Annotated in this window: 75 protein-coding genes, 3 tRNA genes and 3 rRNA genes; 31 read left to right on the top strand and 50 right to left on the bottom strand. The window is 62.1% G+C overall.

Features of this window, described 5'->3' with window-relative positions; all coding sequences use genetic code 11:
• Window positions 1-323 precede the first annotated feature (323 nt).
• Entirely contained in the window at window positions 324-947 is a 624-nt protein-coding gene (locus B8784_RS08455; protein ID WP_084397368.1) for an HAD family hydrolase, read from the bottom strand.
• Between the two features lie 153 nt (window positions 948-1,100).
• Between B8784_RS08455 and B8784_RS08450 the strand changes: the two genes are divergently transcribed.
• The 3 genes from B8784_RS08450 to B8784_RS21285 are packed head-to-tail and all read left to right on the top strand — an operon-like array spanning window position 1,101 to window position 3,713.
• Entirely contained in the window at window positions 1,101-2,516 is a 1,416-nt protein-coding gene (locus tag B8784_RS08450; protein ID WP_084397365.1) for a cytochrome ubiquinol oxidase subunit I, read from the top strand.
• 11 nt (window positions 2,517-2,527) lie between these two features.
• Window positions 2,528-3,562, top strand: coding sequence for a cytochrome d ubiquinol oxidase subunit II (cydB, locus tag B8784_RS08445; RefSeq protein WP_084397363.1), 1,035 nt, complete (start codon window positions 2,528-2,530; stop codon window positions 3,560-3,562).
• Window positions 3,555-3,713, top strand: a complete 159-nt coding sequence (locus B8784_RS21285) for a DUF2474 domain-containing protein (protein ID WP_143435375.1) — start codon at window positions 3,555-3,557, stop codon at window positions 3,711-3,713. The genes cydB and B8784_RS21285 overlap by 8 nt, the downstream gene beginning before the upstream one ends.
• Here the strand turns inward: B8784_RS21285 and B8784_RS08440 are convergent, their stop codons facing one another.
• From B8784_RS08440 to B8784_RS08430, 3 genes are all read right to left on the bottom strand, one after another.
• Window positions 3,714-4,289, bottom strand: a complete 576-nt coding sequence (locus tag B8784_RS08440) for an NUDIX domain-containing protein (RefSeq protein WP_143435374.1) — start codon at window positions 4,287-4,289, stop codon at window positions 3,714-3,716. It abuts the gene before it with no gap.
• A gap of 23 nt (window positions 4,290-4,312) precedes the next feature.
• Window positions 4,313-5,209, bottom strand: a complete 897-nt coding sequence (locus B8784_RS08435; RefSeq protein WP_169712616.1) for a fatty acid desaturase family protein — start codon at window positions 5,207-5,209, stop codon at window positions 4,313-4,315.
• Between the two features lie 167 nt (window positions 5,210-5,376).
• Window positions 5,377-5,661 (bottom strand): DUF2218 domain-containing protein, encoded by a 285-nt coding sequence (locus B8784_RS08430; protein ID WP_084397357.1) that lies wholly within the window; start codon window positions 5,659-5,661, stop codon window positions 5,377-5,379.
• Window positions 5,662-5,815: 154 nt separating this feature from the next.
• Between B8784_RS08430 and B8784_RS08425 the strand changes: the two genes are divergently transcribed.
• Both B8784_RS08425 and B8784_RS08420 read left to right on the top strand, forming a co-directional pair.
• Window positions 5,816-6,367, top strand: coding sequence for a cupin domain-containing protein (locus B8784_RS08425; RefSeq protein WP_233356029.1), 552 nt, complete (start codon window positions 5,816-5,818; stop codon window positions 6,365-6,367).
• Window positions 6,368-6,437: 70 nt separating this feature from the next.
• Complete coding sequence (locus B8784_RS08420) at window positions 6,438-7,664, top strand: hypothetical protein (protein WP_084397355.1); 1,227 nt, start codon at window positions 6,438-6,440, stop codon at window positions 7,662-7,664.
• Window positions 7,665-7,710: 46 nt separating this feature from the next.
• Here the strand turns inward: B8784_RS08420 and B8784_RS08415 are convergent, their stop codons facing one another.
• Genes B8784_RS08415 through B8784_RS08390 form a run of 6 tightly spaced genes read right to left on the bottom strand, consistent with a single transcriptional unit; the run spans window position 7,711 to window position 13,388 of the window.
• A complete protein-coding gene (locus tag B8784_RS08415; RefSeq protein ID WP_084397353.1) occupies window positions 7,711-9,120 on the bottom strand; it encodes an FAD-binding oxidoreductase in 1,410 nt (469 codons plus the stop codon).
• The gene (locus B8784_RS08410; protein ID WP_158085635.1) at window positions 9,117-9,722 is read right to left on the bottom strand and encodes an FMN-binding negative transcriptional regulator; all 606 of its coding nucleotides are present in this window, start codon (window positions 9,720-9,722) and stop codon (window positions 9,117-9,119) included. The genes B8784_RS08415 and B8784_RS08410 overlap by 4 nt, the downstream gene beginning before the upstream one ends.
• A 10-nt stretch (window positions 9,723-9,732) precedes the next feature.
• On the bottom strand, window positions 9,733-10,695 hold the full coding sequence (locus B8784_RS08405; RefSeq protein WP_233356028.1) for an L-threonylcarbamoyladenylate synthase: 963 nt from the start codon (window positions 10,693-10,695) through the stop codon (window positions 9,733-9,735).
• Window positions 10,696-11,901: a cytochrome b/b6 domain-containing protein gene (locus tag B8784_RS08400; protein ID WP_084397345.1), complete on the bottom strand. Its 1,206-nt coding sequence runs from the start codon at window positions 11,899-11,901 to the stop codon at window positions 10,696-10,698.
• A gap of 9 nt (window positions 11,902-11,910) precedes the next feature.
• Complete coding sequence (locus B8784_RS08395) at window positions 11,911-12,711, bottom strand: YceI family protein (protein WP_084397342.1); 801 nt, start codon at window positions 12,709-12,711, stop codon at window positions 11,911-11,913.
• Between the two features lie 35 nt (window positions 12,712-12,746).
• Window positions 12,747-13,388 (bottom strand): YceI family protein, encoded by a 642-nt coding sequence (locus B8784_RS08390; protein ID WP_084397339.1) that lies wholly within the window; start codon window positions 13,386-13,388, stop codon window positions 12,747-12,749.
• A 118-nt stretch (window positions 13,389-13,506) separates the two neighbouring features.
• On the opposite strand from B8784_RS08390, the gene B8784_RS08385 reads away from it, so the two are divergent.
• Window positions 13,507-15,270, top strand: a complete 1,764-nt coding sequence (locus B8784_RS08385; RefSeq protein WP_084397379.1) for an acyl-CoA dehydrogenase — start codon at window positions 13,507-13,509, stop codon at window positions 15,268-15,270.
• On the opposite strand, the gene B8784_RS08380 is transcribed toward B8784_RS08385, so the two are convergent.
• Complete coding sequence (locus B8784_RS08380) at window positions 15,271-15,852, bottom strand: TMEM165/GDT1 family protein (RefSeq protein WP_084397337.1); 582 nt, start codon at window positions 15,850-15,852, stop codon at window positions 15,271-15,273.
• Between the two features lie 239 nt (window positions 15,853-16,091).
• A complete protein-coding gene (locus tag B8784_RS08375; protein ID WP_084397336.1) occupies window positions 16,092-17,318 on the bottom strand; it encodes an MFS transporter in 1,227 nt (408 codons plus the stop codon).
• A gap of 121 nt (window positions 17,319-17,439) precedes the next feature.
• Between B8784_RS08375 and B8784_RS08370 the strand changes: the two genes are divergently transcribed.
• Window positions 17,440-18,954, top strand: a complete 1,515-nt coding sequence (locus tag B8784_RS08370) for a class I adenylate-forming enzyme family protein (RefSeq protein WP_084397334.1) — start codon at window positions 17,440-17,442, stop codon at window positions 18,952-18,954.
• Here the strand turns inward: B8784_RS08370 and B8784_RS08365 are convergent.
• The gene (locus tag B8784_RS08365) at window positions 18,951-19,592 is read right to left on the bottom strand and encodes a nitroreductase family protein (RefSeq protein WP_084397331.1); all 642 of its coding nucleotides are present in this window, start codon (window positions 19,590-19,592) and stop codon (window positions 18,951-18,953) included. The two genes, B8784_RS08370 and B8784_RS08365, sit on opposite strands and share 4 nt — an antisense overlap.
• Before the next feature lie 230 nt (window positions 19,593-19,822).
• On the opposite strand from B8784_RS08365, the gene B8784_RS08360 reads away from it, so the two are divergent.
• From B8784_RS08360 to B8784_RS08345, 4 genes are read left to right on the top strand one after another with little or no spacing between them, the layout of a single operon-like run.
• Entirely contained in the window at window positions 19,823-20,455 is a 633-nt protein-coding gene (locus B8784_RS08360; RefSeq protein WP_233356027.1) for a TetR/AcrR family transcriptional regulator, read from the top strand.
• A gap of 3 nt (window positions 20,456-20,458) precedes the next feature.
• Window positions 20,459-21,640: an efflux RND transporter periplasmic adaptor subunit gene (locus tag B8784_RS08355; RefSeq protein WP_084397329.1), complete on the top strand. Its 1,182-nt coding sequence runs from the start codon at window positions 20,459-20,461 to the stop codon at window positions 21,638-21,640.
• A 15-nt stretch (window positions 21,641-21,655) separates the two neighbouring features.
• Window positions 21,656-24,787 carry an efflux RND transporter permease subunit gene (locus tag B8784_RS08350; RefSeq protein ID WP_084397327.1) on the top strand — a complete coding sequence of 1,044 codons (3,132 nt, stop codon included), beginning with the start codon at window positions 21,656-21,658 and terminating at the stop codon, window positions 24,785-24,787.
• A 52-nt stretch (window positions 24,788-24,839) separates the two neighbouring features.
• On the top strand, window positions 24,840-25,373 hold the full coding sequence (locus B8784_RS08345; RefSeq protein WP_084397324.1) for a GYF domain-containing protein: 534 nt from the start codon (window positions 24,840-24,842) through the stop codon (window positions 25,371-25,373).
• A 3-nt stretch (window positions 25,374-25,376) separates the two neighbouring features.
• Here the strand turns inward: B8784_RS08345 and B8784_RS08340 are convergent, their stop codons facing one another.
• The gene (locus B8784_RS08340; protein WP_084397322.1) at window positions 25,377-27,020 is read right to left on the bottom strand and encodes a choline dehydrogenase; all 1,644 of its coding nucleotides are present in this window, start codon (window positions 27,018-27,020) and stop codon (window positions 25,377-25,379) included.
• A gap of 147 nt (window positions 27,021-27,167) precedes the next feature.
• On the opposite strand from B8784_RS08340, the gene B8784_RS08335 reads away from it, so the two are divergent.
• From B8784_RS08335 to B8784_RS08305, 7 genes are all read left to right on the top strand, one after another.
• On the top strand, window positions 27,168-27,776 hold the full coding sequence (locus B8784_RS08335; protein WP_233356026.1) for a PilZ domain-containing protein: 609 nt from the start codon (window positions 27,168-27,170) through the stop codon (window positions 27,774-27,776).
• 71 nt (window positions 27,777-27,847) lie between these two features.
• On the top strand, window positions 27,848-28,651 hold the full coding sequence (cysE, locus tag B8784_RS08330) for a serine O-acetyltransferase (protein ID WP_084397320.1): 804 nt from the start codon (window positions 27,848-27,850) through the stop codon (window positions 28,649-28,651).
• A 64-nt stretch (window positions 28,652-28,715) separates the two neighbouring features.
• The gene (locus B8784_RS08325; protein WP_084397318.1) at window positions 28,716-29,093 is read left to right on the top strand and encodes a hypothetical protein; all 378 of its coding nucleotides are present in this window, start codon (window positions 28,716-28,718) and stop codon (window positions 29,091-29,093) included.
• 75 nt (window positions 29,094-29,168) lie between these two features.
• Window positions 29,169-29,378: a DUF3126 family protein gene (locus tag B8784_RS08320; protein WP_084397316.1), complete on the top strand. Its 210-nt coding sequence runs from the start codon at window positions 29,169-29,171 to the stop codon at window positions 29,376-29,378.
• Between the two features lie 18 nt (window positions 29,379-29,396).
• Window positions 29,397-30,167 carry an ATP-binding cassette domain-containing protein gene (locus B8784_RS08315; RefSeq protein WP_169712615.1) on the top strand — a complete coding sequence of 257 codons (771 nt, stop codon included), beginning with the start codon at window positions 29,397-29,399 and terminating at the stop codon, window positions 30,165-30,167.
• Window positions 30,164-31,735 carry an ABC transporter permease/substrate-binding protein gene (locus B8784_RS08310; RefSeq protein ID WP_084397314.1) on the top strand — a complete coding sequence of 524 codons (1,572 nt, stop codon included), beginning with the start codon at window positions 30,164-30,166 and terminating at the stop codon, window positions 31,733-31,735. Before B8784_RS08315 ends, B8784_RS08310 begins: the two co-directional genes overlap by 4 nt.
• 46 nt (window positions 31,736-31,781) lie before the next feature.
• Window positions 31,782-32,018, top strand: a complete 237-nt coding sequence (locus B8784_RS08305; RefSeq protein WP_084397311.1) for a DUF1413 domain-containing protein — start codon at window positions 31,782-31,784, stop codon at window positions 32,016-32,018.
• Here B8784_RS08305 and B8784_RS08300 read toward each other — a convergent pair.
• Together B8784_RS08300 and B8784_RS08295 are read right to left on the bottom strand one after the other, a co-directional pair.
• Window positions 31,994-33,121: a glycosyltransferase family 4 protein gene (locus tag B8784_RS08300; protein WP_084397309.1), complete on the bottom strand. Its 1,128-nt coding sequence runs from the start codon at window positions 33,119-33,121 to the stop codon at window positions 31,994-31,996. The genes B8784_RS08305 and B8784_RS08300 overlap by 25 nt on opposite strands.
• 136 nt (window positions 33,122-33,257) lie before the next feature.
• Window positions 33,258-34,058, bottom strand: coding sequence for a PhoH family protein (locus B8784_RS08295; RefSeq protein ID WP_084397306.1), 801 nt, complete (start codon window positions 34,056-34,058; stop codon window positions 33,258-33,260).
• 244 nt (window positions 34,059-34,302) lie between these two features.
• On the opposite strand from B8784_RS08295, the gene B8784_RS08290 reads away from it, so the two are divergent.
• Window positions 34,303-34,830 carry a gamma carbonic anhydrase family protein gene (locus B8784_RS08290; protein WP_084397304.1) on the top strand — a complete coding sequence of 176 codons (528 nt, stop codon included), beginning with the start codon at window positions 34,303-34,305 and terminating at the stop codon, window positions 34,828-34,830.
• A gap of 26 nt (window positions 34,831-34,856) precedes the next feature.
• Here the strand turns inward: B8784_RS08290 and B8784_RS08285 are convergent, their stop codons facing one another.
• Window positions 34,857-35,405 (bottom strand): PAS domain-containing protein, encoded by a 549-nt coding sequence (locus B8784_RS08285; protein WP_084397302.1) that lies wholly within the window; start codon window positions 35,403-35,405, stop codon window positions 34,857-34,859.
• Between the two features lie 197 nt (window positions 35,406-35,602).
• On the opposite strand from B8784_RS08285, the gene B8784_RS08280 reads away from it, so the two are divergent.
• Both B8784_RS08280 and B8784_RS08275 read left to right on the top strand, forming a co-directional pair.
• On the top strand, window positions 35,603-36,517 hold the full coding sequence (locus B8784_RS08280) for a hypothetical protein (RefSeq protein WP_084397300.1): 915 nt from the start codon (window positions 35,603-35,605) through the stop codon (window positions 36,515-36,517).
• A gap of 206 nt (window positions 36,518-36,723) precedes the next feature.
• Window positions 36,724-39,264 (top strand): TonB-dependent receptor, encoded by a 2,541-nt coding sequence (locus B8784_RS08275; protein WP_158085634.1) that lies wholly within the window; start codon window positions 36,724-36,726, stop codon window positions 39,262-39,264.
• 55 nt (window positions 39,265-39,319) lie between these two features.
• Here B8784_RS08275 and B8784_RS08270 read toward each other — a convergent pair whose 3' ends face one another.
• The 4 genes from B8784_RS08270 to hfaA all read right to left on the bottom strand — a co-directional run bounded on the left by B8784_RS08270 (window position 39,320) and on the right by hfaA (window position 42,496).
• A complete protein-coding gene (locus B8784_RS08270) occupies window positions 39,320-39,715 on the bottom strand; it encodes a DUF4345 family protein (protein ID WP_084397296.1) in 396 nt (131 codons plus the stop codon).
• A gap of 100 nt (window positions 39,716-39,815) precedes the next feature.
• On the bottom strand, window positions 39,816-41,060 hold the full coding sequence (gene hfaD, locus B8784_RS08265; protein WP_143435373.1) for a holdfast anchor protein HfaD: 1,245 nt from the start codon (window positions 41,058-41,060) through the stop codon (window positions 39,816-39,818).
• A 27-nt stretch (window positions 41,061-41,087) separates the two neighbouring features.
• A complete protein-coding gene (gene hfaB / locus B8784_RS08260; RefSeq protein ID WP_084397293.1) occupies window positions 41,088-42,083 on the bottom strand; it encodes a holdfast anchoring protein HfaB in 996 nt (331 codons plus the stop codon).
• Window positions 42,080-42,496 carry a holdfast anchoring protein HfaA gene (hfaA, locus tag B8784_RS08255; RefSeq protein ID WP_084397291.1) on the bottom strand — a complete coding sequence of 139 codons (417 nt, stop codon included), beginning with the start codon at window positions 42,494-42,496 and terminating at the stop codon, window positions 42,080-42,082. The genes hfaB and hfaA overlap by 4 nt, the downstream gene beginning before the upstream one ends.
• Window positions 42,497-42,738: 242 nt before the next feature.
• Here hfaA and B8784_RS08250 point away from each other — a divergent pair, with 242 nt between their 5' ends.
• From B8784_RS08250 to B8784_RS08220, 7 genes are all read left to right on the top strand, one after another.
• A complete protein-coding gene (locus tag B8784_RS08250) occupies window positions 42,739-43,167 on the top strand; it encodes a CBS domain-containing protein (protein WP_084397289.1) in 429 nt (142 codons plus the stop codon).
• 994 nt (window positions 43,168-44,161) lie between these two features.
• Window positions 44,162-45,615 (top strand): 16S ribosomal RNA (locus B8784_RS08245).
• Between the two features lie 187 nt (window positions 45,616-45,802).
• Window positions 45,803-45,879: transfer RNA gene (locus tag B8784_RS08240), tRNA-Ile, on the top strand.
• 54 nt (window positions 45,880-45,933) lie between these two features.
• Window positions 45,934-46,009, top strand: a tRNA-Ala gene (locus tag B8784_RS08235).
• A gap of 291 nt (window positions 46,010-46,300) precedes the next feature.
• Window positions 46,301-49,077 (top strand): 23S ribosomal RNA (locus B8784_RS08230).
• Between the two features lie 122 nt (window positions 49,078-49,199).
• A 5S ribosomal RNA gene (rrf, locus tag B8784_RS08225) occupies window positions 49,200-49,314 on the top strand.
• Together the 16S, 23S and 5S rRNA genes with 3 tRNA genes alongside form the textbook arrangement of a ribosomal RNA operon.
• Window positions 49,315-49,496: 182 nt before the next feature.
• Window positions 49,497-49,573, top strand: a tRNA-Met gene (locus B8784_RS08220).
• On the opposite strand, the gene B8784_RS22180 is transcribed toward B8784_RS08220, so the two are convergent.
• The 14 genes from B8784_RS22180 to B8784_RS08140 all read right to left on the bottom strand — a co-directional run bounded on the left by B8784_RS22180 (window position 49,530) and on the right by B8784_RS08140 (window position 63,746).
• Entirely contained in the window at window positions 49,530-51,116 is a 1,587-nt protein-coding gene (locus tag B8784_RS22180; RefSeq protein WP_407646476.1) for a recombinase family protein, read from the bottom strand. The two genes, B8784_RS08220 and B8784_RS22180, sit on opposite strands and share 44 nt — an antisense overlap.
• A gap of 195 nt (window positions 51,117-51,311) precedes the next feature.
• Window positions 51,312-51,623 (bottom strand): DUF736 domain-containing protein, encoded by a 312-nt coding sequence (locus B8784_RS08200; protein WP_084397285.1) that lies wholly within the window; start codon window positions 51,621-51,623, stop codon window positions 51,312-51,314.
• 2 nt (window positions 51,624-51,625) lie between these two features.
• Window positions 51,626-51,862: a DUF2274 domain-containing protein gene (locus B8784_RS08195; RefSeq protein WP_034768653.1), complete on the bottom strand. Its 237-nt coding sequence runs from the start codon at window positions 51,860-51,862 to the stop codon at window positions 51,626-51,628.
• The gene (locus B8784_RS08190; protein WP_084397283.1) at window positions 51,862-53,118 is read right to left on the bottom strand and encodes a TrbI/VirB10 family protein; all 1,257 of its coding nucleotides are present in this window, start codon (window positions 53,116-53,118) and stop codon (window positions 51,862-51,864) included. The genes B8784_RS08195 and B8784_RS08190 overlap by 1 nt, the downstream gene beginning before the upstream one ends.
• Window positions 53,115-54,122 (bottom strand): P-type conjugative transfer protein TrbG, encoded by a 1,008-nt coding sequence (gene trbG, locus B8784_RS08185; protein WP_084397282.1) that lies wholly within the window; start codon window positions 54,120-54,122, stop codon window positions 53,115-53,117. Before trbG ends, B8784_RS08190 begins: the two co-directional genes overlap by 4 nt.
• Window positions 54,119-54,817, bottom strand: a complete 699-nt coding sequence (trbF, locus tag B8784_RS08180; protein ID WP_169712617.1) for a conjugal transfer protein TrbF — start codon at window positions 54,815-54,817, stop codon at window positions 54,119-54,121. Before trbF ends, trbG begins: the two co-directional genes overlap by 4 nt.
• 5 nt (window positions 54,818-54,822) lie before the next feature.
• Window positions 54,823-56,142, bottom strand: coding sequence for a P-type conjugative transfer protein TrbL (gene trbL / locus B8784_RS08175; RefSeq protein ID WP_084397277.1), 1,320 nt, complete (start codon window positions 56,140-56,142; stop codon window positions 54,823-54,825).
• A 5-nt stretch (window positions 56,143-56,147) separates the two neighbouring features.
• Window positions 56,148-56,861 carry a P-type conjugative transfer protein TrbJ gene (gene trbJ / locus B8784_RS08170; protein ID WP_084397274.1) on the bottom strand — a complete coding sequence of 238 codons (714 nt, stop codon included), beginning with the start codon at window positions 56,859-56,861 and terminating at the stop codon, window positions 56,148-56,150.
• An 11-nt stretch (window positions 56,862-56,872) separates the two neighbouring features.
• The gene (gene trbE, locus B8784_RS08165; protein ID WP_084397272.1) at window positions 56,873-59,311 is read right to left on the bottom strand and encodes a conjugal transfer protein TrbE; all 2,439 of its coding nucleotides are present in this window, start codon (window positions 59,309-59,311) and stop codon (window positions 56,873-56,875) included.
• Entirely contained in the window at window positions 59,305-59,571 is a 267-nt protein-coding gene (locus B8784_RS08160) for a VirB3 family type IV secretion system protein (protein ID WP_084397270.1), read from the bottom strand. The genes trbE and B8784_RS08160 overlap by 7 nt, the downstream gene beginning before the upstream one ends.
• 66 nt (window positions 59,572-59,637) lie before the next feature.
• Window positions 59,638-59,970 (bottom strand): TrbC/VirB2 family protein, encoded by a 333-nt coding sequence (locus tag B8784_RS08155; RefSeq protein ID WP_084397268.1) that lies wholly within the window; start codon window positions 59,968-59,970, stop codon window positions 59,638-59,640.
• A gap of 12 nt (window positions 59,971-59,982) precedes the next feature.
• The gene (trbB, locus tag B8784_RS08150) at window positions 59,983-60,963 is read right to left on the bottom strand and encodes a P-type conjugative transfer ATPase TrbB (RefSeq protein ID WP_084397266.1); all 981 of its coding nucleotides are present in this window, start codon (window positions 60,961-60,963) and stop codon (window positions 59,983-59,985) included.
• A gap of 146 nt (window positions 60,964-61,109) precedes the next feature.
• A complete protein-coding gene (locus B8784_RS08145) occupies window positions 61,110-63,140 on the bottom strand; it encodes a TonB-dependent receptor (protein WP_084397263.1) in 2,031 nt (676 codons plus the stop codon).
• 105 nt (window positions 63,141-63,245) lie between these two features.
• The gene (locus tag B8784_RS08140; protein WP_143435372.1) at window positions 63,246-63,746 is read right to left on the bottom strand and encodes a thermonuclease family protein; all 501 of its coding nucleotides are present in this window, start codon (window positions 63,744-63,746) and stop codon (window positions 63,246-63,248) included.
• Between B8784_RS08140 and B8784_RS21280 the strand changes: the two genes are divergently transcribed.
• Window positions 63,745-63,987 carry a hypothetical protein gene (locus tag B8784_RS21280; protein ID WP_143435371.1) on the top strand — a complete coding sequence of 81 codons (243 nt, stop codon included), beginning with the start codon at window positions 63,745-63,747 and terminating at the stop codon, window positions 63,985-63,987. The genes B8784_RS08140 and B8784_RS21280 overlap by 2 nt on opposite strands.
• Here B8784_RS21280 and B8784_RS08135 read toward each other — a convergent pair.
• From B8784_RS08135 to traG, 3 genes are all read right to left on the bottom strand, one after another.
• Window positions 63,984-64,211, bottom strand: coding sequence for a hypothetical protein (locus B8784_RS08135; RefSeq protein WP_084397259.1), 228 nt, complete (start codon window positions 64,209-64,211; stop codon window positions 63,984-63,986). The two genes, B8784_RS21280 and B8784_RS08135, sit on opposite strands and share 4 nt — an antisense overlap.
• Before the next feature lie 69 nt (window positions 64,212-64,280).
• Complete coding sequence (locus B8784_RS08130) at window positions 64,281-64,658, bottom strand: hypothetical protein (RefSeq protein ID WP_084397257.1); 378 nt, start codon at window positions 64,656-64,658, stop codon at window positions 64,281-64,283.
• Between the two features lie 3 nt (window positions 64,659-64,661).
• Window positions 64,662-66,584, bottom strand: coding sequence for an IncP-type conjugal transfer protein TraG (traG, locus tag B8784_RS08125; protein ID WP_084397255.1), 1,923 nt, complete (start codon window positions 66,582-66,584; stop codon window positions 64,662-64,664).
• A gap of 470 nt (window positions 66,585-67,054) precedes the next feature.
• Here traG and B8784_RS08120 point away from each other — a divergent pair, with 470 nt between their 5' ends.
• Window positions 67,055-68,947, top strand: coding sequence for an ATP-dependent nuclease (locus B8784_RS08120; RefSeq protein WP_084397253.1), 1,893 nt, complete (start codon window positions 67,055-67,057; stop codon window positions 68,945-68,947).
• Window positions 68,948-68,969: 22 nt separating this feature from the next.
• Here the strand turns inward: B8784_RS08120 and B8784_RS08115 are convergent, their stop codons facing one another.
• The 11 genes from B8784_RS08115 to B8784_RS08065 all read right to left on the bottom strand — a co-directional run bounded on the left by B8784_RS08115 (window position 68,970) and on the right by B8784_RS08065 (window position 81,868).
• Complete coding sequence (locus B8784_RS08115) at window positions 68,970-72,485, bottom strand: ATP-binding protein (protein WP_084397250.1); 3,516 nt, start codon at window positions 72,483-72,485, stop codon at window positions 68,970-68,972.
• Window positions 72,486-72,488: 3 nt separating this feature from the next.
• On the bottom strand, window positions 72,489-73,724 hold the full coding sequence (locus B8784_RS08110; RefSeq protein ID WP_084397248.1) for a metallophosphoesterase family protein: 1,236 nt from the start codon (window positions 73,722-73,724) through the stop codon (window positions 72,489-72,491).
• A 171-nt stretch (window positions 73,725-73,895) separates the two neighbouring features.
• The gene (locus B8784_RS08105) at window positions 73,896-74,531 is read right to left on the bottom strand and encodes a DUF6338 family protein (protein ID WP_084397246.1); all 636 of its coding nucleotides are present in this window, start codon (window positions 74,529-74,531) and stop codon (window positions 73,896-73,898) included.
• A gap of 190 nt (window positions 74,532-74,721) precedes the next feature.
• Window positions 74,722-76,659: a DUF3363 domain-containing protein gene (locus B8784_RS08100; protein ID WP_143435370.1), complete on the bottom strand. Its 1,938-nt coding sequence runs from the start codon at window positions 76,657-76,659 to the stop codon at window positions 74,722-74,724.
• Window positions 76,656-77,351: a S26 family signal peptidase gene (locus B8784_RS08095; protein WP_158085633.1), complete on the bottom strand. Its 696-nt coding sequence runs from the start codon at window positions 77,349-77,351 to the stop codon at window positions 76,656-76,658. The genes B8784_RS08100 and B8784_RS08095 overlap by 4 nt, the downstream gene beginning before the upstream one ends.
• Entirely contained in the window at window positions 77,341-77,595 is a 255-nt protein-coding gene (locus tag B8784_RS08090; protein WP_084397240.1) for a helix-turn-helix transcriptional regulator, read from the bottom strand. The genes B8784_RS08095 and B8784_RS08090 overlap by 11 nt, the downstream gene beginning before the upstream one ends.
• Window positions 77,596-77,835: 240 nt before the next feature.
• Window positions 77,836-78,159, bottom strand: coding sequence for a DUF736 domain-containing protein (locus B8784_RS08085; RefSeq protein ID WP_027836414.1), 324 nt, complete (start codon window positions 78,157-78,159; stop codon window positions 77,836-77,838).
• 454 nt (window positions 78,160-78,613) lie between these two features.
• A complete protein-coding gene (locus tag B8784_RS08080; RefSeq protein ID WP_084397238.1) occupies window positions 78,614-80,638 on the bottom strand; it encodes a ParB/RepB/Spo0J family partition protein in 2,025 nt (674 codons plus the stop codon).
• A complete protein-coding gene (locus B8784_RS08075) occupies window positions 80,635-81,108 on the bottom strand; it encodes a hypothetical protein (RefSeq protein WP_084397236.1) in 474 nt (157 codons plus the stop codon). The genes B8784_RS08080 and B8784_RS08075 overlap by 4 nt, the downstream gene beginning before the upstream one ends.
• Entirely contained in the window at window positions 81,105-81,299 is a 195-nt protein-coding gene (locus B8784_RS08070) for a hypothetical protein (RefSeq protein ID WP_084397234.1), read from the bottom strand. Before B8784_RS08070 ends, B8784_RS08075 begins: the two co-directional genes overlap by 4 nt.
• Before the next feature lie 5 nt (window positions 81,300-81,304).
• Entirely contained in the window at window positions 81,305-81,868 is a 564-nt protein-coding gene (locus B8784_RS08065) for an antirestriction protein ArdA (RefSeq protein ID WP_084397232.1), read from the bottom strand.
• Window positions 81,869-82,157: 289 nt separating this feature from the next.
• Here B8784_RS08065 and B8784_RS08060 point away from each other — a divergent pair, with 289 nt between their 5' ends.
• Window positions 82,158-82,589: a GNAT family acetyltransferase gene (locus tag B8784_RS08060; protein WP_084397230.1), complete on the top strand. Its 432-nt coding sequence runs from the start codon at window positions 82,158-82,160 to the stop codon at window positions 82,587-82,589.
• A gap of 78 nt (window positions 82,590-82,667) precedes the next feature.
• Here B8784_RS08060 and B8784_RS08055 read toward each other — a convergent pair whose 3' ends face one another.
• The gene (locus B8784_RS08055) at window positions 82,668-83,618 is read right to left on the bottom strand and encodes an IS110 family RNA-guided transposase (RefSeq protein WP_084396263.1); all 951 of its coding nucleotides are present in this window, start codon (window positions 83,616-83,618) and stop codon (window positions 82,668-82,670) included.
• Between the last annotated feature and the right edge of the window lie 203 nt (window positions 83,619-83,821).

Raw genomic sequence — 83,821 nt, 5'->3', positions numbered from 1 at the left:
GTGGCTATGAGCGCCCATTGAGGACGCGCCCTGCGAAGGGTGTCGGCCGTTCAGGTGTCCCTTCCCGGCCCATCTCGGTAACGGTCTGCAACGCCAGGCTGCTGGCGTCCGCCTTCGTCCCACACGATGCTCACCGCTGGACGGGGCGTTAGGCCCGCCCGCAGCTAAAAGTCACCTCCGCATCCCCACCGCCATCCGGCCGGTCCGGACCGCCCTGTCAGAGCGGTGGGATGGAGAGGGTATAGCTGGCGGGTGAGAGGGGGCGGATGAATCTCCCTTCTCCTGCATCCGGGAGAGGGGAAGGGCGTTCCGGAAAGGGAGGCCTAAACGCCCGCGAGCCCGATCGCCTTGGCGACGGCGTCGTGATTGTTCGGGGTGAAGAGGTGGGCGTCCCAGCCGTGTCGGCGGGCGGCGTCGACGTTTTCCTCGAAATCGTCGATCAGGATAACATCCTTGCCGAAGTATCCCAGCGCGTCCTCGATATGTTTGAAATAGGCAAGGTCGGGTTTGGCGAGGCACATGCGCCCGGCGGCGAAGACTTCGTGCATGTGTTCGCCAAAGCCTTTCTCCTCGATAAAGGCGGCGCGGTAGGCCTCATTATTGGTGGCGATGACATTGATGGCGCCGGCCTCGCGCGCCCGGCGCACGATGTCGAGCGTCTTCGTATCGGGGATATGGTCCTTGTCGAACCAGTAGTCGATCACCTCGCCGGCGCGGTGCGGCACGCCTTCCTTCTCGGCCCAGTCTCCGACCAGCTCGTGCAGGTCCGCCTCGCCGACCATGGCTTTCTGGAAGCGTCCGGAGAAGAGGTAGGAGGCGAGCGAGCGCATGGAGAGGCCGGTATCCTGCTCGAAGGTTGTCATCCAGAGGAAGATGCCGCCATCCATATTGGCATTGAGGACGCCGTCGAAATCCCAGGCGATGACCTTGTGCTTGAGGCTGGACATGACGGGCTCCCTCCCTGGCTGATGCGAGACATCTAACGCCCCGCCGGCGGATTTCCAGACGGCAAGTTTGCCGCAACGCCCGCGCGAACCACTCTTTGTATATGGCAGGCAGAATCTATAGACTGAAACCAGCTGATGTCCGGAGCATGGCCGATGGAACTTGATGCACTCATCCTGTCGCGGCTTCAGTTCGCTTTCGTCATTGCCTTCCACATTCTCTTCCCGGCTTTCACCATCGGGCTGGCGGCGTTCCTGGCCGTCTGCGAGGGGCTGTGGCTGTGGACCAAGCGCGACGTCTTCAAGCGGCTTTACCTGCACTGGATCAAGATCTTCGCGCTCGCCTTTGCGATGGGCGTCGTCTCGGGCGTGGTGATGAGCTACCAGTTCGGCACCAACTGGTCGGTCTTTTCCGACAAGGCGGGCAGTGTGATCGGGCCGCTGCTCGGCTATGAAGTGCTGACCGCCTTCTTCCTGGAGGCGACCTTCCTGGGCGTGATGCTGTTCGGCTGGAAGCGCGTCGGCAATACGCTGCATTTCATCGCGACCTGCGCGGTCGCCATCGGCACGACGATTTCGGCCTTCTGGATCCTCTCGGCCAATAGCTGGATGCAGACCCCGGCGGGCTTTGCCACCGATCCCGAGACCGGCAATTTCTATGCGACCGACTGGCTGGCGGTGATCTTCAATCCGAGTTTCCCGTCGCGCTATGTCCACATGATGCTGGCGGCCTTCATCACGACGGCGGCGGTGATCATGGCGGCGGGGGCCTGGCAGGTGCTGCGCCGGCATTCCTCCGAGCCGACGCGCTGGCAGATCCGCATGGCGGCGGGCACGCTGGCAGTGCTGATGCCGCTGCAGATCTGGGCGGGCCACTGGTCGGGTGAGGTGGCGCATGAGCACCAGCCGGCCAAGGTCGCCGCCATCGAAGGCTGGTGGGAGACGCGCGAGGTCCAGCCGACGGTGCTGTTCGCGCTACCGGACGAGGAGAATGAGCGCAACATCGCCGAGATCGCCGTGCCGGCCACGAGCCCGTACCTCTTTTCCAGCGACGAACCGCTGCAAGGCCTGAAGGCATTCGCCAAGGAAGACCGCCCGCCGGTCTGGCTGGTCTTCTGGAGCTTCCGCATCATGGTCGGCGCCGGGCTTGTGATGCTGGCGCTGGGCCTCTGGGGATGCGTGCTCTGGTGGCGCGGGCGGATCGACCGGGCGGGGCTATTCCATGGGCTGGCCGTGCCGGGCGGGGCGCTGGGTTTCCTCTCGGTCATTACCGGCTGGATCGTCGCCGAGGTCGGCCGCCAGCCCTATACCGTCTATGGCTATCTGCGCACCGAGGACAGTGTCGCGCCGGTCAGTACCGGGCAGGTCGCGACCTCGCTCCTCATCTTCATGGTCGTCTATGCCATCGTGTTTACCGCCGGCACCGTCTACATGGCGCGCATCGCGACGCGCGGCTTCGAGGATGACGCGCCCGAACCGCCCGAGCGCGAGCACCGCCCGCCGGGCTGGTCGCTGGGCGCCGTCGACGATCCGGCCGAAGTGCCGCACCGTCCAACAGAGCCGCGGAAATAGGGGAGGCTGCCATGGATCTGCCGCTTATCTGGTCTTTCCTGATCGCGACCGCCGTGATGCTCTATGTCCTGCTGGACGGCATGGACCTTGGCGTCGGCATCCTGACCGGGCTCGCCAGGGACGATGAGGAGCGCAACCTCATGACCGCCTCCATCGAGCCGGTCTGGGATGGCAACGAGACCTGGTTGATCCTCGGCGGCGGCGGGCTGTTTGCCGCCTTTCCGCTGGCCTATGCGATCCTGATGCCGGCCTTTTACCTGCCGGTGCTCCTGATGCTGGCGGCGCTGATCTTCCGGGGCGTGGCCTTCGAGTTCCGCCACAAGGCGGTGCGCAAGCCGACACGGCTGTTCTGGAACGGCGCCTTCTTCGGCGGGTCGCTCGCCGCCGCGCTGGCGCAGGGGCTGATCCTCGGCGGCTTCATCCAGGGCGTGACGGTCGAGGGGCGCAGCTTCGCCGGTGGCGCGTTCGACTGGCTGACGCCGTTCTCACTGCTCGTCGCGGTCTCGGTCGCCATCGGCTACACCTTGCTCGGCGCTTGCTGGCTGGTGCTGAAGACCGAAGGTGCGGTACAGGCACGTGCGCGCAAACGGGCGCTGATGGCGCTCGCCGGGGTGGCGGTCTGCTTCGCCGCGGTGAGCCTTGCGACGCTCTCCATCGATCCGCGCGTGACCGAGCGCTGGGGCGTCTCCATGGCCGAGATCGAGTTGGCGAAGGTGTTGCCGCTCTCGCCCATTCCGCTGGCCGGCATGTTGCTGGTCGTGCTCGCCGGGCGGGACCTTGCCTGGGACGTGAAGGCGCCGGACTGGCGGCCCTATCTCTATTCGGTCGGGATCTTCCTGTCGGGCTATCTCGGCCTCGGGGTGAGCCTGTTTCCGACCATCGTGCCCTTCCAGATCGACATCTGGCAGGCCGCGGCGCGTGACAATGCACTGGGCCTGATGCTGGTCGGCGCCGGGATCATGCTGCCCGTCATCCTGATCTATACCGGCTATGTCTACTCGCTCTTCTGGGGCAAGGTGGACCCGGACGAGGCCTATCATGACTGACCTCATCGAGCCGCAAGGCCCCGACGAGACAGGCGCTGGCGCGCGTCCGCTCTGGCAGAGACTGCTCTGGATGGCGGGGCTTGCCCTGGCGAGCCTTACCGTGGTCGCGGCGACGGCCTACCTGCTGCGCGGACTGCTCTACATCGGCTGATCAGGCGAGCGACAGTTTGAGATGCTGCAGGAGGGCTATGGTCTTCGCGTCGCGAATGGCGCCGGAGGCGATCATGGCGAAGGCCTCTTCGAGCGGCATTTCCAGCACTTCGATATCCTCGCCTTCATCGCTGCGCCCGCCACCGGCCTCGACCCGGTCGGACGGGGCGTAGCGGGCAGTGTAGCAGGCGACCCGTTCGCTCAGGCTGCCGGGGCTGGAATAGGCGGTGAACGCGGCGCGGGCCTCATGCAGGCGTACGCCGAGCTCTTCGAGCGCTTCGCGGTGGACGGTTTCTTCGGTGCTGTCATCGTCGACCGCGCCGGCGCACGCCTCGATCAGCAGGCCTTCCTCGCCGGCCGCCGCCTCTTCGGTCAGCGCGACCGGCAGCCGGAACTGGCGCAGCAGCAGCACGGTGCCGCGACCCGGATCATAGGGCAGGACGGCGACCGACTCGCCGCGATCATAGACCTCGCGGTCCTGATGCTCCCACCGGCCGTCGCTGTGGCGATAATCGAACTCGTATTTTGAAAGGACCGCCCAGTCATCCGACAGGACGGTCCGCTCGATATTCTTCACGCGGGGCGGTTTCGGCCCGCCGGTCACGCGAATTGCGGGGCGATCTTGAGGTTCCGCACCCAGCCGAGCTTCTCATAGATGAGCAGCATGGTGCCGTTATAATCCACGATGCGGTTCCAGAGGCCCTTGCGCGGACGGTGCAGCGCGGAGATCGGCTCGTCATGGTGATGGTCGTGGAAGGCTTCGCCGCCGGTCAGCAGCGCCATCAGGTGGTCGGCCCAGGCCGGCGTCTTCAGGTGGCCCAGCACGTTGATGCCATAGGTGGTGGCGTGGAACTGGATCGCCCGGCCGATGACGACGCTGGCATGCATGATGGCTGTCAGCACGAGCGAGCCGCCCGCCGCCCAGACGATGAGATAGATCGCTGCCGGGATCAGCAGGTGGATGACCAGCGAAATCGAATTGTAGAAGTCGTCCATCCAGACAATGATCGGATGGGTCTTCAGCCACATCGGCATCGGGCGCATCAGGTCTTTCTTGTCGCGGAACAGGATCCAGCCGACCCAGGCCCAGCGCTTGGATTCAAACGGATTGTGCGGATCGCCGGGGCCGTCGGAGAAGCGGTGATGCTGGGAGTGATAGTTCACCCAGTCCTTCACATTGCCCTGCATGGCGATCATCAGATTGACCATGGTGAGCACCTGTGCCGGCCAGCGCATCTCGCCGGCGCGATGCTGCATCAGCCGGTGAAGCGGGCCGATGCCGGCATTGCAGACGAAGATGGTCAGCGCGATCACGCCGAGCGACAGCGGCAGATACCAGAGCTTCAGCTCGATATGGGTCAGCGCAAAACCGAGCGCGACCATCGTGATCAGCATGGCCAGGCCGAGGGCGGGATAGATGAAGGCCGAAAAGCAACTCGCAATATCGAACGTTTTCCACGTTTTCGGGATCGCGAGTGAACGCGGAATTTTCGGCATATAATCCTCCAGGGCCAGTCAGGACTTTCGGCCAGTCTCGGCCAAATCCTCTTCCACAAGATTAAGAATGATTTTCAGCTTCGGGAAGGGGGGATGTGTTCGCACGGCTGTGTTCTGACGGATTTGTGAGCCGGTGTGGCAGGGTTGCCTCTTTCGCGCTCTGGCGATCAGGCCGGCTGCCAGTCATAGGTGAGGCCGCCCTCCTTGTGGGCGAAGCGGTCGATATGGCTGGCGACGACGTCTTCCAGCTTTTCGAGATTGTCCACCGATGTCGGGGTGATCTGAATGGTCAGGTCCGTCTCGCCGGCCTTGAGGGCCACATCGCCGAGGGGCAGGGCGATCCGTCCGGCGTTGGGTGAGTAGTCGACGTCGAATTTGTGGGACCAGTGCTTGCAGAGCTGCTGGAGGTAGCGGCTGGCATGGGCGGTCGCGACGATGGCCTGTCGGGTCATGAGGGGCTCCTGTCTGAATCGTGTTCGGCTCAAATGTAAATGCGAGGCATTTGCATGTCATCTCTTATCGTCTCCATAAGTCCTATTCCGAAGCCGTTGGACGCGGCAGGCGGGCCCGGCTATGGATCGGCCAAACAGAAGACGGGAGGAAAGCATGGCAGAGCAGACAGAGGGCGGTTTCGGGTTGCGCCGCATCGTGACGGGCGAGACGGAAGAGGGGCGTTCGCGCATCCTGATCGATGGCCCGCAGGCGGCCGAGTTCCGCACCGGGGAGCTGGGCGGGCTGTTCGAGATCTGGACCGATGCGACCAGCGGGGCGATCGAGACGACGGATGAGGCCGACCGGGGCATCGGCAAGCCGCAGCTCTCGCCCCCAAAGGGCGGAGTGAAGATCCGCTGGTTCGCCATCGAGCCCGCGCCGGACGGCGTGCCGGCCGAACAGGTACGCGAGATCACGCGGGCCGCCTTCGTCGAGATGGGGGCAGGCGATCACCAGCCGGATACGTCGCGCCATCCGGCCATGCACAAGACCGACACGCTGGATGCGATCATCCTGGTGAAAGGCCGGGTCCGTCTGCTGCTCGATGACGACGAGACCGTGCTGGAGCCCGGCGACGTCGTGGTGCAGCGCGCGACCAACCATGCCTGGGTCGCCGAGGGTAACCAGCCCGCGCTGTTCGTGGCGGTGCTCGTCGACAGGTCTTGACTTTATTCCCCATTTGTTCTGTTAGTGTTCTGTTGGTGATCATGAATGACAACGCGCAGGGCACAATTTCATGGAAGCTATTCAGCAACGCACAGGTGAGTTGTGGGCGCTGCTGGTCGCGCACGGCTTCGAGGACGCGTTTGGCGACGGGGACACCGCCCGGGTGGAGTGCCCGCGCTGCAATGCGCCGGCGGGCCTGAAGCTCAGCCTGCGCACGGGGCAGGCGCGCTGTTCCAATTGCGGGGTGGAAGCCCCGATCCGCATATATCTGAGCGAGCTGGAGGACGGTGAGGTTCACGCCGACCCTGACAGCTATAGCGAGGCCAATGTGATTCCGCTGCGCCGGGACAGGGGCGAGACCCTGCCGGCAGTGCGTGAGGAAGATCCCGCGCCCGCTGTCGAAGACCAGCAGGAGGACGAGATAGAGACTTGGCGCGCGGAACTGCTGGACGAGCCGGGGGCCGCGCGGGGGACGCATGCGGCAGAGCCGCAGGGCTGGGCAGGGGCCGAAGCGCCCGGGGTTGGCGTGGCGGAGCCGCCACTCGCCCCCCGGCGGCGCGGGGTGTTCGAGGCGCTGATCATCATTCTTCTCTCGCTCGTCTTCCTTGGCGCGGGGCTGGCTGCGGCCGGGCTGTCGGCCTTCGCCAATTTCCAGGCCTTCAGCGCCAGCGTGGCCGAGCCGGTGCAGGGGCGCATCTGGGGCTGGGCGGGCGTGATCGCCTCGGTCTGCTCGTTCGGCGGCTTCACCTTCTTCTGGTGGCATGTCTCCGGCGGGCGGCGGAAGGAAGGGGTGCGCGCGCTTGTCTTCGCGCTGGCCGGCGCGGCGACCAGCGTGCTCGGCACGGCAATGTATATGGAGACCAATCGCGACGTGCAGGCCGAAGCCGCCGAGGCCGCCGGTGAGGCGCGCGCGGTGATCGAGGCGCAGATCGCCGACTATCGCCGACAGCTCGACGGCATCCCGCCCGAGACGCGCTCGGTCGAGGGGCTGGAAGAGTATCTGCGCGGGGTCGAAGACGTCGGGCGGACCTGGCAGAAACCCTATCGCGATGCGCAGAACGAGCTGGGCCTGGCGAAACGCCGCGCCGCGCTCGAAGCGAAGATCGAGACCGCGCGCCAAAGCCTGCTCGGCGAGGGCGGGCCGGAAGTGCTCGACGCCGCTGCCCCGGCGCGCGGGCTGCCCGCCTGGTTCTTCGCGGTGATGCTGGAAGTGTTTTCCTCCCAGGCGACGAGCATTGCCTTCGTGGCGCTGCTTGTCCTTGCTTCCGGCCGGGCACGGGCGCGGCGCGTCGCCTGACGGCGCGCTGTCGCCCGGCCCTTCATGCTTGTGCCTGGGCGGGGGTTCAGACGCTGACGACGCGGCCCGGATTCATGATGCCGAGCGGGTCGAGCGCGGTCTTGATCGCCCGCATCGTGGCGGTCGCGCAGTCTGGGCGGATGCCGGCCAGCTCGTCGCGCTTCAGCCGCCCCACACCGTGCTCGGCGCTGATCGAGCCGCCAAAGGACATGGCCTGCTCGTGCACGATGCGCGTGATCTCGCCGGCATGATTGGCGAGAAACGGGGTGTTTGTTTCGGCCGGTTCGCAGGCGGAATAGTGCAGATTGCCGTCGCCGACATGGCCGAAGGCGACGATCTCGGTGTTGCTGGCGACCTCGTGGATCGCCTTTTCCGTCACCTCCAGAAACTCCGGAATGGCCGAGACCGGCACGGAGATGTCGTGATTGATGGCGGTGCCGAAGGCGCGTTTGGACAGCGGGATGGTCTCGCGGATATGCCAGAAGCTGTCGGCCTGGGCCTGATTCTCGGCCATGATGACATTGTCGGCGAGTTCCTTCTCGATGGCATCGCCAAGCGCTTCCATCAGGGCCTCGCGCGCCTGGTCCTCGCGCGACATGGAGATCTCGACCAGCACCCGCCATGGCAGGTCGGACGGCGCCGGGTCGCGCGTGTCGGGCACGTCGGCCTGCACCATCTCGATGGCGCGCGCCGGGATGATCTCGAAGCTCGTTACCGTGTCGCCGGCATGCTCGCGCACCAGCGCCAGCAGATCGACGACGTCGCTCGCCGACTTGCAGATCACCCAGCCGGTCGCCTTCGCCACCTTGGGGAAGAGCTTCAACGTCGCCGCCGTGATCAGGCCAAGCGTGCCTTCGGCGCCGGCAAAGAGGTGTTTCAGGTCGTAGCCCGTATTGTTCTTGCGCAGCCCCGACAGCCCGTCCCAGACCTCGCCTGAGGGCAGGACGACTTCGAGGCCCAAGATCAGATCCCGCATCATGCCGTAGCGCAGCACGGCCACGCCGCCGGCATTGGTCGAGATCAGCCCGCCAATCGTCGCCTGGCCTTCCGAGCCGAGCGAGAGCGGGAAGAGGCGGTTGGCGTCATCGGCGGCGGCCTGCGCGTCCACCAGCGGCGCGCCGGCCTCGATGGTGAGCGAGTTGTTGCGCGTGTCGACATTGCGGACCTGTTTCATCCGGCGCATCGAGACGGTGATTTCGCCATGCGGCGTGCCACCATCGACGAGGCCGGTATTGCCGCCCTGCGGGACCAGCGCGACGCGATGTTCGCCGCAGAGCTTCACCAGCCCGGCGGCCTCCTCGGTGGAGCCGGGCAGGGCGAGGAAGGGCGTCTCGCCCGGCCATGTGCCGCGCCAGGGCGTGGCCACCTCGTTCAGCTTGTCGGGATCCTCGCTCCAGCCTTTCTCGCCGAGAAGGGCCTTTGCGGCTTTCAGGAAATCTTCGCTCGGGCGGGTCATGAATCACGCTCCATCATGCTCGAAATGGTTGGGTCGCCGCCGCTGGCTTTCAAGGCGCGGCCTGCGCGCTGGCGCACTTCGGCGGGCTTGTTCTGGCCGATCTTGGTGATGCCTTCGAGGCGCTCGGGCGCCAGGGAGAAGACGGTGATGCCGGCCAGCTGGCGCTCGAAGCTGCCGGGGCGCATCTTGTCGCGCGTCCAGGCCGGCTTGGGGAAAAGGTCTTCCTCGAAACGCGCCGAGAGGTCGTCCAGGAAGCGTGTCGCGCCGGCTTCGTCCTGCGGGGTGACGGGGCCTTCCGCTTCCACGGAGAGATAGTTCCAGGTCGGGACTTGGTCCTCCTGGCCGTACCAGTCCGGCGATATGTAATCGTTGGGCCCGGTGAAGACGATGAGCGCGCGCCCGGCGGCGGTGATGGCCTGACAGGCCGGGTTCATGCGGGCGAGGTGAAAACGCAGTGTGCCTTCCCCACCGCGGATAACGGGGCTGTGCGCGACATGGGGGCGTCCGTCGGCCACGCCGATAATGGCGGCAAAGGGCCAGGCCTCGGTCCGCCTGAGGAGCCGGTCGCGATCGGTTTCGAGAAAGGCCGGAGCCGGGTGCATGTCTGGTGTTCTAGCTTCGATTGGCGGCGCGGACCAGACGGTCATTGATCGCAGCCCCCAGCCCGTCGCCGGGAATGGGGGCGACGGCGATGCGGTCATGCGTCTTGTCGAGCTCGCGCAGCATGGCGAAGAGATTGGCCGCGGCTTCCGCGAGATCGCCGGATGGCGACAGGTTGAGCGTGGCCCCACTCACCGCGCCGAAGCCAAGAAACGCCTCGCCTGGCGCGGGGCTGTCCGCGTTCAGCCGCAGCGCGGCGTCGGGCGCATAGTGGCGCAAGAGCTGGCCGGGCGAGACGGGCTGGCCCTCGCCGCCGCCTTCGGTAAGGCCGGGCCAGACGGCATCGATCATGGCCGGCGACAGCGTGCCCTTGCGCAACAGGGCGGGGGTCGCCCAACGCGCATCGATGACGGTGGACTCGATGCCTTCCCGGCAGGGGCCGCCATCGAGGATGAGGTCGATCTTGTCCCCGAGATCGGCGGCGACATGGGCCGCCTGTGTCGGGCTGATCCGCCCCGACGGGTTGGCCGAGGGCGCGACCAGCGGCTTGCCGAACTCTTCCAGTAGGGCCTGGGCGTCGGGATGGGCCGGGACGCGCAGGGCCAGCGTGTCGAGGCCGGCGCGGGCGAGGTCGCAGACCGTGGTGTCCGGCGTCGCATTGACGACAAGGGTGAGCGGGCCGGGCCAGAAGTGCAGGGCGAGCTCGCGCGCCTCGGGCGAAAAGGCGCCCTGGGCAAACGCGGCGTGCGGCGAGGCGACATGCGCGATGAGCGGGTTGAAAACGGGGCGTTCCTTTACCGCATATATCCGCGCCACCGCTTTGGGATTGGTGGCATCGCCGGCGAGGCCGTAAACCGTCTCGGTCGGCATCGCCACGAGGCCGCCGCGCGACAGGATGGCTGTCGCGTTCCGGATTGTGTCCGGGTCAGGCAGGAGGACAGGGGCGGTCATGGTCGCCCGTGAGGTAACACTCATTCAGTCCACGCGCGAGGCCTCGACGGACACTGCGATGTTCACATCCTCGCCCACCCAGTCGGCACCGGGATCGGAGGTCTGGCCGAGGCTGAGCGGGGTGCGCTGCACCGTGGCCGTCCCGTCCATCCGGGCGGTGTCGCCCTCGATGTCGAGGGTGAAAGGGAAGGGCACGGTGACGGTGCTGTCCTTGATCGTGATAGCGGCCTCGGCGGTGTAGCCGCTGTCGGTCTCCTGGAAATCGGTCAGCACCACGCTGGCGGTGGGGTGGCCCTCGACATCGAACCATTCCTTCGATTTGAGGCTGTCGGTGTAGAGCTTCTTGCTGGCCCTGGCCGAGGCCGTCTTCACCGAGACGATGGCGCGGGCATCCTCGAGATTGTCCGCATCGAAGCGGATATCGGCCGACCAGTCGCCGAAGCGGCCGCTATATTCGCTGCCATCATGCGTGCCGGAGAAGGTGATACTGGAGGCCTCCTGATTGACGGTCCAGTTCGGATTGAACGCCTCTTCATTGACGCCGGCGTCATCGACGTTTTCCGCGCCCGACGGGCTGCTCGCCGCGCCGGAAAAGAGCGGCGGGACGAAAGCGATCAGCAGGAAGATGGCGATGGCCGCGCCGAAGGCCGGCAGGAAGCCGCGCGGCGGCGGGCTCGGTGCGTCGGGCTTGCCGAACAGGCCCGGGATCATGCGTTTCAGAACGCCTTCCTCGCCGCCGATCTCGTGCTTCACTGCGCCGGCGACATGCAGGCCGAGCAGGACAATGGCGACCCAGGCGAGCTTGGAGTGGACGAATTCGGCAATCGCATGCCCGGTCTCGTTCGACATGAAACCGACCGGCAGGTCCGGCCAGCTGACAGTGCCGTAGAGCACGGTCGGGATGTCGAATTCATAGGAGGTCGAGACGACCAGCCAGCCGGTCAGTGGCATGGCGAGCATCAGCACATAGAAGGTGCCGTGCACGATATGGCTCAGCGTCTTTTCATAACCGGCCATCTCCGCTGGCAGGGGCGGGACAGGGTTTATGAGGCGCCAGACGATGCGGGCTATCGTCAGGAGCAGGATGGTGATGCCGATCGACTTGTGCAGCTGGAACAGGGATTCATTGTTGTCCATGTTCCAGCCGAGCAGGATCATGCCGATAATGCCAAGCGCGATCGCCCAGTGAAGGGCGATCGCAACGGCGCCATAGCGCGATGACTGGGTCATTGGTCTGGTTTATTCTTCTTCTGTTGGTTCGGAGCCGGCCTCGGCGTCTGCCGGGGCCTCGTCCTGCAGGAACTCACCCGAGAACTCGATGACGACTTCATCGGAGATGATGCCTTCAAGCGAATCCTGGCCGAACTCGGAGCGGTTGATCGTGGTCTTGGCGTTGAAGCCGATCAGGTCCCGCTCGCCATACCAGGGCTGGTTGCCGACGCCATTATAGGTGACGTCCAGCGTGACGGGCTTCGTCTCGCCGAGAAAGGTGAGGTCGCCGGTGACGGTGCCGGTATAGTCGCCGGTCTTTTCCGCGCCGGTCGAGACGAAGGTGATCTCCGGGAATTCGTCGGCGTTCAGGAAGCGCGCATCGCGCGAGAGGGCTTGCGGCCAGCTGTCATACGGGCTGTCGGGATGGCCTTCCTTGAAGTCGGAGGCGAGATGGACGTTCAGCGCCATCGGGTCGATCGTGACCTCGATGGACGAGCTCGTCGGGTCGTCCGGGTTGAACTCCATCGTGGCGTCGAAATCGGTGAAGTTGACCGTGTATTCCGACAGGCCGTTATGGCGCACGGTGAAGGTGAGGAAGGCGTGCGTCGGCTCGAGGCTGTAGGTGCCCGCCGAGGCGCCTTCCAGCTTGTCGGCCGAGGCGGCGTCGCTGGCCGTGTCTTCGCTGGTGTCGGCTTCCGGCGCGGTGGTTTCGGCCGGCGGGGTCTCGGCGCTCACCGGATCGGTGGCGCCGTCGGTCTCGCCGGAAGGCGAGCAGGCCGCGAGCACCAGGCTGGTGCCGGCGGCGAGAAACAGGGATTTCAGATGCATGGAGTCTGGACCTTTTTCAGTGAGCAGATGGCAACCTATTCATTCTGCAGGAATTCGCCCGAAAATTCGATGACAACCTCGTCGGAAATCATCCCCTGCAGGGCGTCCATGCCGAAATCGGAGCGGTTGATGGTGGTGGTTGCGTTGAAACCGACCAGGTCGCGCTCGCCATACCAGGGCAGGTTGGCGGTGCCGTTATAGGTGACATCCATTGTGACCGGCTTGGTCACACCGCGGAAGGTCAGGTCGCCGGTGACCGTGCCGGTATACTCGCCGGTCTTTTCAGAGCCGGTCGAGACGAAGGTGATCGGCGAGAACTGGTCGCCGTTCAGGAAGCGGTTGTCCTTCGAGAGCGCCTCGTTCCAGCTATCGAACTGGCTGTCGGGGTGGCCTTCCTTGTAGTCGGCGGGATAATTCGTCTCCAGGCCCATCGGGTCGATGGTGACTTCGATGCTCGAGGCGGTCGGCTCTTCCGGATTGAAGTCGAGCGTGGCATTGAAGTCGGTGAAGGTCGCGGTGTATTCCGACAGGCCGTTATGGACGACGGTCCAGGTCAGGAAGGCGTGGTTCGGGTCGAGCTGGTAGGTGGCGTCCGCGACGCCATCGAGTGTCTTCTCCGCGACAGCCGGGGCGGCCAGAAGCGCAGCGGCGGCGGCAGATGTGATGATTGAACGCATGGACGAACTCCTCAGGACTAACCAGTTGTTTGAACAAGAGTAACTAAACAGAATTCGCAGTCTATCCAGACCTGATCTGGACCCTCAAGACATAGCACATATCCAGGAGATGCATCAGATGAGTTACAAGGCGCCGGTCGAGGACATGCTGTTCGCGCTGAAGGATGTGGCTGGCATTGCCCGCCTGCAGGGCGAGCGCTTCGAGAATTTCGACATGGACCTCGTCGAGCCGATCCTGGAAGAGGCCGGCAAGCTCGCTGGCGAAGTGCTCGCGCCGCTGAACCAGCCGGGCGACGAACAGGGCGCGCAGCTGACCGGCGACGGGGTGGTCGCGCCGCACGGTTTCAAGGAGGCTTACAAGGCCTTTGCCGAAGGCGGCTGGATGGGCCTGTCGGCGCCGGAAGAATGGGGCGGCCAGGGCCTGCCCGGTACGCTCGCCAATGCGGTGCTGGAGCTGATCCACGGCGCGAATATGAGCTTCGGCCTCTGCCCGATGCTGAGCCTCGGCGCGATCGAGGCGCTGCTGGCGCATGGCGGCGAGGCCGAGCAGAAGAAATACCTGCCCAAGCTCGTCTCCGGCGAATGGACGGGCACGATGAACCTGACGGAGCCGCAGGCCGGCTCGGACCTCGGGGCGATGAAGACCAAGGCCGTGCCGAACGGGGACGGCTCCTACGCCATCACCGGCCAGAAGATCTACATCACCTGGGGCGATCACGACCTCACCGACAATATCATTCACCTCGTCCTCGCCCGCCTGCCGGATGCGCCGGAGGGCTCGAAGGGCATCTCGCTCTTCGTTGTGCCGAAAGTGATGGTCAATGAGGACGGCTCGCTGGGCGAGCGCAACAAGGTGCAGTGTATCGGGCTGGAAAAGAAGATCGGCATTCATGCCAGCCCGACCTGCGTAATGGAGTATGAGGGCGCGACCGGCTGGCTGGTCGGCGAGGAGAACAGAGGGCTTGCCTGCATGTTCACCATGATGAACTCCGCCCGCCTCAATGTCGGCCTGGAAGGCGTCGGCGTCGGCGAAGCGGCGTATCAGACGGCTTATGAATATGCCCAGGAGCGTAAGCAGGGCCGGGTGCCGGGCGTCGATGGCCCCGCTCCGATCCTGCACCATGCCGACATCCGCCGCACGCTGACGACGATGCGCGCCAATGTCATGGCCTCCCGCGCGATCTGCTATGCCTGCGGGCTGGCCGCCGACGAGGCCGAAGCCGGGGCGAGCGAAGAGACGCGCGCGGCTGCGAAGATGCGCGAGGAGCTGCTCACCCCCATCGCCAAGGCCTGGTCGACGGATATGGGCGTCGAGATGGCGAGCCTCGGGGTGCAGATCCATGGCGGCATGGGCTTCATGAACGAGACGCTGGCTGCCCAGCTCTACCGCGATGCGCGGATTGCGCCGATCTATGAAGGCACGAACGGCATCCAGGCGATTGACCTTGTGGGCCGCAAGCTCGCCATGTCGGACGGCAAGGCGATGGCCGACATGGTCAGCGAAATCCGCGAGACCGCCCAGAGCGCGCGGGAGACGAACGACCCGCAGCTTGTCCATATCGCCGACCGGCTGGCGTCGGCTGCCGATGCGCTGGACGAGGCGACCAGCTGGATGGCCGGGGCCATGAAGGCCGAGAAGGAAAAGGGGCTTTCGGGCGCCACGGCCTATCTGAAGCTTGCCGGCGATGTGATTGGCGGCCACTTCCTGACACGGGGCGCGCTGGCGGCCCGCGCGACAGGCGGGGCGATGCGCGGCCGGATGACCGCGCTTGCCGGCTTCTTCGCCGAGACAGCGCTTGCCGAAGCCCCGGGCCGGATCTCGGGCATCACCCATGGCGGCGATGCCTTCCTGGAAGAAAGCGAAGCCCTGTTCGGCCTCTAGTCAGGCGCTGGCAAACAGGCCGGCGGTGTCGGCCAGCATCCAGACGCCGATGAGGATGAACAGCGCGGCGGCGATCATGTGGACCACCTTCATCGGGATGCGCTTGATCAGCTCATTGCCGAGGAAGACGGCCGGGACATTGGCGATCATCATGCCGAGCGTGGTGCCGGCGGTGACGGCCACAACGTCATGAAAGCGCGCGCCGAGCGCGATGGTGGCAAGCTGGGTCTTGTCGCCCATCTCGACCAGGAAGAAGGCGATGGTCGTCGCGACAAAGGCGCCCCAGCGCGGCGGAGCGGGCTCTTCGTCTTCGTCCAGCGTGTCGGGGATAAGCGTCCACAGCCCCATCACGATGAAGGAGGCGGCGACGAGATAGCTGAACCAGGCGCCATCGAGGAAGGCGGCGGCCTGCGCCCCGACAAGGGCGGCGAGGAAGTGGTTGGCAATCGTCGCGGCGAGAATGCCCAGGATGATCGGCACCGGCTTGCGAAACCGGGTGGCCAGCACGATGGCGAGCAATTGCGTCTTGTCGCCGATTTCGGCGATCGCGACCATGAGGGTGGAGGTAAAAAGAGCGTCCATGAACACATATCCAGCCGGGCAGTTGTGACACCAAGGACGCGCGTGCTCCCCGCCCGGCTGACGGAAGCATGCGTGTCATTGGTCTCGCCCGAACGGAAAAGTCGTCCTCCAAGCGCCATGGCCTCTCGACCAAGTATGTTGACGCAAGGATCCGCCCGCAGGCGGCGGCTACTCCCCAAGTAACAGTGGCCGCGACCTAGCAGCCGATTCCGCGCCTGTCCACCTTCCGGCGCGAAAGTTCAGCTGGCTGGCGTGCCGGCCAGCTTGCGCCGGACCAGCACCGGCGCGATCAGCCCCAGCGCCAGACAGGCGACCAGGCACCAGCCCGCCATCCAGAGAAGTTGTACCGGAAGCTCGATGCCGAGATCGATCAGTGCGCCGGACAGTCCCGGTCCGAGCGAGGTCGACATCACCATGAAGGCGACCACGACGGAGCGGATCGAACCGAGGTGTTTCGTGCCATAGACTTCCGGCCAGAGCGCGCCGACCAGCGTCTGGGTGAAGCCGTTGCTGATCCCCATCAGCACCATGAAGGCATAGATCCCCCAGAGCGGAGTGAGCAGGGCGGTCACGGCGCTCGCGGTCGCCAGCGGCAGCAGGAAAAAGGGCAGGAGGCGCGCGGCCCCGAACCGGTCGATCAGATGGCCGCAGACCAGCGCGAAGATGACGGTCGTGCCGCCCATCAGCGGGAAGGCGCTGGCGAAGGCATAGTCGGCATAGCCGCGCAGCTCGACCAGATAATCCTGGTGGAAGAAGATGGTCGTGCCGATGAAGGGCGGGGCGAGCACGCAGACGATCAGGAGGTAGAAGACCGGGTCCTTCAGGACTTCGCGCACCGTCCAGTTGCGCGCCGTGTAGCCTGCCTGGCCGGGCGCCTGATCGGCCTGCGGGCTGCGCTCCACCGCCCAGAGGAAAGAGATGGCCGGCAGGGCGAAGACGATCAGGGTGAGCGCGGCAAGCCCCCAGGCCGTCTGCCAGCCGAGCGCGGCGGCAAGCAGCGTGAAGACGAGCGGCAGGAGCGCGGTCCCGGCCTGCACGCCCGGCACGACAAGCGAGGTGGCCCGTCCGCGATTGGCGGAAAACCAGCGCCCGGTCTCGGTCAGCGCGGTGTGGGTCATCATGCCCTGTCCGAACAGGCGCAGCATGTAGAGCGCCAGGACGACGATGATCACATTCGGCGCAAAGGCGATCAGCAGGCAGGCGGCCGCCAGCGACGGGATGACGAACTGCACCACCCGGCGCCCGGCCATATGGTCGAGCGTTCGCCCGAGCCAGGGCAGGGTCAGCGCGCTCGCCAGCGTCGCGATCATGTAGGTCAGCCCGAACTCGCCGTCGGTGAGCGAGAATTTCTCGCGCAACTCGCCGCCGGAGACCCCGATGAAGAAGGTCTGCCCGAAGGACGAGAAGAAGGTCAGCAGGAAGCCGCCCGCAATCCAGCGGATATTCGTGCGGAGAAAAGAGAGCATCCGCCCCTCATGGACCTAATCGGGGTGCGGCGGAAGGGGTGTTTGCGCATGTCTCGCTTACAGGATAGCAAAATCGCAAAGGCACCGGTGAACCGGACAGACCAGAAAGCGGAGGCACCCTGTGACGACGAATTATGTGGACCTGATCAATCGCGGCGGCCTCGCCGCGCCGGATGCGACGGCGATCGTCTTCAATGACCAGACGCTGACTTTCCGGCAGGTCCGCAAGCTCAGCAACCAGCTCGCCAATGCTTTCGTCTCGCGCGGGATCCGGCGGGGCGAGCGGGTCGGCCTGCTGCTCAACAATGGCCTGTTCAGCGTGCCGGTGGACTTCGCCTGCGCCAAGGCCGGCATCAACCGCGTGCCGCTGAATGCGCGCCTGTCGGTGAAAGAGCATGCGCAGATGCTGGGCGATACCGAGTGCCGGCGGCTGGTCTACGGGCCGGACCTGGAAGGCCCCGCCCGGGCGCTGGAAGAGGCTGTGCCGGATCTGGAGTGCATCCCGCTGGGCGATGGCACGACGGGGCTGCTCACCGAGGCCGCGGCGGCGAGCGATGCCGATCCGGGCATTGCCGTGGCCGATGACGATGTCGTCCTCACGCTCTTTACCTCGGGTACGACCGGCACGCTGAAGGCCGCCCAGCACACCCAGGCGTCCTATGCCGCGATCTGCCGGAATGTGCTGCTCAATCTCATCAATGTGCAGCCGGACGACACCATGCTGCACGCGGCTTCGCTGATCCATGCGAGCGGGGTGTTCGTGCTGCCCTTCTGGCTGCGCGGGGGCAAGACGGTGATCATGAGCCACTTCGATCCGGCCGCCTATCTGGAGTTGATCGAGGCGCATGACGTCACCGCGATCAATCTCGTGCCGACCATGCTGCAGATGTTGCTCGACCAGCCGGGCTTCGAGGACATTGGCCAGTCGAAACTGCGCCAGGTGATCTATGGGGCCTCGCCGATGCCGCGCCCGGTGATCGAGCGGGCGATGGCCGCCTGGGGCCAGCATCGCTTCTGGCAGTATTACGGCCAGACCGAATGCCCGCTCGCAGTCGCCGTGCTGCGGCCCGAGGACCATCATGGCGAGGCGCTCGGCGCGTGCGGGCGCCCGTCCATCGATGTCGGTATCCGGCTCGTCGACGAAAGCGGGGCGGATGTGGCCGAGGGCGAGATGGGCGAGATCGCGGTGCGCGCGCCCTCAAGAATGCTCGGTTATTTCAACGCGCAAGCGCTCAACGATGAGATGTTTCTCGAGGATGGCTGGCTGCGCACGCGCGATGTCGGCCAGTTCGACGACCGCGGCCTGCTGCACCTGAAGGACCGCACCTCCGACATGATCATCACCGGCGGCTACAATGTCTATCCGCGCGAGATCGAGGACGTGCTGATGGCGCATCCGGCGGTGGCCGAGTGCGCGGTGGTCGGCGTGAAGGATGCGAAATGGGTGGAGGCCGTCACCGCGGCTGTGACGCTGAAGGAGGGCGCGCGGGCCGGGGCCGACGAGCTCATCGCCTTCGTCGCCGAGCGCGTCGCCTCCTACAAGAAGCCGCGCGGCATCGTCTTCATCGATGCCGTGCCGAAGACCGCCGTCGGCAAGATCAACCGCAAGGCCGTGCGCGACGAGCTCAATGCCTAGCTGTCGGCCTCGCCCGTCCAGCGGCTGATCAGGCTGGCCGTTTCGGGGCGGGCGCGTTCCTGCGGGTCCATGGTGGAGGTGCCGAGATAGATGAAGCCGGCGACGCGTTCGAGGTGGTCGAGGCCGAGCAGCTTGTTGATCCCGTCGGAAAAGGTGATCCACTCACTCAGCCAGCAGCCGGCCCAGCCGGCGGCATTGGCGGTCAGCAGCAGGTTGTAGCAGAGCGCGCCGGCCGACAGTTCCTGCTCCCAGACGGGTGTCTTGTTGTCGTCCTTCGGGCTGGAGATGACCGCGATCACGGTCGGTGCGCGCAGCGGCAGCTTCTTCGTGTTCTCGATGGCATCCTCGCTGGCATTGGGCGCTTCCTCCTGCTGGACCCGGGCGGCGGCCTCGCCGAACGCCTTGCGGGCCTCGCCCTCGAGGATGATGAAGCGCCAGGGCGCCAGCCGGCGATGGTCCGGCACGCGGGTGGCGGCGTCGAGGATGTGGTCGAGCTGCTCCGGCGTCGGGCCCGGCTCGGCGAGCGCGATCTTGTTGGCCGAGCGTCTCAGCGACAGGAATTTCCTGACTTCGCTGGAGGGGCGGACGGGCAGCATCGGTGTGCCGACGGGCGGGGCGGGCGGAAAGATCTCGGTCATGGCCGCTAAATAGGAAACCCTGCGCGGAAATCATAGCATCAATCTGGCATTGCCCGTCCGGGACCTGTTGCGCCTGTTGCAGCGGGCCCGGACGACATCAAAGTGAACGGTGTTCACAAAATGAACACCCTTTTCTTTTTGGCTGTTTCGGGCTATATGTCGCGAACCGTCCGGGAGCCCTCACCCATGGAAGACAGTGTCTCACGCCTGCCGAACGCCGCCGCCTGCGCGTGCGCGAAGCCATTCTGGATGCGGCCGAACGAGTCTTCGCCGATGAGGGCGAAGCCGGGCTCTCGATCCGCCGGATTGCCGACGAGATCGATTATTCCCCGGCGGCGATCTACAAGTATTTCGGCTCCAAGGACGAACTGGTCGACATCCTCAAGGAAGCCTTTTTCGGGCGCATCCTGCAGAGCGTCCACAATATCGTCGACAAGAGCGAGCCGTTTCCCGTCCGCGCGCGTCATTGCCTGGCCGGCTATGTCTGCAAGGCGCTGGAGAAGCCGCACCATTATGCCGCTGCCTTTGCCGGGGAATCCATAACGGACCGGTCTCCGGAGAAGCTCGCGGAGATGGCCGATTCCAACCGCGTCAAAGCCTTTGCCGTGCTGACCGGCATCGTCACCGAAGGCATCGAGACGGGCCATTTCCGGCCGGACCTCCCCCCCTCCGATACGGCGAAATCGGTCTGGGCCTCGCTGCACGGCCTGGCGATGATGTTTGCCCATTTTGAAGCGTTTCCGGACTTGCTGACCATGCCGAGCGGGATGAGCCGGGACGCCTTCATCGATTTCCATGCCGACCTCGTTATCCGCAGCCTCGAACGGGCGCCGGGCCGGGCAGACACACCGGGGAGGGGCTAGGCCATGTCTGGGTCCGATCATCAGGCGACAGCCGGGCGTGAGCCCCGGCCGAGCTTTGCCAAGGGACTGCTCTTCCTGCTGGTGATCGCGATTGCAATTGCCGGTCTGGCCGCCTTCGTCCTGTCGCAGCGCTCCAGTGAAGGCCCGCTGGTGCCCGCCGAAGCGCCAGCCCCGCTCAGCGTCGATGTCATGCAGGCCAAGCTGCAGACCTCGCTCGATCTCGATGAGCGCTTTACCGGGCTGGTGCGCGCGCGCCGCAGCGGGGCACTCGGCTTCACCACGGGTGGGCGCATCGAAACGATGAACGCCAATGTCGGTGACCGGGTCACGGCTGGCGCGACCCTTGCCGTGCTCGATACCCGCGCGCTTCGCTCGCAGCTGGTTTCGGCCGAAGCGCAGGTGGCCGAGGCGGTGGCGAGCCATTCGCTCGCCATGTCGACGGTCGAGCGCCAGCAGGCCCTGCTCGACAAGGGCCATGTCGCCCAGCAGCGTGTGGATGAGGCGGCTGCCCAGGCCTCGACGGCGCAGGCGCGCATCGATGCGGCCCGGGCGCAGGCCGAGACCCTGCGTGTCCAGATCGACCTTGCCCGCCTGACGGCCCCCTATGACGGGGTCATCACCGAGAGACTGTTCGATGAAGGCGCGATTGCCGGGCCGGGCGCCCCGGTCTTCGAGCTTGTCGAAACGAGTGCGCTTGAAGCGCGGATCGGCCTGCCGGCGAGCCTAGCCGCCGAGCTGGAGACCGGCGAGACCTATACGCTTGTCGGCGACAAGGGCCCGGTCGAGGCGACGCTGCGTTCGGTCACCGGTGTCATCGAAGCCGGCCAGCGCACGGTCACCAGCGTCTTCGACATCGATGCGCCCGATCAGGTCTCGACCGGTGCGGTGGTGCGCCTGCAGATGCAGCGCAACGTGTCCGAGCCGGGGCTATGGGTGCCGGTCAGCGCCCTGTCGGAAGGCCAGCGCGGGCTCTGGTCACTCTATATCGCCAAGCGCGAGGAGGGGGACTGGGTCGCGCGTCCCGGGCTGGTCGAGATCATCCAGAGCGAGGGCGAGCGCGCCTATGTCCGCGGCGCGGTCTCCGACGGCGACCGGATCATTCTCGACGGCCTGCAGCGGATCACGCCCGGACAGCCCGTGCTGCCGAAGCTCGACCCGACGACGACGGCGCAGAACGACGGCTAGGGGCAGGAGGGGGCCATGCGAACGCTCTTCTACAGACTGCCGCGCCTGACCATCCTGTTCGTGCTGGTCGCGATTGCCGGGGGGCTCGGCTCCATCCTGACGCTGGGCCGCCAGGAAGACCCGACCCTGGTGGAGCGCTATGGCTATGTGCTGACGACACTGCCCGGTGCCGATGCCGAGCGTGTCGAGGCGACCGTCACCGACCCGATCGAGTCGGCCATCATGGAATTGCCGGAAGTCGAGGAGATCCAGTCGGTCTCGCGCGCCAATGTCTCGCAGATTTCGCTGCGCATCGATGAGAGCCTGAGCGAAGCCGAAGTCGACGATGCCTGGACGCTGATCCGGGGGCAGGTCGACAAGGCGCGGTCCGACCTGCCAGACACGGCAAGCACGCCGGATGTGCGCCGGCTCTATATCGGCGCGTCGACCCTGCTGGTCGGGCTTGTCTGGGAAGGCGAGGGCGAACCGGAACTCGCCGTGATGACGCGCTATGCCCGGAACCTGTCCGACCGCTTCCAGAACCTGGCCGGCACGGAAGAAACCCAGACTTTCGGCCTGCCGGAGGAGGAGGTGCGCGTCGTCATCGATCCGGAAGCGCTGGCGGCCGCCGGGCTCTCCATGCCCGATGCCGCCCGGCTGATCGCGGCGGCCGATGCCAAGGTGCCGGCCGGACAGGTGCGCGGGGAGCAGTCGAATGTCGGCCTCGAAGTTGGCGGCTCGTTCGACAGCATCGCCCGGATCCGGGCGGTGCCGCTGGTCCAGCGAGAGGATGGCAGCGCGCTGCGGGTCGGCGATATCGCCGAGGTTCAGAAGGGCATCGAGGACCCGGCCACGGTGATGAACTTCACCGACAACAAGCGCTCCGTCATGGTCGCCGCCTTCATCCAGCCGCATGAACGCGTCGACCAGTGGGCCGAGACGGCGCGCGCGCTTGTCGCCGAATTCGAGGAGAACTCGCCTGCCGAGATCGATGTGCGTATCCTCTATGACCAGAGCGTCTATACCGAGGCGCGGCTGAACGGGCTGGCGCAGAACCTGCTCTATTCGGCGCTGATCGTCTTCCTGGTGCTGTTCCTGGTGATGGGCTGGCGGGCGGCCTTCGTGGTCGGCACGGCGCTGCCGCTGACCGTGGCGCTGGTGCTGATCCTGTTCAACTTCTTCCAGTTCCCGCTGCACCAGATGTCGGTGACGGGGCTCGTCATCTCGCTCGGCCTGCTGATCGACAATGCCATCGTGGTCTATGACGAATACGATCAGGAGCGAGGGCGCGGCCACTCCATCCTCGAGGCCATCGACATCGCGCTCGGCAAGCTGTTCGGCCCGCTCTTCGCCTCGACGCTGACGACCGCGCTCGCCTTCGCGCCGATTGCCTTCATGCCGGGCTCGACGGGCGAGTTTATCGGCATGGTCGGTGCTTCGGTGATCTTCTCGGTCAGCATGTCCTTCCTGATCGCGATGACCGTCATTCCGGCGCTCAGCGGCTGGTTCGACCGCCCGCGCGCGCCCGGCCAGAAGAAGAACTGGCTGCGCGACGGCATCTCCATCGATGCGGTGACCGATGGCTATCGCTGGACGGTCGGGACCGTGCTGCGCTACCCGCTGCTGGGCGTGCTGATCGGTGTGGTGCCGACGGTGGCGGGTTTCATGCTTGGCGGCTCGCTGCCCCTGCAATTCTTCCCGCAGACCGAGCGCGACCAGTTCCAGGTCGAGATTTCGCTGCCGCCCTCGGCGACCATCCACGAGGCCCGCCGGGCGAGCGAGCGCGCGACCGAGATCCTTTACACCTATCCGCATGTCGAGATGGTCAATTTCACGCTCGGGGAAGCCGCGCCGCGCGTCTACTACAACTCCTTCAACAACACCCAGGGCGTGCCGGGCTTTGCGGCCGGCTGGGTGCAGCTGAAGGACAATCTCTCCACCCGCATCATGGTGCGCGACATCCAGGACACGCTGCGCGAGGAGTTCCCCGAGGCGCAGGTGCTGGCGCTGCCCTTCGAGCAGGGCCCGCCGGTGGATGCGCCCATCGAATTCTTCATCCGCGGCAACAATCTCGAGACGCTGAACGCGCTCGGCAACGAGTCGCGGCGGGTGCTCGCCGGTGTGCCGGGCGTGACCTATACCCAGGCGAGCCTGCAGCTCGGCGCGCCGGTGGTCACCATCCGCGCCGACGAGGCGGCCACTGCCATGTCGGGCGAACGGCTGGTGCAGCTGGCTAACGATCTGCGTGCCGAACTGGAAGGCGTGCCGGCCGGCTCCATCCTGGAAGGGATCGAGGAAGTGCCCGTGCGCGTCATCGCGCCGGAAGCGCGCCGTTCCGAACTGGCGGACCTGCGGGCCAAGACGATCGGCAACGGACGCGGCGGGGCCGGGGGGGCGCCGATCGCGACGCTGGGCGAGATCACGCTCGATCCGCAGACCGCCGTCATCACGCGCCTCGACGGGCGCCGCGTCAACCAGATCTACGGCTTCACCGAGCCTTACTCCCTGCCGTCGCCGATCATGGCGAACTTCCAGGCGGCGCTGGAGGCGTCCGGTTTCGAGCCGCCGCCCGGCTATGACATCATCGTGGCGGGCGAGGCGGAAAGCCGTTCGGACGCCATGGCCAACCTGATGTCGCTGACGATCCCGCTGGTGCTGATCATGACCGGGGCGGTGGCGCTGGTCTTCAACTCCTTCCGCATGGCGCTGCTCATCCTGCTGACGGGCGGCATGTCGGTCGGCCTCGCCTTTGGCGGGGTGTGGATGTTCAACCTGCCCATGGGCTTCAACGCCATTATCGGCGCACTCGGCCTGCTCGGCATCTCGATCAACAGCTCCATCGTGGTGCTGTCGCTGTTGCAGGGCGACCGGGCAGCGCGCAATGACGATGTCATCGCCCAGCGCGAAGTGGTTGTCGGCGCGACCCGGCATATCGTGGCGACCACGCTGACGACGATGGGCGGCTTCGTGCCGATCATTCTGACGGGCGATGTCTTCTGGCTGCCGCTGGCGACCGCCGTGGCCGGCGGCGTGGCCGGTTCGGCCCTGTTGGCGCTTTACTTCGCCCCGGCCGTCTACCGCATCATGACGATGAAGCCGATGCGGCGGCTCTGGCGCATGGCGCGCGGACGCGGCTGGCGCCATCCGAACGCCCAGCCGGCCGAATGAAGCCGCGCTACGGCGATTGCAGAATCACCGCCGATCTGAAGAGTGTCGGCCCATGACAACCGATCCGGCCCTGAACCTCTCCGACATCGACCCGCCGAAATGGCGCGTCCAGGTCAATGGTACGGTCTATGGCCCCTATACGCTGGGCCAGATGCAGGGCTTTGCGCGCGAACGCCGGATCGGTCCGCACACCAAGGTGAGCGACAGGGAGACCGGCAGTTTCGGTCCGGCCGGAGAGGTTGCGGCGTTGAAGGATCTCTTCGCCGCCCATGGCAAGGCGGAGGAGACACCGGCCGGAGAGCCGGCGAACTATCTCGTCATTGCGCGCCTCGCCGAAACCGACGAACGCCAGCTGCTGGGCGCGCTCAACCGGCTGGGCAAGTTTGCCCAGGTCATGCCGGGCGTCTGGGCGCTGCGTTCAAGCGTGCGCCAGACGCACCTGCGCCAGGCGCTGGCCGGTGTCGTCAGCCCCGAGGAGCAGGTGATGATCGCCAATGCCTCGACCGGCCGGCTGGCCTGGGTCAATCTCGGCCCCGAGGCCGACGCCCATATCCGCAGCATCTGGGACGCCGACCTCAGCGCCTGACGATCAGGCCGGCTCGGCGATCTCGGTCGGGGCAGGGGCCGGGCGCCCGAGGATCAGGTCGGCGGCCTTCTCCGCGATCATGATGGTCGGCGCATTGGTGTTGCCGCCAATCAGCGTCGGCATGACGGACGCATCGACCACGCGCAGACCCTCGACGCCGCGGACCTTCAGGTCGCCGTCGAGCGGGGCGGCATCGTCTATCCCCATGCGCACCGTGCCGACCGGGTGATAGATCGTCTCGCCGGTCTCGCGGACAAAGGCGTCGATCTCCTCATCGCTCTTCACCTTCTCGCCGGGCAGGATTTCATCGCCGCGCATCGGGGCGAAGGCGTCCTGGCCGGCAATGTCGCGGCAGATCTTCACGCCTTCGCGAATGGCGCGGCGGTCTTCCTCGGTGGCGAGATAGTTCGGGTCGATCAGCGGATGGTCGAACGGATCGCCGCTGGCGAGCGTCACGGTGCCCCGGCTTTCGGGCCGCAACTGGCAGGCATGGATGGTGAAGCCGTCGGATTTGAACTCCTGTCGGCCATGCTCGATCATGATGGCGTTGACATAGTGCAGCTGCAGGTCCGGCCGGTCGAGGCCCTCGCGCGACTTCAGGAAGGCGCCCGCCTGCAGGAAATTGTCCCGTCCGGGGCCCTGCTTGCGGAAGAGGTAATTCAGGCCGACGCCGATCTTCTTCAGCCCGGCCTGCTGGGAATAGGCCGAGAGCTTCTGGGTCATCTTGTGAACGACGGTGACGTCGAGATGGTCCTGCAGGTTGCGGCCGATCTCGGGCCGGTCGGCGATGGGCGAGATGCCATGCTTGCGCAGCTCTTCGGCCGGGCCGATGCCCGACAGCATGAGGATTTGCGGCGACTGGACGGCGCCCGCGCAGAGGATGACCTCCTTGTTCGCCTTGACCACTTGCGCCTCGGCGCCGCGCGCCGGAACGGTCTCGACCCCGTGCGCGCGCCCGCCGCGGAAGACGACGCGGCTGACAAGCGCGGTCGACATGACGGTCAGATTGGCGCGCTCCTTCATGATGGGGCGCAGGAAGGCAAAGGAGGTGCTCCAGCGCTCGCCGTCATTGATGGTGCGTTGATAGGGGCCGATCCCTTCCTGCTGGGCGCCGTTGAAGTCTTCGGTGCGCGGGAAGCCGGCTTGCTCGCCACTCTTGATGAAGGCCTCATAGGCGGCTGAATCGAGCGGGCTTTCCTCCACCGCCAGCGGGCCTTCGGTGCCGTGATAGGTGGACTCCTCGCCGCGATAGCCTTCCGAGCGGCGGAAATAGGGGAGGATGTCGCTATAGCCCCAGCCGGTCAGGCCGGACTGGCGCCACTGGTCATAGTCGCGCGCGTGGCCGCGAATATAGACCATGCCGTTGATGGAGGAGGACCCGCCCCAGCCCTTGCCGCGCGGCCACCACAGCTTGCGGTCGTTCATGTGCTTTTGCGGCGTGGTGTAGAAACCCCAATTGTGCGGGTTCTCTTCCTTGATCAGATTGCCGACCCCGGCGGGCATGCGCACCATCAAGCTCTTGTCCTTGCCGCCGGCCTCGATCAGGCAGACCGTGATTGTCGGATCAAGGCTCAGACGGTTGGCGAGCACACAGCCTGCGCTGCCGGCGCCGACAATGATATAGTCATAGCTTTGCGGTTGGCTCATGACGGCGGATGTCCTTCCCTCGTTAATTTTTCATGACGATAGTGTCAGGTTTGCATAATCCTTCAACCATTTATGAAGGACTGTGACCTAGCGTTCAGGGTTCGTGCCTCCGGATGACAGTGGAGGTGGCTCACAGGGGAGTGCGTCGTGGAAGCCAAGCCCAAGCCCAGAATTCAGCCGCTGAGCCGGGTCGACCTGCGCAAGGACCGCCGCGCCAATGTGCGCGTGGACCTCTCGCTGAATGGCCGTTTCCTCAGTGAGGGAGCCGACGATCACGGGCTGCTGACACGCAATATTTCCTGTGGCGGGGCGGAGCTGATCTCGCGCATCAAGCCGGACATGCAGTCGAAGCTGATCTGTTATCTCGACGATCTGGGCCGGCTGGAAGCCGAAGTCGTGCGCCAGACCGAGCAGGGTTTCGCCGTGAAATTTCTCGTCACCGCCCGCAAGCGCGACAAGCTTGCCGACCGGTTGACCTGGCTGAGCAATTACAAGCAGCTCGGACTCGACGATGAGCGCGAGGCGCCCCGCTATGCCGGCGGTGGGCCTGCCATGGTGGCCCGCTCCAACGGGCGCGTCATCCAGTGCCGCACCATCGATATCTCGCTCTCCGGGGCCGCCTTCGAGGCCGATGGCCCGGCCCCGCCCGTGGGCGAGACGGTCACGGTCGGCAATCTCACGGGTGAGGTTGTGCGGACCATGCAGAACGGCTTCGCCATCCGCTATATCCATAAAGGGGAGAGGGTGGGAAAATAGCAGGGCAGACTTGAAGCCCGCCGCCAATCTCGCCATCTCAAATCGTCCGCGACGAGGAGAGCCCTCCCCAAATGGTCGAAAATCCCGACATCGGCGCCCCGCCGCCGCCCTGGAAACGCCTGGCTTTCGAAGCCCGCGCCGCCGCCGCCGACGAGCCGGCGCTGGCCAGTTATATCGATGCGGCCATTCTTTCGCACGACACGATCTGTCAGGCGCTGAGCTTCCATCTCGCTGAAAAGCTCGCCAGCCGGGAAATGGGCGCCCAGCAGATCCGCCACATCTTCGCGTGCATCTATGAGCATGAGCCGGCCATCGTCGAAGCCGCCGAGCTGGACATGCAGGCCGTGCTCGAGCGTGACCCGGCCTGCCGCGGCATGTTGCAGCCTTTCCTCTTCTTCAAGGGCTTTCTCGCCCTGCAGACCCACCGCGTGGCCAACCGGCTATGGCGCGAGGGCCGCGAGACGCTGGCCTTCCACTTCCAGTCGCGCGCGAGCGAACTGTTCGGCGTCGACATCCACCCGGCCGTGCGCATGGGCAAGGGCGTCATGCTCGACCATGCCTCCGGCATCACCATCGGCGAGACGGCCGTGGTCGGCGATGGCTGTTCGATCCTGCAGGGCGTCACCCTGGGCGGGACCGGCAAGGAGGTCGGCGACCGCCACCCCAAGATCGGCAAGGGCGTGCTGGTGTCCGTCGGCGCGAAAGTGCTCGGCAACATCACGGTCGGCGACGAAGCCAAGATCGCCGCCGGCAGTGTGGTGCTGAAGGATGTCGCCGCGCATACCACCGTGGCCGGCGTGCCGGCACGGATCGTGGGCGGCGAGGCCAGCCAGCCGGCCCGCAGCATGGACCAGACCATTCCCGACGCGAAATAGACGGGCTTTGCCCGATCCGGTCATTGCCCTAGTGTCTCCTGTCTGAACGGACGGGGACACGTGCATGCTTAAACTGCTGGGTGGATTTACGCTGGTCTCCTCGAAGATCGTCGCGACCTTCTTCATGGTGATCATCCTGATGCTGCTGGGGTTTGCCTTCTTCCCGGACTTGCTGAACCGGATGTCGGACTTCACCAACTGGATCGAGGGCCAGATCCGCGACCCGAACATGGACGAGCGCGGCAAGTTCCTGTTCCGCACGCTGGTCAATGAGAACACCATTTTCGGCATCATCATGACGCTGATCGCGCGGGCGGTGATCGAATTTCTCTTCTGGGTGACGGCGCTGATGTGGCGGCTGGCCAATCCGCCCGAGGACAAGCCCGGGAAGGAGACGCCCCAGCCGGTCGCCGGTGTGCCGCCGACCTATTATGAGAACTGAGAAAAAACAGGCGCCGGCATTTAAGCCCGTGAACAATTGGCTTAAGCCCGGTCGCGTTAATGACAGGAGTTCCCCATGGAAAAGGAAGAGACGCTACGCCTCGAAGCGTATCTGAAAGAGAAGATCAATCCGGGTATCCGGCTGGTCGCCCGCACCCAGACCGACGATTCCGTCGAGGTCTATCTCGGCGCGGAGTTCATTGCCGTGATCTACAAGGATGTCGATGAAGGCGAGGTGGCCTACCAGTTCCAGATGACGGTGCTGGGTGAGGACATCAAGGGCTGATATGGCCGGGGCGCCGTCATGCTGCTGAAGGCTGACCGGCTGACCAAATCCTTTGCCGGCACGCTGGCGGTCGATCATGTGAGCTTTGCGCTCGCACCCGGCGAGACCCTCGCCCTGATCGGCCATTCCGGCTGCGGCAAGACCACCACGCTGAAAATGCTGAACCGGCTGATCGAGCCCGATGAGGGCACGGTCACGCTGGGCGGCGTGCGCGCGCACGACATGCCCGGCCATGAATGGCGCCGGCGTATCGGCTTCGTGATCCAGAATGCCGGGCTGTTCCCGCACAAGACGGTGGCCGAGAACGTCCTCGTCACCCCGAAGCTGCTCGGCTGGGAAACCGCGCGCCAGCAGGCCAAGCTCGAAGCGCTGCTCGACATGGTCGGGCTGCCGGCGCGCGACTATGCTGGCCGCTATCCGGGCGAATTGTCCGGCGGTCAGCGCCAGCGGGTGGGCCTCGCCCGCGCGCTGGCGGGTGAGCCGGACATCGTGCTGATGGACGAGCCGTTTGCCGCGCTCGACCCGCTGACCAAGGACGGCCTCATCGCCGACATTGCCCGCATGCGTGAAGAGCTCGGCTTTGCCGCCGTCCTCGTCACGCACGATTTTTCCGAAGCGCTCCGGCTGGCCGACCGCATCGCCGTCATGGATGGCGGTCAGATCGTGCAGACCGGCACGGCCAATGAGCTGATTACCGCGCCGGCCACCCCGGCGGTCGAGGACCTGCTGGCCGCCCCGCGCCAGATGGCGGCGACTGTCGGCAAGGCTTTCCGGGAGGCGGGGGCGTGAGCGGGCTCTTCGCCGAGGAATGGGCTGTCTTTCCAGGCCACTATGCCGGGCATCTGAGGCTCGCCCTCGGTGCGCTGCTGATGGGGCTCGTCATTTCGGTGCCGCTCGGCATCGTCTCGGCGCGCCGGCAGGCGCTGGCCGGGCCGGCGCTTGCGACGGCGAGTGTCGTGCAGACCATTCCTGGGCTCGCGCTGCTCGCCCTGATGGTGCCGCTGATGGGCGGGATGATCGGCTTCTGGCCGGCCTTTGCCGCGCTCTCGCTCTATTCCATCCTGCCCATCTTGCGGAACACGATTGTCGGGCTTCAGGGGGTCGACCGCGATGTCCGCGAAGCCGCGCTGGCGGTGGGCATGACCGCAAACCAGCGCCTGCGCGAGGTCGACATGCCGCTGGCTGCGCCCGTCATCGTGGCGGGGTTGCGCACCGCCTCGGCCTGGGTCGTCGGCACCGCGACGCTGTCGACACCGGTCGGGGCGCGCAGCCTCGGCAATTACATCTTCCAGGGCCTGCAGACCCGCAACTGGGCGGCGGTGCTGTTCGGCTGTCTCGTCTCGGCGGCGCTGGCGCTCGCGCTTGACCAGGTCATCGCCCAGTTCGAGAAGTCCGCCCAGAAGCGGGCGCGCGGCCATGCCATCGCGGGCCTGGCGGGGCTCGTCCTCATTCTCGTCCCGGCGCTGAGCGTGTTTGCCAGCCGAGGCAGCGCGGCGAGCGGGGCGGGCGATGTCGAGCGGCCGGCGGCGGCGACCTCTCTCGACGGCCAGACGATTGTGGTCGGCTCGAAAGGCTTTACCGAGCAATACATCCTGGCCGACCTGCTTAAGCGCACACTCGAAGCCAAGGGCGCGCGTGTCGAGATCCGCGACGGGCTCGGCACGACGGTCGCCTTCGATGCGCTGGCGAACGGGTCGATCGACGTCTATGTCGATTATACCGGCACGATCTGGGCGTCGCTGATGAAGCGCGACGAGCCGGCCCAGCGCTCGGCCATGTATGCGAAAGTGACCGCCTGGCTGATGAATGAGCGCGGCGTGCTCGCGTCTGGCAAGCTCGGTTTCGAGAATGCCTATGCCTTTGCGACCAGCCGGGAGACAGCCGCAGACTACGATCTTGAGACAATCTCGGACCTGTCGGGGCTCGACCTTTCCATTGCCAGCGACCCGGAATTCTTCGGCCGGGCGGAGTGGACGCGCACGCGCGACGCCTATGGCTTGCAATCGCTGACGCCGCGCAGCATGGATTCGGCCTTCATGTACGATGCGGTGAAGACCGGCGAGGTGGGGCTCGTCACCGCCTATACGACCGATGGCCGGATCGATGCTTTCGACCTGGTGCTGCTTGAGGATGAGCTATCCGTCCTGCCGCCCTATGACGCCTTCCTGCTGGTCTCGCCGGAGGCGGGCGAGAACACCGCGCTGCTCAATGCGCTCGAGCCGTTGCAGGGCGCGATCGGCACGGAGTTGATGCGCGCGGCGAATTCCAGGGTGGATCTTGAGCGCGACAGTGTCGCGGAGGCGGGCGCCTGGCTCTATGGTCAGGTCTTTGCCGATGGCCCGGACGTGCAGCCATAACAGGGCTTTGGGAAACCCGGGCGCGGGGAGGTTTGTTGAATTGATCATGGACGAAACAGAAATCAGCCGCCTGCAAAAACGGATCGAACAGCTCGACGAAGGTGAGTTTCATTTTCCGCCCGTCTACGGACCGGGCTGGGATGAGCTTTATATCGGCGACAAGGTAAAGACCGGGCGCGCCTTCATGGAAGCGGTGCGCGCGGGCAAGTTCCCCGGCGTGGAGGATACCGGCCAGAAGAAAGGCGGTGGCCGGGTCTATTACTGGTCCGGTTCCGGGACGTAGCGTTCCCCGGCTGAAACGGGCAGATGCTCGGCGATGACGCGGTCGACGATCTCGGCGGCCTTCCGCCAGGTGTATTTGGCCGCTTGCCTGTGCCCGCGCGCGACATGATCTGCGCGAAGCGTGCTGTCGCCGAGGAGCGAGATAATGGCGTCGGCCCAGCCGCTGACATCGTCCGGCGCGATGGTGAGGGCGGCGTCTCCGCAGATCTCGGGCAGGGCGCCGCACGGGCTCACAATGGTCGGGCAGCCGAGATACATGGCTTCCAGCGGCGGCAGGCCGAAGCCTTCCGTCAGCGACGGGAAGAGAAGCGCGCCGGCCTGCATCATCAGCGTTTTCAGCGCGCCGTCGCTGACGCGGCCCGCAAAGACGGTGTTTGGCGGCGGCGGGTGGCCGGCCATGGCGAAGTCCTCGGCCGTCGCTGTGCCAAACAGGACAAGCCGGGTGTCAGCCAGGCGCGGATCGTGGAAAGCCTCCAGCAGCAGGCCGATATTCTTGTGCGCCTGGGTGTTGGCGAGCGCGAGGCAGTAGCCCTGGGGTGCCAGGCCGAGCCTTTCCAGAACGCCGGTCTCAGCCTCGATCTGGGCGAGGTGATCGACCCCGTTGGGGACGACGGTGATCTTTTCGGCCGGGGCAATGCCGACCGACACCAGTTGCTGGCGGGAAAAGTCCGACACAGTCAGCAGGTGCTGCTGGCGCTTGCCCATCTGCCGGTAGGCGAACTGGTACCAGTGCGCGAAGAGCGGATTGTAGGATTCCGCACTCAGGAAGACCTGCGCATCGTGGATCATCGTGATCGCGCGGTGGCGCGTGACCGGGGCGAGATTGCAGAGGCTGAGAAGAAGGTCGTCCTTCTTCAGCGACAGCGGCAGCTCGATCTGTTCCCAGAGCTGCCAGACCAGGAATTTCGAGACTTCATAGTCGAAGCTTTCCAGCGGGCGCTCGCCATGGAACATGCGTGAGCAGAGGATTTTGGCGTCAGCGACCGTCTCTTCGGCGGCCTGTCTTTCCTTCCGGATGGCATCGAGTTCGGACAGGATGTGGTGGGCGACACGGTGCACACCCGTCTCGCCGCCACTCAGGAATTTGCCGTTCACGACGATCATCGGCGAAAGGCTCGCATTCAGGACCAGGGTTCAGCCTATCCACAAGCACAGCCCATCCATATGACGTGTCAATGAAGGAATGGACTTCCATACAGGAAGTCCATTCCAGAGCGCTCTTTTTAGGCATTCTGCCTGACTAAAGGACGTCGAGCATCTCAGCGACGAGCGGGTGGCGGACAATGTCCTTGCCTTCAAGATAGACCACTTCGGCGTCGGAAAGGCCTTCCAGCTTGGCGGCGGCCTGGCCGAGACCGGAAAGTTCCGGCAGCAGGTCGGACTGGGCCGGGTCGCCGGTCACCGCCATGGTGGAGTGCCAGCCGAGCCGGGTGAGCAGCATCTTCAGCTGCGTGTAGGTGCAGTTCTGCGCCTCGTCGATCACCACGAAGGCATTGTTGAGCGTGCGCCCGCGCATGAAGCCGATGGGCGCGATCTCGATCAGCCCTTCGCCCATCATGTGCTTCAATTGTTGCGGGCTGAGCCGGTCGGCCAGCGCGTCATAGAGCGGGCGGAGGTATGGGGCGAGCTTGTCTTCCATCGCACCGGGCAGGAAGCCGATCTGCTCGCCGGCCTCGACGGCGGGCCGGGAGAGAATGATGCGCGCGACCTTGCCTTTCTGGAGCGCCTCGACCGCCTTGCAGATGGCGAGATAGGTCTTGCCCGTACCGGCCGGCCCGAGGGCGCAGACGAGCGATTTGGTGTCGAGCGCGCTCATCAGGCGGGCCTGATTCTCCGAGCGCGGCTTGATATTCTTCTGGTAGCGCTGGTCCCGCGGCGTGTTGGGGTTCCGGATCTTGTCCGTATCGTCCGGATGCCAGCCGCCCTGGATGGCATATAGCCGGGCCTCGTTGCGCGATTTTCCTCCCATCTCCTCGAAGAAGCCCATGGCTTCCAGTTCCGCATTGGCTTTCTGACGCTTGGCAGAGGCTCTTTTACCCATGTGAGGATCTCCATTTTGGGTACAAAAAAACCGCCGGGCAAAATTGCACGGCGGCGGCGGGAAACAGGGAAGAGGAGGCTTCGGGCCCAATCATGGGGCCGGGCGGTGTTTCTGGCAGGGACGGTCTTGGGACCATCGATACTTGCCTCCCGAATCTCTCAGCTATTAGAGGATAGCAGGGTTAAAGCGCGATTAACCAGACAATCCGCTTGCGAAATATTTTTGACAGGGAGAGATTTGAAATATGGCACTTTATGAACTCGATGGCGTCAAACCGGTCACACCGGACAGTGGAAACTACTGGGTCGCGGATAATGCGACCGTACTCGGCCGGGTGATTCTCAAGGAAAATGCGAGCGTCTGGTTCAATGCGGTCCTGCGCGGCGACAATGATCCGATCGAGGTCGGAGAGAATTCGAACATCCAGGATGGCAGCGTGCTGCACACCGATCATGGCGTGCCGCTGACCATCGGCAAGGATGTCACCGTCGGCCATATGGTCATGCTGCATGGCTGCACGATTGGCGACGAGACGCTGATCGGCATCGGCTCGACCGTCCTCAACCGCGCAAGGATCGGGAAGAACTGCATCATCGGGGCGCACTCGCTGATCCCCGAAGGCAAGGAAATTCCGGACAATTCCCTCGTCATGGGCTCGCCCGGAAAGGTGGTCAAAGAGCTGAAGCCGGAACAGGTCCAGCTGATCAAGGCGTCCGCGCAGGTCTATGTCGACAACTGGAAACGCTTCAAGAAAGGGCTGAAGCCGCTCTAGCCCGCAGGCGGGCCCAGGCGCGGCCTTCAGTCGTTGCTGGCGACCAGTTTGACGCGCGGTTCGCTCTCGCGGACATCCGGCGGGAACATAGCCGTCAGGCGGTGGCGCCAGACCGGCCGGCCCTTCAGCCGGTGGTCGCCGCCGAGCGTCTGGTAGAGTCCGAGCACGCGCGAGCCGCCATCGAGATGGGCCGGCTGGGCGAGCGGGGCGAGGATCACCTCGACATCGACGCGTTCGCCGGTCAGGCATTCGGCGCTGGCGCGGACAATGCCCGGCCGGCGCTCCTGCACGACGGTCTTCAGGAGCAGGCCCAGCATCTCGCGGTCATGACCGGTCCAGAAGCCGAGGAAATTATAGTCGGCGAGCTGGCGGCCGAGCGAGGATTCAATCTGCGCGCCGGCGGTGCGGAAGGCCCAGTCCCGTTCGCTGGCCGCCTGAATGACAAACAGCCGCGCGACGAGGTCGGGATGGTCCCGGGCGGTTGGTCCGGCCGGTCCGTCATTCGACGCGGCGTGCATGCGCTGCCATGCAGACAACAGCGTCTGGCTGTTTGGATGAAGGGTTGTGTCCTGCATTCGGGCTCACTCTATAATCTGTAATCTTTATTTCAGCGGTCCCCAGACCGAAGCATTCTCAACATCGCAAGCGCCGGGCCAACCCGACTCGCTCAGCTGGGGACATTAAATCGCGTGCGGCGGTCATTTTTCCCGAATTGAGCGAGAAACGGCACGGAAGATGCATCCCGTCAGGCGAAGAGCCACGGAGAGATTTCATGCGCGTTTCAACACGAAACATTCTGGCCGGCGGGGCAGGCCTTTCAGCGCTTCTATGTCTGGGCGGCGTTGCCGTCAGCCAGACCGCAAACCCGGCCCCCGGAAATGGCGGCCCCTGCTGCCAGAGCAATCGCAGCCAGTCCATCATCGTGCCGGGTGTGAATGTGGCCGGACCGAATGTCGTGATCGGGGGCACGAATGTGAATGTGCGCGGCGGCAATCTGAGTGTGTCCGGACAGACCTATCTTAATGTGACCGCCAGCGCGCAGGCCTCGAGCGAGGCGGTGGCCTATGTCGGCACAAGCGCCGGTGTCTCCGGATCGGCGCTTGTCTCGACGTCTTCGGTCAGTAGCCTGAATGTGACCGGCAGCGAGACCTATACAGAGACCGTCACTGAAGACGTGCCGACCATAGAAGACTATTGCGTCGACGAGATCAGCTACAGCACGGCCTATCGCGCGGTGCAGGCGGTCTGCCTCGATGATGGCGGCTCGCCGCACCCGGCCTCGCAGGTCAATCCGGACCGTTCCGTGGCGCCGGGCTATTCCGGCGAGCTCTTCCGCTGCATGGCCGGCACGCGCATGCAGGTCACTCTCGGTTCGGTTGAAAATGACGAGACATCCTTCGACCACGGCCAGACCATGTCGTGCGCCAAGGGCGAGGCGCTGGTGCATTCGCCGGGCGGCAAGCTCGCCTGCAAGCCGCAGACGCCCCAGCGCAATTGTAATGAGCGCTCCCTGCTGCGCCGCTACGGACCGGGCACCAAGGTCATCAAGACGAAAACCGCCGAAACGGTGTGCGTGCCGAAGCAGCGGACCGTGATGAAGAGCGTGACCCGCGAGGTCGAACGCGTGCGCCCCGTCGAGGGCGGCTCCATGGTGTTCGACGGCGGCGTCGGGCAGGGCGTTTACTAGCCTGCCTGTGTAATCGACAGAACAGAAGCCGCAGGCGCCCGTCACTATAGTGGCGGGCGTTTGTCATGGCATGTCACAAAATTTTATTCTGAGAATATGTGCTGTGACTGTTTGGCCGAGTTGCATTTATGCATGGCATTGCTAGTCGTTAATCTGAGTCCATGAAGACTCGATAAGAATCATAAAGATATATGAGGAGACGTGAAATGAGGTTTGCTCCCAGCACGAAAAAGCGGTCCCTGGCGTTCAAGGCGTCGCTTTGCGCAGGCGCAGGTTTGAGTGCCGTTCTGGCGTCGGCCCCGGTGGCCACCGCCCAGGCACAGGATGAAGAAGGCGCCGAGACGCAGCGCCGGCTGAATGCCGTTGTGGTTGAAGCCACACGCCGGGAAGGTGTGACGGTCCAGGACGTTCCGGTGTCCGTGACGGCCTTTGACGGGGCCCTGCTCGAGGATACGGGCGTCGCACGCCTGAACGACATCGAACAGATCGCGCCATCGGTCCAGATTGCCCAGACCGAGTCGGCGGCCTCCGGCACAAGCATCGCGATCCGCGGCATCGGTACCGGCTCCAACAATCCGGGCTTCGAACCGGCCGTCGGCGTCGTGATCGACGGGGTCTACCGCACCCGCACCGGCATCGCACTGTCCGAGCTGCCGGAGCTTTCCAGCATCGAGGTGCTGCGCGGGCCGCAGGGCACGCTGTTCGGGCGCAACACGTCCGCCGGCGTCGTCTCCATCAATACCGCCAAGCCGCAATGGGACCCGGAAGCCAGCCTTGGCGCCGGTTTCGGCAATTACGGCATGTATAGCGCCGAAGCGATGGTCACCGGCCCGGTCGCCGAGAATGTCGCTGCCCGGCTCGATGTGAAACACCGTTCGCGCGACGGCTATATCGACGACGTCAATTCCGACCGCGAGTTCAACAATCTCGACCGCTTCCTGATGCGCGGCCAGCTCCTGTTCGAAAAGGACGATGCCAGCCTCCGCGTTATCGGCGATTTCGGCAAGACGAACGAGGATTGCTGTGTCGGTGTGAACCTGGTGCAGGGCCCGACAGCGCCGGCCGTGATCGGCGGCGCGGCCATGGACGGTCTGATCGGTTTCGCCGATGCCGAGCCGGACGATTACGAGGTTGCGATCTCGCCCAACCGTCCGGTCTCCGACAATGTCGAGGAGTGGGGCATTTCCGCCGAATACAAGAACCGGTTCGGCACGATGAACTTCACCTCCATCACCTCCTATCGTGATTGGCAGGCGATGCGCGACCAGGACATCGACTTCTCCGGCATCGACCGGGCCTATCGCGACGGCACGGAAATCACCGATGAGGTGTTTACCCAGGAAGTCCGCCTGCAGGACAATTTCGCCAATATCGACTGGCTGGTCGGCGCTTTCTACATGCATGAGGAGCTCGGCTATACCGACACGATCCGCACCGGCACGCAGGCCAATGAATATACCGACCTGATCGCCGCCGGCGCGACAGGCGGCCAGCTCTTCGGTTCGCTCCCGGGCGTGCCGCCGCTGCTCGGCTATATCGACCCGACAACCGGGGCCCCGACGAGCCCGACAGCGCCGGGCGCAGCGCCTTTCTACCTGCCGCAATTGTTCGACGGGGCGGGGCAGAACAATGATGTCTACGACACCACGACGGATGCGCTCGCGCTGTTCACGCACAATGAGATTGCGCTCACCGACAAGCTGACCGCCACGATCGGGGCCCGCCTCAATTATGAGGAAAAGGAGATCGAATACGATCTCGATGGCAGCACGCCGCCTTGCAATTTCTTCGTGAACAGCCCCGCGGGCAGTGCGGTGATCCAGCAGCTCATCGCGAATGGCGCGCAGAGTCTGATCCTTCTGTCGTGCAACCCGGCGGTCAATACAGAGTATAATGGCGCCGACAGCGACAGCTTCGACGACACGGTGCTGACCGGGACGGCGAAGCTGGCCTACAAGTTCACGCCGGACTTCATGAGCTATGTCTCCTATTCGCGCGGCTTCAAGTCGGGTGGCTACAACCTCGACCGGTCGGGTTTCGACAGTGTCCTGTTCGGGGGCGATGGCGCCCAGCCGGAAGACCTGCAGTTCGATTCCGAGACGGTCGACAGCTATGAGCTGGGCTGGAAGGCGAGCTTCGATTCCATCGCGGCGACGCTCAACGGTGCGATCTTCTACCAGGATGTGAAGGACTTTCAGGAGAACTTCTTCACAGGCACGAACTTCCGTGTGCTGAACTCCGACGTGGAAAGCTACGGACTGGAGCTGGACGGCTCCATCCAGCCGGTGGAAGGGCTGACGCTGCAGGGCGGCTATGCCTACACCAAGGTGGAGCGCCAGAACGACGTGATCACGCCGCGCGGCGATGGCACCGACCAGCTGCTGGCGCCGTCGGGCGTGCAGCTCGCCTATATGCCGGAACATGTCGGCACGCTGGCGGGGACCTATCTCTTCCCGATCACGCCGGAGCTGGGCGGCATCGTCCACCTCAATGCGCGCTACAATTCCGAGCACGCCACCTCCGAGGCCACGCGCGGCATTGCCGACAATGACGCCTATGTCCTGTTCGGCGGCCGTGTCGGGATCCAGTCGGCCGACGGGCGCTGGGAGGTTTCGGTCTTCGGCGAGAACATCACCGACGAGTATTACAACATGGCGTCCTTTGCCGTGCCCGAGCAGACCGGCACCATCGCCGTCTATCCGGGCATACCGGCCATGTATGGCGCGGAGTTCAAGGTGAACTTCTAGGGCTTCTTCGCCCCATCAAATCCGGAAAGCCCCGTCGTTCGCGGCGGGGCTTTTTTCATGCCGGCGTACGGCTCCGGCTGCGGGCGCGCAGGGCGAGGCAGGTGAGGGCGAAGCTCACGACCTCGAAGCTCGCAAAGGCCCAGCCGTTCAGTGTCGGGCTGTCGCCCATGATCAGGGAGGCGAACCGGGCAAGCGTGTAGCCGCCCATATAGACAGCGAGGAAGTAGAGGGCCGGGCGCTCGAATCGCTCCGGCCGGATCGCGCCGGCGGCTGTCAGCGCGGCGGCGGCGAGGCTCACCCCGCCAAAGATGCCGCGCATCTCGAAGGCGGCATTCGGCCCGCCCGCCTCGACATCGAGCTGGCTGGTCATGCCGAGCGGGTCGCTGATCGACCACAGGCCGAAGACGAGGAAGAGGAGGGCGATGAGGGTCAGGAAGAGGCGAATCAACATGCCCGTGGACTTAGGGCGGAGATGTCACCTGTCCAGAAACGGAAAACCCCTGCCGGTGGAGGGCAGGGGTTCCGGATCGGCAGATCCACAACGGGCAGGACTAATTGCCCGTTGATTGCAGTGTCGCTGCGTTGCCGACAGCCGTGGCTGCCCCGATGACCGCGCCGGTCGAGCCGGTCTGGCTGCGGCCATAGGCTCTCACCTGGCCGGCATTCACCTGGCTGATGCTGCCGCCGGCGGAACTGTCGCTGCCGCAATAGTTGCAGAGGCTGGCGGTGGTCGCATTGCCGATGGCGGTCGAGGAGAGAACGCCGATGCCGCCCGTGGCCGACTGGCCGGTAAAGCGCGCCTCGCTGGTCACCGTGCCGCCATTATACTGGTCAGCATAGATGGCCGTGTCCGAGCCGGTATTGGAAATGAGCGCGGAGTTGCCGACGCCATAGGCGCTGGCCGTGGCATAGCCCGACCAGTCGCCAAGGGTGAGATCGGTCTCGGCATTAATACTGGCATCGTTGGATTGCTCCGTGGGCGCACCTTCAAGGCCGAGCGCGGCATAGCCCCACTCATTGATGACGCTGGCCGAGTTGCCGAAGCCGGTGGTGACGGCGGTGACGTCCTTGCCTTCGGCGACGCTCGCCTCTGTGACGGCGTCGACGCTTGAGCCCTCGGCGGCGGCCTGACGGGCGCGGTTGTAATTGGTGCTGGTATAGCCGGTGGCCGATGTCGCATTGGCCCCGGCCGTGGTGGCGAAGGTGGCCGAGTTGTCCGCCGTCGTGATGTCGGCCTCGGTCCGGGCACTGACATTGGCTTCGCTGTACTGGCCCTGGTCGGCGCCCTGGGTGCCGTAGGCATTGTCGGTAGCCGAGACATTGGCGATGGCGGTCGTGGCCGAGCTGGTATCGACCGTGCCGCGCAGGCCGATCCCGCTGCTGGCGGTGACGGCGCCGCTGGCCGACTGTTCGGCATAATAGCGGTCGGTGCCTTCGCTGGTGCCCCCGCTCGCGGCGTTGCCATAGGCGGTGCTGGTGACCACGGCGGTGTCGGCCCGCTCGCCAGAGAGCGCGCTTTCGGAGACCGAATCGGCCCCGAAGACCTGATAGGTCTCACTGGTTACATTGCCGCTATTGCGCTGGGCGGCGGCGGTGTTGCCGACCGCGGTCGCGGTCACGGCGGCCTCGGCCGTCGGGTCCGGCAGCTCCACATTCATGTTTGCCCAGACATCGCCAAGCTGGACCTGGTCGATGATTCCCGTTTCCGCGTCGCGCGCCTGGGCGGCCGCCGGGGCAACCGACAGCGCCATGAGCAGCGCGGCGGTCACGGAATATCTTGCGCCTGAGTGGGTCACATCAGCCTCCTTTATACCGTGCACGGCCTAGTTCCGGCCGCGCAGGGCGGTGTCGCGCGGGTCCTGCCAGGCGGCGACGTCCTGGCGCGCGGGGCCGTTATAGGCCTCGAGCGGGGCGACGGGCCGGAAGTCCCCGGTGACATTGTTGGTCGAGACAACGCCATCGCTTTGCGCGCAGACATCGCCGGTTGGAACCGCATAGAGATTCGCCATCATCTCCAGCACGGCCCGCTCGATGACCGAACGGACGGCGAGCTGGATCGGCTCCTGCGCGCGTCCCCCCACACCGACATCGAACACATTGCCATTGGCGAAATCGAAAATGCCGAGCGAGATTTCGCGGCCAATGATCTGTTTCTGATAAGAAATCACGTCGACGACTTCGAGCGACTCGGTTTCCACCAGCCGCAGGTCGAGGCCGACATTGATCACGTAGAGCTTCGCCCCGATGGAACCTTTCGGGTCTGTCGGGTCGACATCGCCAATAAAGGCTTCGGCGCCGACGGAGCGGATATTATAGTTCAGCTCGGTGATGCCGCCGACGAGATAATAGTCGGAGCCGGGAATCGAGCCCGCCGTGATCTTGCGGAACGTATCCGGCGTCTCGTCGCCGATCAGCTTGTTATTGGCATATTTCAGCTCAAGCTCGGACACCGAGGTATCGAATCGTTCGACCAGCCGGGCGCCGGATTTCGCAAAAGCGGAAATCGCCATGAGCGAAGCGCCCTGGGTGACACGCCGCCCGCCCTCGATGTCGGCCTTGCCGGTATAGTCCAGGATGCGGCCGACCGCGATTCGCGGGGCGCGGTAGCCGGAGGTGCGGGCATAATGGCCCATGCACACCAGGCCTTCGGAATAGGGCGTCGGATTGGCCGTCACCGGCGCATTGCCGATCGGCTGGGCGTATTGCCCGCTCGGCCCGGCAACCGGGCTGACGCAGCCGGTGACGAACAGGCCTGCGGCGAGCGCAGCGCCGGAAGCGCGTATGCCTGCGAAAGGCTTGAGCTTGGTCAGGGTCTTCATTGCAGGTCGAGCTCCCCATTGAGAACGACCGTCTGGTCGCCATTATTGATCTGTGTCGAATCGATGATCACCGTGTTGTTGCTTCCATTGGTGATCACGTTGAGCTGGTTGCCGACAGCTGTGCCGGTGCCGATCATGCCGCGCGCGCCCTCGGTCTGGCCCCAGCCTGTATAGAGACTGGTGCCGAGCCCCGTGCCGCCTTCAATTAGTCCGTTGATGACGACGCGGTTGTTGCTGGTGTCGCGGCTGCGCGCGGAATAGGGGGTGCTTTCCTGGCCATAGCCGAATCCATAGGGCCGTTCGAATTCCGAAACGGCCGAGGCGGCCTGGGCCTCTGCTTTCGGGCAGACGGAAATTGCGGTGAGGGCCGCAAGCCCGAAAAGCCCGGTGAGTATGTCAGTCTTCAGTTTCATCTGCCGATCCCTGTCAGGGTTGATGCAGGGACGGCTGCAATGCGCATGCCAGTTCAGGAGAGGCCGGCGTTCCAAATTCGCGCATATGGGGAATGGCTATTTCGGGGCGTCTGACGGGATTTGCGCCTGAAAAGCCCGCCGCCTGTGCCGTTTCGGAACGGGGCAGGGCCGGGCACCATCTTCGCGCACGCGCGCACCTGTGGTATAAAGGGAAAAACAAGAACAAGTCAGGGAGACCCAGAATGCTGATAGAGCAGATCCTCAAGACCAAGGGTGGTGACGTCCAGACGATCGATGCGAGCGAGACGCTTGCCGAGGCGGCCCGCATGCTGGACGAAGCGCGCATCGGCGCGGTGGTGGCCATGAATGGCAACGGCCTCTGCGGCGTGCTGTCGGAACGCGACATTCTTCGCCAGGTGGCCCGCCATGGCGCGAGCGCCCTTCAGATGAGCGTCGAGGAATCGATGACCCGCGGGGTCATCACCGCCAATCCGGGCGAGTCCATCGACCAGTGCCTGGGCCGTATGACCGACCGGCGCGTGCGCCATCTGCCCATCATGCGCGACGGCCATCTGGCCGGCATTATCTCCATTGGAGACCTCGTGAAATGGAAGATCGAGGAGCACAAGGCCGAAGCCGATGCGATGGCCGACTATATAAAGGGCGGATAAAAGACTCCGTTCAGGTGATTTTTGGGCTTGCCAAAACACCCGAACAGAAGCTATATGGTCCGTTCCATCTGAAACGCCTCTGACTTTGCGGGGCCGGTGATTAAGTCGGCCTGGTGAAGCAGCGTTTGCGCCAAAATCTGCGGAATTCGAGCCTTGTGCTGTTGTTCTGCAGAGAAGTGCAGAAGGGTTGTTGACGGGAGGCGAGGCGGTGAATAGAAGCCGCACTCCTTCTGGAGAGACCCGCCGGAAAACACGGGGTTTGAATGAACCTCGCCGATCCGGCTTGTGCTTTAAAAACTGCGGTTTCGGGGCTTCTGCCCAAAAGCTGCAGGGAAGTGCAAAAGGGTTGTTGACGGGACGGAGCGTGGCCCATAAAAGCCGCCTCTTCTTGGAAACGACCCGCCAGAGCGAAGGGGCCTTTAAGTGTCCTGGAGCGGTGGTTTGCGCTTCTTTATTCTGCGGTATTTCGGTGTTTCACCGGTTGCTGCAGACGGTGCAGAAAAGGGTGTTGACGAAGATCGAGCGGCCTCATATATGCCGCCCCTCTTCTGAGACGCTCACCTGGTTGAGAGGGTGCCTACGAGGCACTGTTCGAAAGCCCGGCTCTGCGCTGAAAATTGCAGGTTTCGCGGTTCGCTGCGAAGTTCTGCAGAAAGCGCAAAAAAGGGTGTTGACGAGGAAAACGGTGGCCCATATAAGCCGCCACTTCCGACGCGGGGCACACGGTTCCGCCGACGAGAAAAAGGGCTCCGGCCCGGCTGTTTGACATCGCAGGGATTAGGAAGAGAAACGCAGGCGGCATGAATTGCTTGCGGAGCCTCAGGCTCCACGACGATCATGACGAATGCGTTTCAAGGAAATACCTTTTCATAATGTGACCGGTTTCGGCCGGTTAGTTTGTGATGAGGGTTTCCCGTCAAACAGTAAACGCAAATTGCAATCAGCAATTCCTGTCCGTTTATTCCACGGACAGATTTTCGTCAGATCGGACACTCAACCTGAGAGTTTGATTCTGGCTCAGAACGAACGCTGGCGGCAGGCTTAACACATGCAAGTCGAACGACATAGTGGCAGACGGGTGAGTAACGCGTGGGAACGTGCCCTTCACTACGGAATAGCTTCTGGAAACGGAAGGTAATACCGTATACGCCCTTCGGGGGAAAGATTTATCGGTGAAGGATCGGCCCGCGTTGCATTAGTTTGTTGGTGGGGTAATGGCCTACCAAGACTACGATGCATAGCTGGTCTGAGAGGATGATCAGCCACACTGGGACTGAGACACGGCCCAGACTCCTACGGGAGGCAGCAGTGGGGAATCTTGCACAATGGGCGAAAGCCTGATGCAGCCATGCCGCGTGAATGATGAAGGCCTTAGGGTTGTAAAATTCTTTCGCCAAGGATGATAATGACAGTACTTGGTAAAGAAGCCCCGGCTAACTTCGTGCCAGCAGCCGCGGTAATACGAAGGGGGCTAGCGTTGTTCGGAATTACTGGGCGTAAAGCGCGCGTAGGCGGGTTGTTAAGCCAGATGTGAAAGCCCGGGGCTCAACTCCGGAATTGCATTTGGAACTGGCAACCTAGAGGCCAGGAGAGGTTAGCGGAATACCGAGTGTAGAGGTGAAATTCGTAGATATTCGGTGGAACACCAGTGGCGAAGGCGGCTAACTGGACTGGTACTGACGCTGAGGCGCGAAAGTGTGGGGAGCAAACAGGATTAGATACCCTGGTAGTCCACACCGTAAACGATGAATGCTAGTTGTCTGCGCGCATGCGTGCAGGTGACGCAGCTAACGCATTAAGCATTCCGCCTGGGGAGTACGGCCGCAAGGTTAAAACTCAAAGAAATTGACGGGGGCCCGCACAAGCGGTGGAGCATGTGGTTTAATTCGAAGCAACGCGCAGAACCTTACCCGCGTTTGACATGCCCTGTTTGGTTACCAGAGATGGTTTCCTTCATTTAGTTGGCAGGTGCACAGGTGCTGCATGGCTGTCGTCAGCTCGTGTCGTGAGATGTTGGGTTAAGTCCCGCAACGAGCGCAACCCTTATCCTTAGTTGCCAGCACGTTTGGGTGGGCACTCTAAGGAAACTGCCGGTGCTAAGCCGGAGGAAGGCGGGGATGACGTCAAGTCCTCATGGCCCTTACACGCGGGGCTACACACGTGCTACAATGGCAGTGACAATGGGATAATCCCAAAAAACTGTCTCAGTTCGGATTGTCGTCTGCAACTCGACGGCATGAAGTTGGAATCGCTAGTAATCGTGGATCAGCATGCCACGGTGAATACGTTCCCGGGCCTTGTACACACCGCCCGTCACATCATGGGAGTTGGTTCTACCCGAAGACCGTGCGCTAACTTCGGAGGCAGCGGGCCACGGTAGGATCAGCGACTGGGATGAAGTCGTAACAAGGTAGCCGTAGGGGAACCTGCGGCTGGATCACCTCCTTTCTAAGGATGCTTTCCGATAACCAAGCTCACGCCTGGTTTCGAAAGCTCTTATAGACATAAGCTGCAGGGCTTGCCCTGACAGCAAAACTCAAAGCGGCAGTTCGTGCCGTCTTCGTTTCTCTTCCTTCATTCGCCGTGCCGGCCAGCTGGGCGGCATAGTTCAGCGAGCCCCCGGGTCCTGGTATAAGGGCCGGTAGCTCAGGTGGTTAGAGCGCACGCCTGATAAGCGTGAGGTCGATGGTTCAACTCCATCTCGGCCCACCACGACCCAGAGGGAGTGCGCCGGGCCCTATGCTTTTGCCGAAACGTACTGGTTATGGGGCCTTAGCTCAGCTGGGAGAGCGCCTGATTTGCATTCAGGAGGTCAGGAGTTCGATCCTCCTAGGCTCCACCATTCGGGCCTGGTTGGCAGTAAATTGGCGGATGAAAGAAGTTCAAGAGTTTCCGGATCTCGTATCCGGGATGTTTGTAAATCGTGAGGGAAAGACTGATCCGGCTCGTAACGCCGCTCGGCCCAATTGGGTCTGGTGTTGCCAGCTTCAGCCGAACAACGCAGGTGTCATAGGAGTATGACGCGAAAGCCTGCGCCAAAGGGTCAGTCTGCAAGAAACCAACATGTCTGATCTGAAATATGTGTTGTGGGTGTGAGCGCGTGCGTTCACCTCCGCACACGAGTTTCGAATGAGATCAAGCGTCAAAAGGGCATCCGGGGGATGTCTTGGCGGTAAGAGGCGATGAAGGACGTGGCACTCTGCGATAAGCACGGGGGAGGCGAGAGCACCCTTTGATCCCGTGATTTCCGAATGGGGAAACCCACCTCCGAGATGGAGGACTACAGGCTGGCATTCGTGTCGGCCTGAGGTCTTTCATTTCACTAGAGAGGTATTTCACACTGAATACATAGGTGTTGAAAAGCAAACCCGGGGAATTGAAACATCTAAGTACCCGGAGGAAAGGACATCAATTGAGACTCCGTTAGTAGTGGCGAGCGAACGCGGACCAGGCCTGGTCTGAAACAAGGAGAATGAGCTGGGAAGCTCAACCAAAGTGGGTGATAGTCCCGTATCCGTAAAATGAAGACCGTTTAGAGTAGGGCGGGACACGTGTAATCCTGTCTGAACATGGGGGGACCACCCTCCAAGCCTAAGTACTCCTTACCGACCGATAGTGAACCAGTACCGTGAGGGAAAGATGAAAAGCACCCCGACGAGGGGAGTGAAACAGTACCTGAAACCGGATGCTTACAAGCAGGTGGAGCTCTTCGGAGTGACACCGTACCTTTTGTATAATGGGTCAGCGACTTAGTGTTGCGTGCAAGCTTAAGCCGTTAGGTGTAGGCGCAGCGAAAGCGAGTCTGAATAGGGCGACTGAGTACGTAGCATTAGACCCGAAGGCAGATGATCTATGCATGAGCAGGCTGAAGGTGAGGTAACACTCACTGGAGGGCCGAACCGTTGTATGTTGAAAAATACTCGGATGACTTGTGCCTAGGGGTGAAAGGCCAATCAAATCTGCTGATAGCTGGTTCTCCGCGAAATCTATTTAGGTAGAGCGTCATGATAAGACTCCTGGGGGTAGAGCACTGGATGGACTAGGGGGCCTCACCGGCTTACCAAATCTTACCAAACTCCGAATACCAGGAAGTTATGCATGGCAGACACACGGCGGGTGCTAACGTCCGTCGTGAAGAGGGAAACAACCCTGACCACCGATTAAGGTCCCCAAATTACAGCTAAGTGTGAAAGGATGTGGGGTTGCTTAGACAATGAGGAGGTTGGCTTAGAAGCAGCCATCCTTTAAAGAAAGCGTAACAGCTCACTCATCAAGCGACCCTGCGCCGAAAATGTAACGGGGCTAAAGCTGTATACCGAAATCGTGGACTCCATTGGAGTGGTAGCGGAGCGTTCCGTAAGCCTGCGAAGGTGTCCTGTGAGGGATGCTGGAGGTATCGGAAGTGAGAATGCTGACATGAGTAGCGATAAAGAGGGTGAGAGACCCTCTCGCCGAAAGTCCAAGGGTTCCTGCGTAAAGCTAATCTGCGCAGGGTTAGCCGGCCCCTAAGGCGAGGCCGAAAGGCGTAGTCGATGGGAACACAGTTAATATTCTGTGGCCTGGGAGTGTGTGACGAATTTCGAAAGTTGTCTTCCCTTATTGGATTGGGAAGGCAGCCTGGAAGTTCCTGGAAATAGCCCTCCCGCAAGACCGTACCCTAAACCGACACAGGTGGACTGGCAGAGCATGCCAAGGCGCTTGAGAGAACGATGCTGAAGGAACTCGGCAAATTACCTCCGTAACTTCGGGAGAAGGAGGCCTCATACCGGGCAACCGGTTGTGAGGGGCACAGACCAGGGGGTTGCGACTGTTTATCAAAAACACAGGGCTGTGCGAAGCCGTAAGGCGACGTATACAGTCTGACGCCTGCCCGGTGCCGGAAGGTTAAAAGGAGGAGTGCAAGCTCCGAATTGAAGCCCCGGTGAACGGCGGCCGTAACTATAACGGTCCTAAGGTAGCGAAATTCCTTGTCGGGTAAGTTCCGACCTGCACGAATGGCGTAACGACTTCCCCACTGTCTCCAGCATCGACTCAGCGAAATTGAATTCCCCGTGAAGATGCGGGGTACCCGCGGTCAGACGGAAAGACCCTGTGAACCTTTACTGCAGCTTTGCTGTGGCATCATAAAGTGTATGTGTAGGATAGGTGGGAGGCTTTGAAGCTTGGGCGCCAGTCTGAGTGGAGCCGTCCTTGAAATACCACCCTTATTCTTTGTGATGTCTAACCGCGCCCCTGGATGGGGCCGGGACCCAGCATGGTGGGCAGTTTGACTGGGGCGGTCGCCTCCCAAAGAGTAACGGAGGCGCGCGATGGTAAGCTCAAGACGGTCGGACATCGTCTGTTGAGTGCAATGGCATAAGCTTGCCTGACTGCGAGAGTGACAACTCGAGCAGAGACGAAAGTCGGTCATAGTGATCCGGTGGTCCCGTGTGGAAGGGCCATCGCTCAACGAATAAAAGGTACTCCGGGGATAACAGGCTGATGATGCCCAAGAGTCCATATCGACGGCATCGTTTGGCACCTCGATGTCGGCTCATCACATCCTGGGGCTGGAGCAGGTCCCAAGGGTTCGGCTGTTCGCCGATTAAAGTGGTACGTGAGCTGGGTTCAGAACGTCGTGAGACAGTTTGGTCCCTATCTGCCGTGGGTGTTGGAAACTTGAGAGGATCTGTCCTTAGTACGAGAGGACCGGGATGGACATACCTCTGGTGGACCTGTCGTGGCGCCAGCCGCGCAGCAGGGTAGCTATGTATGGACGGGATAACCGCTGAATGCATCTAAGCGGGAAACCCACCTCAAAACCAGGTTTCCCTTGAGAGCCGTTCTAGACTAGGACGTCGATAGGCTGGGTGTGGAAGCGCGGCGACGCGTGGAGCTAACCAGTACTAATTGCTCGATAGGCTTGATCTTGCGAAGCTTCGTGTGTGGTGGTGAACGTACCAGCACACTTGCTTTCAGATCGAAACACCTACCTACCCAAGTGGTAACAAGTGAACATGTTGGTCTTCTGCACCATTGCCCGTTTCCGCCGACCCGGTGGTTATGGCAGGGGTTCCCCACCCGATCCCATTCCGAACTCGGTCGTTAAGTCCCCTCGCGCTGATGGTACTGCATCTACAGATGTGGGAGAGTAAGTCGCTGCCGGGTCAGCCGAAACGGGCGGTGTTGCAGACAAAGAAACCTTGCAGACAAGTCTTTCCTTCACAATTTCCGCCTCCGGGCGGGGACGTGACCGGCCGTCAATTGCCGGTTCACGACGCTGTCCGGTCCATCGCGGCCGGTTTTGTATTTTCAGGGCAGCCCAAAAGAGTTGCCTGTTCATAAGCTGACGCGGGATGGAGCAGTCCGGTAGCTCGTCAGGCTCATAACCTGAAGGTCGGTGGTTCAAATCCACCTCCCGCACCCATCATAAGAGTAGTTTGGCCGTCCTGAGAAATCAGGGCGGCCAAATCGCCTTTTATAACAAGGTTGTATCCGCTCTCATTTTTGCGCGGCTCAAGGCAAATCCGTTGGATTGTCTTCCTCAAGATTGATCGGACCTCGTCAGCATCAGGAGACGGGTCCGAAACCACTTCCACAAGTGAGCCAATTAGTTCGGCATACAGCTCGCCCGCGTTCGGATGAACGCTCACAACGGGCTCGCTGCCCATTGCCGCAAGTTTGGCCTCGTTCTCAGTTTTTTCTGCTTCCAGGGCGACCAGCTTTTGCTTGAGAGCAGTGGTCGCGATCCCTTCAGCAATTGCATCAACAATCCGGTCTATGCGCCTGCCGGCTTCAGCGATAGCCTTCTCAAGCTGAAACCGTTCGCTACAAGTAGCCTTCTGTTGGCGAACGAGTTCTGCATGAAACTCGCGTGCGGCCGCTTTCTGCGCATCAGGATGAAGCAAGGCATTGTTCAGTCCTGCGAGGACGCGCTCTTCGAGCTCTTTGGCCGCTATGGTTCGATTGTTCGAACAGGTGCCCTTCTCGCGTCTTGTCGAGCACCCGTACCGGTTCTGGGAAACAATCGACATCGGACCGCCGCAGACACTGCATTCCAGGAGCCCTGACAGGAGCCGCGTGGGTCGCTTTGCTCCACCACGTTTACGGGAGTGCCTTTGCTGGCGAAGCTTTACAGCCTGCCAAAGTTCATCATCAACAATCCGAAGGTCCGGAACCTCATTGATAACCCATTCGCTTTCGGGGTTTGCCCGCATGCGCTTCTTGCCGGAGAAGGGATCCGTGACCTTGTGCCTGCGGTTCCATATGCGTCGGCCGATATAGAGTTCGTTGTTCAGGATGCCATTGCCGGCATGGACCTGTCCATTGATCGTTGAGGCGCGCCAGTCGGAACCGCGCGGCGCTGCGACACCTTCCTGGTTCAACATGGCCGCGATGCTTCTCGGAGACTTTCCTTCGACGAACAGCCGCATGATCCGTCTGACGGTCTCAGCTTCATCTTCGTTGATGGTCAGGATGCCATTCTGCTCACCCGGTACGATGTCGTAACCGTAGCAATGTCCTCCGGCCGATCTGCCTGAATTCACAACTCCCGTCTGACCTCGGCGCGTCTTCTTCGCGAGATCGCGCAGGAACATCTCATTCATCACGCCCTTGAAGCCGACGTGCATGGAGTCGACTTCGCCTTCGGAAAGCGTGACGATCGACACGCCGTGAAAGGCGAGGATCTTGTAGATTGTTGCTGTGTCAGCCTGGTCGCGGGAGATGCGGTCGAGGGCCTCGGCGACAACCACATTGAATTGACCGTTCGCAGCGCCCCTTATCAGTTCCTGTATGCCGGGGCGCGTAACCATCGCGCCGCCCGAAATTGCGCGGTCTGAATAGACAATAGTTTCGGTCCAGGATTTCTGCTCAAGGTGTTGTCGGCAAAGAGCAATCTGGTCTTCGATTGAACGAATAGACTGAAGGTCCGACGAGTAGCGGGCGTAGATGGCGGCTTTTAGGGTCATGACCCTTTCCGATATGCCAACCTCGCATGATATCGCGCAAGCGCTTCGGCGAGCTCAATCGCCCAGGATGGGGCTATTTCCCCAGAAAATTCGTCCTCGGGAGGCTCAGTTTGTGTCGCGATCGCCTTTGGAAGGCGACCGCGAGGCACGAGTTTGGGGTATTTGCGGTTCACGGTCCGATAGGCAGAAGCTGATCTAGTTCAGCTTCTGCCGGTTCCAGACTAGCACGCCGCTGCCATCCTCTTCCTTCTCGAAGAAAGCAGCCCGTAGCGGTTTCTCGAACCCCGGATCATCGAGCTTCACTGCCAGGTATGGCGTCTCGCCATCCTTGCTTTCTTCGCGCCAGGCTGCGCCAAGTTCTGCGCCGCCGGCAAAGATCCGGTAGTCGGGGCCGCCCTCGGCCTTCTCGGTCACCGAGACCATCTGGGCTTTCACATTGATTGTCATGGTCCGGATCGTGCCGGTCCATTTGCCATCCTTCTGGCTGAAGGTGCCGATTGTTGCCATTGCTATTCTCCTTTGCTGGCTCTGGCGTGAAGGGCCTTGCGGGCCCGCTTGAACCCGGCATCCGAGCTGAGGAACATGTCCAGCATGGCAGGCACCAGGGTTTCGGGTTTCTCTTCCGCGCCATAGGTTTCGGCATAGATCGCCGCATAGTCGGCAAGCGCGGAAGCAAGATCAGGATCGACCGACACGGTGAGCTTCACTGGTGTCCGGTCCGGGAGTTGTCCGATGCGGAGGCTCATCACCGGCCTCCCTCAGAATAGGGCCGCAGCACAAGATCGCGTGTCACGATCACCCGGACTGGCCAGCCCGGCCGAATACGGATCGTCGGCTGGATGCCAAGATTGCGGTCAACGACGCGCTGACCGGCTTCGGAGACACTGTCTCCGAAGCCCCGCCGGATTGCGCGCTCAACATCATCCTCGTCAGAGCCAAGTTCGGAGCCGATGCCAAGCAGCGTCGCGAGTCCTGCGGCGGCAAAGACGCGATCCCAGTGATGATCGGTTCGGTCGGAAACACCTGCATAGCCCTGCGAATCCGATGCAGGTTCAGATATCTGCAGCGAGCTGCCATCCGGCAGGATGATCCGGTCCCAGATCAGGAGCGCGCGCTCCTGACCGAACGAGACTTCCGACTGGTAGCGCCCGATCAGCCGCGCGCCCTGCGGGATCAGTAGATGTACACCGCTCACCGTGTCGTAGACCGGCTGGGTCACCTGCGCGATGACATTGCCCGGTAAGTCAGAATTCAGCCCCGTGACCAGCGAAGCCGGTATCAGCGTGCCCGCCATCACCTGATAGGGCGAGACCGGGGTCTCGACATCATGCGGGTTATAGATGTCGCCGTCCCGCTTCTCCGCTGCAAAAGCGATCTTCTCTGCCTGAAGGTTCTGGCCGGGAGGGCCTGCAAAACCCGGCGCGCCTGCGCCTTGGGCTGCAAGTGCCAGCAATTCCGAGCCCAGGCTGTTCGGAAGTCCGCCCTGTGAAGAGATTGATCCAGCCAGTGACTGCCGGTTGCCGACGTCGAAGAAGACGCTCGCCTTGCCGGCTGCATCGGCCAGTTTTGCATCCGCCAGTCTCTGCGCACGGATCGCTTCATCTTCGGCCGATGGCCGGAAGTCGTCTGAGGGGGCGACATTCCAGTCGGGCTCGAGGCCCCATTCTTCCTCTTCCGCCACGACAGTGCCGCCAAGGTCGCCCGCCATGGGCGCGCCGAGTCTTGGCGTGTCACCAGCCGGTTGCCAATTGAGGTAGGAGTTTGGCAGGTCTGCGAGACCATCCGGCGCGCGCTTGGTCGACGTATTGTAGAGCTCCTGGCTGTCTGCCGGATCGACCGCCTTGGGCGGATCGAGCGCAATGGAGGCGGCGGCGAACAGGCCCAGTATGCCGAGACAGGCACCTGCCATAAGGACCTTCCGGTTGATCCGCGTGACAGGCCGGGGCCGCGCGCGCAGCTTCAGCTCGTCGGCCTGTTTCGGGAAGGGGGCCGGCTCGTTCATCCTTCCGCTCCGAACAGGCTCGCAAGGCCGGAGCGCTGGGTGCGCTTGCGGATCCTGACCACGGTCTGGTCCCTTTCGCCGATCCGGAGTTCTGCGGCCCGGAAGAGATGATCGACGATGTAGTAATTGCCGCGGAGCCGGTAGTTGACGAGTTCTGCGTCGCCCGATGCCCCAAGGATGAAGAGCGGCGGGGCGTCCATTGTCGCAAGACCCGCCGGCATCTGGATGAAGACCTGCCGGCCATCATCGAACACACGCACAGGCCGCCAGGCCGGCTTGTCGCCCTCGATGACATAATCGAAGTCGAGCCGGTCAACCGCAATGCCGGGTGCAATGGACGCATCCTCACGCACGGCAGCCAGCTTGTTGCGCGACACCAGCTCTGCCAGCTCATCCGCGGGATAGCGCCAGGAGAGGGCCGCCATATAGGTGCCATCGACGCTTTCGAGTTCGAGATGATAGGTCCGCCGATCGGTCGCGATCATGAGATTGGTCGAGAGGCCCGCGGCGATCGGTTTGACCAGCACATGCGCGCGGGCCGCGCCGCCGGAGCCGGAAGATGTATCCCCGACAATCCAGCGGACCGTATCGCCCGCCGACACCGAGACCAGTGTTTCGCCGGGTTGGAGCGCAATGTCGGAGACCTGGCCCGGGGCGGCATAAAGCCGGTAGAGGGCCCCTTCAGTATAAGGATAGACTTGGATCGCGTTCACATAGCCATCGACGGAAGGTTCGATCCTGGCCTCGGTTGTGCCCTTGCGGATTGTCTCGGTCGGCGAGGTGTAGACCCGTGTCACTGTCCGCTTCGTGCCATCTATGGGTTTCATCTGGCCGGGAAGCGGCAGTACGGTCGGCGTCTCGACAATCTCGACAGGCCGCTCTGGCACGTCTTCGACGAACGCCGCTTCGACAAAGGCGGTATCTTCGAGGACAGGTTCCGGCGGAACGCTCGCGCAGGCCGTAGCCAAGGCAAGAACGGATACAAGGCTCATTGTACGGATCATTTGTTGTCTCCTGTGACAAGGTCTTCGCCCCAGTTGAGGCTGTGGATGTAGAGGCCGAGAGGATTAGCGCGGAGCGTTTCGGCATCGCGCGGCGGGGAGTTCACAATGGTGAAGAGACCCGTGAAGCGTTTGACGCCGGTCAGCGCGCCATTCTCATAAGTCTTCTCGAGCCAGCGGGCCTGGAAGGACTCCTCCGACACCCGCACAACGCTCACCACATCGACACTGCGCGAGCGCCGCCCGATCTCGGCGAAGGGATCATTGTCGCGCGCATAGTCACTCAGTGTGATCGCCGCCTTGTCCGTCACATAGTCATAGGCGGCGAGCCAGTTCTGCCGGACGATCACCGGATCGATCGACAGGCTGCGGACATCGGAAATGAAGTTCGCAAGGTGATGCGCGATCTGAGCGTCGGTCGGCTCATAGCGCGCAAGCGCTGGCCCGACCGCTTTGACCGCACCCGTATCGTCAACCTCGACCACATAGGGGGTGACCGTCGATTGCAGGCTGCGCCAGACAAGGGCTGCAGACGCCGCCGCGAGGAGCCCCAGCAGGCCCAGCGCCATGAGCCGCCAGTTCTTCGCCTGGACACGGGCCGAACCGATCCGCTCGTCCCAGACCTGGCCCGCCTTCTGGTAGGGCGTTTCGGGATGCGGGCTTTGCCCGTAATGGGTGGATGTGCGCCGGAAGGCCATGCTCATCAGTCCTCTTCGTTTCGTAGTTTCGGATTGTCGCCCGCCATGCCGCGATCACCGTCCTTGAGGGCATGAACCGTGATCGCGCCGGCATGCTGCAGGCGTTGTTCTGTGCGAAGGCGCCGCGCCCAGGCGGGACTTGCCGAGCCGGTAGACGGCGCGTCGCCGGACGCGGCCGACATCGTGCCGCCCGTCGCGGCAAAAGCGGCTTCGCTGCCGCGCCGATAAGCATTTCCAACAGAGGCGAAGGGCCGTCCTGCCATCCGCCGGAGCGTATCGCCGCCAGCCTGTGCAACGCCTGCCATACCTGCTGCTGCCCCGCGCCATCCAGAATGACCGGACGCCAGGCGGCCAAGGTCATAGGATGTGCGGGCGCCGCCGGTCATGGATGCCCCAGCCTTCACCGCGCCGGACACACCGCCAAGCGCTGCGCGTCCTGCCGCAACCGTGCCTGTCGTCGCCAGCACAGCGCCTGCACCGACTGCCGCTGTCGTGCCGACCACGGAGCCTGCGCCAAGCTGCGGCGCACCGGTCACGAGGCCGGAGGCAATGCCGGGCGCGAACACGCCCATCCAGAGAAAGACAATCGAGGCGAGCACCGTGCCCATCACTTCAGCGAGTGTCACATCGCCCGGCCCGCCAAAGGCCTCGGTGATCGACGTGAAGAGCGTCGAGCCGATGCCGATCACGATGGCGAGCACCATCAGCTTGATGCCGGAGGTGACGACATTGCCGAGTACGCGTTCAGCCAGGAACGAGGTCTTGTTCCAGAGCGCGAAGGGCACGAGCACGAAACCTGCCAGCGTCGTCAGCTTGAACTCAAGGATGGCAACGAAGAGCTGAACCGCCAGCACGAAAAAGGCGACGAGAATGATCGCCCAGGCAATCAGCATGACCGCGATCAGGATAAAATTATGGAAGAAGCGGATCGGCCCCAGCATGTCGCCGATCTCTTCGAGAAGCGGCTGCGCCGCCTCGAAGCCGACCCCCGCGATATAGCCGGGCCGCATGAGATCCTCGGCCGTCAGCGTCGATGAGCCGGCCTTCACCCCGAGATCGGCGAAACTCGCAAAGAGGATGTTCGCCAGGATGGAGAAATTGCCGAGGATGAAGGCGAAGAAGCCGACATAGAGCACCTTCTTGAGCAGCCCCGAGATGACATCGGCATTCTGCGACAGCGCCCAGAACAGCCCGGCCAGCGTGATGTCAATCACGATCAGCGTGGTCGTCAGATAAGCGACATCGCCCGCGAGCAGGCCGAAGCCTGAATCGATATAGGCAATGAAGGTTTCGAGGAACCGGTCGATGACGCCCATTTCTTCCATGGTGGTCAGTTCCCGAAGAACGACTGGAGCCGCGCGCGGCCGCGTTCGGCTTCTTCGAGCTCGCGCGCCCGGTCGAGGGCTTCGGCGCGGTAATGCGCCGCCATCATGGCTTCCATCTGCATGAGCTGCTGGGCCGACATGGCCTCGATCTGGTTACCGGCCTGCAGGGCCTGGAGATTGCCGATCGCGGTCTGGCTCTCCTCGACAAGGCCTGTCAGGGCCTCGGCATCGCGTTCATTGTCGCGCACCGTCTCGGCAACCATGAGCAGCGTGTGCTTGTGCGCAGACCGGGATTGCTGCCAGCGGATCCGCGCGTCCTCAACAAGGACCGCATTGGCGGGCGGCGTCTCGCCATAGGTTTCAGGGTAGAGGTCTTCGTATTCGCGTTCGACCTCCTCGACGCCATAACCGATGCCGTCGGCTTCTTCCATCAGCTCGCCGATCCGGCGGATGCGGTCGGCAATAATTGCGCGGGCGACCTCGACGGGGAGCGTCTCAAGGTCCCGCGCCATCTTCTCGATCATGTCGATTTCATGCGTGAGCTGACGGATCTGGTTGTCGATCTGCTGGAGCGCGCGCACCGCCTGGAGGATGTTCTCGGCATGATTGGTCGGATCGTAGACAATGCCGCCACCGAACAGCTGCGCTGAAGCCGGCGGCGCCATCAGTCCGGATAGCGGAATGGCAGCAAGGGCGACGGAAGAGAGAAAGGCTTTCATGTGTGGGGCTCCTATTCAGCGGCGATTTGGGGGAGGGTTGCATCGGGTTGCCCGGCCAGCAGGTCCGCCGCCCAGCCGAGCTGTTTCAGCTCCAGCCAGCCTCGGGCGAAGCCCGCTTCCGCATCGGCTTCCAGAAGCCCATCCATCCGCTTCTGGTCGGCAGGGGAGGCGGCGCCACAGAAGGCGAGCGCGATCTCGCCAAGGCCGAGTTCGAAGAGCCGGCAGCCAAGGGGCGAGGTATAGTAATAGTCCCGCTTCGGAATGGCCTTGGCGAGGATGTCGATCTGTCGGTCATTAAGTCCGAACCGCCGATAGATGGCCTGAGCAGTCGGTTCGAGCGCCCGCTCATTCGGCAGGAAGATCCGCGTCGGGCAGGATTCGATCAGGGCCGGCGCAATCGACGCCCCCTCAATGTCAGCAAGCGACTGGGTCGCAAACACGACCGCCACATTCTTCTTGCGGAGCGTCTTCAGCCAGTCGCGGAGGCGCGCGGCAAACACCGGATGATCAAGGAACAGCCAGGCCTCATCGAGAATGAGCAGGGTCGGGCGGCCATCGAACCGGTCGTCGAGCCGGTGAAAGAGATAGGTGATGACCGGCGCGACCGCAGATGGCGTCTGCATCAACTCGTCCATCTCGAAACAGGCAATCGACGAAAGGTCGAGGGCTTCGGAATCACTGTCGAGCAAATGTCCGTAGGCGCCTTCCAGCGTGTAGGGATGCAGCGCGGCTTTAAGTGTATCCGATTGCAGGATAAGGCTCAGCCCGGTCAGCGTGCGCTCGGCGGCTGGTGCTGACGCCAACGACCGCACTGCGTCCCACAAGACAGACTTCAGATCCGGCGTAACCGTCACGCCTTCGGCCTCGATCAGGCCGATCAGCCAATCTGCGGCAAAGCTTGCCCCGCGGTCGCTATCGATGTCCCGAAGCGGCTGCAGCGCCGGACGCTCATCGCCCGCCAGCGGCAACCAGGTGCCGTCCATGGCCAAGGTAACCGCGCGCGCCGACCGTCCCTTGTCGAAGAGGAAAACCTGCGCGTCCTCATAGCGCTGCCATTGCACCGCGAGCAGCGACAGGAGGACCGACTTGCCGGACCCTGTCGGGCCAATGATCAGCGTATGGCCGACATCGCCTACGTGCAGGTTGAGCCGGAACGGCGTCGTGCCTTCGGTCTGCGCTTCGATTAGCGCGCGATCAGAGAGATGGTCGTTCCGCGCATTGCCCGCCCAGACAGACGAGATCGGCACAAGATGAGCGAGATTCAGCGTGTGTAGAATGGGCTGGCGGACATTGGCGTAGACGTGGCCGGGCAGGGAGCCAAGCCAGGCTTCAACGGCGTTCAGTGTTTCACGGATGGTCGTAAACCCGCGCCCATTGATCACCCGCTCGACCGCGCGGGTGCGTTCCTCGACTTCTTCGCGGGAGGCACCCATCAGTGTCAGCGTGGTCGTGACATAGCCATATGAGACAAGATCCGAGCCAAGCTCCTGCAGCGCCGCATCGGCATCGGCGGCCTTGTTGTCGGCATCACTGTCGAGAAGCGCGGCCTGCTCGTTGAACAGCGTCTCGCGCAGGACAGCGCCAACCGATTTGCGCTTCGCAAACCAGTGCCGGCGCTTCTTCGCAAGAAGCTTCTCGGCCTCGGCCTTGTCCATCGCGATGTAGCGCGTCGTCCAGCGATAGGAGAAACCAAGCCGGTTCAGCTCATCGAGCATGCCGGGCAGGGTCGATGCCGGAAAGCCGAGCAGGGTCAGCGCCGCAAGGTGCGCCTCGCCAATGCGGGGCTCCAGCCCGCCTGCAAAGGACTCATCGGCGAGCACCGCGTCGAGAAAGACCGGCAGTTCCGGAACCGTCACGACATGCCGTTTCGACGAGATGCAGGCATGCAGATAAGTGAGCGTCTCTTCATCCGAGAGCGGATGGATTTCATCCAGTGCGGTGGAGAGCAGGTCCAGCGTCTGCGCCGCGCGCGTCTGGAAATGGTCCAGCCGCTGGCGCCAGTCTTCGCCATCCCGCTTTTCGGGCCGCTCGATCAGCGCCTTCTCGGCCCGTCCTGTCGCATCTGCCGGCGGAAGCCACAGCAGTGTCAGATAATACGCGCTTTCGAACCGGGCGCCGGTCTCTTCGGCGGCTGCACGCCGTTCCTGCTCGATCAGCCAGGCGGCAGTGCATTCAAATGAACTCTCTTCAAGGGCAACGGCTTCGGACCGCACTGCCTCGAAGAAGAGCGCCCAGCCAGTCCCGAACCGGCGGAGCACATTGTTCACCCGTGCCGTGACCGCAACGAGTTCGGCTTCCGTCGAGCTTTCAAGGTCGGGGCCACGATAGCGGAAGCTTATCTGGAAGGCGCCGTCCTTGTTGAGGACGACGCCCGGCGCGACGAGGCACGCCCAGGGGAGGTAGTCTGAGAGGTGTGCCGGTTTCGCCGCGTATTCGGAGAGGTTTAGCATGAGAGATGCTCCTTGTGTCGGGCAGACCGGATTGCGACGGTGAGAAAGTCGGGGTCAGACCGAGCCATGAGGACAGCGAGCGAGTGTCCCGCCACCCAGACCACAAGCCCCGGTATCCAGAGCCTGAGGCCGAGCGCCAAAGCTGCTGCGATTGTCCCGATGGCAATGGCGGCCGAGCGCGGCGCGCCTGCCATCAGGATGGGTTCGGCGAGCGAGCGGTGGAGGGGAATCTCGTAGCCTTGGCAATCGCTAACGCTCATTGCGTTCCTCCTTCGAAACGCTCCACTGGAGCGTTTCGTCTGCCGCGGTCAGACCAGTCTTCACCATCAGAGCACCGCGCCGCCGCCGAAGGAGAAGAAGGTCAGGAAGAACGAGGTCGCTGCAAAGGCGATCGACAGGCCGAACACAATCTGGATCAGCTTGCGGAACCCGCCGGAGGTCTCCCCGAAGGCGAGCGTCAGGCCGGTCAGCGTGATGATGATCACAGCTACGATCCGGGCGACAGGGCCCTCGATCGATTGCAGAATCTGGTCGAGCGGGCCTTCCCACGGCATGCCTGTGCCAGCGGCATGCGCCGGGAGCGAAAGCACACTCACCGAAGCCAGCAGCACGCCGGCCTGAAGCGATCGGTTGAGGGCCTTGATCTGGTCGTAGAACATCTATCGGTCTCCTTAATTGACGATGTTGAGAAAGGGGGCGGCGAGCGGCTCGGTCCGGTATTCGGTGCCGTCAAAGCCGGTGATCCGGAGCGCCTGCTCGACGCGGCGCGCGCCGCTCGCGCGGGACATGAAGACGATCACGTCAACCGCTTCGCCGATCAGAGCGTGGGGAAGGGCGGTCGTCGCTTCCTCAACCAGCTGTTCAAGCCGGGTAAGTGCGCCTGAGGCTGAATTCGCATGTAGCGTTGTGATCCCGCCCGGATGGCCTGTATTCCAGGCCTTGAGTAGGTCGAGCGCTTCGCCGCCGCGGACTTCGCCGACAATGATCCGGTCAGGCCGGAGCCGCATGGTCGAGCGCACGAGATCACGGAGTGTGATGCCGCACCGGTGCGTCCTGAGCTGCGTCACATCCTCAGCGGAACAGCGGAGCTCCCGCGTGTCTTCCAGGATGACGATCCGGTCTTCAGCAAGAACAGGCTCAGACAGCAGCGCATTGGCAAAGGTCGTCTTGCCCGACGACGTCCCGCCGGCAACAACGATATTGAGCCGGTCTTCCAGCGCCTGCCGCAGTCCGACACAGAGCGCAGGTGTCAGCGCACCTGTCTCGACATAGGTATCGAGTGCGATGGGCTGGCCGGCCGGTTTGCGGATCGCAAAGCAGGGTGCTTCCGAGACGGGCGGCAGGATACCTTCAAACCGTTCGCCGGAGCCAGGTAGTTCGGCCGACACTATCGGCGACGCCCGGTCACACGCTTCCCCGACAGAAGATGCGACAAGGCGGATAATGCGTTCTCGTTCCGCGCGCCCGAGAGTCTCGGATGCGCGACGTAGCCCGTAACCAGCCTTCTCGACCCAGACCGATCCATCGGGATTGGCGAGAATTTCGATTGTATCGGGAGCTGCCAGCGCTGCCCCAACCGGCCCGTCAAAAGCCGTGCGGAGCATCGCCGTGCGGCGGGTCTCTGTCTCGCTGGGCTGGGGCAGGGCAGGCATGATGTCCAGAAGTCCTCATCAGTGATGAGGGCAAACTCACATCAGGAAAGCGCAATTCCCAGTTGGGGCAGATAGGTGAGCAAGGGTGTGCAGGGAACTTGTGGGACAGGCGCGGCTATTCACACGACCAGCCGGGCGAGCGCACGTCAGAACCTGTACCGTACGCTGACTCTTACCTGCCTCGGCTCGACCGGATGCAGGTGGATATCTTCCACCGGTGAGGTTTCTCCCGGCAGTTGCGATTCGAAGAAATAGGTGATGTCGGCATCGTCTGAATCGAAGGCATTCAGCAGCTCCAGGCCGAATGTCGCCTGCCGCCAGTCGACACTTGCGCCAAAGTTCACGAGGGTCGTCCCGTCCGACTCGACAGATCCGTCTTCAATCAGGGGCGCGCTGCCAAAGTGCCGGAGGCGGCCGCTGAAGGTCCACGGGTCGAACCGCGCGACGAAACCGCCGCCAATCACTTCCTCCACCGCGCCAGGGATCGCCGTCTCATTGCCGGGAATGTCAAACTCCGCATCGGTCCATGCCGCGCTCAGGTCGGCAACGAACCAGTCTGCAGGCTGCCAGAACAGGCTGGCCTCCACGCCCGTCCGCGAGGAAGCGTCATTGGCTTCGGTCGTGCCGGCATCCCCGACGAAGACAAGCTCTGAGTCCAGGTCCAGCGTGAACACCGCCACGGATGCTTTCAGGGGACCGCGCTCCAGGCGCGCGCCAATTTCTGCACCCTCGGCCCGGACAAGGATCGGCACGGGATCGGCCGGGTCTCCGTTTGCCGGATCGATCTGGATGGTCGCCCCGCGCACATCGTTCGAATGGAAGCCTTGCCCATAGTTCGCGTAGAGCTCAAGTCCATCTGCCGGACGCCACGCCAGTGCCACCTTGGGGGAGAGCATCGTATCATCCGCTTCTCCGCCATTCGCGGGCAGGCTGCGGGCATCGACCTCGCCCTTGAAGTAATCGCCGCGGACACCCAATGTGCCGCGCAGCGTATTGGTCAATTGCGCTTCGATCTCTCCCCAGGCGGCAAGGCTGGTCTCATCGACGCTGTCCTGCCGCACCGTTGAGAGCCGCATCCGGCCTGCCGTGCGGAACAATCCGACATCGGATATATCGTCAATTCGCGCCTCCGCCCCGGCCCGCAGCTTCAGACGCGGCCCCAGGTCGCGTGCATGGCAGATGGACCCGCCATAATAGGTCCGCTCATCGCGCTGTTCGAATTCGTCCCCGTTCACCGGGTCTTCGAGGAAGTAGGTGAAATTGGAAAAGAGCGACAGCTCGTAGTCGACCAGATAAGCGGCGAGTTTGGTCTCCGCACCATCGGCATGAGCATAGCTTGCGTTGCCAGTCAGGCCGAAGCGCCGCGTTTCGCCGCCGAGGTCATCATCGATATAGCCGAACCGGCCGATGTCGCCATTCTGGATAGCCCGCAACGGCACCTGATCTGTCGCCGTCCAGGAACTGTCATAGGCCATGCCTGTCAGGTTGAAATGCCAGGGCCCTGAATCGTGAACGAGCTTTGCGATGCCGTTCAGCTTTTCAAGGTCCTGGTCGAGGTCCCATGGTCCGTCATAAGCCTGCGCTTCAATTGCCAGAAGCAGGCTCGTATCCGGCCCGGTCTGGAAGCTGCCTGCCGCCACGCCGCGCAGATAGCCGGACTCCCCGGCCGAGACTTCGACAAAGGATTCGTCCAGCGTGTCATAGGTCGTGTAGCGTGCAGAGCCTGCTGCCGAGAAGTCGCCATTGAACGCCCTGTACGGACCTTTCCAGTAATCGACCCGCTCGACGATTTCCGGGATCACAAAGTTAAGGTCGAGATAGCCCTGCCCGTGGCCATGTGTACGCAGGTTTACCGGCACACCATCCACACTGGCGTTGAAGTCCGTGCCGTGATCGAGATTGAAGCCGCGCAGGAAGTACTGGTTCGCCTTGCCCTCGCCGGAATGCTGGGTCGCCACCGCGCCGGGGATGACTTCCACCAGTTCTCCCACGCGCGACAGTGTCCGGTCCTCGAAGTCGGCATAGCCGACCACGCCTTCGCTCGCGGCCCCGGCCTCGCCAATCAGCTCCAGCCCCCGGCCGTGTACGACAACGGACTCAAGCCGGTTTTCAGTCTCTTCCGCCTGAGCGTCTATCGCACAAGCCGCAAGCCCGGCAAGAATGAGTATTTTTCTCATAGTCAGCAAGATCTCCTTCCCATTCGTCTGCCCTTCATGCCAATGCGACGCATTATCAATAGCATAGCGAGCCCGCGCAATTGGGAGGAGTGCCAAATGGGAGGGTCAGTTATAAGTCCGGTTGCCCCAAAGGTCAGCCGGGCAATCAAGTCCCCACAGACCTGACTTCGTTGCCCGCGCCCTTTTCTCTTCGTCGGCGTATCGTCCCTGGCTGTATTGAGGCCAGTCCCGGCCCCAGCCTTCGCTCACGATGAAATCGCCGAGGTCCTTGCCGCCAACCGAGCAGGTCGCAACCAGCCGGTCCCAGCGATCAGTACCTGTAACAGCGCAGCTTACAGTCCGCTGGCCGATGAAATCGGACAGGGCGAATGCTGCTTTCTGATAGACATTGACCGGACCGCAACGCGCCCCGCGCTCCGGTGTGTCATAACCTGACAGCCGGATTTTCTTGCCATGGATCTCGATCGTGTCGCCATCGACAACGGAGGCGACCCCGGCGACTGTATCGGCTGCGTCAGATGACGTGTCTGCTTCGACATCATATGAGCAGGCCGCCTGCGTGATCAGGACGGAGACTGCAAGGATGGCAACCAGGTGATTCTTCATGAGCGCCAGCCTATCTGTCACCATTGTCCTGGCAAGCATGTTGATCCTGTGGCGGGAGGGTTTGCTCTGGTGTTCAGCCAGCTTTGCCTGCATTGTTCCACAGCAAGAGGAGTTGAAGCGAATGGGCTGGGACAATGACAAGAGCGGCGACTATGTCCCGAAACCGCCGCCCCTGATTTTCTGGGTGCTTGTCGTTCTCGTCATCGGCGCGTTCGTGGCAGCGGCCATTGCCGACGGCTAGTCCGGCACGGAATCCAGGAAGGAGCCGAGGTCGAGGATCAGGTCTGTGGCAAGAAACTCAATGCGGCGCCGCAAGGACAAGGCATCATCTTCCAGTTGTTTCGGTGTCAGCCTGAATCGTACCGTCACTTCGCTCAGGGACTTTTTGTGAATGAGTGAAACCCTGGCGTCCCTGTCCTCGAGATCCACAATGACCGTATCAACTTGCCATAAGAGCTGCCGCATGAATTGCCTCCGATCGTTCAATCAGAGGTAAGCGAGCGTCGGTTCGGCTGGCCGGACAATAGCGCTATTTCACTGCCAGATATGGGCGTTCGACCGGTCGGCGACACGCCGGGTCAAGGCTTCCAGCTCTTTCCTGGCGCGGGCGGCATCGGCATCCGTCTGGAAGGGACTTGGACCGGGCCGCTGGCGTAGCCATTCGAAGATGAATTCAATCAGGAGGTCGGTCAGGAAGGCGGAACCGGTTTCAAGCTTTTCGACCTGGTCTTCGACCCGCTCCAGCCTCTGGATAATTGCGGCATCTGGCCGGTCTTCAGGCGGCGTGAACAGGAGTGTGAGCGCTTCATCCACCAGCGCACCGGCATGGACACCATGCGCCGCGGAGAACTGCTTCACCTTGCGATGGTTGGTCTCCGAGACGCGGATATGAAGTCTTGGATTGCGCGGCATGTCCTAAATCTCCCGTCCGCCATTTTCCTGTGCATGCAGGTAGTAGCGAGCGATCTGATCCTGTATGCCGCCCCGTTGCTGCGGTGCGCGATCTTCCTCACTCGCAATATCTTGCGAAACTTCATCCTCATCGCCGATGTCAGGACCAACCGACCGCGCCAGTCCGCCGGCATCGTCGTTTGACGGTGACGGGCCAGACTGATGGTATCCGCCAAACCCCGATTTATCCGTACCGGCAGCCTCAGGCGGCAGTGCGCCAACTCGCTCGGTAAAGTTCCGGTCTTCATAGTAGCGGAGCTTCTTCGCGCGGATTGGTGGATGGCTCGCCAAGAAGACCAGCGCGTCATCGGCCGGCATCTGCATTACTTCGCCAGGCGTCAGAAGCGGGCGCTGGGTTTCCTGTTGCGAGACCATGACATGGCTGAGCCAGGGCGCGAGCCGGTGGCCGGTATAATTCTTCTGGTTTCGCTGCTCCGTTGTGGTACCGAGCATGTCGGAAATACGCTTGGCTGTGCGCTCGTCATTGGTCGCGAAGGCAATCCGGACATGGCAGTTGTCGAGGATGGAATTATTCTGCCCATAAGCCTTCTCGACCTGGTTCAGGGACTGCGCAATCAGGAAGGCGCGGATTCCATAGCCCGCCATGAAGGCGAGCGAACTCTCGAAGAAGTCGAGCCGTCCGAGCGCTGGAAACTCGTCGAGCATCAACAGGGTCTGCCGGCGGTTTTGCCCATCGGGCAGCTCTTCGCAAAGCCGCCGGGCAATCTGGTTGAGGATCAACCGCATCAAGGGCTTCGTCCGTGACAGGTCAGATGGCGGAACAACCAAGTACAGGGATGCGGACCGCGTTCCCCGAAACAGGTCCTCGATCTTCCAGTCCGAGCCGGAGGTCGCCCGTTGGACGACCGGATCGCGATAAAGCCCCAAGAATGAAATTGCCGTTGACACGACCGACGACTTTTCATTCTCCGACTTGTTCAGGAGCTCGCGCGCCGCTTCCGCCACGACCGGATGCGTCAATGGCCGGTCACGGCTTCCGAGATGGTTTGCCTCAAGCATTCGTTCCAGCGTGTCATCGATCGGCTGGGCCGGATCCGACAGCAGCGTCGCCACGCCCGTGAGCGATTTGTCATCTTCGGCATAAAGAACATGCAGGATAGCACCAACGAGCAGTGAATGCGCCGTCTTGTCCCAATGGCTTCGCCGCTCGAGGGAGCCATCCGGATCGACGAGAATGTCCGCCACATTCTGTGCGTCGCGCACCTCGTGAGCGCCAAGCCTCACTTCCAGCAATGGATTGAAGCGGGAACTCGACAAATCAGTCGGATCGAACCGAACACATCGGGAGAAACTCGACCGCCACTTCGACGTCAGTGCCCAGTTCTCTCCCTTGATGTCGTGAATGATCGCATTGCCCGTCCAGGAGAGAAGGGTGGGGATCACCAAGCCCACACCCTTGCCCGACCGGGTCGGCGCAAAGGCCATGACATGCTCGGCGCCAGCGTGCCGGAGATAGCACCCTTTGAACCGTCCCAGCACCACACCAGACGAACCGAGCAGACCAGATCGGCGAACATCCCGGACCGAAGACCAGCGCGCCGAGCCGTAAGTCGTCGCATGTTTTTCGCGTCTTGCCCGCCAGAGCGAAGCGATGATCGCCATCACAATCCCGGCGATGCCGCCCAACGAGGCAATCAAACCCGCACGCGCAAACACATCCGGCGCATAAGCGTCATAGGCATACCACCACTGGAACAGTCGCCAGGGCTTGTAGACAGGCTGACCAGCCAATTCGAACCAAGCACCGCCCAAACGGGGTTGATGGTCCAGAACACCTGCCACCCACTGCGTCGCTATCCACACCGAACAGGTGATCAGCAAAAGCGTCAGCAGGAACTGGCCGAGGAGAAACTTGGTTGGAGTAATACTTGGACCCCTACGCTACGTTGCGGGGCAATGATGCCAGTCGAGCTTGGATTTGCGATGGGACTTTTGGGGAATTCTAAGTAGTCAGTTGTGACACCCTAATCGCAGAAGCTGTCGTCAGCGGCGATGGCCGATTCTCCCTAGAGGCAGACAGAATGAGATTAGAAATTAACCCTAAAATTGCACGATAAATGGGCCTTTGGCCGTTCAATCAACCTGCACTCTAGTGTTCGAAAGCGTCGAGGTCGCTTCTCGGCAACCGCATAACCGAGGTTCAAAAACATCTGGTTGAGCATCTCTGAGCGAAATCAATCAGTCAAAGCTAGGCGTGACGTGAATTCTCCTCCAAAGAAATACTGCGAGCATAAAAAGCCAAATGAAATTACTTCGTTTGACCTCATTCCAATACAAGTTGAATCCGGCGAGAAGGGGGTAATGCGGCCAAAGATATTGACGAAGGACTCGGCCAAATGAGAATTGAAAGTGTCAGCATCAAAAACTTTCGCGCGTTCAAAGACTGCACGATCCATTTTGACGACTATACCTGCTTGGTCGGGGCCAATGGCGTTGGTAAGTCCACAGTTTTGGCCGCGCTGAACGTCTTTTTCGGCTATCAGGATGGAAACGCGACCGACGTCAGGAATCTGGCAGATGAAGACTTCTTTCAAAAGGACACGTCCGAACCGATCGAAATCAAGGTCACGTTTGTCGATCTTTCCGACGAAGCCCGGGAAGATTTTAAGCACTATGTGCGCGGCAATAAGCTGATCGTTACAGCGCGTGCCGAATTCTCGGAAAGCGGCGCCGGCATTCGGCAGTACGGATCGCGTATGGGGATCGGAAAGTTCAGGCCATTCTTCGAAGCCCAAAGCGCGAAAGACAAGAAGGCGGTTTATGAAGACCTCCAAGGCTCATTCACCGAACTGCCGAAATGGTCGAGTGCGGCGGCCGGGCAGGAAGCGCTGAACAGTTTTGAACAAAGCCATCCCGACCTCTGCGAAGAGCTGGAGAGCGAGTCGCAATTCTACGGCTTTTCCAAAGGCGCTAATCTTCTGGAGAAACACATTCAATGGGTCTACGTGCCCGCCGTGAAAGACGCGGCGACTGAGGAATTGGAGAGCAAGAACACCGCCTTCTCCAAGCTGCTTGATCGAGCGGTCCGGTCCAAAGTCGATTTCGGCGATCAGATTCAGGATTTACGAAATTCGACTTTGGCCCAATACCAAGAACTGATCGAAGCGGAGAATGGCGCTCTGAGCGAGCTGTCCTCGTCCCTGCAAGAACGCCTGCAAGACTGGGGCAATCCGCGCGCCACGGTCTCAATCGCCTGGTATCAGGATCCTGCAAAGTTCAAAATCGAAGAGCCGGCCGCACGCCTGAAAACGGGCGAGCAAGGCTTCGAAGGCAGCTTGGCGCGCATCGGTCATGGCCTGCAGCGCTCTTATCTTATCAGCCTCTTGCAGGAGCTGGCGACGCTCGGAGACAAGAACATTTCAACGCTCGTCCTGGGGATTGAAGAGCCTGAACTTTATCAGCATCCGCCTCAGGCGAAACACCTCGCCCAGGTCCTACAGCAGCTCTCGGATGGCAACGCACAGGTCTTGGCGGCGACGCATAGCCCATACTTCGTCTCTGGTCGTGGCTTCGAAAACGTCCGGGCGATCCGACGAAACGTGGCTGACCAAGCCTACAGCTGCGCCGCCGTCTACCAGCAACTGGCGGATCGCGAAGCGGAGATAGTGGGAAAGGCCCCGCAGCCTCCCAAGGGTCTGCGGGCGCGTCTCGACACAACGTTACAACCAGCGCTGAGTGAGATGCTTTTCACAGACAAGCTTGTCCTCGTTGAAGGCATCGAAGATCAGGTCGTCCTCACAACGTGGATTTATGCAACCGGGCTCGAAAAGGAGTTTCGCCGACGCGGCGTTTCGATCGTGCCGGTCAATGGGAAGTCGGACCTACTGCGGTGCTGCCTGTTAGCAGAGGCGATGGAAATCCCTACTTTCCTGATGTTCGATGGGGACAGCAACTGCAAGGAAGGCGCTCGCGAAGACCATAAGGCCTTAAACAACGCCCTGTTCAAATGGGCGGGCGAAGACGGACTATCTGATTTCCCCGATACTGATTTCGTTGGGTCGAAAATGGCCGTTTGGCACAACGATATCCAGGGATCGATTTTCTCCGACGTTGCTGATGGGGAATTGGAGTCTGCAAAAACAGAGGCGCGCGCACTCTGCGGCGGTGTCGCCAAGCTGAACAAGAACTCGCTGTTCCTGTACGAGCTCATGTGCGTTGCGGCAGATCGAGGCTGGACACTCGGCAAGCTGGACGCAGTCACGTCGAGACTATGCGACGACTCCTGGTAAGGCCGTGTTAGAGTGCTGGGCGTTACTCGGTCGCCAACGCTTCACCGGTGGCCTTCGAGTTCAATCTGTGGATCTTGCAGCGATCAGACGCGACGGTGCGGGCCATATCGACCAGATGCTCATGATGCGTGAGGTAAATGACCTGACCTGACTCCGCCATGCTGGACAAGAGCGTCAGTGTTTCCTTTGCGCGGTGATTATCGAACGCTTCGAGGATATCGTCCGCAATGAATGGTAGCGGCGTCTGAGACTTCGCATATTCGGCGTGACCTGCGATTCTGAGGGCGAGATAGAGCTGTGCCCGCGTGCCCGTGGACAGCTTGTCCGCTGAAAGCGTTGTCTTGTCATCGCGTTCAGCGACCAGCGTCTCGCGGTCGTCCGCACTTACCGTGACCAGTCTCGGATACCTCCCACGGGTTATCTTTGAAAACGCATCACTGGCGGACTTCAACATGGCGCCCCTGTGCTGATCTCTGAAAAGCCGAACCGCTTCGTCTACAATCAAAGCGCCTGCTTTTAAGCTGATATAGCGACGAGCGCCTTGTTCGATCTCTGCAAGGAGAGTCGTCCGCTCCTGCTGAAGTTGCGCCGCCGATTCATCTTCGTTGACGGCTTCCTGCGCCCGCTCGGCGTCTTTCCACTCAGCGTAAAGCTCCCGCACGCGGCTCTCTTCAATTTCAATTTGCGCCTGATCGACCTTCAGCTCAGCTTCTGCGCGTGCCAACGCATCCATCGAGTCCAGCAGCGGCGCCAGCATCTGCGACCATTCGATTTCGGCTTCGGTGGCGAGGAGATTAGACAGTCGCCGGCGGCGGTCACCAATCTCGTCAGAAAGCGTTCTCGCCGCGCTCGCTGAATTGAGTGTCTTGATGCAGTGGGCGATGTCCTCCGCGTTCGATCGCTCGCAAAGCGCGATCGCCTCTTTGTCTACCGCGGCGAGTTTGCGAACCGTTTCTTCCAATTCTCCCTTGTTCTGATCGATCTGCTCGGAAAGCTTCAGTCTCTGTGCAGTCCTTGCGTCCAGACTTCTCAATTCAGACTTCAGGGTGCCTAGCAAATCGAAATGAGGCGCGTTTGAATCTCCAATCCCGGTATCTAAGGAAAGCTGGACGACGGCATCAGCGAAGGTTGTTTCACTCGCTTCCATAAGTGCAATACGGCGCGCTAATCTTTTTCTTTCATCCAGAGCGCCGGCAAGACTGGCCAGATCGTCCAGCCTCGCCTTGATCGCGGCCGGACGACCTAGCGCGAACGAAAGTTCCTTGAGTGCGCGATTCCACTCCTTTTCCCATTCTTCAGTATTCGTCTTTGCCTTTTCGACCGCATCGGCGCGCTGACGTTGCTGTCTCGCCAACGTGTCGTATTCGGCCTTTGCAATCCTATAGGCTTCGGCGCTATTGCGCAGATCATGTAGTGTTCTAAGGGCCGTGGCCAGAACCGTTTCGTCTGATCCAGAATCCTCCACGCCAACAGACTTCAACTCTTGCCTGAGCGCGGAAGCGGCAGCCGTGAAGCGCTCTTGCCTCTTCTTGAATGAGGCGCGCCGATCCTGATATGTGTTCAATGCCTCTTGTGCGATTCCCCACGCTCCGCGCCACGCTTTGATGGTTGAGGCGCTAGTCGACGCTGGCAGACCCGCGGTTCCGGCGAGACGCGAAAGCTCGTGATCCAATCCGGTCAGTCTCTCGATGGTTTCTTCAATCGCTTTGTCGATAGCCTCACGTTCAGCGATCGCGCCTAATTGTTTGAGCCGGCGTTCTTTGACTTGCCCGATCCTGGACGCATGCGCGATACGTTTTGTGACGGCGACATCGATTTCGCGCATGGCGGTTTCAAAGGCGGTGGCGCTGAGCTTAATTTGATTGACGACGCCCTGATCTATAGCGCGGCGATGATCGGTCCAAAGATCGTCCCGCGCTTTCAGCAGCTTGCCAGCCGTATCGTCTGAAACGATTTCTGGATCGGAATTCATTTCATCGAGTTGCGCCGTTTCGTTTTCGATGCTCCGGTTGAGGTTGCGGCGGTCAGACTGAAGTCGTTCTAGAGCAGTTGCTACTTTGTCATACCGGCTATGGATGTCTTCGAGTTCAGACGCGGACGGAGGCGTCAAGGATTCTAGTTCTTCAGGCGTACCACTCCAAGGCGCCAGGCTTAGTAACGCGCGGTCAAGACTTCTTTTCGAAGCCTCAACTTCGGTTTCCAGATCCTCGAGTCTGACAGCATCGAGGTCGGGCCGATAAGAGGTGATCGCATCATCCAAAGGTGCGATATCAACAGGTTCAGTCAGCGCAGAGAGTTCATCCTTCGCGACAGCGAGATCAGATATAGCCTTGTCCTGCTCAGCAACGGCCTGCTCATACGCCGCTGAGAGTTTTTCACCAGTTTCAGCAAGCGCCCTTATATTGGCGGCGTCGGTTTTGGATACGAGCAGGGCTTCTGGCTCGGAGTCTTCTTGCTCACCAAGCCGTGCAAGATGGCTGTTCACGTCCCGTCCAAGCGCTTCCAACTCATCATGGCGGCTCGGCAAATCGAGTGCTGCTGTGCGGGCGCGCGCCTCATGATCGTCGGCGATCAGCGCTTCGAGTCCGTTTACCAACTTGTCCTGATGAGGTGGCGGCTTCAGATCGTCTAGCTCGTCCTCTGTACGCTTTAGGCGCGCCTCCAGCGCATCTTTGGCATCGTTCAACGCCTTCAGTTCGGCTTGTAGCTGGCGTGCGCGCTCAAGTGCTTCATCGTCGGCCGGAGGAAGCGGACCAAATGCCTCCAAGCGGTCTTGGCGCTCCCGAAGTTCGCGCCAGGGCTCAATCGCCTGCAAAACCGCTTTGTCTTTCTCATATGCGGCGCGCCGTTGCTTTTGTTCGTCAGCAGCGGTTTCGTAGGCGCGCTTCGCTTCGTCCACCTTTCGCTTCATGCGCCGATACTCCGGTGCGTGAACGTCGAGTGTTTTCAGTTCCCCATCAATTTCCTTGAGCCGTTTTAGCGATTGGGCCAACGCAGTGGACGTAGCTCTTGGCTTGAAGAACTCGCTCGCTTTCTCGCGGGCGCGGTCCAGTGTCGAAGTGACGGAGGAAAGTCCGGAGGCGCCGGCGAACAACAAAGCCCCAAGATCGCCTTTTGCCTGCAGAATATCCGCCCCGCCGTCCAAGAGGGACTGCAAGTCAAGTGAGAACAGATTGATAAAGTCCGTCTCGGTTAGGGCCAGCATCTCCCGCCTCAGAATGTCTTCTGATAAGACGGCGCCTTCGGGCGAGCGCAGAGCGTCTCGGTTCGCCTTAACCCGAACGGCCGAAAGAGGACCGGCGCCCGTGTCGAGTTCGGCTCCAATTTGAAGCGCTTTGTAGTCGTGGATAAAGTCGTACTCTGTGCGGGCGGGGATGCCGTACAAAAAGCTTGTGATGGCATTGCGAAGAGTAGACTTCCCGGCTTCATTGTCTCCATAGACGATGTGAAAATCCGGCGCCTCGCTGGTGCTCCCGAAATCGATCGACTCGTTCGTAAAGCACCCAAACCGAGTCAGATGAAGAGCGCTGAAGCGCATATCTCAGCCATCTCCCTCTATTTGCGCCAGCAGGTCTAAAACGCCCTCTTCAGAAAGGTCTTGGACTATCCCTTTATTCTCTGCCGGATCGAACCGCGAGCGAAGCTCCCCCGGCAGTTTCTGGATCAATTGCTGTACGTCGTCCTCCAGTCGCAACGCGATCTGATCACGGTCTATTTGACCGCCTTGGACGATAGCAGAAAGTTCAGAAACTCGGTTGTCCTTCACCGCTTGTGAAGCGGCAACGTCAAAAGTGACCTGTTCCAAATGAACGTGCCCTACGCGTGAAGCGGCTGACCGTAGTTCCTCTTCCAGCCTTTCGCGGTCGTGACGCATCTTGCGCGCGAAACCGCCGTCACCGATACAGGTCAACCGCACAATGACTTCTTGGTCTGCGGCAGGACCGCTTCGCAATTTGTTGAAGGCGTCGTTCGAGAGCTCAAGCAGCTCGCGCCAATCGCCAATTTGCGACACATCAAGCGACTGCCGCTCGAAACGAACGGGCGCGACGTATCTTTCTTCAACTGTACATTTCCCGGTCTCAGCAATCGTCGTCAGGCTTATGGATTTAACACCGTCTTCGTTCATGTGCCTGCCCTGAGGAATACCGGGCATTACGATAGTGCAGTCGTCATGGATGGTTACTTTCCGCTTGTGGATATGACCAAGCGCCCAATAAGTGTACCCATGAGCTGCGAGATCGGCGGTCGAGCACGGCGCATAAACGTCATGGTTCGGTGATCCATCCAGGCTGGTGTGCATCGCACCGATATCAATAACGCCGGGTGTCCCGGGCTGATACCTAGAAAGCAGCGAATTTGGCGCGTGTGGCTCCTCAAAGCTGACGCCATGAACCGCGACCGCGCCGTCTTTCAGAATGACCGGCTTATCTGCTTTCGAGAAGACATGCACACCTTCTGGCAGGGTCAATTCTCGCGTGATGATGGATTCCGCGTCGTGATTGCCTCGAATAATAAACGCATGAATGCCGGCCTCAGTTAGCCGGCGCATTTCTTCTCCAAAGTAACTCGCCGTCTTCATGCTTCGCAGCGAGCCGTCATAGAGATCGCCAGCGACGATAAACGCATCGACCTGCTCGTTGATGCACAAATCGACGGCCCGGCGGAACGCTGTCCGAGTAGCAACGCCAACCATCTCCGCCAAATCCGGGTCGCGCAGAGCCAATGACTTTAGAGGGGAGTCGAGATGAACGTCAGCTGTGTGTACGAAGCGAAACAACTAGTCTGGTCCTGAATCGAAAGCCAACGTACTTACTTTTTGCTGCCAGATGACTGACTGCCGCCGCCGCCTCCTGATGGCGGCTTGGTTTCATTGGTGGTCGGACCTGAGCCTTGATAGCCACCATTGACCTTATGGGGTCGTGGCGGCGGTGCTGTGTAACCCTTCTTTTCAAGGTGTGGTGCCGGACGTGGTTTCTTCGTCATTGCTTTCTCCTGCATTGAAAAACTCGATGGTCTTAATGTCCTTGCCGCAGAGCAAGATGGCGCGTTTTGGTTCAAACCGCTCCCATGGGCCTTCTTCCTTTGCGTCCCATACCTCTGGGATGTACAAGTCGCGTTCCCCGCTTGTCGAAGATGCGAAAGCGGCCGGAGACCATGGCCCTGCAAAGCGGTCCCCATTCTCCAGAGTCGCGATAACGAACACTCCGTTACGTTGCAGGGGAAACGCCCAGTCCCAGGCCGTCGGAATATGGTGAATCGGCGGCAATTTCAGCAAACGCGAAATTCTGTCGAGCCACCGTCTCGACCGACACACCGCCAGGATGACGCCTAGGATAGCTGGAAATACAGCGTATTCAGCAACCTGTGCCCAAAGAACGGGGACGCATAGGACCTCGCCCGCGTGGCGAACAATAGGGGCGATGGCTGCGAAGTATGCAGTAGAGGCGACGGCGTAGCTAAAGAGCCTTTGCTGCAGACTGTCTCTTGGCCCGACTTTGTGAGCCTCCTGAACCATAAGGATAATGAAGCCGGGTGCCAGCAGAGCGAGCATATCCTTGAGGGCGTCTACGTCTGAGAAATTCAATGCATCTCCTTTACAGAAGACTTAAGGCGGGTGTTGGGCAAGTCCTCCGCTTATACTCACGGAGCATAGTGCGCGTTTAAATTTAAGCGCCTTGCGTTGCAAACGCCTATGAAATTTATCAATTTAGGGTCGTTTGCTTTATACCAAGAGGGAGAGTCTTCACTCAAGTCTAGGTCTACTTTTTGCGCCATCATGAGGCATGTATCCTAGACCTGCCTAACGACCATAGAGTTGAAGTGCGCGAACGGTTGAGTTCGACGTTTCTGCCGACCCAATTCAATTTCTGGCCGGATGCCGGAACAAGCACAAAGCCTTCTTTTCCTTCAATCACAGCAAATCGGCCTTGAGCCAGTTCGACGTGCCGCGAATAGGTCCCTGAAAATTGATCCCAGTTCTCCGTATCCGCAAAGGGAAGCTCAACGCGAGCGCTTTCCGTTATCGCCGCCTTTTCGAGTTCGTCTCTCCTGAGACGCTCTGCGTCTTCCCGTGTCAGCTGTCCGGTATCATCAAGCGAGTATCCATTGCTCTGCAACCAAGCCGTCCGCCCGTAGAACGATTTCCTGAGTTCGTCCGCGAATGGCCCCGCGGTTCCATCCAACATCTGGGCGTCAATCCGATCCAGCCAAGTCTCCGCATGGCGCTCAACCAGCGCTTCTATCGACAGGTAGGATCGAACATCGACTGTGAGACGTTGCCTTCTTGCATCGGCTTGCAACGCGCGCTCCTCAAAGTCGCCCAGGATGGACCAACTTCCATCCGCATTCCTTTCGGCAGCTCCAAGCCGTCTCAGTGCCTCGAGGCGGCGCTTGTGAGCGAGCCGGAACGACGGCGAACTCGCTGGATCAGAGACCTCATGTAGCTCCTCCGAATACACGCCACCGTTTCGCTTGGCGATCGCAGCAATCGTCCGATCCGCAGGCTTCGACTCAACTGCTCCCCGTCCGACAGAAACAATCCCGCCTGGCTTCGGCAATTGAACCGCTTCCTGCTCAGTCATCTCGATGGACCATATCCGCCCATCGAGGCCTTCGATCAGCGCGGTGGTACCATTCCGCAATTCATCGCCGGGCAAGGTAGCCGCAAGCCGCCCCAGGATTTCGCCAGCGAAGTTCATTTGGCGGGGCAGGGCGTGCAGACGCGACGCATCAATCTGCCGGCCCTCGAGGTTGGCAAGCGATCGAATAATATCTCCGCGCCTGCCGAGAGCCCGAAGCGAATCCTGCCAACCTTCCTGCATCGCCCAGCGACCATCCTCCTGTCGCTTCGCAAGACCGAGTGTCTGGAGAAACCGAAGACGACGATTAACGACCGCGCCATCGAATCTCGACAGTCCGCCCCGCTCACTCTCCGGCGTGTAACGTCCATCGGTCAGCGAACGGGCGATGTCATGATCAATCGCCGTGAGCGCCTCACGTTGTGCCTCGTTTGACCTCGCAGCCGCCATTTCCCTTAGCCGCCGCTGGCCCAGCTCAAGCGTTACCAGCTCCTGCGCCCGCGCCCGAAATCCCTGCGTGATGTATTTGCGGTCGATCAGCAGCTCAGCATTCCGCGTGTTCCCGCCGCGGATCACGATATGAACATGTGGCTGACCCGTATCATGATGGTTGGCCGCGACCCAGTCGAGCCGGCGGCCGAGATCCTTCTCGGCCTGGCCCATGAACGCCCGCGTGAACTGCGTTAGATTCTTCATCTGGTCTGCGTCTTCCGGAGAGACGATCAGCCGGAACTGCCGCCGGTCCTCGTCAGCCCGTTCATTAAACGCTTTGGCATCCACTTCATCGACACTCCGGTCATAGAGCTTGCCGCGCTCGCCGTCGCGCCCGGCACCTTCCCGGCGGATGTAGGCGACATGCTTTGCAAAACTCGCCGCGCCGGTTGGACCCGCCCGTGCAATATGGACCTTCACGATAACGCGCCGGGCCCGCTGGTTTGACCAGTGCCGGGCAAGGGCGGCCTGTACTTTTCCACGCCCAGCATGACGCACAGCGCCAGGTGGCAGAGAACTGCGGCCGCGCGTCGAGAGCCGCCCTTTCGCGACGACTCGTTTCAGCCGCTTCAGCTGGGTCTTTGCCTTGCCCTGCGACCTGATCTTTCCGAGGCGCGGAACGAAGTCGAAATCGTCGCTCACGGCTCCAAGCGCGCAGCGGATTGCAAATCCGTGCACCCGCCTTCCGGCGCCGGGTCACATAAAAAAGGATGTGCAGACAATGGGTTAAGTGTCGCTGGGTGACACTCCCTTAATCTTGCCCTCCGGGACACAGAAGCCATTCCCGTCCCGTTATCTATCGCTTTGACGGTCGCCTGATCCTCAGCCGACCGGTTGCCATAAGTCCATATGGACCTGGCGACGCCAATGATGCGCGCGCCGTCCTGAACGCCGAAGTATCGTCCATCGACTGACAGGGGATGAGAGTTGAGCAGGAAAACTTCGCCGGCTTTAAGGGTCTGACAGCCCTGCCAGGCGGGAAGGGCGCTGCCGGACTCGGTTACTTTGAGCGCATCAACAGATGTGATCCCGTTGATGGAGACCTGCGTATCGCATCTGCAAATCTCGTCACCGGATAGGCCCGCAACATGCTTCAACAAGGGCCAGTCGGCGCCAACAATTCCTTCCTGATCGAGCCATTGCCGGACCTCATCCGACGGCTCAAATGCCACCAGATCACCCGTCGAAACAGGCGCGGACCGGTCGACAAAATAGAGCCCCTTGGGCACACTTTCTGTCCGGTTCCATACAAAATCGGAGCGGTCGATGAAGCTTGCCGCGAGCATCAGGCTGAGCCCGCAACCCATGGCGAGAAGCGCGGTTCTACGAGTCATCGCGCATCCCCGTTCCCATGAACCGGCGGCCATTGGTGTAAGCGATGATGTCCTTGCCGCGATACCAGACCTTGGCACCGATCTTGTGGTAGACGGGGCCTGTTCCGAGCGAACGCATATTGATCAGCGTCTTCGGTTTGAGGCCGAGATGATCAGCGGTTTCATCCGTGTTCAGCCATTCGGTCGGGGCAGGGAGGTTCGATTTTGGCCGAAGCGCGTCTCCATTCTTGTTGGGCTCTGTCATGGCGTAGGGTCTCCTTTCTCTTACGCAACTCGAAGCCAAGACAGACTGACAGCTCATCCTCAGATTAAGAGTGTCGAACTCGAGCACGTCGCTGGCGACACCCCTGTAGGCCCGCAAAAATTCCGCGCCCAAACTGAGCGTTGATCGACCTGTCAGCGCTTCCAATCTGCTCGCTCTCAAACGAAAAGAAGCCGCCTCGGAGATGTCTCCGGAGCGGCTCAGTGAGAGGGTCATCAGATCCTAGTCGCGCGGGTTCCAGAGGATCACGTGACGGCCTTTCTTGCCCTTGACCGGGGCGAGGTTGGCGAAGATCCGGCGGGGACCGATCTGGGGGTCGGCGAGGGTGAGCGAGACATAGTCGCGTCCCGATGCCTTCGCCTTCCGCATCCAGCCGCCGCCGATTTCGGTCGAGGTTTCGCCGGCATAGATGCGGTAGTCCGGCTGGCCTTCTTCGGATTTCTCCGCATTCTTCTCGATGCGGATCGCGGCAGAGAGATTCATCATTGCGAGGGTGCCTTCGAAGCCGGACTTGGTCTCGCTGACATATCCGAGTGCGTTTGCCATGGGGTTCTCCTTTTCGTTCCTTGGCTTGTCTCCGGGGACCCCTTGTCCCCGTCGACGCCGGACCGTGAGGACGCGCTGAGCCGGGCCTGAACCGCTCGCGGGCGCAGCACAGCGGAGCACCGGACGGGCGGGGAATTTTGCTGCGCGAGGAAGGCGCGAAAGCGTCGGGGAAAATTCTTCGTCTGTCCGGTTTCAGGGCCGGGTCAGCGCGTCCAGGTCATAAAGGCAAAGACGGGAACAAGGGGGCCGAGGCAAGCCTGCCGGACAAGAAATCAGAACGCCCTGCATGCGTCCCGGCCGTGTCATTCGAGACCTAAAGACGCGCGATTTTTCTGAAGGCATTTTGCAATCGCCCAGGCCTCACAGCCGCTACGCGCACACCTGAGAATGCGAGAAGCCGCCCGGTGCCACACACCGGACGGCCCCTCTTGCTGGCTGAACAGGAGACGAATGTTCAGGCAGCGTCCTGTTGTGGTTCAGGTGTCTCATCGGGCGTGGCGTCTGCCTCCGCTTCGAACAGTCCCGCGACCCGTGTCCACGCATCGGCAGGCGGTGACCCGGCTCCCTCGACAAGGCGGGCCGGTGGCACCTGCATCCAGCCCGGTCGCCAGTCAGGATTGGCCTCGCAACCCTCGCCTGTGATCCGGTTCTCCAGCACCTGTTTCTGCGCCTTGCCCGTCTCGGTGCGGCAGGAGTCTGCGAGCGACGCCGTCGCAATATCACCGATCATGGCATTGATGGCGCGCTTGTCCTTGGTGAGATCGAAAAAGGTCTCGTCCGGTTTCCATGCTGCCGACAGGTCGGTGTCGCAGACATGCAAGACCGCCTCGACGACGCCATTCCCGGCTTCGAGTGTGCGGGCCATGACACTCGCCAGAACAGTCAGGACTTCCTCGTCCGACATCGCCAGAAGCGCAGAGAAGAGCTCGCATAACCGATAGTCATCCCCATTCCGGCGAAGCGCCGGATTGACGTTCAGGGCTTTGAACAAGGCGTCAGTCTGCTCGGTCCTCTCGGTGAGCACAGCCACAGATTTCGAGCCTTCCAAGCTCGCCTGCGTCTCATCCTTACGGGCGCGAAGTTCGAAAGGCCGGACATCCCAAAGCGCGCTGCCAGCCATCGCATGTGCGACCATCAAGCGGAGTGCAATTGCGGGCGAAGCGGCAAGGCTCGCCTGCGCGGCGGCATGGCGATGGAGCAGAATATATTCGGCGAGCGGGCCAGACATTTCTGGCCGGATTGCTGCCGCAACGGCGTCGCTGTCACCCTTCGATCCCTGCTGCCGCTTGCGGGCCTCGGCAGAGGTAAGCTGTCCCTCATGGAATTGGACCGTGCCGTCATGGCGGACTTCTACGAAGACCTTCCCGCCATCTTCCATGGCGTACTGGACATGGTCCCAGCGATGGAAGTAGGCCCCGCGCTCAAGGCAGATGACATCACGCCAGCCGTCTTCCTTGTAGGCTTCGATCCGGTCGGTAATCGCGGCAGATTGTGCCGCCCAGAACTGGTCCGCATCAGCGAACACGCCATGCTCGCCAAACAGGTCTGCGGTGACCTGACCCTCATAGGTGTCGAGATCGAACAGAGCCTTGTCGGTCGTGATCGTGGTCCCGCCCGTGATCCATGCTTTGCAGGACCGGCCCATCGGGGCGCGTTCGGATTCGCTCTCGAAGAGGCGAAGCCATTCGGCCTGCTGGTCGGGTGTGGCGAGCGTCAGCGCGCGGATCGTTTCACGGTCCAACTCGTCCTCGGCGTAGAGTTTGCGGATCGGATCAGCGAGCGAAGCAAGCGCGAGTACGCGCCGCACCAGTAGCTCGGTCACTCCGAAGAAGATGGCGATATCTTCAATCGCCTTGCCTTCCTCATGCAGGCGCTTGAAGGCCTCGTATTGCTCCATCTCGGTCGCGGGAAGGCGCCCGACATTCTCGATGACGGAGGCCGCAATCGCACTTGCCGCATCCTTCTCGGTCATGATCGCGCAGGGGACGAGCGGTGTTTTGCCTGTCTCATTGGCAATCTCTTTCAGGGCGAAGAAGCGGCGGCGTCCGGCGATCACGCCAAAATACTTACCCTCGCGGCGGACCAGCAGGGTCTGGCGCAAGCCGCTTTCGCGGATGGATGGAAGAATGTCGGATACGTCCGGCTTCTTCCTTCCGTGCCGCATGTTGAGCTTTGAAATCCGAAGCTCGTCGAGCGGGATATGTTTGAGGTCGGGCTGTGCCATGGGAGTCTCCTTTTCTGGCGGGTAAAGCGAAAGACCCAGCGCCCATGCGGGGCCTCTCCAGTTGATCTTGGTGAAGGGAAAGCCGTCGCCATCGCGGCTCGGTTCGGGGTCGGTCTGGCCCCAGTCATAGTCACGGATCGTGATCAAGGGCGCGCGGCCCTCGACCCAGATTTCGGCGACCTGGGCATCGGCAATGACCAGCGTCAGCCGGGGCCGTGGGCCGAGCAATTCAGTGAGGGAGCGGGCCGCGCTCATGTCGCGGCCCAGCCTGTCACGGTCTCGGTGAAGCGCGCGGTAGCGGCTTTGGCCGCATCCAGCGCCTCGGGCAGAAGCTCGTTCGCAACCGTCGTGAGATAGCTATTGTCGGAGCCGGGATAATTGCACTCGACGCCCCAGAGGCTCGCCGCATGCCGGTCCAGTTCGATGCCGTCTCTCTCGACAGAGAGGACAATCCCGCAATAGAACCACTCGCCCTTGCGCCATGCCTCCATGACGGCTTCGGCCTTCTCCTGCGCCTCAGCGAAGCGCTTCCGGAAGCCATTGCCCGGCCCGATGAAGCCCGGCGCATCCTTGTAGAGCGAGGGCCAGAATCCGTCCTGCCGCTGGTCGGGCGCATCCGGGCAATCATCTGCCACGATGCGGGCTGTGACGGAGAAGCCATCAACCTCACAGGTGATCGTGTCGCCCTCGCAGGCGTAGGTATCGAAGCGCTCGGCAAAGCTCATGACGCCCTCCGAAGCTCGAACCCCTCACGGTCGCAGAGAGCGCGCAGCTCGCGCGCCTCTGCTTCGTCGAACTCGTCACCAGACTGGTGATAGATCGTGCCCTGCGCGAACCCTTGCGGGGTCTTCACGACATGCGCCCAGCGATAGGGGCCACGTCCATCTTCGCGCGGTCTTGCCTGAAATCTCGCCATGGCGCTCACCGCGTCCAGAAGACGTGAACGTCTTCGAACCCAGTCTCGAATACCATGATGTCGCCGTTCAGCTCCATGTCGCGGGCGAGCGCTGACCAGTCGATATAATATTCGAGGGCTGCGGGGATTTCCGTGCCGGTGTCGCGGTGCAGTTCTTCGGCGAAGTCTGCCCGGCTCGCATAAGTGCCCGCATAATCTTCGAAGGCCGCTCCGGCCTGTTCAAGGTCATCGCCGAAATGGCGATGGACCAGCGCGCCAAGCCTGCCATGTTCGGCAATGAATTCGGCGAGATTGCAGACCGTCTCGAAGCTCGCATATTCCGAGAGATAAGCGCCTTCAAAGCCTTCATAATCATGGATCGCCCATTCCTCGGCGGCGGGCAGCGGCGAGTCCGCCAGCATGGCGCGAACCTCGGCCATCACCTCATCCGGCGTGGTGGCATCAATCCAGCGCCCGTGAAGGCAGCCATTATTGTAAGCGGCAAGGCAGGCCACATAGATACGGGGGCGGGTTTCAGGTGTGGGTGCAGCGTCTGCCGCAAGGGGGGCTGAGGGCTCTGGTGTGGTCATGGGTTCAGTCTCGCTTCCCCGCCCAAATGTCCCTCCCGCATCAGGCGGGGGTGGGCGGCGAGAAGGCCGGCAGGCCGGACCCGTTAGCCGGTTGCGCAAGGCGGAAAGGTAGGAGACTCAGAACGTTTCCAGACGCTCTTCAAACCCGCCCGCCTTGCGCAACCGGCGGGTCCGGGCAGACCGGTCGTCCGCCCACCTTCGTCTGATTGGGGGACTGTCCTGGACGCCGGGCGGACGGTTGCAGGCCGCGGGACGCGCCAACCGAGCCGAATCCCGCAAGACAGACTATATGAGCCTACACATCCGCACCTATCGCGAGCAGGACCGCGACGCTGTGATTGCGCTATGGGAACGCTGCGCCCTGACGCGGCCGTGGAACGATCCGTCGGCCGATATCGATCTGTGTGTGCGTAGCCGCGAAGCGACGCTGATGGTGGGTTACAGGGAGGATGATCTGATCGCGTCAGTTATGGTCGGGCATGACGGGCACCGGGGATGGATCTACTATCTCGCCGTCGAACCGGAGCGACAGGGTCATGGTCATGGCCGCGAAATGATGGCCGAAGCCGAGCTGTGGCTCGCAAGCCGGAATGTCGGAAAAGTCCAGTTGATGGTCCGCATCGGCAATGCCGATGCCGAAGCCTTCTACGGGGCGCTCGGTTATGAAGCCCAGGATGTGACCGTATTCGGGAAATGGCTGAACGACCCGAACACCCCCTGAGCCAGCGGCCTCATAATGCTCATGCAGGCCGAGCAGCCTCCGACCCCTCTGCTTGTCAGTGGGAAGTATCCGTCTTCGTCAAGTCCGGCTTGGAACCCAGTTTCGGCTATCGCGAAGCAGACTGTTCGCCAGGACGATAAGCTTTCTCATTATGGCTGTGATGGCCAGTTTTGGCGCTTTTCCGGTGGCGACCATCATCTGGTATTTCGCGCTGAATTCCGGATTATGCTTTATGCTAACGAGGGTGGGCATATAGAGCGCCTGTCGCAAATGTGCTCTTCCACCTTGTATGTATCGCTTGCCTCGAAACGTGCCGCTGTCCCGAGCGATCGGAGCAAGTCCTGCAAGACTGGCGGCCGCCTTGTGATCGATGAAGCCGAGTTCGGGCATCTCGGTCAGAAGCATGATCGCGGTTGTTTCTCCAATGCCAGGAATAGTCTGTAGAATGTCGAATCTGGCTTTCAGGAATTCATCATCACGGACCAGCAAACGAAGAGCCGCGTCGATTGCTTTCATGTGACGGTCGATCTGCTCAATCCTTTCCCGTGCCTGGCGCCGCAACAAGGGAGCTATCCGGGCGGAAGACCGGTTGGACGCGCGTGTCCTGTCTTTCACCAGAGCGCGCCGAGCCGATTGTAGCTCTTTCATTTCATTGAACTTGATCGTTCTGTCGCTGACGCGGCGCACAGAAATCATCGCCCCGTATTTTGCGATAAGCCCGGCATCGATCGTGTCTGTTTTCGCCGACACACCCAATGCGTCCGCAAATCGTCGAGCCTGCCGTGGATTGACCTTGCCGAGAGGTATTTCGGCTTTCAGGAAGAACTTCTCGAAGGCAAGATGATACTGCCCGGTCGGTTCATAGAGTAGCTGTTCAAGATGACATCCTGCCATCCAGGTCAGCAATTGCCTGAATCCTTTTTTATCATTCGGGACAGTTATGGTCCTGCCCTCAGGATACATGTGCGCATCCAGAGTGCTCTTTGAAATATCGACGCCGATATGCTGGCGAACTGGTTCGATGGACATTCCAGATCCTTTGCTTGTCGTACGGGCCTAGATGCCCTCGTATCCGTTCAGGTCGCATGGAAATGAAGAGGACGATCAAACTTCCCAACGGCACTTACTCAGCCAGCGCAGGCACGATCCGTTCCTCTACGCCGGCGGGGAAATTGCGCAGTCCCCACCAGCGGTTCTTTTCTAACCAGAAGACCAGGAATCTCTAAGACAAG

Origin of the sequence: Henriciella aquimarina (genome assembly GCF_002088975.1) — a bacterium.
Classification (GTDB): domain Bacteria; phylum Pseudomonadota; class Alphaproteobacteria; order Caulobacterales; family Hyphomonadaceae; genus Henriciella; species Henriciella aquimarina.
The sequence above is the reverse complement of the archived record's forward strand: the minus strand, read 5'-3'. Positions and strand labels throughout refer to the sequence as shown.

Coding starts and splice junctions, on each gene's coding strand:
- B8784_RS08455 (WP_084397368.1), bottom strand. CDS start 947: ATGTCCAGCCTCAAGCACAAGGTCATCGCCTGGGATTTCGACGGCGTC.
- B8784_RS08450 (WP_084397365.1), top strand. CDS start 1,101: ATGGAACTTGATGCACTCATCCTGTCGCGGCTTCAGTTCGCTTTCGTC.
- cydB (WP_084397363.1), top strand. CDS start 2,528: ATGGATCTGCCGCTTATCTGGTCTTTCCTGATCGCGACCGCCGTGATG.
- B8784_RS21285 (WP_143435375.1), top strand. CDS start 3,555: ATGACTGACCTCATCGAGCCGCAAGGCCCCGACGAGACAGGCGCTGGC.
- B8784_RS08435 (WP_169712616.1), bottom strand. CDS start 5,209: ATGCCGAAAATTCCGCGTTCACTCGCGATCCCGAAAACGTGGAAAACG.
- B8784_RS08430 (WP_084397357.1), bottom strand. CDS start 5,661: ATGACCCGACAGGCCATCGTCGCGACCGCCCATGCCAGCCGCTACCTC.
- B8784_RS08425 (WP_233356029.1), top strand. CDS start 5,816: ATGGCAGAGCAGACAGAGGGCGGTTTCGGGTTGCGCCGCATCGTGACG.
- B8784_RS08420 (WP_084397355.1), top strand. CDS start 6,438: ATGGAAGCTATTCAGCAACGCACAGGTGAGTTGTGGGCGCTGCTGGTC.
- B8784_RS08415 (WP_084397353.1), bottom strand. CDS start 9,120: ATGACCCGCCCGAGCGAAGATTTCCTGAAAGCCGCAAAGGCCCTTCTC.
- B8784_RS08410 (WP_158085635.1), bottom strand. CDS start 9,722: ATGCACCCGGCTCCGGCCTTTCTCGAAACCGATCGCGACCGGCTCCTC.
- B8784_RS08405 (WP_233356028.1), bottom strand. CDS start 10,695: ATGAGTGTTACCTCACGGGCGACCATGACCGCCCCTGTCCTCCTGCCT.
- B8784_RS08400 (WP_084397345.1), bottom strand. CDS start 11,901: ATGACCCAGTCATCGCGCTATGGCGCCGTTGCGATCGCCCTTCACTGG.
- B8784_RS08395 (WP_084397342.1), bottom strand. CDS start 12,711: ATGCATCTGAAATCCCTGTTTCTCGCCGCCGGCACCAGCCTGGTGCTC.
- B8784_RS08390 (WP_084397339.1), bottom strand. CDS start 13,388: ATGCGTTCAATCATCACATCTGCCGCCGCCGCTGCGCTTCTGGCCGCC.
- B8784_RS08385 (WP_084397379.1), top strand. CDS start 13,507: ATGAGTTACAAGGCGCCGGTCGAGGACATGCTGTTCGCGCTGAAGGAT.
- B8784_RS08380 (WP_084397337.1), bottom strand. CDS start 15,852: ATGGACGCTCTTTTTACCTCCACCCTCATGGTCGCGATCGCCGAAATC.
- B8784_RS08375 (WP_084397336.1), bottom strand. CDS start 17,318: ATGCTCTCTTTTCTCCGCACGAATATCCGCTGGATTGCGGGCGGCTTC.
- B8784_RS08365 (WP_084397331.1), bottom strand. CDS start 19,592: ATGACCGAGATCTTTCCGCCCGCCCCGCCCGTCGGCACACCGATGCTG.
- B8784_RS08355 (WP_084397329.1), top strand. CDS start 20,459: ATGTCTGGGTCCGATCATCAGGCGACAGCCGGGCGTGAGCCCCGGCCG.
- B8784_RS08350 (WP_084397327.1), top strand. CDS start 21,656: ATGCGAACGCTCTTCTACAGACTGCCGCGCCTGACCATCCTGTTCGTG.
- B8784_RS08345 (WP_084397324.1), top strand. CDS start 24,840: ATGACAACCGATCCGGCCCTGAACCTCTCCGACATCGACCCGCCGAAA.
- B8784_RS08340 (WP_084397322.1), bottom strand. CDS start 27,020: ATGAGCCAACCGCAAAGCTATGACTATATCATTGTCGGCGCCGGCAGC.
- cysE (WP_084397320.1), top strand. CDS start 27,848: ATGGTCGAAAATCCCGACATCGGCGCCCCGCCGCCGCCCTGGAAACGC.
- B8784_RS08325 (WP_084397318.1), top strand. CDS start 28,716: ATGCTTAAACTGCTGGGTGGATTTACGCTGGTCTCCTCGAAGATCGTC.
- B8784_RS08320 (WP_084397316.1), top strand. CDS start 29,169: ATGGAAAAGGAAGAGACGCTACGCCTCGAAGCGTATCTGAAAGAGAAG.
- B8784_RS08315 (WP_169712615.1), top strand. CDS start 29,397: ATGCTGCTGAAGGCTGACCGGCTGACCAAATCCTTTGCCGGCACGCTG.
- B8784_RS08305 (WP_084397311.1), top strand. CDS start 31,782: ATGGACGAAACAGAAATCAGCCGCCTGCAAAAACGGATCGAACAGCTC.
- B8784_RS08300 (WP_084397309.1), bottom strand. CDS start 33,121: ATGATCGTCGTGAACGGCAAATTCCTGAGTGGCGGCGAGACGGGTGTG.
- B8784_RS08295 (WP_084397306.1), bottom strand. CDS start 34,058: ATGGGTAAAAGAGCCTCTGCCAAGCGTCAGAAAGCCAATGCGGAACTG.
- B8784_RS08290 (WP_084397304.1), top strand. CDS start 34,303: ATGGCACTTTATGAACTCGATGGCGTCAAACCGGTCACACCGGACAGT.
- B8784_RS08285 (WP_084397302.1), bottom strand. CDS start 35,405: ATGCAGGACACAACCCTTCATCCAAACAGCCAGACGCTGTTGTCTGCA.
- B8784_RS08280 (WP_084397300.1), top strand. CDS start 35,603: ATGCGCGTTTCAACACGAAACATTCTGGCCGGCGGGGCAGGCCTTTCA.
- B8784_RS08275 (WP_158085634.1), top strand. CDS start 36,724: ATGAGGTTTGCTCCCAGCACGAAAAAGCGGTCCCTGGCGTTCAAGGCG.
- B8784_RS08270 (WP_084397296.1), bottom strand. CDS start 39,715: ATGTTGATTCGCCTCTTCCTGACCCTCATCGCCCTCCTCTTCCTCGTC.
- hfaB (WP_084397293.1), bottom strand. CDS start 42,083: ATGAAGACCCTGACCAAGCTCAAGCCTTTCGCAGGCATACGCGCTTCC.
- hfaA (WP_084397291.1), bottom strand. CDS start 42,496: ATGAAACTGAAGACTGACATACTCACCGGGCTTTTCGGGCTTGCGGCC.
- B8784_RS08250 (WP_084397289.1), top strand. CDS start 42,739: ATGCTGATAGAGCAGATCCTCAAGACCAAGGGTGGTGACGTCCAGACG.
- B8784_RS22180 (WP_407646476.1), bottom strand. CDS start 51,116: ATGACCCTAAAAGCCGCCATCTACGCCCGCTACTCGTCGGACCTTCAG.
- B8784_RS08200 (WP_084397285.1), bottom strand. CDS start 51,623: ATGGCAACAATCGGCACCTTCAGCCAGAAGGATGGCAAATGGACCGGC.
- B8784_RS08195 (WP_034768653.1), bottom strand. CDS start 51,862: ATGAGCCTCCGCATCGGACAACTCCCGGACCGGACACCAGTGAAGCTC.
- B8784_RS08190 (WP_084397283.1), bottom strand. CDS start 53,118: ATGAACGAGCCGGCCCCCTTCCCGAAACAGGCCGACGAGCTGAAGCTG.
- trbG (WP_084397282.1), bottom strand. CDS start 54,122: ATGATCCGTACAATGAGCCTTGTATCCGTTCTTGCCTTGGCTACGGCC.
- trbF (WP_169712617.1), bottom strand. CDS start 54,817: ATGGCCTTCCGGCGCACATCCACCCATTACGGGCAAAGCCCGCATCCC.
- trbL (WP_084397277.1), bottom strand. CDS start 56,142: ATGGAAGAAATGGGCGTCATCGACCGGTTCCTCGAAACCTTCATTGCC.
- trbJ (WP_084397274.1), bottom strand. CDS start 56,861: ATGAAAGCCTTTCTCTCTTCCGTCGCCCTTGCTGCCATTCCGCTATCC.
- trbE (WP_084397272.1), bottom strand. CDS start 59,311: ATGCTAAACCTCTCCGAATACGCGGCGAAACCGGCACACCTCTCAGAC.
- B8784_RS08160 (WP_084397270.1), bottom strand. CDS start 59,571: ATGAGCGTTAGCGATTGCCAAGGCTACGAGATTCCCCTCCACCGCTCG.
- B8784_RS08155 (WP_084397268.1), bottom strand. CDS start 59,970: ATGTTCTACGACCAGATCAAGGCCCTCAACCGATCGCTTCAGGCCGGC.
- trbB (WP_084397266.1), bottom strand. CDS start 60,963: ATGCCTGCCCTGCCCCAGCCCAGCGAGACAGAGACCCGCCGCACGGCG.
- B8784_RS08145 (WP_084397263.1), bottom strand. CDS start 63,140: ATGAGAAAAATACTCATTCTTGCCGGGCTTGCGGCTTGTGCGATAGAC.
- B8784_RS21280 (WP_143435371.1), top strand. CDS start 63,745: ATGAGCGCCAGCCTATCTGTCACCATTGTCCTGGCAAGCATGTTGATC.
- B8784_RS08140 (WP_143435372.1), bottom strand. CDS start 63,746: ATGAAGAATCACCTGGTTGCCATCCTTGCAGTCTCCGTCCTGATCACG.
- B8784_RS08135 (WP_084397259.1), bottom strand. CDS start 64,211: ATGCGGCAGCTCTTATGGCAAGTTGATACGGTCATTGTGGATCTCGAG.
- B8784_RS08130 (WP_084397257.1), bottom strand. CDS start 64,658: ATGCCGCGCAATCCAAGACTTCATATCCGCGTCTCGGAGACCAACCAT.
- B8784_RS08120 (WP_084397253.1), top strand. CDS start 67,055: ATGAGAATTGAAAGTGTCAGCATCAAAAACTTTCGCGCGTTCAAAGAC.
- B8784_RS08115 (WP_084397250.1), bottom strand. CDS start 72,485: ATGCGCTTCAGCGCTCTTCATCTGACTCGGTTTGGGTGCTTTACGAAC.
- B8784_RS08095 (WP_158085633.1), bottom strand. CDS start 77,351: ATGACTCGTAGAACCGCGCTTCTCGCCATGGGTTGCGGGCTCAGCCTG.
- B8784_RS08090 (WP_084397240.1), bottom strand. CDS start 77,595: ATGACAGAGCCCAACAAGAATGGAGACGCGCTTCGGCCAAAATCGAAC.
- B8784_RS08085 (WP_027836414.1), bottom strand. CDS start 78,159: ATGGCAAACGCACTCGGATATGTCAGCGAGACCAAGTCCGGCTTCGAA.
- B8784_RS08080 (WP_084397238.1), bottom strand. CDS start 80,638: ATGAGCGCGGCCCGCTCCCTCACTGAATTGCTCGGCCCACGGCCCCGG.
- B8784_RS08075 (WP_084397236.1), bottom strand. CDS start 81,108: ATGAGCTTTGCCGAGCGCTTCGATACCTACGCCTGCGAGGGCGACACG.
- B8784_RS08070 (WP_084397234.1), bottom strand. CDS start 81,299: ATGGCGAGATTTCAGGCAAGACCGCGCGAAGATGGACGTGGCCCCTAT.
- B8784_RS08065 (WP_084397232.1), bottom strand. CDS start 81,868: ATGACCACACCAGAGCCCTCAGCCCCCCTTGCGGCAGACGCTGCACCC.
- B8784_RS08060 (WP_084397230.1), top strand. CDS start 82,158: ATGAGCCTACACATCCGCACCTATCGCGAGCAGGACCGCGACGCTGTG.
- B8784_RS08055 (WP_084396263.1), bottom strand. CDS start 83,618: ATGTCCATCGAACCAGTTCGCCAGCATATCGGCGTCGATATTTCAAAG.